Genomic DNA, 115343 nt, shown 5'->3' with positions numbered 1-115343 from the left:
CCGCCCGGATATCGCAACTGGGAAACGCTCGTTCTGCCTATGCTCGATAATACCATCAATGCGGCGGAAAATGTCGGTGCGCGGATATTGCTGCCCGGCACTGTTTACAATTTCGGCCCTGACGCGTTTCCCTTACTGACGGAGAAGAGCCCGCAAAGGCCGAAGACGCGCAAGGGGAAGATCCGTGTGGAGATGGAAGGCCGTTTGCATGCGGCATCAACGCGAGGCGTGCCGGTGCTGATCGTTCGCGCCGGAGATTTCTTTGGACCGAAGGCGCGCAATAATTGGTTTAGCCAGGGTTTGGTGCAGCCCGGACAGCCGGTGCGTAGCATTTCCAATCCCGGAAGCCCGGGCGTCGGCCACCAATGGGCATATCTTCCGGATGTAGCGGAAACGATGATGCGCCTGCTTGAGCGTGCCAACGAATTGCCGGCCTTCTCTGTCTTTCACATGGAAGGCTTCTGGGACGCAAACGGGCGCCACTTACCCGCCGCAATCGAACGCGTCGTTGGCCTCCATGTTAAAATGAAGCGGGTTCCATGGTGGCTGTTCCGGCTCTGCTCACCCTTCGTGCCGTTGTTTAAAGAACTTCAGGAGATGCGTTATCTTTGGCAGCGGGAACTGCGGATGAGCAACGAAAAGCTTTTGGAGTTTCTCGGCGATGAACCGCGCACACCGATCGACGAAGCAGTCTTTGTCACGCTCAAGGATCTGGACTGCCTGGAACCACATCCCGATCGTGCAGAAGAAACCTCATCGGTGGGACGCCGCGCACACATCTGAGGCGCGCGGCGTTCCGTTTTTGATCAGGCAAGTGCCGGATAGTCGGTATAGCCTTCAGCGCCGCCGCCATAGAAGGTCTGCTGGTTTGGCTCGTTCAGCGGCGCGTTATCCTTCAAACGCTGAACCAGATCAGGATTGGCGATAAAGGCCTTACCAAATGCGATAGCGTCAGCCTTGCCGTTTTCCACTGCCTCGATGGCGGACGCGCGGTCATAACCATTATTGGCAATCCAAAGCGCCTTGCCGCCGGCTTCAACATAGGCCGCTTTCATGGCAGCGTAGTCGAAAGGCTTGTCGCCCTGCTTGAAATCACGTGGGCCACCGGTTGCGCCTTCGATGACGTGGATGAAGGCAAGGCCGCGGGAGCCGAGTTCTTTTGCAACATAGTTGAAGAGGGGTTGCGGGTCGGTCTCGACAATATCGTTGGCAGGTGTAACAGGAGACAGGCGAATGCCTGTGCGGCCCGCACCGATTTCCTTGGCAACGATGTCGACCACTTCCAGGAGGAAGCGGGCACGGTTCTCGATCGAGCCGCCGTAGTTGTCGGTGCGCTGGTTGGTGCCGGATTTCAGGAACTGGTCGATCAGGTAACCATTGGCCGCGTGGATCTCGACACCGTCGAAGCCCGCTTCGATGGCAGCGCGTGCGCCTTTACGGAAATCGTCCAGGATGACAGGAATTTCTGCCGTTCCGAGCTCTCGCGGTTCTGATGTTTCGGCAAAAGCACCGGTGCCGTCATCGTTGATAATATAGGTCTTGGACTTTGCCTTGATCGCGGAAGGAGCGACGGGCTGGCCGCCATGCGGCTGCAGCGAGGTGTGGGATATACGACCGACATGCCATATCTGTGCGACGATCTTGCCGCCCGCCTTGTGGACGCCATCGGTGACCTTCCGCCAGCCTTCGATGGCTTCCTGCTTGTAGAGGCCTGGAACATCCGCGTAGCCTTGACCCTGCTGCGAGACAGGTGTGCCCTCGGTAACGATCAGGCCGGCAGTTGCACGTTGCTCGTAATAGGTGGCGTTCAGATTGTTCGGGATTGCACCCGGGGACCGATTGCGGGTAAGCGGCGCCATAACGATGCGGTTTGCCAGGGCGATATCGCCAGCCTGTGCGGGTTCGAACAATTTGGTCATGGTGCTTTCTCTTCCTGTTGAGAGGGAGCGCAGCGTTTGCGCCAATGCGTCAAAGGGTTTCGTTCAGATAGGCGAGAAATTTGGCGATGTTCTCTTCGTCGCGTTCGTAGAAATTCCACTGCCCAACCTTGCGTGAGCGGACGAGGCCGGCCGCTTGCAGGGCTGCAAGATGCGACGAGACGGTGGACTGTGAGAGACCGCTGATCTCGAATTGATGTGCACATACGCCCATGCTGAACGGGTGCGCCTGGTTGAAGTGGTTCTCCGGCTCCTTCAGCCAGTTGAGAAACTTCAGCCGCACCGGATGGGCGATCGCTTTCAATGCGTCTTCGGGGTTCATCTCATTCCTGCATATCTAAACATCAAGATATTTATATCGAGGTTTTTCGATATCAAGGAAGGCCAGAAGATTTTCGCAAAAAAAAGGCCGCTGGATTTCTCCGCGGCCGACAGTTTTGAAGGTAAAAACCTCCAGAGGGGAACAGCACCGGACAACCGGAAAGCGTCCAGTACTGACCAAGATATGGCGCTGGAATAGGCCAGAAACAAGGGCGATTACCCTCATTAACGCTTCAGACGAGGAAATTTATTGCGGGTAAAAAAAGAGGGCCGCCGGATTGCTCCAGGGCCCTTGTAATTGTGAAGGTCAAAAACCTCCAGAGGGGAACAGCTGATGCGGCGGAACTGGGAGGAAAAGCCGCCGTGTGCATCAGCTATGTGCGATATGATGCTTTTATGGGCAGGCTTCAACTCTTTTTTGTGCAGGACAGGCATGCATAGGGTGCATCACTCGCGCCCAGGGTCATATTTTTGTCGCAAGGCTAGTCTCGCGCGCAGGCCATCTGGCAGCACTATGGTGCGGTTCATGACATTGTACTGGTTGGTTTTTCAGGACGGAGCGGAGCGTCAGAAATTCCAGTTTCGGGCCTTTGCCACGATAAAATCGCGGAAGGCTTTGAGTTTGGCGGCATTCTTCATCTCATCCGGATAGCAGAAATAGGTATCGAAGGATGGAATATCGGCCGGAAGCGACAGCTGAATGAGGCCAGGATCACGCCCGACGATGTAGTCGGGAAGGCAGGCGATGCCAATTCCCAGCAGGCAGGCACGCTTGATGGAAGTCTGGCTGTTGATCTGCAGGTGGGCAAGGCGCGTATTGTCGGATGAGCGACCGGCGTTTTCCAACCAGTTCACATCCAGCAGATAATTTGGCGCGGGCTCGCCGAAGGAGATGATCTTGTGGTTGTCGAGATCCTCGATCGACTGCGGCTCTCCGTACCGATTGATATAGGAGGGCGCGGCATAGACGTGCATATGCACGGTAAAGAGCTTGCGCTGGATGAGATCGGACTGTTGCGGCTGGCGCAGTCGGATCGCGCAGTCCGCATGGCGCATGTTTACGTCCAGCTCCTCATTGTCGAGGATGAGCTGGATCGACATTTCCGGATAGAGCTGGAGAAACTCCTGCACCTTGTCCGTCAGCCAGCCTTGGCCGAGACCGACGGTGGTGGTGACACGCAGTTTTCCGCTCGGCTTCTCTGTTGTTTCCGTCAGCTGCATCTTGACGGTCTCAAGCTTCAACAGCACGTCATGCGCGGTTCGATAGAGCAACTCGCCCTGTTCGGTGAGGATCAGGCCACGCGCGTGGCGGTGGAACAGCTTGACGCCGACATCCTGCTCGAGCGCACTGACCTGACGGCTGATGGCGGACTGGGACAAATGCAGCTTGTCCGCTGCATGGGTGAAGGATCCAGCTTCGGCAGCCGCATGAAATATGCGCAGTTTGTCCCAGTCCAATGGCATAGGCATGCGGTTTGGTGCCCTTCTTTATTCGGCTGCGACAGCCAGCGGCGCTTGCGCCGCGAGATAACGTTCGGCTTCAAGAGCGGCCATGCAGCCCATACCGGCCGCGGTGATGGCTTGGCGATAGGTATCGTCGGTGACGTCGCCCGCGGCGAAAATGCCTTCGACATCGGTGGCCGTCGAATCAGGTGCCGTCCACATGTAGCCGTTTGGCTTCAGCTTCAGCTTGTCCTTGAACAGCTCAACCGCTGGCGCGTGACCGATCGCCACGAAGACGCCGTGGACCGGCATTTCGGTGATCTCGCCTGTCTTGGTGTTGCGCAGCCGCGCCCCGGTAACAGAAGGCGGCATGGGGGGCTTGGCCGGTGTGCCGGTGATTTCAGCGACTTCGGTGTTCCACAGGATCTTCACATTCTCCTTGGCGAAGAGGCGTTCCTGCAGGATTTTTTCCGAACGGAAGCTATCGCGGCGATGCACGACGGTAACCGACTTGGCGATATTGGCCAGATAAAGCGCTTCCTCCACCGCAGAGTTGCCACCGCCGACCACGATGACGTCCCTGTTGCGATAGAAGAACCCATCGCAGGTGGCGCAGGCCGAAACGCCAAAGCCCTGGAAGTGCTGTTCGCTTTCGATGCCGAGCCACTTCGCCTTGGCGCCAGTGGCAATGATGAGCGTATCGGCGGTCCAGACGGTGCCGGAATCGGTCTTCACCGTGAAGGGGCGCGACGTCGTTTCAACCTCGGTTACCAGATCGTTGACGATCTCCGCGCCGACATGCTGCGCCTGCTTCAGCATCTGATCCATCAGGAACGGGCCCTGGATCGGATCGGCATATCCCGGATAGTTTTCCACATCGGTAGTGATCATCAACTGGCCGCCCTGTTCCATACCGGCGATCAAAACCGGCTCGAGCATGGCGCGAGCTGCATAGATGGCGGCGGTGTAGCCGGCGGGGCCGGAGCCGATGATCAAAACCTTTGTGTGGCGGGCGGACATGAGGTGTTCCTTTCAACAGGGCGCAGGCAGCCGGACTCATTATGGCGCCATAGGCACTACCCTTCTTGCGCAGCATTTAAGGGTGTCCAGTGCCGATATTCAAGGGCAGCCGTGCATTACCAACAGGGCAGTTGCGGGCGAACACGTAATTTTGTGTCGCGACCACGACGGATTATTGCGAATCCCACGCCTTGGAGTAGAAGGAAGCACTTAACCGCTGACGAAGGAATGCGCGCGTGGCCAGCGTCGAACTTGATGCCATCGATCTTAAAATTTTGAAGGAACTACAGCGCGACGGCCGCATGACCAATGTCGAGCTTGCCGATCGCGTCGGTATTTCCGCGCCCCCATGCCTTCGCCGCGTGCGCAAGCTTGAAGAGGCCGGCATCATCGAAGGTTACCACGCGATGCTGAACGCCCCGAAGCTCGGCTTCGATCTCGTGGCCTTCTGCATGGTGGGCCTGAAGCGCCAGTCCGAAGCCAACCTAAAAGCCTTCGCCGCCGCAACCGATCGCTGGCCATTGGTGCGCCAAGCATGGATGGTATCCGGCGACAGCGATTTCCTGCTTCATTGTGTGGCCGAAAACCTCACGCAGTTCCAGGATTTTGTCATCGAGGTACTGACGGCGGATGAGCATGTGGAGACGGTGCGGACGATGTTGACCATCCGGCAGGTGAAGAGGCTGGGACTGGTCGAGGTTTGAGGGGAGGCGGTCAGCCTTCCTTTTCCCAGTTCGAAACGCCATCCACATAGGTCTTGGTCAATTTGCGGTTATCGCGCCATTCGCGCCCGATATCAGTGATGATGAAACGCTTCTTCGCCCCCAACATGTAGTTTTTGTAAGGGCGTACGAAATCTTCCATGGCGGGGTTGATGCCGTCGTAGAACTGTTTTTCGGGATCGAACCGATCATCCATCAGCGACGCCGCCTTTTTGGCAAAGTCGGTTCTCAAGAAAGATGGCGATGTGGCAAAGAGCGGGAAGGGCTTGCCCACCTTGAAGCGGAAGCCCAGGATCGTCTTTCTGTCCCACCTGCGATGGAAGTGGCCATATCTGAAATTCCAGTGTTTGTGGTGATGGTTCAAGGACAGTTGGGCTACGTCCTTATCGGCAAAGATTCGAGAGACCTCAGCGGGATCGAGTTGTTCATCCAGCAGCCAATCGTCCTCGAGGTGAAAGAGGATTTCTGAACGCGCCTGCTGCCAAAGATATTTTACCGCCTTGCAGAAGCCCGGTTGCTCCGGCGTGCGAATTTGAGCGTGCGGGAAGAAGGAGCGAATAACTGCAACCGTCGCGGCCTCATCCTCGGCATTGCCGAAAATCGGATCGATATTGGCATAAAAGTTTGCGATTTCGAACCTGTCGAACATCGAGGACTTGAAGCTCGTCAATGTTCTCTCAAGAAGCTCAGGCCTGCGGCCGGCGACAAGGCAGATATCGATAGGCGGCATGGGATTGTCTCTTCGCGCACAGGGGAGCTTCAGTTACCTGACCTCTACCCATTTCGGCTTACTTGTTCAATGAAGTCATTCAACCAGAATGGACGGGCTGCACAATTCCAGCCGCGGTGGCGTTCAGCACTCCAGATCATCAAGACCACATATGTGTCTTATCCTGATGGGATAAATGTTATACCTATGAAAGAGACGGGTTGCATGCCGATGTTTCTTTCGCCAGAAGAAGTTCAACACAGGTATTGAAGCCATAGGCATTTCGGTGCCGGCTACGCGCGCTGAGAAGGCACATATTTGACCCAGTTATCCGATCAGAGTGTCTTTAAACTTCTCATCGTCGAGCGCAGTTTGATTTCCAATCGTGGGCACCACCACACGCAGATTGGCGCTCTCCGGTCTGTTTTCTCAAACGCCGAAGTTCATTTTGTTGCAGGTGAAGGGTATGACGGTTTTCTGGGTACGGCAGCTGGGCTTATACCCGAGAAGAATTTCAAACTGTCCAGATTGCGCGCCAAACGGCTACACGGCTCGCTAAGGCAGCGTCTGCGCGTCAGTTTGAAAATGTTGCTCTCGGGCCAAAGACAACTCTTCCCCTCTGCTTACGGGCAAGAGCTATGCGATACCGGCTCACGCTTGATGATGTCGCGGAGCGATATGATCGTCATTCCCACGGCTGATCTCGACTCACTCGAATCCGCGGTGGATTTTAGTACACGGGTAGGTGGAGCAGCGCCAACCGTCGCGTTACGGTTTTTATCCCCGACCATGGGCGAACATAGCCCGCGCTTCTTAGAAAGCCGCCTCGGCGCTGTCGTTGCTGATCTTCCTCCTAACGTGAAGCTTTTTACTGAAACTGAGGAAATGGCGGCATTCTTCAGTAGCCGGTATCGGCTTCCTGTCACGGGTGGTTTTTTTCTTCCGTGTAGCGTCGGTTTTGCGCAAGACAATCATGGCGTTCACCGTGACCGCAACACGTTTCGTGTGGGAGTTCTCGGAGCACCGCGCTCTGAAAAGGGAAGCCGCCGTATTCCTTCGATCATTCATTCTACTGCTGAGCGCTGCGCGGCAGAAGGCTTGCATCCGATAGAATTTATCGTTCAAGGGTCAACAAAGGATTTTGCGGCAGACGGGGTCTACGGGGGACTTGCCGATTTCACGAATGACGGCAGTGTTCGAGTCGAACAAGTCGGCGACCGGTTGTCGCCCGACGAATTCAAAAAAATGTTTGAATCGCTCGACGCTGTGCTTCTTCCCTATGACGTATCCGTCTATGGGCTACAGGGGTCCGGCGTCATCCAGGATGCCGTGCTCGCCAAGAAGCTTTTGATTCACTCCAGCGGAATGGCAATGAAGAGCTTTTTGAGCCACGGCAATGCGCTTTCAGCGGTGACTGATCAAGAATTTGCAGATGCCATAGTGGCCGCCGCCAAGGATCCATCTCAGTTGGCAGACGGCGTTTCTATTGCCCGGCACTACTATCTTGAACGCTTAAAAACGCTTCCGATATCCAATCACTGCAATCTTCAAGAATGAACTCATTTCTTGTGTAATCGATACCAAGCTAGTCACGGCACACTGCTTCGAGTTGCTCCTGGAGTTTGACTGGATCGACAATGATATTGTCTAGATGGGAAGGTAGCGTACTGGAAGCGGTGTTTGCCAACATGTAGAAGTAAGAGTGGTGGAAGGCCGACGTGACGTTGCCCCCAAGTTTTATCCAATTTTGAGTTCGCTCCATCGGTTTTCGGTTGCTGTTTTTGGGTCGGTAGCGGCGGGGTGCGGTACGGTGCCATTCCGGCTGCGTAGCACGGTATCCCGTCGCGGGTTGATCGTCTGGGCGAACTCTTTGGGTCGTTGTAATGGCTACGCGAGTTTAAGGGCGCTGATCGCGCATGGTCAGTGACGAAAGAACGTTTCATTCAGGAACTCATTGCGCAGCCGCCCCTCGAAGCTTTCGATGAAGTCGTTCTGGATCGTTTTGCCCGGTGCGATATAGTGCCGTTCCACCCTGCTCCGATTCGTCCATTGCAGGACCGCGTTACTGATGAACTCACTGCCGTTGTCGCTGACGATCATCTTCGGCTTGCCTCGTCCCTTGATGATCCGGTCCATCTTAAGGGCAACCCGCAGACCGGCAAGGGACGTATCGACGACGAGGCCAAGGCATTCTCTGGTGCAATCGTCGACGGCGGTCAGCACCCGAAATCTGCGACCATCGGCGAGTTGATCCGACACGAAGTCCAGCGACCGGCGATCATTGGCGGCAAGCGGGATCAGCACCGGAGCTCGTGTGCCTATCGCTCTTTTCCGACCGCCGCGCTTGCGCACCGTCAGCTTCTCTTGCCAATAAGACCGGAAGAGCCGCTTGTGGTTCCCCCTCACGCCTGAGCAGCACATGAAGGCGTCGATATCCCAAGCGCCGGCGTTCATGGGCCAACGCCTTCATCCGCTCTCGAAGGTCATGGTCTCATCGCTGTGCTTGGTTTGTAACGGATCGTTATCCAGCAGAAGCAGATGGCTTTACACGCCAGCAGTTCACTCATCTGATGGTGTTTCATCAGATGAGTGACAGCTTTCCGCCTTGCTGCGGAAGTCCCCGCTTCTTTCCCAAAACGTCTTTCAAAGCGGCATTGTCGAGCATGGCATCCGCCAGAAACCTCTTAAGCTTCGTCTTCTAGCGTCTTCAGATACGTCCATGCCGCTGAATTTGGCCTTCCATTTATAGATGCTGGCATCGCTGACGTCGTGTTTGCGGCAAAGCTCCTAGACCGGCGTGCGAGCCTCGTGCCCTTCAGAATGCTATGATCTGTTAGTCTGTGAAACGATTGCGTTTCATTCCTTGATCCTCTCAATGAGCCGGGCTTACTTCAAAATGGATTAGTTCAACGGGGCAAGGTCAGACGCCATGAAGAGCCGCTGCAATCGCTAAGTCACCGCAGAGGTTGGCTGGCTCTGGAAAGGAGGTGTTGCCGAGAACGCGGCTTCCCGCCCAGATGAGGCTTGATTAGCGGACTAACGACAAAATCGCTCTTCCTCAAATCCGATCATGTCTTTATATAGCGCAGTTCCTCTACCAAAACTGTGAGCATCGCTTTTCGTTTTTTGACGCGTAGCCGTGGACCGGATGACTATCAGATGATCAAGAGAATACAGCACGGCGGCCTTGAGATCGCTATCATTATCACAAGTGGCTTCAAGTGTGACGGCGTCAAGTTCGTTACGGATACGAGTTACTCTCAGCAGCTCGCTTACATGAACCGCCCAGTCGGAGAATATATTCCCCCACATTACCACAACATCAACGAGCGATCGGTTCAACTAACGCAAGAAGTCCTGGTTATTCGAAAAGGTCGGCTCAGAGTGGATTTCTTTTCTCCAGAGCAAAGCTATATCGGATCGGAAGAGTTAGGTGCTGGCGACGTATTGATGCTCGCTGCGGGTGGGCACGCCTTCAAAATGATCGAACCCGTCGAAATGATCGAAATCAAACAGGGACCGTATGCAGGTTTGAACGATAAGACGATTTTTGACGGCATTCCTGAGGAAGGCGTGTACCCCGTGTCCGCTGATGACTGCATTATCGAAGCCTAATAGAAAGTCTCGACATGATCCCCGTCAACACACCATCGCTCGCTGGCCGAGAGGCTGAGTATCTTCTTGAGTGTATTGAAGGAGGATGGATTTCGTCCGAAGGCCCTTTCGTACGCCGTTTTGAGCGCGAGTTTGCAGCCAAGGTCGGTCGCGGTGATGGTGTTGCTGTGGCAAATGGCAGCTGTGCTCTGGATATGGCGGTTCTAGCCCTTGATATCGGCGCCGCTGATGAAGTCATCATGCCGACGTTTACGATTATTTCATGCGCGGCAGCGGTCGTTCGGGCAGGGGCTAAGCCTGTACTCGTGGATTGCGACCCGCAGACCTGGAACATGACGGCTGAGGCCATCGCCGCAAAGATCACCACCAAAACCAAAGCCATCATGATCGTCCACATTTACGGGCTGCCCGTGGATATGGATCCCATTCTCGAGTTAGCTGCCAAGCATAATCTGCGTATTATCGAGGATGCCGCAGAAATGCATGGTCAGACCTATAAGGGAAGGCCCTGCGGAAGCTTCGGTGATATCAGCACGTTCAGTTTCTACCCTAACAAGCACGTGACGACAGGCGAGGGTGGAATGGTCCTTGCAGATGATCCGAAGCTTTTAGACCGTTGCAGATCATTGCGAAATCTCTGCTTCAATGAGCAGCAGCGGTTTGTTCATCATGAGTTGGGATGGAATTACAGAATGTCCAACCTTCAGGCGGCTGTCGGTGTCGCGCAGCTTGAGCAGCTTGACGGTTTTGTAGAGCGAAAGAGAGCGATTGGTGCGCGGTATCAAGCCTCTCTTGGAAACTTGGATTGCTTCCAGACAGCGCCAGCAGAGGCGTCGTATGCTAAGAACATATACTGGGTCTACGGGCTCGTTGTTCAGCCGGATGCTCCCAGGTCAAAAACCGAGATTGTCGCTGAACTGGCCAAGCAGGGCATCGGGACACGCCCCTTTTTCTGGCCGATGCATCGTCAACCAGTGTTCGAGAAAATGGGTTTGTTCCCGAGTGATTGTCATCCCGTCGCTGAATACATTGGAGAGAATGGTTTCTACCTTCCCAGCGGCTTGGGTCTGTCTGACGACGATATAGATGAAGTTATCGGCAAGGTGCGAGCGTGCGTCGAATGAGCGCCTTTTCTGATTATGCTCAGATCTATGACCTTCTTAATGAGGGAAAGGATTATGCTGGCGAAGCTGAGTTTGTCGAGAGGCTCATCAGGGACCACGCGCCGGCGGCAAAGAGCATTCTGAACTTTGGCTGCGGTACAGGTTCGCATGATCTTTTGCTTGCAGAGAAAGGTTTTCACACGCATGGGGTCGAGTTAAGCTCTGCCATGTTGATGCAGGCGAAGACGCGCAGCAGAACTATCGAAACGGTTGCAGGGAATTGTCGGTTTTCTTTGGGCGATCTTCGCGAGTTTCGTGCAGGAGAAACGTATGACGTAGTAACCGCATTGTTTCACGTGTTCAGCTACCAGACAACGCTGGAGGACGTCGTCAGGTCATTAGAGACATTTCGTGCGCACATGAGCGACAGTTCGGTTGCCATTTTTGATCTTTGGCATGGCCCGGCTGTTCAGGCGACACCCCCAGAGGTCCGTATTCGTCGGGGAGAGAACCAGAAGATCAAGGTTACGCGTATAGCGGAACCCGATCATGATATTGACGGTCGAGTCGTTTGTGTGAACTTTACGTTCTTCGTAGAAGACAAAGCATCTGGCTCTATATCGACGTTTCGAGAAAAGCATCCTATGCGTTACTTTTTTCCGGAAGAGATCGAAATCATGACACTTAACGCCGGTATGAAGATCGATGAGACGGGCGCATGGTTGTCGCATGACAAACCCACGGTAGATAGCTGGGGTGTTTACTATATTCTGAGAGCTGCCTAATGACCGTAACTTCTACGATTGATGTTTACAAAAAGGATAAGCTTGTCCTAGCGGTGATAATCGAAAAGAAGATTACCGTTGGCGGTGGTTTTAACCAAGCTGTAAATGCAGCTAGGCAAATTGTTGATATCGCGCCATCCTGTTACAATGTCAAAATTCTGACGAGAGTTAAGGAAAATGTGAGGATCTTGCGGGAGATTGGAATTTCGGTAGATTATTTAGACATTCCGAAACGGAGCCTGCTGGATAAAGTTCGAGAGATTGCGACTTCAAAGCGCAAAAAAAATGAGAGGGTCTCTCCTTTTGAAAAAGAGATGATGCGTCGGAATGTGGCACTCATCTACTTTACCTCTCCTAGTCCTAATGCTCTCGATTTGCAAACCACACCTTATATATTCACGATATGGGACCTTTGCCATCTTGACCATCCCGAATTTCCCGAGGTTTGTCAGGCACGCGAGTTTGAAAAACGGGAGGAGCTTTTTTCCAAGGCGGCACCCAAGGCCTTTCTTACAATCACGGACAGTGACTACACGACAAAAGTGGCCGAAAGGCGATACGGTGGTCGTTTCCTTTCAATGCCATTCGCCCCTGCGCCTTTTTTGGAATCATCTAAGGACATCCGTTTTGTACTGGAAAAGTATCAGCTCGAATCAGGGTATCTTTTTTATCCGGCTCAATTCTGGGCCCACAAAAACCACGCAAGGTTGCTGGAAGCTGCTGCAATTATCAAAGCACGAACTGGAACCGCTCCGAAGATTGTCTTTTCGGGAAGTGAACAAGGGCAAAAGAAGAACGTCGAAATCCTCGCGCGTCGTCTGGGGCTGGATGATACGACGCGTTTCCTGGGATTTGTCCCACCAGACGAGTTGGCGGGGTTATATGGCGGATCGTTAGCGTTAGTTATGCCGTCGTATTTTGGCCCATCGAACCTTCCACCGCTTGAGGCTTGGTCGCTCGGCAAGCCCGTGCTTTACCCGCACCAGTTCGCAGCCTTTGTCGGGGACGCTGGGTTGTTGTTTGACCCTGATGATGCAATCTCATTGGCAGACTGTATCTTGATGGTCTGCTCTACCATAGAGGATTTCTCGCCTTGCAGGGGCAGAGCTCGTTTGTCGTCTTTGGATGATGAGAGATATGCGAAACAAGGCATCTTTTGTGAAGCGCTAGAAAGGGCCTTTACACGTCTTTCAGCTTTGCCAAAGGCCCCAGAAATCTAAGATTGTCTGTTATGGAGTCAGAGATTGAAAACGATTTTCCGCGACATCAAGCTGTCAAATAAACGGATCAAAAAAAATTCAGCGGTTATCGGGCGAACCAAATCGATATTATATGAGCTCTTGCCTCGTGGTACTGAGTTGTCCGTCAACGTGCAAGGCATTGATCTGATTGTCAGATGCGGGACGCCAGATTTATATGTAGCGATAGAAAGTATAACAGGAGAATATACGTTTCTCTGCGACTACCTCCCGCGCGACTACGACGGTGTCATTATTGATGCTGGGGCATATATTGGAAGCGCTGCTATTGTGTTCGCTAACTCGTTTCCCCACGCTCGGATAGTTTGTATTGAGCCTTCCAAAAATAATTTTGGCTTGTTACAGCGCAATACTGCTCTGTACTCAAACATTGAGATCCGGAAAGTGGCTCTCGCGGGTTCCCACGAAGGGCCGTTGAGTTTGAGAAATCGTGGTACAGGGGAGTGGGGGTTCACTGTAATTGATCGTCCTATCGACAACGTGGATGCAGTCGCAATCGAGCAAGTTGACACGATCGATATTGGCACGTTGCTGGCCGACTTTTCGGGAAAAGTTGGTTTTTTGAAATTAGATATTGAGGGAGCAGAGAAAGAAGTATTTCAATCAACATCAGTATTACTGTCTGAGGTGCCTTACGTTTTTGTCGAATTACATGAGAATATTGTTAGTGGTTGTGTTTCGTCGTTTGAAAAATTTTCCTTTGCGCGTGACATACGAAAATTTGGTGGGGAAAAGTATCTCTCAATGAAGAAAGATATTACGTTAAGTTAATATGATTTTTATGGGGATTAACTTGCTTTTATCTTTCGTAATGCCCACTCGCAATCGAGGCGATAAGCTACGTCCTGTACTTAATGCCGCTGCCGAAGTTTTTGGCAAAATGCCAGATATCGAGTTTATAGTGGTGGATAATGGTTCCGCAGATGTAACGGCCAAAATTGTCGGAGATTTGATACAAAATTTTCGAAATTTTAGTTACATTTATGAGCCTGTGCCTGGTTTGCTTGCTGGCCGACACGCCGGCTGGAATGCAGCTAGAGGCGATGTAATCGTTTTCTTAGATGACGACGTGATCGTATCTAAGAATATAGTTGCTGCTTATTGTGAGACGTTTTCCCAGCCCGATGTAGGGCTTGCCGGCGGCAATTGTTTCGCCCTTTTCGAGAGCGCACCTCCAACTTGGTTAAGCCTGCTTTGGGAACTGAACGCAAATGGGCAACGGTTTCTACCTGAGCTGAGTATTCTCGAGTTCCCAGACAAAAATCCAATCTGCCATGATCCATACTTGGTTTGGGGGTGTAATTTTGCGGTTCGGAAGACGGTGCTGGAGGAGGCTGAAGGATTTCATCCAGATGGATACCCTTTTGACTTGATTAGATTTCGGGGGGATGGAGAAACTCATGTAGCAACGATTGCTAAAAGGAATAGATGGAAGACTATATTCCATCCTGATGCTTCTGTTCATCACATGGTTTCCACCGACCGTATGACGCTCGATTACATCAAAAAACGAGCTTTTTCCGAGGGTGTTTCAAATTCCTACAGTGAACTACGGAGGAAATATTTACATAAACATGACAACGAGAAAAGAATAGCCAAATATTTTATTCACTCGTTGTCGAAATTTGAGCATAAACAAACAAAGGTGAAACCGGATTTTTTTCTAGAGCAGGAACAGAATTTTGGTGATTTCCAATCATTTGTCGCATTTTGGAAATCGAAGGGGCGAGAATATCACCAAGCGGCGTTCAATACTGACAAGAGGCTTCGCGAATGGGTTCTACAGAAAAATTATCTCACTAGTTCAATTCCCGAGCTTTGACTTAGTATCTAGATGCTATCTTTCGAGCTGGAACTCCTACGAACACTCCCCCTTTCTGAAGATTTTTCGTAACAACGCTTCCAGCGCCTACGACCGAACCTTCTCCGATCGTCGTACCATCTAGTACGCGTACGCCGGTTCCTAGCCAAACATTATCTTGAATCACGATTCCCTGACGCGTCTCACCTTGTTCGAAAATATATGTGCTCGGATCGGAATAGGTGTGATTAGCGGGTATTATCACTGTTTGAGCAGCTATTCTGACTCCGCGGCCGATCTTTAAACCGCCGTGGCCATATAGAATAACATATGGGTTTAACGAACAATCTGGACCCACTGAAATTTTACCGCCGTAGGTACGGAGAATAACTCCTTTATCTATAGTGGTCCTAGGACCAATTACTATAGATCCTTTCATCATCGATATCTCAGCGCTCCAATGGACATTGGCTGTCCAAGCCACCTGCACCCCGCGCATCCGCAATACTAAGACTCGAAGGGCTCTGTTAACGGAAAAAACAAAGCGCGTAATCTTTTTATATTTTGCCATGATACTGATTCCTGTACCAACAATAGGTCTGTGATATGCCTTCCTCAAGTGAAATGGTGGGACTCCAGCCCATGCTCTTAAGGAGTTGGGATGACATTACCTTCCTCTGCGTACCATCAGGCTTATTTAGGTCACGCTTGATGTTTCCGCTAAATCCAACGACGTCGCAGATTAACCGGGTGAGATCCGAAATTGAAAGGTCTACACCACTCCCTACATTTATGTGGGTGGTGCCAGAGTAGTTCTTCATGAGAAAAATTAGTGCGTCTGCGCAATCGTCTGCATGGAGAAACTCACGGCGCGGAGTGCCGGTACCCCAAATGACGATTTCCTTGTCGCCGTGCATTTTTGCTTCATGCGCCTTGCGAAGGAGGGCAGGCACAACATGGCTGGAGTTTAGGTCATAGTTGTCGCCGGGACCATAGAGATTTGTAGGCATCGCTGAGATGAAGTCACAGCCATATTGTTTACGGTAGGCTTGCGTCAGTTTGATGCCGGCGATCTTAGCGATCGCGTACCATTCGTTGGTTGGTTCAAGCGAGCCGGTCAGGAGGGCTTCTTCCTTGATCGGTTGCTCCGCGTGCTTCGGATATATACAGGATGACCCGAGGAAGAGCAGCTTTTCGACGCCTGCGCGATAGGACGCATCGATAATATTGCTTTCGATCATCAGGTTCTCATAGAGAAACTCGGCAGGGCGCGTGTCGTTGGCAAGAATGCCGCCAACTTTCGCAGCAGCAAGAAACACCGCGTGTGGCTGCGTCTTCGCGATCCAGTCACTCGTCTGCGCCTGGTTAGCCAGATCGACCGTGTCGCGACCGACTGTGAGGATTTCGCACTCTTCCCGCTCGAGCCGCCGGACTATAGCTGAACCAACCATCCCTCGGTGGCCGGCAACCCAGACGCGTTTGCCGTGAAGGCTGTAGATGCTCATCGACTACGCGCCTTTTGCGATCACTTCGGCGCGCATGAGCCGTAAATCCTCAATGACCATCTCACGCACCAACTCCCTCACGCTCGTCTCATGCTTCCAGCCAAGCTTTTCATGCGCCTTTGTCGGGTCGCCAATCAGGAGATCGACTTCCGTGGGGCGGAAGTAGCGGGGGTCGACTTCGACCAGCACCTTGCCGGTTGCGGTGTCGATGCCCTTCTCGTTGACGCCTTCGCCTTCCCATTTCAGGGTGAAGCCGGCATCGGCGAAGGCCCATTCGACGAAGGTGCGAACGGGGGTGGTCTCGCCGGTGGCGAGGACGTAGTCGTCCGGCTCATCCTGCTGCATCATCAGCCACATGCCGCGGACATATTCCTTCGCGTGGCCCCAGTCGCGCTTGGCGTCGAGATTGCCGAGGTAGAGCTTGTCCTGGCGGCCGAGCTTGATGGCGGCAGCGGCGCGGGTGATTTTGCGGGTGACGAACGTTTCGCCGCGCAGCGGGCTTTCGTGGTTAAAAAGAATGCCGTTGGAGGCATGCAGGCCGTAGGCCTCGCGATAATTGACCACGATCCAGTAGGCATAGAGTTTCGCCGCGGCATAGGGGCTGCGCGGATAGAAGGGTGTGGTTTCGCGCTGCGGCACTTCCTGCACCAGACCGTAGAGCTCGGAGGTGGAGGCCTGGTAGAAGCGGGTCTTCTTTTCAAGACCGAGAATGCGGATTGCCTCCAGCAGGCGAAGCGTGCCGATGCCGTCCGAATTGGCGGTGTATTCCGGCGTTTCGAAAGAGACCTGCACGTGGCTCTGGGCAGCGAGATTGTAAATCTCGTCCGGCTGGGTTTCCTGGACGATGCGGATGAGGTTGGTCGCGTCCGTCATGTCGCCATAATGGAGGATGAAGCGCGGGTTTTCCTCGTGCGGGTCCTGATAGATGTTTTCGATGCGGCCGGTATTAAAGGACGAGGAGCGGCGCTTGATGCCGTGGACGATATAGCCCTTGTCGAGCAGCAGTTGTGCCAGATAGGCGCCATCCTGGCCGGTGACGCCGGTGATGAGGGCTACTTTTGCTTTTTCTGACATGGGCTTTGCTTTCATCTCGTCTTGGCGCAGCCTCACTAGAAGGAGGAGGGGCGCGTTCACGCTGCGATACCGCAAGTCGTCGGCAAAATAAACCGGGAAGTTGATGCCGATGTCTCGGCGTATGCTCAAGACCCGGCCTTGCCAGCAATGCATCTTGTGCTGCGATCGTTGAAAAGCCTATAGAGTCGCCGAGCTACGAAGGCCTCGTTGGGCCTTGAGACTTGGAAGAGTGCGACATGAGCCAAGCCATTCCCGTTTTTGTCATCAACCTTGCGCGTCGCGAGGACAGGTTGGAGCGCGTGTCTCATCATCTGGAAGAGCGCGGTGTGGCGTTTACACGGGTCGATGCCTGCGATGCGACGAAGGTAGATGAGGCGGTGCTCGATGGCGTCATCACGCCTGCTGGTCCGCTGGGTGCACTTGGGCTGGGCGATCGTTCCTGCACGGTAAGCCACACCTATGCCTGGGAAGCCTTTTTAAAGACCGGTGCGCGGTTTGGCTTGATGCTCGAGGATGATGTGTTTCTCTCGGGCGATGTCGCCAACATCTTGATGTCGGATGACTGGATTCCTCCCCATGTGGATGTGATCAAGCTGGAGAAATTCGGCTCAGGCATCTCCAAGGTTCTTTTGGGGGATGCGGAGATCAAGGTTCCTGGCACGGAGCGGGCACTGCACCGCATGTACTCACGCCATGTGGGCGGCGGGGCTTACATCCTGTCGCGCGGTGCGGCAGAACTGGCGCTGTCTTATCGTGGGCGAATGAGAGTTCCGATCGATCATTTTCTCTTCAACGATACGGTCTCTCCTGTCTTTCGGCAGTTGAAGCCATTCATCGTCCAGCCGGCCATGGCGACGCAGCGGCAGTATGAATACAATTCGGATATTGCCAAATTCGGAAAGGCTGCTCGGCCCACCGGGTGGCGGCTGAAATTGAGAAAGCTGCGTCGGGGTTGGAACGAGATCAGCCAGATTCACCGGCAGCTTGTGGTTTTCCTGACAAAGCGTGGCGCGATCCGGGAGATTTTCTGGAAAGATTCCGCATCTTAGCAGGCCTCCGGTTGAGCTAAGCGTTACGTCGACCTACCTTTATTGTGCGCAAGAATGCTCAGTACGCTTTTGGGCTAGCAGCCGCGTGGACTATTGTTGGATGCAGTTATATAGCGCTTATGCATTGGCTGTGCGCGGAGCGATATTGGATGAGTGCCGAAAGAATTCTTCATATGCATTTCGGCAAGGAGGGCGGCGCGGAGCGCTTCTTCGTCAACCTTGCGACGGCCTTTGGCAATCGTGGCATCGAGCAGCGTTTCATCGTTCGTCCGGGACGCATCTGGCGCGACGAGATCGCAGGGCTTGGCCCCACCATCGAAAGTGAATATCGGCGCATCTCGCCGAAGGCGCTGTGGCTTCGCTGGCAGGTCAACAAGATCATGCGCGAATGGAAGCCGGATGTGGTGATGGCGTGGATGTCGCGCTCGTCCCGTCTGGTTCCAGCGCATGGCAACAGCGTGCGGCTGACACGGCTTGGCGATTACCCACGGCATCTCAAGAATTTCCGCAACAATGATCTGATCGTTGCCAATGCGCCCGGCATTGCAGAGGCCTGCGTGCAACTGGGCTGGACGAAGCCGGTCAAGGTGATTTCCAATTTCGTGCGTGAAACGACAATCAAGCCGGTGTCGCGTGCCAGCATGGGGACACCGGAGGATGCTTTCCTCGTCGTGGGTTCGGGTCGGTTCATCCGGCGCAAGGGGTTCGATGTGCTGATCAAGGCCGTGGCGCAGATCCCCGACGCGTGGCTGTGGCTGGTCGGTGAAGGCGACAAGCGGTCTGAGATGGAAGAACTGGTGAAAGAACTGGGCATGGCAGATCGCACGCGCTTTACCGGCTGGGTCGAGGAGCCGATGGATTATGTTGCCGCGGGCTCGATCTTCGTCATGCCATCGCGCCACGAGCCGCTCGGAAATGTGGTGCTGGAAGCCTGGCAGGCGGATGTGCCGGTGGTCTCAACCCGCTCCGAAGGGCCTTCCTGGTTTATCCGTGACGGTGAAGACGCGCTGATGTGTGACATCGACGATGTGGACGGCACGCTTGCTGCGATCAACCGCATCCGCACGGATGAGCAACTGGCGGCGAAACTGCGAGAGCAGGGCAGGGCAAGGCTCGACGCCGATTTCCGCAAGGATGCGGTGGTGGATGCCTATCTCGATCTGTTCAAACAGATGAAACGGTAGGGCGCTTTATGATCTCCAATGTGAATGACTTCCGACCCGAAGGTGATTTCTGCTGCTACGTCATCAATCTGGATGGCAGCACGGCCCGCTTCTCCCAAGTCTCGGCATCGCTCCAGAAAACCGGTGTTGCGTTCGAGCGCCTGTCGGCTTTTGATGGGCGCAAGCTCGCACTCGACACGGTTGCAGATTATGATGCCGCGGCTGCCAGACGTTATATGGGGCGCGAGTTGGTCGGTGGCGAAATCGGCTGCTATTATAGTCATTTGAATGCGGCGAAGGCGTTTCTTCGGACGGACAAACGTTTTTGTCTTGTGATCGAAGATGACGCCGCACCCCATGAAGCTCTGCAGGCGATTGTGACGGAAACGATCGGTTTTCTCAATGCGCATGATCCCAATTGGCGGATCGTCAACATGGGCAATGAGAAGCTGAAGATCTTCCGTCCATTGAAGACCATGAGCTTCGGGAAAAATATATTTACTCTTTGCTCCGCCCATTATTTTCCGATGACGACCGGTGCCATTCTCTGGTCGAGAAAAGGTGCACAGGAATTTGTCGATGGTCACCGCGTGATCTTCGCGCCGGTCGACAATTTCTTCCGCTATTGGATCACACGTACTGGCGGTGGCTATTCATTCTTTCCGCGACCAGTGTCCACCACGGATGCGGTCAGCGATATCGCGCATCCCGGAAAGATATCGAGAAGCCGTAACGCCCGCAGCTTCCTCTATGGCCTTCGCAAGCAGCGGCGGCTTATGGTGGACAAGCTAATCGCGACGAAGCGGAAGTATTTTTCGTGATTTCGCGCGGTTACAGCGTCCAAGTTGAGGAGAAACCGGCGCAATGAGCGTGAAGCGAATATTTCACCTACAGTTCGGCACGGATGGCGGCACAGAGCAATTCTTCCTCCGTCTGACGCGGGCTTTTCACGAGCGCGGTATCGAGCAGCAATTCGCTATCCGGCCAGGCGTGACATGGCGTCATGAGCTGGAAAATCGTGGGAAGGTGTATGAAGGCTATTATCTTCGCCGCTGGCCTAACTGGTGGCTGCGCACGCAGTTGCTAAAACGATCGATGAAGCAGTGGCCGGCTGACGTTGTTATGGGATGGCGCGCGCCGACGTCACGGTTGATGCCGGATACTGGCAGCGCCTTGCGCGTGGTGCGTCTTGGCGACTATCCGCATCACGTTCGCTATTTCGGCAACACCGACGCCATCGTCGGCAACGCGCCGAACGTCATCGAACACTGCCGTAAACTTGGCTGGCAGGGTAAGACGACGATTATTTCCAATTTCCCGGGGGAGGTTGGAGCGTCCGTCGTCAAGCGGGCGGATTTCTCTACGCCAGACAATGTTCCTCTGGTCTGCGGGCTTGGTCGCTTCGTGCCGACGAAGGGTTTCGATACCTTGCTGCGCGCGATTGCTGCCACACCGCATCTCTGGCTGTGGCTGGTGGGGGATGGCCCTGACAGGGCCGATCTGGAGCAACTGGTGCAAGAGCTTGGGATTGCCGACCGTGTCCGTTTCATCGGCTGGGTGTCCGATCCAGCAGCCTATATCAAGGCGGCGGACATGTTCTGCGTGCCGAGCCGCCAGGAGCCGCTTGGCAATGTGCTTCTGGAAGGGTGGAAGGCCGAAGTCGCGGTGGTCTCCACCAAAACAGAGGGACCATCCTGGGCGGCGGCACATGAGGAGAGTGCGCTCTTTACCGAGATCGACGATGTCGAGGGTATGGCACAAGCACTTAGCCGTCTTGAGAGATCTCCTGAGCTGCGTGCGAAGCTGGTTCAGGGTGGGCGAGAGCAACTGGCCGCCCGCTTTTCCGCAGAGCGGATCGTCGATCAATATCTGGAATTCTTTGAGGAACTGCGCAACAATCGCCGCTGAAAGCCTTTGTGCGACTGATGTCGCGAGGTGTGATCAACCCTGACGGGTGAAGCGATAAGGGTTGAGCGTCTAAACGCAAGTGTAAATCTCGCCGAGAGACCGGGCTTCGCCCTCCAGAGCGAAAGTCTCCACCGTCGCTCGGCGCGCAGCCAAACTACTGCGCTGCATCATCTCCGGATCGCTTAGGAAACGCTTGGTCGCTTCAACCATCGCATTGAGATTATCGCGGCTGATGACGGTTCCGGTTTCGCCTTCGCAGACCAGTTCTGGAAAAGCGCCGACATCGGTGGCTATGACGGGCACGCCAGTGGACATGGCCTCCAGAGGGGTAAGGCCGAACCCTTCCCAGCGCTGGGGGGCGATGAAGAGGTCGAGCGCGCGGTACCATTCGTTGATGTTGGTATGCTCTCCGACAAACAGGATGCGGTCGGTAAGACCTGCTGCGCGCACCTTGTCTTTCAGGCCGGTTTCGAACTCCACGTGCGGACCCGTGGCGCGTCCGGCCACGATCGCCGACCATTGCGGATGGTCTGGCAGAACGCGGATCATCGTGTCAACGAAGAGATCGGTGCCCTTCTGGTGCCGTATACGGCCGAAGCAGCCGGCATATTTGCGCTGAGGGTCGAGACCGCGTGCGATCTTAGCCTCTGCCTTGTCGGGAGCGGGTGAGAAGCGATCCGTATCGATCCCGTGCATGATGACCGTACTCGGCACTTCCAGATAGGACGCCGTCTGACTATTGGTGGCAATCACGCCATCCATTTTGGAAATCAGAAACTTGGTCCAGCCGGTGTGCTTGCGCTGCGAAGCGGACGTGAAGACGATTTTCAGCTTCATGCGCAGGATGTCGCGCATGACGATGGCCGGCAGCATTTCGATATTACGCCGCGCATGCCAGACCCGAGGCTTGCCCGCCGGCCCGTTCTGCCAGAGCCGCCAGAGATCGCGAAAGCGAACATAGGGCAGGCTGTCCGGCAGGCCGGGGCCGATCACCGCGATCTTCTGCCCGAGCCGGTTCTGCACCGGCACGAGCTGAATGATCGTGGATGTCACTCCCGAGAGCCTGCGCTTGAAGTTCGGCGCAAGGACGCAGACATCTCTCAGATCGACATGGGGCAAGTCTTGAAGTCTCGCAGCAGGAACGTTGGATTTCAGTTCCAGTTGACGGAAAGGATTTCGTAGCCGCGCGAGCCGCCGGGTGCATTCACTTCAATGCTGTCGCCCACTTCCTTGCCGATCAAGGCACGGGCGATAGGGGAAGAAATGGAAATGCGGCCTTCCTTGACGTCGGCTTCCTGGTCGCCAACGATCTGGTAGGTCTTTTCCTCATCTGTGTCTTCATCGACGAGCTTGACGGTGGCGCCGAACTTGATCTTTGAACCGGACATCTTGGAGAGATCGATGATTTCGGCGCGCGCGGTCAGATCTTCGAGCTCGGAGATGCGGCCTTCATTATGGCTCTGCGCTTCCTTGGCGGCGTGATATTCGGCATTTTCCGACAGGTCGCCATGGGCGCGTGCTTCGGCGATCGCCTCGATGATGCGCGGGCGCTCTTCCTGCTGACGCCAGCGAAGTTCTTCCTGCAACTTGACGTAACCGCCCTGGGTCATCGGTACTTTTTCTACCATCTTTTTATTCCTTCACATTCGCACCGCGGTCGTCGCAGACACAAAAAGAAACAGGTTCCGGAGCGAAACTCCGGAACCATGTCAAAATCACAATTTGTCCGACTATATCAGAAGACCATCGAGAAATGCCAGCAAATTAAAAGACCCCTGAAAAACGAGCATTTTCAATGGAGTTTCGATGTGATTTGACTTTTGTTAATGGAACATATAGAGAACAATTTATGAAGAAGTCAATCAAAGAGCGGCTTGCAGTTCTCTCCGATGCAGCGAAGTACGATGCATCGTGCGCGTCCAGTGGAACCTCGAAACGCAACTCGGCCCAGGGCGGCGGTTTGGGATCGACGGAAGGATCGGGCATCTGCCACGCCTATGCGCCGGACGGGCGTTGCATCTCGCTATTGAAGATTCTTCTGACCAATTTCTGTATCTATGATTGCGCCTATTGCATCAACAGATCGTCCAGCAATGTCGAGCGCGCGCGCTTCACCGTTGAAGAGGTCGTGTGGCTTACGCTGGAGTTCTATCGGCGAAATTACATCGAAGGCCTGTTCCTATCGTCAGGCATCATTCGCTCCTCGGATCATACGATGGAAGAACTGGTGCGGGTGGCCAAAGAGTTGCGGGTAACTCACGGGTTTCGCGGCTACATCCATTTGAAGTCAATTCCTGAAGCTTCACCACATCTAATCGAGGAAGCGGGTCTTTATGCGGATCGTCTCTCGATCAACATCGAACTCCCCACCGATAGCGGGATCGGCAAATTCGCGCCGGAGAAGCAGCCCGGCAATATTCGCCGTTCCATGGCCGATATTCGGTTGAAGATCGAGGAGGCAGGGGAGCCAACGCTGAAGACCAAGCGGGTGAAGACGTTTGCGCCAGCGGGACAGAGCACGCAAATGATCGTCGGTGCCGATGGCGCGGATGACGGTACGATCCTCTCTACCAGCGCGCGGCTTTATGGAAGCTATGGATTGCGGCGCGTTTACTATTCCGCATTCAGCCCAATTCCCGATTCCTCCAAGAATCTGCCGCTTATCAAGCCGCCTTTGATGCGCGAGCATCGACTTTATCAGGCGGACTGGCTCTATCGGTTTTACGGGTTCGATATTGGTGAAATCACCTCCACGCAGCATAATGGGATGCTTGATCTCGATATCGATCCCAAGCTCGCCTGGGCGCTCGGCAATCGCCAGAAGTTTCCTGTCGATATCAATTCGGGTGATCGGGAAATGTTGTTGCGCGTGCCGGGCTTTGGCGTGAAGACGGTGAACTCCATTCTCTCGTCGCGGCGCTTCCGGCGACTGCGGTTGGAAGATCTTGCCCGCTTCGGCGTGTCGCTGAAGAAGGTCAAGGCTTTCGTGGTGGCTGATGGGTGGACGCCGAGCAAGTTGACGGAGCGGCCCGACCTGCGCGCCATGTTCACGCCGCCGCCGGAACAGCTGTCATTGCTGTGATGTATACGGTCGAGCTGGAGGGCAGGGGCGATTTTGGCGAGTGGCGCAATGCTGCACGTTTACTTCTTGCATCTGGTGTTGCGCCAAGCGAGGTGGATTGGCGGCTGAAGAGCGATCGCGGCACGTTGCTTGATTTTGAGCAGCAGGCCTCTCTTCCGGTGGCGAAAACCGCGGTCCAGGTGACGGTTCCGTCTGCCTTTCTGCCGTTGGCGGAGGCGATCATCTGCCATAGCGATCCCACACGGTTTTCCTTGCTGTACCGGATTTTATGGCGACTGCAGCAGGATCGTGCGCTGTTGCAGATCAAGGCCGATCCAGATGTTCAAGCGGCCCGGCAGATGGAGAAATCCGTTCGTCGCGACAGTCACAAGATGACGGCCTTTGTTCGGTTCAAGGAAGTTCCAGGCAAGGATGCGCAATCGCGGCGCTGCTTCATCGCGTGGTTCGAGCCGGATCATTTCATAGTCGAGCGCAAGGCGCCATTCTTTCAGCGGCGGTTCAACGATATGGATTGGCTGATTGCAACGCCGAAGGGGTCGGCGCGGTGGAATGGTCAAGTGCTTCAGACCTCTCGCGAAGCGGCAGAGCGTCCGGATGTTTCGGACGAAACGGATGAGTTGTGGCGCACTTATTACGCCAATATCTTCAATCCGGCGCGGCTCAAGATCAAAGCGATGACGGCAGAGATGCCGAAGAAATATTGGAAGAACCTGCCTGAGGCCGATCTCATTCCGGAGCTTGTCATCGGTGCGGAGGCGCGGGTGCTCGGCATGGCGGCCAAGGCTGCGACGGAGCCGCAGATGTTTCACCATCGCATCCAGGCGGCAAATGCGGCCAGGCCACAGGAAGTCCTACCGGACGCAAATACGCTTGCCGGTGTGAAACGGGAGGCGCAAGGCTGCCAGATGTGCCCGCTGCACTGCGCCGCGACGCAAACAGTCTTCGGCGAAGGTCCGGAGGCAGCGAAGGTTATGGTCGTCGGCGAACAGCCGGGAGATCATGAGGATCTGGCTGGGCGGCCTTTCGTTGGACCGGCGGGCAAAGTGTTCGATCAGGCTTTGGTAGAGACGGGGATCGAGCGCAAGTCTCTCTATGTGACGAACGCCGTCAAGCATTTCAAATATGAGGCGCGGGGCAAGAAGCGCATTCACCAGAAGCCGAATGCAGGCGAGGTCGAACGCTGTCGCTGGTGGCTCACGCGGGAAATCGATCTCGTGCAGCCCAAGCTGATCGTCGCCATGGGCGCGACGGCGGTTTACGCTCTGACAGGAATGAAGGAGACGCTCTCCAGCGTGCGCAGCCGACCAATCCCTATGGAGAATTCACGCACTCTATTTGCGACGGTACATCCGTCTTACCTGCTCAGAATCCCCGACCAGGCACGTCAGGCCGAGGAGAGGGCGCGTTTCGTCGAAGACCTTCGTGCTGTGCGCATGTTGTCAGATGCGTGAGGTCGCTGGCACTTTTCACTCGTCTTGTTAGGCAGTAGCAGAGCAGTTTGCGTTTCACCAAAATGCGCATTTTCTAACATTAAAAGATCGTCATGAAGTATTTGTAATGCGACTATCGGAGATTTTGGGAGTTTAATCAGCATCAACATCCAACGGTGGTTGGGATGTTGTATGTGGAGATTATAAAAGGATTTGTATCATGTTTATTCGTCGTAACCTTGCTGTTATTCTTGTTGCCGGTACTATGCTCGGCGGAATTGCTTATACTGCCGAAGCTGCATCGACAACTGCAGCGCAGACGGAAACCATGGGCGCTGTTGTCCCGAACAAGGCCATCGACAAAGATGTTGGACGTCTCTCACAGGACGGAGCACAGGCCTTGGCCGACATTCAGGCGACACGCCTCGCAATCTTCAATGCGAAGCCGGATGAAGCGAAGACCTTCATCAGCAAGGCAAAGGACGAGTTGCAAAAGGCTTCCAAGGATGAAGCGGTGTTCATGAAGGCTGAAGCGGATCTGACGAAACCGACCAAGGCGCCGGCAGCTGGTGATGCGACTGCAAGTGCAAAGCCCGCCTCTGCGACGCCCATCCAGTGGTTGCCAGTCGACTCGCAATTGACGCTTGGTGAAGACTTCAAGGCAACGCCTGAAAAAGTTGCAGCCATCACTGAAGCCAACAAGAGCCTGAAGACCTCCGATCGTCAGGGTGCGCTTGAAAAGCTTGCTGTCGCGGATGTCGATGTCGAGTTCATCACCGCTGCTCTACCGCTCGATCAGACGGTCACCGATGTTGGCAAGGCTGCCGACCTGATCAACCAGGGCAAGTTCTATGAAGCCAATGCGGTACTGAAGGATGTGACAGATAACGCGATGCTGAACATCGTCGATATCTATGGTCAGCCTTACAAGGCAAAGGCAGAGAAGCCTGCCAATGCCGCAGCAGTCACCCCGTCGACGGACAAGACCGCTGCTCCAAAGGGCTAATCGCCCTTCCACATACTGCAACGAAAATGGCCTCCCCGCTGGGGGAGGCCTTTGTTTTGAAAAACTCTGTCGTTTCTCAGAAGTAGCTTTGCAGCGGCTTCACTTCGAGGTTGCCGGCCTTCAGCGCCTTGATGGCAAGGGCTGCGGCTTCCGCACCGGCCATGGTGGTGTAGTAGGGCACCTTCTGCATCAGCGTTGCGCGGCGTAGCGACTTGGAGTCGGAGATCGCCTTGTTGCTGTCGGTGGTGTTGATCACCAATTGGACCTGACGGTTGCGGATGCCGTCTTCGATATGCGGACGACCTTCCTGCACCTTGTTGATCTTTTCGGCGGCGATGCCCTGTTCGGCGAGGAAGCGCTGTGTGCCGCCGGTTGCCAGAACCTTGAAGCCTGCTTCCATCAAAATGCGGATGGCGGGCAGAACGCCTTCCTTGTCCTGGTCGCGGACCGAGACGAACACCGTGCCGGAGCGGGGCAGGTCGACACCGGCACCGAGCTGCGACTTGGCGAATGCCAGTGCGAAGTCGGTATCGAGACCGATGACTTCGCCGGTGGAGCGCATTTCCGGTCCGAGCAGGATATCGACGCCGGGGAAGCGGGCAAACGGGAAGACGGCTTCCTTGACGGCGATGTGCTTCAGGTTGCGCGGATCGGGCTTTTCACCATAGGCGGCAATCGCATGATCGAGCTTTTCACCGGCCATGACGCGGGCTGCGATCTTGGCAATCGGCGCGCCGATTGTCTTGGCGACGAAGGGCACGGTGCGCGACGCGCGCGGGTTGACTTCGAGGACGTAGATCGTGCCGTCCTTGATGGCATATTGGACGTTCATCAAGCCGCCGACCTTCAGCGCCTTGGCAAGTGCTGCCGTCTGGCGTTCCAGTTCATCCAGCGTTTCAGGCGAGAGCGAGCGGGCAGGCAGCGAGCAGGCAGAGTCGCCCGAGTGAATGCCGGCTTCTTCGATATGCTCCATGATGCCTGAAACGAAGACGCTTTCGCCGTCGCACAGCGCATCCACGTCCACTTCGACAGCGTTTGTCAGGTAGCTGTCGAAAAGCAGCGGGTTCTTGCCGAGAAGCGTGTTGATCTGGCCGGTCTTGTCGTTCGGGTAGCGCTGCTTGATGTCTTCCGGCACAAGGCCTGGAACGGTATCGAGCAGGTAGGTCTGCAACTGGCCTTCCGAGTGGATGATCTGCATGGCGCGGCCACCCAGAACGTAGGATGGGCGAACGACCAGCGGGAAGCCGATTTCGGAAGCGACGAGACGAGCCTGTTCGACCGAGTAGGCGATGCCGTTGTTCGGCTGGGCCAGATCGAGCTTCATCAAGAGCTTCTGGAAGCGGTCGCGGTCTTCGGCAAGGTCGATCATGTCCGGTGCGGTACCGAGGATCGGAATGCCGTTCTTTTCCAGCGCTTCGGCAAGCTTCAGCGGGGTCTGGCCACCGAACTGCACGATGACGCCGACCAGTTCGCCCTTTTCCTGTTCCGAACGCATGATCTCGATCACGTCTTCAGCCGTCAGCGGCTCGAAGTAGAGGCGATCGGAGGTGTCGTAGTCGGTCGAAACCGTTTCCGGGTTGCAGTTGATCATGATGGCTTCGAAGCCTGCGTCCTTCAACGCGAAGGCGGCATGGCAGCAGCAATAGTCGAACTCGATGCCCTGGCCGATACGGTTCGGGCCGCCGCCGAGGATGACGACCTTCTTGCGGTCGGAGACTTGCGCTTCCGAGCGCAGCGCGCCGACGAAAGGTGTTTCGTAGGTCGAATACATATAGGCTGTGGGCGAGGCGAATTCGGCAGCGCAGGTGTCGATGCGCTTGAAGACTGGGCGCACATTAAGGCCGTTGCGCAGCTCTGCCACTTCCTTCGGCCGCTTGCCGGTGAGCGAAGCGAGGCGGGCATCGGAGAAGCCCATGGCCTTCAGCATACGCAGGTTTTCGGCGTCGGTCGGCAAGCCGTGTTCGCGCACACGCGCTTCCATGTCGACGATCGCCTTGAACTGGGCGATGAACCACGGATCGATCTTGGAGTTCTCGTGCACTTCGGCTTCGGTCATGCCCATGCGCAGAGCCTGGGCCACCATGCGCAGGCGATCAGGCGTCGGCGTGCCGATGGCGGCGCGGATGGCGTTCTTGGAGCCTTCGCCTTCTTCGTAGCCGGGGATCTCGATTTCATCGAGACCGGTGAGGCCGGTCTCCATGCCGCGCAGCGCCTTCTGCAGCGATTCGGCAAAGGTGCGGCCAATCGCCATGACTTCACCGACGGACTTCATCGCGGTGGTCAGGATTGGCGAGGCACCAGGGAACTTCTCGAAGGCGAAGCGCGGGATCTTCGTGACCACATAGTCGATGGACGGTTCGAAGGAGGCAGGCGTTGCGCCGCCGGTGATGTCGTTGTCGAGTTCGTCCAGCGTGTAGCCGATGGCAAGCTTGGCCGCGACCTTGGCGATCGGGAAGCCCGTTGCCTTGGACGCGAGCGCAGACGAGCGCGAGACGCGCGGATTCATTTCGATGACGACGAGGCGGCCATCCTTCGGGTTGACGGCGAACTGCACGTTCGAGCCGCCGGTCTCCACGCCGATCTCGCGCAGAACCGCAATCGAGGCGTTGCGCATGATCTGGTATTCTTTGTCCGTCAGCGTCAGTGCCGGGGCGACGGTGATCGAGTCGCCGGTATGGACGCCCATCGGGTCGATGTTTTCGATCGAGCAGATGATGATGCAGTTGTCCGCCTTGTCGCGGACGACTTCCATTTCATATTCCTTCCAGCCGAGAACCGATTCTTCGACCAGAACTTCTGTCGTGGGCGAGGCATCGAGGCCGCCCGACACAATGTCGAAGAACTCCGAGCGATTATAGGCAATGCCGCCGCCCGTACCGCCGAGCGTAAAGGACGGACGAATGATGGCCGGCAGACCGACATGGTCGATGGCCTGGGCGGCGATTGCCATGGCATGCGCCATGTAGCGCTGCTTGCGGTCCGTCTCGCCCAGGTTCCACTGGTTTTCCAGCTCGTCGAGCGCCTTGTCCAAATCCGCGCCGGACAGCTTGCCCTTCAGTTCTGCGCGTGCCGCTTCGTGCTTCTTGCGGTCGGCATCCTTGATCTCGGTGGCGTTGGCCAGCATCGAGCGCGGGGTTTCCAGACCGATCTTTGCCATGGCCTCGCGGAAGAGGGCGCGGTCTTCGGCCTTGTCGATCGCTTCTGGCTTCGCGCCGATCATCTCGACATTGTAGCGGTCGAGCACGCCCATGCGCTTGAGAGACAGTGCTGTGTTGAGCGCCGTCTGGCCGCCCATGGTGGGCAGCAGCGCGTCCGGCCGTTCCTTGGCAATAATCTTTGCAACCACTTCCGGGGTGATCGGTTCGACATATGTGGCGTCCGCGAGGCCGGGGTCGGTCATGATGGTGGCAGGGTTGGAGTTGACCAGGATGACCCGGTAACCCTCTTCCTTGAGCGCCTTACAAGCCTGGGTGCCGGAGTAGTCAAATTCGCAAGCCTGACCGATGACGATCGGTCCCGCGCCAATGATGAGGATGGACTTGATATCTTGGCGCTTTGGCATGGCTCTCGTTCCGCTTTCTTGTTGCGCAAAAAACGGCCATGGTGAGACTTCACCGGCCGGGGCGCGCAATTCCAAATCTTTTCAGGCTAGAAGCGGCTTATAGGCAAATGTTTTGGCGAACGGAACCCCGAATCTTCGCTTTCCGACAGGAAAGTTGGCGCGTCGCAAAAGGATCATGGCGTGTGATCCTCCACGCACTATCAAACGTAAGCCTCATCAATCGCTTACATCGTCGCCTCCAACCGGATGCAGGATAATCATGATCATTGTTCATTACCTGGAAAATTCCCGCGCGCACCGCATTCTCTGGCTGCTGGAGGAACTCGAACTTCCCTATGAGGTAAAGACCTACAAGCGCGGGTCGGATATGCGAGCGCCGAAGAGCCTCAAACAGGTCCATCCACTCGGCAAGTCTCCGGTGATCGAGGATCGAGGTACGGTCTACGCGGAGAGCGGCGCGATCATCGAATATCTCCTCGACACGTATGGCGAGGGCAAGTTCCGACCGGACAAGGGCACGGACAACCACCGCCGCTATCTCTACTGGCTGCATTATGCTGAAGGCTCCGCCATGCCGTTGCTGTTGCTCAAGCTCCTCTTCTCGCGTTTGCCGAGCCAGATGCCATTTTTTCTGAAGCAGGTGGCGAAGCTGATCTCCAAAGGGGTGGCGGCAAAGCTCATCGATCCGCAACTGATCGACCATGTGGCTTACTGGGAGGCCGAACTCTCAAGCCAAGGCTATTTTGCCGGAGACATGCTGACTGGCGCGGATATTGCCATGAGCTTTCCGGTCGAGGCGGCCATGAGCCGAGCGGATGGTGTCGGACAAACGCAGGCGATCAGGCGCTTTCTCGACGCCATCCGCGCTCGACCCGCTTACCAGCGTGCGCTGACAAAAGGCGGAGCCTATATCTACGCGCGCAGCTGACGCCGGTACTCCCCTTGCGGGAACGCTTTGCGGCAATTAGCGTTTAGCGCAAGCATATTGATGGGGAGATTGCCATGCAGTGGAGAGGGCGCCGCCAGTCGGACAACATCGAAGATAGACGCGGCATGTCTACCGGCGGCATGGGCGGTGGCGGTGGTTTCCGCATACCGACCGGCGGTCGAGGCGGTGGCATCGGGATCGGCGGCTTGGTCGTCATTTTGCTGATCAGCTGGGCGCTCGGTATAAATCCGCTCACCCTGCTTTCCGGCGGCGACATGTATTCGGATAGTGGCAGTCAGCAACAGCAGCAGACAGGGACCCGCCCGCAGGGCCAGTCCAGCGACGAAACAACGGCCTTCGTGCGCACGATTCTGGCCGAGACCGAAGACACCTGGGGCAAGATTTTCCAGGCATCCGGCGAGACCTATCAGAAGCCGACGCTGGTGCTGTTCTCCGGCCAGGTTCGTTCAGCCTGCGGCAACGCGACATCGGCCTCCGGTCCGTTCTATTGCCCGGTGGATCGCAAAGTCTATCTGGACACCGAGTTCTTCCGCGAGCTTTCGCAGCGCTTCGGTGCCTCCGGGGACTTTGCCCAGGCTTATGTGATTGCGCATGAGGTGGGCCATCACGTGCAGAACCTCACCGGCGTGCTTCCGGAATTCAACCAGCGTCGCCAATCCATGAGCGAGAGCCAGGCCAATGCGCTTTCGGTGAAGGTGGAACTTCAAGCCGATTGCTATGCCGGCATCTGGGGCAAGTCTACGCAGCAAAAGGGCATTCTTGAAGCTGGCGATCTGGAAGAGGCGCTGAATGCCGCGCACCAGATTGGCGACGACACGCTGCAGAAGAAGACGCAGGGCTATGTGGTGCCTGACAGCTTCAACCACGGCACGTCCGCGCAGCGCGTCGAATGGTTCCGCCGCGGGTTCGAGAGCGGCCGCGTTGAGGACTGCGATACGTTCTCGGCTGATATTTGATCGGTGTTGAAGGCTGTCGTCGTCCTCGGGCTCATCCCGAGGACGATACTTGGTTCGGACTGGCTCTCAACTTGCCAATCGCTGGCATGGAGCCTCCATTTCTGCTCCGTCCATTCGCTTCCATGTCCCACCACTCCCATAGTGCCAGGCAAGCTGACCTTGATCGTCGATGGTGATGAGCGAAAGCCAGTTATTGTCGAACAGTGCGCTCACCTGCGGATGCCGCTTTAGAATGTCGGTGATTGCTTCCCTAGGTGCCTCGACAGCGACGGTCAGCCGCAGCGGGTCGTGGACAAGGGCTTGGCCATCATGGACCGACTGCCAGGGGAGACCGGCGCGCAGATTGCCGCCATTGCCCTCGACCACACCGATGCCGCCGACGACATTGTGGAGCAGCTTGTAGCCAGCGCCGAAGAGGGTCGGAGCCACGGCCGAGCCGAAATATTGCAGGCTGATCCAACTCGCGACGACCACGGGTGCCGTGAGGATCAATTCCAGGATTTTGAAGCCCTCGTCCTTCTGCCACACGTAGTCATGCAGGAAAGCCTTACCCTCCAGCGATCTCCCAGCCGTGCGCGACCTTGGCGCGACGATGAAAGCCCGGCACCCGGCAAGCCCTAGTTCCGGCCGGGTTTCCGACCAATCGCGGCTTCTTGCCAGTATGTTTTCCACCGTTGCCCCTGGAAGACGTTGCGCCCGCTCGGCGCGCGTAAGCCGCCCGGCATCGGCAAGCCATTTGCGCAGTTGCTTGAGATCTTTTGGGGCGATGCTGCGATCCAGATCGTCTTCGAAGAGCGTCACGGCATCCGTCGTCGTGTCGTGCAGGCCCGCAAGGAAGATGGTATCGGCTGGAATGCTGATGCCTTTGGCGGACAGCGCGTCGCGCACACCCCGATCGTTGATCAGATCCGCCAGCAGGCGCGCGTTGACATCACCCGCATGGCCGCCGCAGGCGCCGCAGTGAAGGGCGCTGGCATAGGGGTTGTTGACCACATTGGCGCCGTGACCGCAGATCAGCACGAAGCGACCGAAGCCATCGGTCAGCGACATGGCTCTCAGCACCCTTTCCGCCGTGACTGCCTTCGTTTCCAGATCGAGGTTTTGGACAAAGCAAGGCTTGGCCTTGTCGGGCTTCGCAGCTTTGGTGAAACGCAATCCGTCTCGCAAAAGCTTGCTGGCGTAGACAGGCCCCATCGCCTCGACGAAGGCGAAGGAGGAAACGGCAGCGAGCTTGAAGCGGCCCCAGGCACGGATGGCCCGGGCTCCAAAGCGCGCCTTCTGGTCGGCCTTTTTATTGTCATCGACGGCGCTGCAGGTGAAGACCGACGGCTTCAGCAGCACCGGCAGCCGGTGTTCTGCGACATCGGAGGCAAAGCCTTGATGGCTGGCGCCAAGGCCGAAGAAGCCGGCGAAACCGATTGTGCTTATGGATGGGTCCATGCTTTCCAGCGACCGACGTAAGACTTCGGAGCGGACGTCGATACAGAAGGCTGCTTGCAGCATCGGTCTCTTGTCCACCGCTTGGGCGGTGGACGGCGTTGCGAGAGCGGCAGCGAGCTTCCTCTGTGCTGCATGTTCGGCAGTAGATTGCAGAATACTGTCGATCTGGATGGCGCGATCGGCAATGACAGGTTCGACATGGGTGTTACGGACCTTCCGCCACTCGACCTCGATATCTGCCTTGTGTTGTTGGTACAACGCTTCCTCGAAGACCAGCCGGATTGCGAGAAGCTCCAACGCTGTCGTATCTTCATCGCCATCAACTTCGGCCTTGAATTGCATGTGGCGGGCAAATTGCGCCCAACCACCCAGTGTCAGCAGCAATTGATGGAAGTACGTTCCGGGCTCTGCGCCAAGCCCAAGCGAGACCGACGCCCGTTCGATGGCTGCTAGGGGCGTTTCCGGGGTGTCAGACACGTGGATGCCGAAGCCCTTGAGACCGAGGATTTCCGGGGTAAGGTCGTGAGTGGCAAATGCCCGCCAGGCGGCGTAGAGGCCGTTGCGCCGGGATGCAGCCCAAAGAGCCTGTCCCTGGTCGAAGAAACCTGCTGCGAAGGTGCCGATCCGATCGGAGACGAGGCTTGGCCAATCCTTGCCTGTCGCCTGTGCCGCGAGATCCGCAACCGCTGGCAAAGCCCGGACCGCTGGTGCTTCGTTCAACAGAGACGCTTTAAGCGCGACGAGATCAATGCTTGCATCGAGGCCGTTCGATTGGAGTGCTGCGAGGATGTCCTCGTCGGTGATCTCGCCCTTTGCGATCTTCTCGGCAAAATGCTTGCGGGGCAAAGCAAGCTGCACCCCGCCGATGCGGGCAAGAAGGGCCGCGGTCTTATCGAATGTCTCATTCGACTGACCGAGGAACGGGTTGACGGCAACGGTGGCCGTCAAGGGCCAGGCTGGTGGAATGGCCCGCACCGCCTGATCTGCGGCTTTTGCCAGAGCTTCACCGTGAAGCGTATCGACTGGGGTTATGGTGGTCATGCGACTTACTCCTTCACGGAAGCGGAGGTTGCGGAGGCGGGGAGTTTCCAGCCACCAAGCATGCGATCGAAGAGGGCATTGACGTAAAGCCCGTTGGCGAGGTGGACACGCAGCCCGGCTGCTGCCGGATGATACGCCCAGAGGGGAAAGAGCGACTGGGCGACGGCGACGAGGCCAAAGGTAACGACGGCGAGCAACATCAGCGTCCATTCCAGTGGACCGGGCTGCGGCGGAGGCGGAAGCGTGCCGTGCATCAGCCCGTCAGCGATCTTCTGCAGGGCAAAATAGGCGGTTGCGGCCAAGACGGCGTAGAGTGAGGTGCGCCAGGTGAGCGCCCACGGAGCAGCATCGGCCAGACCCTGGGCGATCAGATAGGCGACGCCGAAGATCAGGATCGCGCCGAGAGCGAGCGCCTGCGGTGGCTTGTCGGCAAAGCCGAAGAGGAAGCCGATCACCGCGTAGATCGTAAGAGCCACCAGGAAGGCGCGCGCGACGGCTTTAGCGTTGGGAATGGTGATCGGGCCGGGGCGGCGGATCGAGGCGACGGCTTCGATGGCTGAGCCGGAGGAGAGAAAGGCGTGCGCCTTGTAAAGCGAGTGCGCGACGATGTGGAGCAGCGCAATGGGAAAGAGCGCGAGCCCGCATTGCAGGATCATGAAGCCCATCTGCGCGACCGTCGACCAGGCGAGCGATGTCTTGACCGCAGATTGCGTCAGCATCACCACGCTGCCAAAAATCGCAGTGAAACCGCCCACCATCACCAGAACCGCAAGCACGATCGGCGCCTGGAGCATGACATCGGCGAAGCGGATCAGCAGGAAGCCGCCGGCATTCACGACGCCTGCATGGAGAAGGGCAGAAACGGGAGTTGGCGTCTCCATGACTTCCGTCAGCCAGCCATGGGTCGGGAACTGCGCAGACTTCAGGAGGGCTGCGACCGCAAGGAGTGAAGCGGCAGCAACGGTGAGCGGCAGGCCTTGTCCCTGTTGTGCTTCGACAAGGATGGTGGCGATGTTACCGGTCTTGAAGGCGACGGCCAGCAGGATGACGGCGGCAATCAGTGCGCTATCGCCCAGCCGCGAGACGAAGAATTTCTTGCGCGCTGCCCGTTGGGCCGCAATCCGCTCGGGATAGAAGATCAGCAACTGATGAAGCAGAAGACTTGCCGCGCACCAGCCGATGACGAGTTGCAGCAACGTACCTGCCTGGACAAGCAGGAGAACCGCGGCGAGCGTTGCCGTCATCCAGCCGGTGAAAGGTCCTTGCCGGGCTTCGCCGTCGAGGAAGGTCCCGGCATAGCGCAGCACGATCCAGCCGATGAAGGAAACGAGCAGGAGCATGACCAGGCTGACAAGGTCGAGCCTCGAGGCAAGAGAGACGTAGCCATAGCCGATGGTCGGGCTGGTTCCGGGCCCTGAAAGAGCGAGGACAAGGCCGGACAGCACCGCGATCATAATGGAGGCAAGCGCGGCCAGTTCGGCAAGGCGGATCGCCGCGCGCGGCCGAAGACCCGGTGCCTTGAAGGCATTATATGAGACATAGGCGAGAAGAAGCGGTGCGAGGAGCGGTAGAGCGTAGATCACGAGAGTTCTCCGGTCTGTGGGCTGCTTTGGGAGGAGGCGCAGCTGCATATGACGAACGGATTATCAGGAACCGAAACGCTATAAAAATTCATTGTTTCTAGTGAAACGTTCTATAAAATAGAACGATGTCAGATCTCAATTATCATCATCTTCGCTATTTCCGCGCCGTTGCTCATGACGGCAATCTAACGCGCACGGCCGAACGCCTGAACCTGTCGCAGTCGGCCTTGTCCATTCAGATCAAGCAGTTGGAGGAACGGCTGGGTCATGCGCTGTTTGAGAGACGAGGGCGGCAGCTTTATCTGACAGAGGCCGGTCGCATCGCGCTTGACCGCGCCGACACAATCTTTGCAGCTGGTGAAGAACTGATTGAAACTTTGAAGGAGACTGGACGCAGCCGCCGCGCCATCCGCATAGGCGCGCTGGCCACGCTATCACGCAACTTTCAGATCGAGTTTCTGCGCCCGATCCTGGGGCGTTCGGATGTCGATATGATTCTACGCTCAGGCAGCACGAGCGAGCTTTTGGGCGCGCTGGAAACGCTGAACCTCGATATCGTTCTCCTGAACCAGCCGCCGATGGCCGATTCCGTCACGCCCTTCATCGCCCAACATATCTATCAGCAGCGGGTCAGCCTCGTCGGCAGGCCGTCCTTTGGCAAGCCGGGTGCGACGCTCGCCGATCTTCTGGCTGAACATCCGGTGATCCTGCCGACGCTCGAAAGCGGGGTGCGTGCTCAGTTCGAGGCGCTGACCGCACGGCTTGGCCTCAGTCCTCAAATCGCAGCCGAGGTCGATGACATGGCGATGATGCGTCTTCTGGCCCGCGAAGGGGCAGGGCTTGCGGTTCTGCCGCCGATCGTCGTCAAAGGGGAATTGGAGGCCGGCACACTTGTGGAGTTCGATGCGCTGCCGGGAATGGTCGAGTCCTTCTATGCCGTGACGATCAAGCGCCGTTTCCCCAACCCGCTGTTAAAGCCGCTTCTGCAGGGTGACGCTTAGACGATCAGTAATGCGGTCACGAACATGCCTAGCGCAAAGATCGTGTGGGCGACGAGGTTGAGTGCGCGGACCTTGTTTGGGTTCGGTGTCTTGGAGGCCGCCCAGCCGATACCGAGGCCGGGTTGCAGCAGGAACCAGCCTGCACCGACCGTGACGATGCCAACGATAAACGGCAGCAGAAAGGTCGGGGCCGCAAACCATCCCGGTGGCACGATCAGCGCCAGAAGAATCCCGTAGAGTATGCCGACCGCGTAATGCGCAATCCAGCCGATCGCGGCTTCATTGGCGTGCGGCTCAGCCGTCGCAATGCTGTCATGGAAGACTTTGCCCTTCGGTAAATGCCAGAACCAGCGGCCGACGGGACCCCAATTGGCAGCCGGTTGGCTGAAGGCACGATGCAGGATGACCGCCCAGATATCCATGAAGAGTGTGCCGCCGACGCCCATTGCTGTACCTCGCCAGAGAATCTCCCACATTCGTTATCCCTCCCGAATCGTGATCTGGAGAAGATGTCTCGCGCTTGAGGGCGAGGCAAGGGCACGTAGGCACGTCGGTGTTAGGTGTACAAGAAAAGGCCCGAAAACGCATAGGTCCTCGGGCCTTTTGTGTTTTGCTCAGACTGATGCTCAGGCAGCTCGGCCGTACGCCCCATACTGATGTTCGTTTTGCGACAGCTTGAACTGCGCAAGCAGTGTCTTCAGGGCCGCGGCTTCCGTGGCGAGGCCATGGCTGGCGGCCGTCTGTTCTTCCACCATTGCGGCGTTCTGCTGGGTGCCCTGGTCGATCGTGTTGATCGCGGTGTTGATCTCCTGAAGACCGGTGGACTGTTCGCGGGTGGCAAGCACGATGGCGTCGATGTGCTTGTTGATCTCCTGCACTTCCGCAACGATGGTTTCCAGCGCTTTGCCGGCATTGCCGACCAGCGTTACGCCGGACTCAACCTGCGTGGTAGAGGTGCTGATCAAGGTCTTGATTTCCTTAGCGGCATTGGCAGAGCGCTGAGCGAGTTCGCGCACTTCCTGAGCAACGACAGCAAAGCCCTTGCCCGCTTCACCGGCGCGCGCCGCTTCTACGCCTGCATTGAGTGCAAGCAGGTTGGTCTGGAAGGCAATCTCGTCGATGACGCCGATGATCTTGGAGATTTCGGTGGAGGAGTGTTCGATGCCCTCCATAGCCTTCACCGCATCGCCGACTACGACACCGGACTGTTCTGCGTTCTGGCGCGCACGCTCGACCAGGCGACCAACCTCTTCGGCGCGCTTGGCCGAATCCTTGACTGTGGTGGTGATTTCCTCAAGCGCTGCTGCGGTCTCTTCGACTGATGCCGCCTGCTGCTCGGTGCGCTTGGAGAGGTCGTCCGCCGAGTGACGGATTTCGCTCGCGCCCGCGTCGATGGCATTGGCGTTGTGACCGACATTGACAAGGGCGGCATTGAGCTTGGCGATGGAGTCGTTGAAGTCGGAGCGCAGACGATCGACGCGTGCGACAAACGGCGTGTTGATGCGGTAATTGAGGTTGCCGTTGGAAAGATGGGTGAGACCTTCGGCGAGAGCATCGACGGCAAACTGGATGTCGGCGCTATCCTTGGCGGATTGACGCTCGCGCTCGGCGCGCTCCTGTTCGGTCATGGTGCGGTTGCGCTGCGCATCACCTTCCAGACGCTGGCGTTCCAGCGCATTGGTGCGGAAGACGGCAACGGCGCTTGCCATCGAGCCGATCTGGTCCGTGCGCTCCTGACCGGGAATCGCGATGTTGAGATTGCCGGCGGCGAGCTGCTCCATCGCCGACGTCATGCGCGTGACCGGCGTGATGACGACGCGGCTCAGAAGCAGGACGAGGCAGCCGATCATGCCGGCAACGGCAAGACCCGTTGCGACAATCGCCGCAACACGGAAGGTGGACACGGAGGCGAAGGCGGCCTTGCTATCGACAACGAACCCAAGGTGCCAGTTAACCGACGGCAAGCCTTCCACGGGAATGAAGCTGATGATCTTATCGGCGCCGTTCAACTGCGTTTGGCTGAGTGCGGTGCTGATCTTCGGCGTGTTTACCGGAAAGAGATCCGCGAGCTTCTTGGAGATGACGCCCGCATCCGGGTGGATCAGGATCGTCCCATCACTGTTGACGAGGAAGGCGTAACCATCCGGGCCGGCATCGATCTTCTTGATCATGGCCACAAGGCTTGTCAGCGTGAAATCGCTTGCGGCAACGCCTGCGAGCTTTCCGTTGCGCTTTACCGGAATGGCGGCGCTGACGACGAGTTCGCTGGTGGAGGAATCGATATAGGGCTCGGTCAGGATAGGCGCGTTGACTGCGACGGCTGCCTGGTACCAGGGGCGTTTGCGCGGGTCGTAGCCTTCCGGCATTTTCTCGTTTGGCCATGTGGTGAAAACACCCGCCTCATCGCCGAAATAGGTGGATTTGAACTCGCGCGCGAGAACGTCGTTCTCAATCGCCTTGTTGAGCGTCACCTGATCGGCGCCCTTGCTCAGCGCTGATGCAACCATCTCGGTCATGATGACGCGACCGTTCAGCCAGTTGGCAATGCTGAGCGCCGCCTCTTCACCGGTGGAGTTGACCTTGTCGGAGACGAAGCTGTTGGCCGCATTGCGCTGGAGGCTGTCGATATAGATGGAGAAGCCGGCAAAGGCAGCAACAACGAGGCAGGACGCGGAAATGACAATCCGCGTCATCAGGTTGGATTTCGTGGACAAGATAGTGGTCCTCGGATGGCCCGGCGTGAAACCGGATTGACTGAAACATGCCACTGGCAATTGCGGCGCGCGTCATGCACCCGAGAATTGATTTTTGTCAGTTAAGAAACGTTTGAGTGAAAACTGTAAACATAAGCTTAAGCGCATGTTATCTATAAGGCTTTCGGGATCAATCAACTTGATCTGCCCTAACGGCAGCGCAAAGCTTGTTTTTGAGGCAATGCGCCTTTTTCTTGCGCAGTTCTGCCAAGTCTCTTATGCATGGCATCTACCGCTTCCAGCATCCTCTGGAAGCGGTTTCAGTTTGAGGTGAGATCATGTCTTCGTCGGCAGCTGTCGGGAACGTGTCGCAAAACGGCAGTTCGTGGACCGCGCATTTGCGCGCCACGCTTGCATTGGGTATTCCGCTGATCGGTGCGCAACTGGCGCAGCTTGGCATTCATACCACCGACATGATCATCGTCGGACAGCTTGGCGCGGAAAAGCTTGCGGCCATGGTGCTGGCCGGACAATTTTTCTTTGTCGTCTTTATTTTCGGTACCGGCTTCTCAGTGGCCGTCGTTCCCATGGTCGCCAATGCCTATGGGCAGGGGGACGCGACCTCGGCGCGGCGAGCGCTGCGCATGGGCATGTGGGTGGCGATCGCCTACTGGTTCCTGGCGCTTGGCATATTCTACAATGCGGAGCGTATCCTGCTGGCACTCGGGCAAAATCCGAATGTGGCAAAGCTGACGGGCGATTATCTTGCCATCTCGAAGTTCGGCCTGCTCCCGGCGTTGTTGTTTTACGTGATGCGCGGGCTTGTCAGCGCCATCGGTCGTGCCAGCGTCATTCTCTATGCGACGATCGCGATGCTGTTGATAAACGGCGTCCTCGCCTATGCGCTTGTTCTTGGCCATTTCGGATTGCCGGCCATGGGCATGAATGGCGCGGCGATCGTTGCCGTCATCGTCAACACGTTCAGCCTGATTTTCATCGTCTTCTACGTGCAGACGCGTGAGGAAACGAGGCAATACGAGCTTTTCGTCCGCTTCTGGAAGCCGGACTGGAACGCGCTTGGCGAGGTCCTTCGTCTTGGCCTGCCGATCAGCATCACGATTCTGGCTGAAACAATGCTTTTTTCAGCCGCATCCATTCTGATGGGGCAGATCGGTACAATCGAGCTTGCAGCCCATGGTATCGCGCTACAGCTGGCATCGATCGCTTTCATGATCCCGCTTGGACTATCGCAGGCGGCAACGGTACGTATCGGCGTCGCGCATGGCCGCGGCGATTATCCAAACCTCATTCGGGCGGCGATCACGATCTATGCCGTGGCCTGCGTCATTGCGCTGAGCGGCGGTATTCTCTTTGCAGCAATTCCTGGCACCTTGGGCAGCCTGTTCCTGGATGCCCACTTGCCCGAGGCGCCCCAGGTGCTTGCCTATGCGAGCTCGCTGATCATCATGGCCGGCCTGTTCCAACTGGTGGATGGCATCCAGGCAGTGGCGGCGGGTCTGCTACGCGGTCTGAAGGATGCGCGTATTCCGGCGATACTGGCGTTGATTTCCTATTGGCCGATCGGCTTTGCGCTCGCCTGGACAATGGCTTTTCCGCTCGGTTTCGGTGGCGTCGGCGTCTGGTCCGGCTTCGTCGTCGGTCTCACCGCAGCGGCGATCATGCTGACGACGCGCTTCTACCGGTTGGTGAAGCGTGAAATGCAAACGGCCCGCGGTTCAGCGGGCCATTCATGAATCAAACTGAACTTTGAATCTTATCAGCGTTCTGCGAGTGCCGGTTCGCCCTTCTTCTCACGAAGCAGGTTGACGAAGCGGCGGAAGAGATAATGGCTGTCCTGTGGACCGGGCGAGGCTTCCGGGTGATGCTGCACCGAGAAGACCGGCTTGCCGGTGATGCGCAGGCCGCAATTGGTGCCATCGAACAGTGAAGTATGAGTCTCTTCAACGCCTTCCGGCAGAGACTTCGCGTCCACTGCAAAGCCGTGGTTCATGGAGACGATTTCCACCTTGCCGGTGGTGAAGTCCTTGACCGGATGGTTTGCGCCGTGGTGGCCCTGATGCATCTTTTCAGTCTTGGCGCCAACGGCAAGGCCGAGCATCTGGTGACCGAGGCAGATGCCGAAGATCGGCAGTTCGGTCTGGATCAGGTTCTGAATGACCGGAACGGCGTAGGTGCCAGTCGCGGCGGGGTCTCCTGGACCATTGGACAGGAAGACGCCATCCGGCTTCAAAGCCATGATGTCTTCGGCAGAGGTTTGAGCCGGAACAATCGTGACCTTGCAGTCGAGACCGGCGAAGAGACGCAGGATGTTGCGCTTCACGCCAAAGTCGACGCAGACGACGTGGTACTTGGCATCCTGCTCGCCAAGCGTGCCGTATCCTTCGCCCCAGACCCAAGGCGTTTCGTTCCAGACGGAGGACTGGCCGGAAGTGGCTTCGATGGCGAGGTCGAGACCGACGAGACCGCTCCAGGCCTTGGCTTCATCCTTCAGGGCTTCGATGTCGAATACGCCGTTCGGATCGTGGGCGATGACGGCGTTCGGGGCGCCATTTTCACGGATCCAGGCCGTCAGCGCACGGGTGTCGATGCCGCAGAGCCCGATAATGCCGCGGCTTTTCAGCCAGGCGTCAAGATGCTTTGCTGCGCGGTAGTTGGAAGGGTCGGTGATGTCGGCCTTGAAGATGACGCCGACTGCGCCGTGGCGTGCTGCCGGCGTCAGGTCTTCGATGTCTTCGTCATTGGTGCCGATATTGCCGATATGCGGGAAGGTGAAGGTTACGATCTGGCCGAGGTAGGACGGGTCAGTAAGGATTTCCTCATAACCCGTGAGCGCCGTGTTGAAGCAGACCTCCGCCTGAACCTTGCCTGTTGCGCCGATGCCGGTTCCCTCGATCACGGTGCCATCTGCAAGAACGAGCATGGCGGTCGGTTTGCGTGTTGTCCAGGGAGCTGTCTCGGTCATCTCGTTTCCCGTTTCTGCCGGTCCGGCCCGCCTCTTGAAAGGCAGGACGAAAGCGGTCATGTTTTCTCGCGGAGTAAGGACGCGCGAAAGCCTTCGCGTCGTAACCTTCGTTAAATTCTCGTGCAGGTGCCGGAAAATAACGGAAGCGGTCCGTGCGGTCAACCGCGCGGCCGGTGAATCCGCAGGAATTAAAAGCAAGCCTGCTCAACCACTTAAGCAAACAGTTTGCCGAGTGGCGCCTCGTCGTTTATGTCACCGGCACAATTGTTAAGGAAAGGCCTTAGCTGGAAATATCTTCCGGCCCGGCTCTTCCAAGGAGAAACAGAGATGATCCGCGATACATTCGCAAGCGCCCTGAAAGAAGCCATGAAGGCCAAGGATGCCCTTCGCCTGTCGACGATCCGTCTGGTGCAGACGGCTATCAAGGATCGCGATATCGCCAATCGCGGCATCGGCAAGGAGCCGGTTTCGGACGAGGAAATCCTTCAGATTCTCGCCAAGATGATCAAGCAGCGCGAAGAATCGTCCGCCATCTACGAGAAGGCCGGACGTGAGGAACTTGCCAAGCAGGAGCGCGACGAAATCGCCATCATCAAATCCTTCATGCCAGAAGAGATTCCAGAGTCCGAAGTGCGCGGCATCATCGAAGGCGTGATTGCCGAGACGCAAGCATCGGGCCTGCGCGACATGGGCAAGGTCATGGCCGTTCTGAAGGAGCGCTATCCTGGCCGTATCGATTTTGCCAAGGCATCCGCTCAGATCAAGGATTTGCTCAAGTAATTTTGGCGCGTTTTAGCGCGATCGTTGATCGATGATAAACGTAAGAAAGGCAGGGCATATGTGGGTGCCCTGCCTTTCTTTTACCGGAAGGTACGCCTGCGGACTGGCGTTCTCTTATAGGGCAAGCGGTGGGGGGATACTGCCCTGGCCTTCCGAATGTACTCTCAACACTCGACCTCATGTCGATGATCAGAGATTGCCACGCGTCTCGCCCTTCTTCAAATTACAAATAGGTAATTTGGTGTGGGTGGTTTCTGCCGCAATTTTGCCTGAAGTTTCGATAGAGGCGGTGATTTGCGCTCTGTGCCAGAGACTGTGAATAACGGGCACGAGGACGCGTCAGGCGTGGTATTTTACTGCTTACGGGCCTATATAGAAGATCGCCGGAAGTCCGGCAGAGATTTCAGGTACAATGCGCTTTTCAAACTCCTTCCTCGACGAGATACGCGACCGGGTGAACATCTCCGATGTCATCGGCAAACGCGTGACGTGGGACAGGAAGAAGAGTAATGCCTCCAAGGGCGATTACTGGGCATGCTGCCCCTTTCATGGTGAGAAGAGCCCGAGCTTTCACTGCGAGGATCGCAAGGGGCGTTACCACTGCTTCGGTTGCGGCGTTTCCGGCGATCATTTCCGCTTCCTGACAGATCTCGACGGGATGGCTTTTCCCGAAGCCGTGCAGCAGATTGCCGATATGGCAGGCGTTGCCATGCCACAGCCGGATGTGCAGACCGAGCGGCGTGAGCGAGAACGGGCGTCGCTGCAAGACGTCATGGAAATGGCGACGCTGTTCTTTCAGGATCAGCTGCAGACGGCGGCAGGTGCGAGAGCACGCGCTTATCTTCGCGATCGCGGTCTGACGGGGCGCACCATCGAGACCTTCCGTCTGGGCTACGCGCCCGATAGCCGCAATGCGTTGAAAGAGCATCTTGCAGCCAAGGGCATCACCAAGGAGCAGATGGAGGCGTGCGGTCTCGTCGTGCATGAGAACGTGCCCGTGTCATACGACCGTTTCCGCGACCGCATCATGTTTCCCATCCTGTCTTCGCGTGAGAAGGTCATTGCCTTTGGCGGGCGTGCCATGGCGGCGGATGCTTTGGCGAAATATCTGAACTCCAATGAGACGGAGCTCTTCCACAAGGGCAGCGTGCTCTACAATTTCGCCCGTGCGCGCCGAGCGACGCAGTCGGCTGGCACCGTGATTGCAGTCGAAGGCTATATGGATGTGATCGCGCTTCATCAGGCAGGCGTCGAGAATGCTGTGGCACCACTCGGAACGGCGCTGACGGAAAACCAGCTTGAGCTTCTGTGGAAGATGTCGACGCAGCCCGTTCTCTGCTTCGATGGCGATGGTGCGGGTATTCGCGCTGCAAACCGTGCGGCGGATTTGGCGCTGCCGCATATCAAGCCTGGACGTTCGGTCAGCTTCGCCTTGCTTCCCGATGGCAAGGATCCGGACGATCTGGTGCGCCATGAGGGTAGGGCGCCTTTCGACCGTGTGCTTTCTGAGGCCAAGCCGCTGGCGTCGATGATCTGGAGCCGTGAGACGGCCTCGACCGCCTTCGATACGCCGGAAAAACGTGCCGAGTTGGAAAACCGTCTTCGCCAGATCGTTTCCGTGATTGGTGATGAGAGCGTGCGACGCTTCTACCAACAGGATATGCGAGACCGGCTCAATGCATTTTTTCAGCCGCAGTTTCAGCGCGGCAATAACAACATGCCGAGCCGCAACTTCGGTCGCGGTGCTCCGGCCAATGGCAGAAATGGGCAACGGGGGCAGGGTGCCGCTTCTTCCGGAGGTGGCGGCGGGATCTCCGATCGGCTCAGCCAGTCCGGTCTGGTCAAAGGCTATCTGACGACGCCCGCACTTCGCGAGAGCGTTCTGGCGCTGACCATCGTCAACCATCCGCAACTGTTGCTGGAGGAATATGACGAGATTGCCGCCATCGATTACGAGAACCGCGATCTTCAACGTCTCTGGTCTCAGGTGCTGACCTATGCTGCAGAGAATGCGGCGGAGCTTTCGCGCACCGGCCTGATGGAACGTTTGGAGGCGCATGGGTTCGATGCGATGGTGAAGGCGATGAACCAGCAGGTGCGCAATGCCCGGCTGTGGACCGCGACCGAGCAGGCAGCGCCTGAGGATGCGCGGGAAGGCTATGTGCAGGCGCTGTCGCTTCACAAGCGCACGAAAGCCCTGAAATGGCAAAAGATCGATCTGGAACGCGAGATTGCCGAAGCCACGGAGGATGGCGACGGCGAGCGTGTGGGTCTGTTGATGCGGGCGCTGTCCGAAGTGCAGCTTGAGATCGGCCGGATGGAAAACCAGGAAGCGATTATCGACGGTTTTGGTGTGATGTCGGGCAGAGTTAAAGGGCCGGCTTACGGACATGGATGAGGCGAGGTTTAATGCGCCCGACGTGCTCGCCACACTTTAAGGTCTGACTTCGCTCTTCGTCTTTGCTGCAAAATGGCGTGATATTTTCACACGCCCCGCTCTCGCTGTTTCGATGCGCTCAGGCTTGCCTTTTGTAATTATTGCCCTAAATAGGGGATACGTTGGTGAAGGCCCGCAAAATGTTGCCGCTATGACGGCTTTTTCGGTTTTTAACCCTAGGTCTGGCCGGAAAGGCTTGACGTAACGGGAAATAGCGGGAATCACCATTTCAGGAAAAGTAAGGTGGAATGGACCTTGGCGGATCGAAACTGCATGAGCATGTATTTCCGAATGCACTGTCTTAAGGTTCCTCCGGTAAGTGCTGCGTTTAATCGGCAGTTAAAGATCATTCCGTAGGTGTTTGACGTGATTCGGGGCTGTCGCCGGAAACCTTTGTGAGGTGGACGGCGTTGGCCCGAGACGGATGTTAGCGTCAGGGAAAGCGACGAGATAGATGGCAACCAAAGTCAAAGAAAACGAAGAAGCTGAAAACGAACGCGATGGCGCGACGGATGGGCCGCTTCTCGATCTTTCGGATGACGCGGTCAAGAAAATGATCAAGGCCGCGAAGAAGCGCGGCTACGTCACTATGGATGAACTCAACGAAGTTCTGCCGTCCGATCAGGTCGATCCCGATCGCATCGAAGACATCATGGCGATGCTCAGCGAAATGGGCATCAACGTCGTCGAGGACGAAGACGCCGAAGAGGCTTCCCCTGAGGCTGACAGCGACGATTCCGACGCGGAAGAGTCCGAAGGCGGCGAACTTGCGCCTTCCAGCGGTACAGCACTTGCGACCGCCAAGAAGAAAGAGCCGACCGACCGTACCGATGACCCGGTGCGGATGTACTTGCGCGAAATGGGCTCGGTGGAGCTCCTGTCGCGCGAAGGCGAGATCGCCATTGCCAAGCGCATCGAGGCCGGCCGCGAGACGATGATCTCCGGTCTGTGCGAGAGCCCGTTGACGTTCCAGGCGCTGATCATCTGGCGCGACGAACTCAACGAAGGCACGACGCTGCTGCGCGAGATCATCGATCTCGAAACCACCTATTCCGGTCCCGAAGCCAAGGCTGCTCCGCAGTTCCAGAGCCCGGAAAAGATCGAGGCTGACCGCAAGGCTGCTGAAGAAAAGGAAAAGACCCGCCGCGCCCGTAACCCTGGTGGCGACGACGACGTGACCAATGTCGGCGGTGAAGGTCTGCCGCCGGAAGAGGAAGAAGAGGACGACGACGAGTCGAACCTGTCTCTTGCCGCCATGGAAGCGGAACTGCGTCCGCAGGTCATGGAAACGCTGGATACGATTGCCGATACCTACAAGAAGCTGCGCAAGCTTCAGGATCAGCAGGTCGAGGCGCGTCTTGCCTGCACGGGCACGCTTTCTACCGGCCAGGAACGTCGCTACAAGGAATTGAAGGATCAGCTGATCACGGCGGTTAAGTCGCTTTCGCTGAACCAGAACCGTATCGACAGCCTTGTCGAGCAGCTCTACGACATTTCCAAGCGTTTGATGCAGAACGAAGGCCGTCTGTTGCGTCTTGCCGAATCCTACGGCGTGAAGCGCGACAGCTTCCTTGAGCAGTACCATGGTGCTGAGCTCGATCCGAACTGGATGAAGTCGATCGCCAACCTTGCAGCCAAGGGCTGGAAGGAATTCGCTCGCGAAGAGAACAACACGATCCGCGACATCCGCCAGGAAATTCAGAACCTGGCGCAGGAAACGGGTATTTCGATTGCCGAATTCCGCCGCATCGTTTCGATGGTGCAGAAGGGTGAGCGCGAGGCACGTATCGCCAAGAAGGAAATGGTGGAAGCCAACCTTCGTCTGGTGATCTCGATTGCCAAGAAGTACACCAATCGTGGTCTGCAGTTCCTCGATCTTATTCAGGAAGGCAATATCGGCCTGATGAAGGCGGTCGACAAGTTCGAATACCGTCGCGGCTACAAGTTCTCGACCTATGCGACATGGTGGATTCGTCAGGCGATCACTCGCTCGATCGCCGACCAGGCACGTACGATCCGTATTCCGGTGCACATGATCGAAACGATCAACAAGATCGTTCGTACGTCGCGCCAGATGCTGCATGAAATCGGTCGTGAACCGACGCCAGAAGAGCTGGCTGAAAAGCTGGCCATGCCGCTCGAAAAGGTCCGCAAGGTCCTGAAGATCGCCAAGGAGCCGATCTCTCTCGAAACACCAGTTGGTGACGAAGAGGATTCGCATCTCGGCGACTTCATCGAGGACAAGAACGCGCTTCTGCCGATCGACGCGGCCATTCAGGCGAACCTGCGCGAAACGACGACCCGCGTTCTGGCATCTCTGACGCCACGCGAAGAGCGCGTTCTGCGCATGCGCTTCGGTATCGGCATGAACACCGACCACACGCTGGAAGAAGTTGGCCAGCAGTTCTCGGTTACGCGTGAGCGTATCCGCCAGATCGAGGCGAAGGCGCTGCGCAAGCTGAAGCATCCAAGCCGCTCGCGCAAGCTGCGCTCGTTCCTCGACAGCTGATCGGCAGTCGCACACGATTTAAAACCCGGTCAGATGATGGCCGGGTTTTTTGCTTTCAACGGGACCGATCCCCATTCGGCCAAGATTTCAATGCCCATGGAAACGCCATTGAGACAGACGACGCGGTACAGGAGTTGGACCGTTCCCATCTCCGTGTTGTTGCATGTCGTGGTGATCGGCGTCTTTTATTTTCAATGGCCTGAAGCACCGCTCAAGCCTGCCGAGCCTGACAGTGTGAGCGTGGAGCTCGTGGCGCCGCCCAAGGAAAAGCCACCGACAGAAGAAAAGAAAGCGGAGGAAGCGAAGAAGCCGGAGCCGCCGGCACCTCCACCAGCTCGAACACCTCATCAGCCTAGACCGCCTTCGGCGCCGTCGCCGGCGATGCTGCCACCAGTTGCGCTTCGCCCTGAGGAGACGCAAGTCGATGAGAAGGACCAGCCGAGACGGCAGGAGGACACAGGCGGGGAGGCGAAGCCGGAGCCGGGTCTATCCAAGCAATCAGAAGCGGACACGAGAACAGATCAGCCGACAGCCAACCAGGACGATGCCAAAGACGAACCGTTGAAGGCAGCGATAGAAGGTGTTCCTCAGGCTGCCACGGGCGAAATTGCGGCGGCTGAGAAGCAGAGCGATCAAGTTGCCGCTGTCGTTCCGGCTCCCAAGCCTAACGCGGATGAGACGAAAAGCGAGACGCAGAAGAAAGCCTCCGGTTCTGGCGACCCCAAGCTGAAGCCAGCGCAAAAGATACTGTCCCGCTCTCGAGCTGACCCTATGTCCAGACAATTTCTCGCTGAACTCCCACCGAAGAAAAGACTTGCTAAGTTGTGCACCGCTGAAGCCTTGGCCCAGATCTTGGCTGCTCGCGTCGGTCAAAGGGGAGCAGGAGGAATTATGTCTTCCACCGGAAAGGGTGATGGGATTACCGAGAATGTTCTGGACGTACGCGGAGGGGCCTTTAATGTCGGAACCGAATGGTACGCCTTCGATTTCCGTTGCGAGGCGGATATCGAAAATTATGCAGTCACGAGCTTCAGCTACCACATCGGGAGCAAGCTGTCTGCTTCAGAGGCGAAGCAGCGAGGACTCCCTGCCCTCTAAGGCAGGCGATCCGATCACACTTTGTCGTTCGAGATCAGGCGTTGACTTTCTTGCCAACAAGCTTGCCGATGGACGACAGCAAAGAATCCTCGTCATAGGGCTTGCGAATGATCGGCACGTGCGCCAGTTCGCCCGGTACCATGATGCCGTCGGCGTAGCCCGTGGCGAACATGAAGGGGATTTCGCGTCTCAGCAACTCGTAGGCCACCGGGATTGAGGTATCGCTGCCGAGATTGATGTCGAGAATGGCTATGTCCGGCTTGGCCGTCTTCAGCTTTTCCAGCGCCATTGCGGAAGATGTCGCGGTTTCGATGTCGGTAATGCCATGCTGTTCCAGCATGTACTCCACGTCCATGGCGATCAGCATCTGATCTTCAACGAGAAATACGTTCAACTTTTCCTCCGGGGAATAGGATGCGAAATCGACTTTTCCGCCGATCTGCGTGTCGTTGGTCGTTTCCACGACGCTGACCGAGGCGTGGCGCGCGGGGATGAGAATTTGTGCTTCCAAGCCATGGGGTAGATAATCGATGCGGCTTTTGCCGCCGAGGTCGTAGGGAACGCTGCGGCTGATGAGTGCCGTTCCGAAGCCGGTTTTCGCCGGCGGCGTTATTCTGGTGCGGGCTTTTTCCTGCCAGTCTAGCACGACGTCACGCCGCTCGTTGAGGCGCCAAGAAACAGATAACTCCCCGCCGGCATGGGCAAGGGCCCCATATTTGGCGGCGTTGGTGGCCAGTTCATGCAGGACGAGTGCCATGACTGAAAAGGCGCGCGAATCCAGCACCACGGCCGGTCCATCGAGCGTAATCACAGTTTCCGGCGAGCGATGAGGTGAAAGCTCTGCCTCCAGCAGATCCTTCAACATGCCACCACCTTCACCGCGCACGACTTGATCATGGGCGAAGGAGAGCGCCTGGATGCGTCCCTTGAGTGCCGTCACATATTCCTGCAGGGTGCGGCCTTCCTGGGTGGGGTTGCCCACCAGGGATTTGATGATGGCCAGCACGTTCTTGACGCGGTGGTTCAGCTCTTCGTTCAACATGCGCTGGCGCACTTCTGCCTGCGCTCTTTCGTCCGCCATCAACTCGCTATGGCGGAATGCCACTTCCACCAGCGCAACGCGCGCCGCTTCTGCAATCTGCCGGTCTTCGTCCGTCCAGGGCTGGGCCTGTTTGTGAACGGTTTCCTTCCAGATGGCGAAGCTCTTGCGTGGTGTCAGACGGTCGCCCATCGGGCCCGTCTGATAGGATTTTTCCGGATTACCACCCCAGTTCAGCGTCTGGATCAACTCCTTTCGGAAGAACAGGAGATAGTCGTTTTTCACCTGCGAGAGCGAGACCGCCATCAGGCCGGCCGTCAGGCCGCTATACTCCTCAGCCTCGGGCAAGTGGTTGAAGAGCGCATGGGTCGCCCATACCTTGCCCTCTGACACGGAATGCAGAAGCCTGCCGATGTGCGGAATGGCGGTATCCGGCGGGGTGCTGCCGACGCTATACCAATTGTCGTTCATCAACAGACCGACGCCATCGCAGGGCATCAGTGTCTTGAAGTCGTGCAAGTTGTCCGCCAGAAGCTCTTCGATATTCGTCTGGTGGGTGGCAAGACGCAGGAATCGATCGAGTGCTGCGTGCGCGTCCTGCGCTGTCATCAGCTTTTTCTGCTGCTTGAGCGCCTGCAGGTGGAGGGAAAAGAACTCACCGAACATTTCCGCCGCAATGCGCACGGGCATGGGCAGGATTCGCGGAGAATAATGGTGACAGGCAATCAGCCCCCACAGCTCTCCCTCGACAATGATGGAAATCGACATGGAGGCCGACACACCCATATTGCGGAGGTATTCTAGGTGGATGGGCGAGACGCTGCGCAGATGGGCGTAAGAGAGATCCAGATGCTCTCCGGATGCGTCGATGCGCGGGATGACGGGGACCGTTTCACCCTCGGTGCTTGAGATGATGCGCAACGTGTTCTTGAGGTAAAGCGCGCGCGCCTGCTGCGGAATGTCGCTTGCAGGAAAGTACTGACCAAGGAAGCTCTCGAGCGCTGGCTGTTTTGCTTCCGATATGACCTTGCCCGCGCCATCTTGCTCGAAGCGATAGATCATCACCCGGTCATAGCCGAGCATTGCCTTGATCAGACGCGATGTACGGGAAATTAGACTATCGACATTGTCGGCTTCGCGAATGCGATCAATCATCAACTGAGCGGTGTGAAGAGGCTGCGCCTCATCGGTCGCCGTCTCCAACTCGATGATCGTGACCGACTTATAGCGATGGATCGCAACATCATAGGCTCGCCCGTTGCCCATGCGGACATTGGGCAGAAGGGCGGCGCGGTTGCTGTTTGCCGTCACGGTCAAGGCGTTGCGCAGATCATGCACGGCGGTATTGCCAAAGATCTCTTCGGTCTGGCGGCCGGTCATGTCGCCCGCAATGCCAAGGAAGGTCTCGCAGTTCTCTGAATAACGAAGAATGGTGCGCATGGCGTTATCGCACACGATCAAACAGCCATGCGGCTGGATGCTGCCTGGAATGTGGATCGGTTCTCTGTCGCAGTTCGTGAGATCGACCTTCTGGTCTAAAGGCATCATGGGTCAGTGTTCCAAGCGCAGTGTTATGCTGGACTGCAGGTGGGCCGCTCTTTGAAGGGAAGAGTTGGGCCGGTGGAAATCCCTTGTTATATCTCTTCCTTGAGAAGAGGGTGCAAAGGTCCCAGAGCCGTTGTCTTGCATTTCATGAAGAGTGCATATTCCAAGTTCTTCTGCGCTTGCAAGGCAATTCATAGATCGTCTCGTTCGTGGGGCGTGCGTCCAGTACGCACAGACCTTGCCCATAGTGACCAATAACGGCCAGCTTTTACTTTGGTTCCAGCAGTAGGAAATAATAATGATGCCTCAAAAAATCATCGAACTGAGTACAAGGGGACAAGGTCTTTACGAATTCACGGATGAGGCTGCCGCGTTTGTCAGGAATGCCGGGGCGGAGGAGGGACTTTTGACGGTCTTCGTGCGGCACACCTCCTGCTCTCTCATCATTCAGGAGAATGCCGACCCGGATGTGCAGCGTGATCTGAAGACATTCTTCTCCCGCCTTGTGCCGCCCTCTAGTGATCCGTCGATGCGTTGGGTCGTCCATACTATGGAAGGACCGGATGATATGCCCGCGCATATCAAGGCGGCGCTGACGCAGGTCTCGATCGGCATTCCCGTTTATTCCGGGCGGATGATGCTCGGCACGTGGCAGGGCATCTATCTCTTCGAGCATCGGGATCGACCGCACCGGCGCGAGGTAGTGCTGCATCTTTCTGCGTAGACGCGTTTCTTGCCTGAACGACGGGTGAATGACCGGTTCTGATAATGTTCAGCAGAACTTGATTAGCTTCTGCTCAATCGGCCCGGCACGAATGCCAAGGCCACGGTTTTTAGAAACGGAGCAAGACCTATGATTGGCAACTTTGTAAAAGCAGGTTTGGCAGCCCTTATCGCACTCGGCGGTGTTTCTGCCACAGCCACCAGCGCCTCTGCCGATGGTTTCCGGTACGGCATCTATGTTCAGGATGGCTACCGTCACGGTGGCCATGGCGGCCCAGGCTGGGGTCGTCCGGATCGTGGTCGTGATCGCTGCTCGCCCTGGCTTGCGGAAGAAAAGGCAAGCCGCATGGGCATCCGTCGGGCTCGCGTCGTCGATGTTTCGCCGCGCCGCGTCGTTGTTGCCGGCTTCGATCGCTACGGTCGTGACCGCGTCGTGTTCGCCAATGTTCGTGGATGCCCGGTCATCCGCCGCTAATTCCTGATCGATGATCCTATCAGAACAACGCCCCCGTCATGAGAATGGCGGGGGCATTTTTGTGTCGGCGAACAGGCTATGTTTTTCACAGCGAGGGTGCGTTTATGAGACGCGCCCTTTCTGGGTTACTGTTCGATCGCGAATGTCACGTTGACGTTGACGACATAGGTGTTTTCGCCTGCGGCAATCGGCACGCTATCTTCCTTTTGCATGGTGGCGCGCATCATCGGTGCGGGGACTGGCAAGGGGCGAGGGCTGTTCTCGCTGATCTCCAGAACGCGCCCGACCTTCACACCGGCCGCTTCCGCCAGCGTCTTTGCTTTCGCAACGGCGTGCTCAACAGCCTTCTTGCGCGCATCGGTGAAGACCGCTTCCGGATTGTCATTGGTAAAGGTGATATCGCCGCCCTGATTGATCCCGAGCTTCACCGACGTATCGAGAATCCCGCCAAGCTTGGTCAGGTCGCGGACGCGCACCGTCAGCCCATTGGTCACCTGATATCCGGTAATTTCCGGCGGGATGTAAACGCCATCCTTCGGCTCGAACTGCTTGTAGACGGGCTGCACCGAAAAATTCGAGGTCTGCAGATCGCGATCGGCAATACCGGCCTTCTTCAACGCCGCCTGAACTTCGGTCATCGCCTTGTTGTTTTCGCTCAAGGCCTCGGCGGCCGTCTGCGCCTGCTTCAAGACACTGAACGAAAGAACGGCCATATCGGGAGCGGTAGAGGCGTTGCCTTCGCCGGAAACCGTAATCGTCGCTTCGCGCGGCTTGGCGTCTTGCGCAAGGGCTGCGAATGGCGCGAGCGCGGCAAGCGTGACGGAGCCAATAGCGATCGAACGAGCCAGTCTGGATACCATGAAAAAGTCCTCTGTTGATGTCCCTCTACATCCTATGGCTTTAGATTATGAGACTATTACGGCATAGATTGTGTCCGCCGATTTTCAACGGCTTGTCGCACCGGAAAAATTGCGTTAGAGCGAGACCCACGCACCGGCTGGACCATTGCAGCCCTGCGCATCGACGCGTTTTGCATCGAAGGGCCTGTAGCTCAATGGTTAGAGCCGGCGGCTCATAACCGCTTGGTTGGGGGTTCGAGTCCCTCCGGGCCCACCATTTTTTATCTAACGGCGTATCGCCAGAATACTTTATCAGGACAGCATTCCAGCGCTTCCAAGAGTAGCCTGCGGTGGTTTTTCAATCAGCTTTGGCTATTCGCCAAGGTGGTCCTGAATTCTGTGAAGAATTTTGAACATCACGGGGTCAACATCTTCGGCCAGAAGCTCGTCGATGATTCTAACTGGGGTTAGAGTTACCGAGAATTTTTCTTGGACTCTGCCCGCAATTTCCGAGAATACGGCTTTGCCGGGTACTACCTTTCGCCTGAAATCGCTGGTGCACCAGGAGTTCGTAAAGGCTTCCTCTTCTGCTGCGGAAATCGTTGCGATGTCTTTCTTTGAGCCTTTACCTACCTCATAACTTATTCGGCTGCCAATTCGAGCGGACAGGGTCTTTGATTTCATCCTCTCAAAGCATGAATCAAAAATATCCAAAATATCCTGTTCCCATCCAACGAGCAGCGCACGGGTAGAGTACCGTTTTACAGTGGCGATCACTGCGTTCGGCACAAGCAGAAGATTCTCGATTTCTTTGAATGGTAGGACCTCGCACCTTGTTTCTTTTGTGTTTACCTCTCGAAGAAACTCCTCGACTTCATCGTCGCATCTATAGTCTCGGTCGAATATCGCCGCCACCGGGATATGGAAGCCGAAGAAGTTCTCAAAGACCCATGACGAGGTGGATACACGCGACCAGTTTGCAAAACCATCCGTTTTCATCAGCGTAACGCTTCCGCTAGAAATAAAATCCATGCCGCCATGCTTTTTGGCGACCCTGGAGAGTATCCGGGCGTCCTTTCCCTCGAAGTAGAGAACCTTCTTAGTCTTCGCCAACCGTGCGAATTGTGCGTTTTCCGAACTGCCGATAGCGGCATAGACATCAGAGTATCCTGACTCGCCTTGAATTCTTCTTGCACCGCGAGAATCCGGGCGAACGATCAGAACATCGCCAGGTTCGACTGTGTTGATGATTTCCGTGGAATGGGTGGCGATGAAATACTGACCAACGCGCTGCCCGATCACATCCAAAAGGCGATGCTGCAGATCGGGATGCAGGTAGATGTCGGGCTCGTCCAGTATCAGTGTTGAGTTTTTATCGGCGCTGCTCAGGTGCATCATAGTCTGCATCCAAACCTGAAAACCGAATCCGGCCCATTGGACCTCCCTGACATTGCCACCGTCTCGGAAGTACATTCGGACGATTGGACGAGGTCCCCCGTGTTCAACTTCGGGAAAACTCAACTTGATACCAGGCCAACCCAGTTCCACCAATTCAGCAAATGTATCGAATTCATCTTTGCTTTTGTGGAGCCAAAAATTGCGAAAGTTGCGGCTCGCAAGCCGACCATATCTGTTTCGGTCTACCGTCTCTTTAAGAACAAGCTCCTCGTTTTGCTCGAGTGGGCTGAGGGTCGGAACGATGACCAAGTTCAATGGAAATCGTTCGCGCAAGAAACCTGCATTTTTGCGTCCGGCGATATCAGTCACCAGAATACATTCCAGATCGCCGTCTTTCGGTATCGAGATAATGAACGAGTTTCCATTATTGAGCTTGATCGATATTTGAGCCGGCCCATCTCCGAAATTGTGGATACAAGCCCTGAGGTCGTTCTGGACCGTCGAAACAGGAACCATCCAGGTGGAACAGACACCATACGGATCGTGTGACTTGAGGATAGCATTTCTGCGGCTGGCCACTCTTAACGCATCGAATGCGATCCTGAACGCATCCAACGCCGTTGACTTCCCAGCGTTGTTCGGCCCGACTAGGACGTTTCGCTCCCTGGCTGACAAGGTGAAACGAGAAAACGACTTGTAGTCCTTGAATTCAATTGATCGAACTTTGCTCATCTTCAGTCACAACGTGAAGTCGAATTCCTTCACCTCACATGATTCTTGGAGGATTGCCCAAGGTTTTCTTGAGACTTCCATTTGGTTTTTTTCCTCGTTCGAGAATGGCAGACGCGAATTTCCCACTTCACCGCCAGATTGCCATCAATACGCATGAGGGTTCGGGGCGTGTTGGGTTTCATGACCGCACTCAATAGATATTGAGCAATTGGTTTTATTGAATGTGAGAAAAGGGTGCCGCAGGAGCAACGAATGTAACGAAAGGGTCAGGCTTGCTGATGACAGTCGGGAAAAAGTTAAATGTTTTCAAAGACGCGAAGGCCTCTGGCCGCCTGACGATGTATGAAAAAGGATATCCGCCAGTAGTCGCGGATCAGGCACGTTGCGGCTTACCTTGCCGATCAAGAGCTTAATGGTCTTTTCGGTTCGGAGTGCTCTTGTCACGCCGACTTTACTGCGTCTGCCTGTGCGGCTTCGCGTTTAGGGCTATAAGGGGAGCTTAGCATCCGTTTTGTCGAAGGCCTTGGGAGAAAGAACACTGACTGACATCATGTCGTATATCGCGGAGAGTCGTTCATGATCGTCGGCATCGTTCTGACGGTCGCCTTGCTGTTGTTTCTGATCGCTTTCCCGCGACATCTGAAACCTGTTGTGGCGGCACTTGCCGTGGTGTGGGCCTGCCTCGGAGGCTGGGTTTTGTTTGACTGGGTCCGCTATGGCGAAAGGCTTGAGAAAATCATTGCCACGGCGGCCTATGACCCGACCTGTCGGGATGAGAATGCGCCGATCCGGGTGAGCTTTCAGAATACTAATGATGTGGCGGTCGAGCGGTTGACCTATACGTTGGAAGGTTTTGAGCCCGCCTTCCGTGCGCCGATTTCGCTCGAGGCCTATCAGCCAAACGAAAGGCGGTTGGGGCCGCATGAGAGCTATGCTGCCTGCCGGCCATTTCGGTTGCGCAGCAATGAGCAAGCCGATCCCGCGCGGCTGGAATGGCGTGTGACGGTCAACTCAGCAGATTTCGAGTGAGCTTCCTGATGGCGCGGCGATACAGCATTGGCCCGAGAATCGGACTCGATTTTCGGAAAGCACGATGCGTAGATTCAAAAAGCTAAAGCGTCCTTTGTGCGTCCAATAGGACGCACGGCGCTTTAGAGTCTCTGCGCTTCGCCGTGCCATTTGTCATGCTTCAATCAGAAGCGCGCGCCTTTTTCGGCGATCATCTTCGTCAGGCTGCCATCCGCCGGGAAAAGCGGGATGAGGCAGGCTTGAAGGGCGTGGTAGATGTCTCCCTTGCCGGGGAAGAGGGTGTTGGCCGGAACGAGGTCTTCCGTCAGCTCTTCATGCCAGCCACCGAATTGATGATCGAGGAAGGTGTTGGCGATCGTGCTCCAGATGCGGCGATAGCTGTCTTCGTAGAACTCGTCGGCGGGCAGATGCTCGTTGAGGAAGTGGGCCGCACCGGCGGCTTCGCACATCGGCCACCAGAGCTTTTCCGTCTTGGCGGGCGTGTTGTCCCAGTCGAGCGTATAGAAGAAACCGCCTTTTTCGCGGTCCCAGCCGAGCGCCATGGACTGGACGAAGAGTGACTTGGCGGCGGTCGGCATCCAGTCATGCTTGCGCTCACCCAGGATCCAGAGCTGCAGGATGAGGCGAGACCATTCCAGCCAATGACCCGGCGTGGAGCCTGAGGGGCGGAACATTTCGTTGCCGCGATAATCCTTGTCCAGCACCCAGTTCTCATCGAAATGCTCCGGCACGCGGAAGTCCAGCGCGCCAGCGGCGCGGCGGATGATGAGGTCGGCAATGCGTTCTGCCTTGATGAGATAGGACGTGTCGCCCGTGGCCTCGAAGGCAGCCATCAGGGCTTCGGTGAGGTGCATATTGGAATTCTGGCCGCGATAATTCTCGATCGGCGACCAGTCGCGGTGGAACTCTTCATTGATGGCGCCGTGCTTCTCTTCCCAGAATCGGGTTTCGAGAACCTCGGTCACATCGGCCAGCATCGCATCGGCCAACGGATGACCGACGACCTTGGCGGAAGAGGCGGCGAGAAGCACGAAGGCGTGGCCATAACCCTGCTTGGTGGCGTCGGCGGGACCGTTGTCATCCACCTGCCAGAAATAGCCGCCATGCTCCTGGTCTCGGTGCTTGTCCCATAGATAGGTCATGCCATGGTCGACGATATCGCCGCAGCCGGGCCGACCGAGAAGGTGGCCGATGGAGAAGCAATGGACCATGCGGGCAGACGCGTGGATGCCGCGCACCGGATTGTCGGAGGAGAGGGGAGCGCCTTTCCGGTCGAGATCGAAGAAGCCGCCTTTGGGATTGACCGCGCGATACTGGAAGAAGTCGAAGAGGCCTTCCGCCTGCTTTACCAGCCATTGGCGGTGCCAGGGCAGCGTGCTCCAATAGGCTTTCGTGCTTTCCGTCTCCGTCATCCGTTCCTCCTTTGATGCGCTGGTGGAGGATACCTATATCTTTGAGGCGCAAGGGTGTCATCCATGCTTAGAATTTCGTACTGTCTTTCTCAGATGAGCACGACTGAAGCTGCGCGATATGTTGACATAAAGATATCTTTATGTGACTTGATAACTTGCTGATTTGCAAAGAATGAGGAGTGAGTGCCGATGTTGGACGATCTGTTTGGCCCCCTGGGCGGCAAACGCGACGGCGCGGAAATTCTGAAGGCGCTGAAACAGGCGGCTGAAGAGCGCATCCTCATTCTCGATGGCGCCATGGGCACGCAGATCCAGGGCCTTGGATTTGACGAGGACCACTTCCGCGGTGATCGTTTCATTGGGTGTGCCTGTCACCAGAAGGGCAATAACGACCTCCTGATCCTGACGCAGCCGGATGCAATCGAGGATATCCATTTCCGCTACGCCATGGCGGGGGCGGATATTCTGGAGACCAACACGTTTTCGTCGACGCGCATCGCGCAGGCCGATTACGAGATGGAAGGCGCGGTCTATGATCTCAATCGCGAGGGCGCCTTCATCGTGCGTCGTGCCGCCCAACGTGCCGAGCGCGAGGATGGCCGCCGCCGTTTCGTCGCAGGCGCTATCGGCCCGACCAACCGCACCGCGTCGATCTCGCCGGATGTGAACAATCCCGGCTATCGTGCCGTCAGCTTCGATGATCTGCGCCTTGCCTATGGCGAGCAGATCGACGGCCTGATCGATGGCGGTGCCGACGTCATCCTCATTGAAACCATATTCGATACGCTGAACGCCAAGGCGGCGATCTTCGCCTGCGAGGAGCGCTTTGCTGCCAAGGGCATTCATCTGCCGGTGATGATCTCTGGTACGATCACCGACCTTTCCGGTCGTACCCTTTCCGGCCAAACGCCGTCGGCCTTCTGGAACTCTGTGCGGCACGCCAACCCGTTCACCATCGGCCTCAATTGTGCGCTCGGTGCCAACGCCATGCGTCCGCATTTGCAGGAATTGTCGGATGTGGCCGACACCTTCATCTGCGCCTATCCGAATGCTGGCCTGCCTAACGAATTCGGCCAGTATGACGAAACGCCGGAGATGATGGCGGCACAGGTTGCCGAGTTTGCCCGTGAAGGTCTGGTCAATGTGGTGGGCGGATGCTGCGGCTCGACGCCGGAGCATATCCGCGCCATTGCAGACGCCGTGAAGGGTTTCGAACCGCGCAAGGTGCCGGAACACAAGTCCTTCATGTCGCTGTCTGGCCTCGAGCCCTTCGTGCTGACCAAGGATATTCCCTTCGTCAATGTCGGCGAGCGCACGAATGTGACCGGCTCTGCCAAGTTCCGCAAGCTGATCACCGCTGGCGACTATACCGCGGCACTCGCTGTCGCCCGCGATCAGGTGGAGAACGGCGCACAGATCATCGACATCAACATGGATGAGGGCCTGATCGACAGCCAGAAGGCCATGGTCGAGTTCCTCAACCTGATTGCGGCCGAGCCGGATATCGCCCGCGTGCCGGTGATGATCGACAGCTCCAAATGGGAGATCATCGAGGCGGGCCTGAAATGCGTTCAGGGCAAGTCGATCGTCAACTCCATCTCGCTGAAGGAAGGCGAGGAGAAGTTTCTCGAGCAGGCGCGTCTGGTGCGCAATTACGGCGCTGCCGTCGTCGTCATGGCCTTCGACGAAGTGGGGCAGGCAGATACCTATGAGCGCAAGGTGGAAATCTGCACCCGCGCTTACAAGCTCCTGACGGAGAAGGCAGGGCTGCTGCCGGAAGATATCATCTTCGACCCGAATGTGTTCGCCGTCGCGACAGGTATCGAAGAGCATAATAATTACGGCGTGGACTTCATTCAGGCCACCAAGACGATCCGCGAAACCATGCCGCTGGTGCATATTTCCGGCGGCGTCTCGAACCTGTCCTTCTCCTTCCGCGGCAACGAGCCGGTGCGCGAGGCGATGCATGCCGTGTTCCTCTACCACGCCATTCAGGTCGGCATGGATATGGGCATCGTCAACGCGGGCCAGTTGGCGGTCTATGAGAGCATCGATGCGGAATTGCGCGAGGCCTGCGAAGACGTGGTGCTGAACCGCCGCGACGATGCGACCGAACGGCTGTTGGAGATCGCCGAACGCTTCCGCGGCGCTGGCGCCAAGGAAGGCAAGGTTCAGGATCTGTCCTGGCGCGAACTGCCCGTTGAGAAGCGGCTGGAGCATGCGCTGGTCAACGGCATTACAGACTATATAGATGCCGACACGGAAGAAGCGCGCCAGCAGGCCGCCCGTCCGCTGCACGTCATCGAAGGTCCGCTGATGGCGGGCATGAATGTGGTCGGCGATCTTTTTGGTTCGGGCAAGATGTTCCTGCCGCAAGTGGTCAAATCCGCCCGCGTGATGAAGCAGGCTGTTGCCGTGCTGCTTCCCTATATGGAAGAGGAAAAGCGCCTGAATGGCGGTGACCAGCGCAAGGCTGCCGGCAAGGTGCTGATGGCGACGGTAAAGGGCGATGTCCACGATATCGGCAAGAACATCGTCGGCGTCGTTCTCGCCTGCAACAATTACGAGATCATCGATCTCGGCGTCATGGTGCCGACAACGAAGATCCTTGAGACCGCCGTGGCAGAGAAGGTCGATGTCATCGGTCTTTCAGGTCTCATCACACCTTCGCTGGATGAAATGGTGCATGTGGCCTCGGAGATGGAGCGCATGGGTCTCGACCTGCCGCTTCTGATCGGCGGGGCGACGACCAGCCGTGTTCATACGGCAGTGAAGATCCATCCGCGCTATGAGAAGGGGCAGGCGATCTATGTAACGGACGCTTCGCGTGCGGTGGGCGTGGTCTCGGCGTTGCTGTCTGAAGATCAGAAGCCTGCCTATATCGATAATATCCGTGCCGAATATGCCAAGGTGGCAGATGCGCATGCGCGTAATGAACGCGAGAAGCAGCGCCTGCCGCTGTCGCGTGCGCGCGAAAACGCCCAGAAGGTGAATTGGGCGGGCTACCAGCCGGTCAAGCCGCAATTCATCGGCACCAAGACCTTCGAGACCTACGATCTTGAAGAACTCTCACGCTATATAGACTGGACGCCCTTCTTCCAGACCTGGGAGCTGAAGGGTCGTTTCCCGGCTATTCTCGAGGACGAGAAGCAGGGCGAGGCAGCGCGCCATCTTTATGCCGATGCGCAGGCCATGCTGAAGAAGATCATCGAGGAGAAGTGGTTCCGCCCGCGCGCCGTCATCGGCTTCTGGCCGGCCAATGCGGTTGGCGACGACATCCGTCTGTTCACCGATGAGAGCCGGACGTCCGAACTCGAAACCTTCTACACGCTGCGCCAGCAGCTTTCCAAGCGCGACGGGCGGCCCAATGTCGCGCTGTCGGACTTCGTCGCGCCGAGTGACAGCGGTGTCGCCGATTACGTCGGCGGCTTCGTAGTGACGGCGGGTATCGAGGAAGTGGCGATTGCCGAACGCTTCGAGCGCGCCAATGACGACTACTCATCTATTCTCGTCAAGGCATTGGCCGACCGTTTCGCCGAAGCCTTTGCCGAGCGCATGCATGAGCGTGTGCGAAAGGAGTTCTGGGGCTATGCGCCGGACGAAAACTTCAGCGGCGACGAGCTTGTTGGAGAAGCCTATGCCGGTATTCGCCCGGCGCCCGGCTATCCGGCTCAGCCCGATCATACGGAGAAGGATACGTTGTTCCGGCTACTGGATGCGACGAACCAGACGGGTGTGGAGCTGACTGAAAGTTACGCCATGTGGCCGGGGTCTTCAGTCTCCGGTCTCTATATCGGACATCCGGAAAGCTATTACTTTGGTGTTGCCAAGGTCGAGCGGGATCAGGTCGAGGATTACGCCCACCGTAAGGGTATGGCGGTGAAAGATGTCGAGCGCTGGCTTGGACCGGTGCTGAATTATGTGCCGACGGATGCTGCGAAGGAAGTTGAGACGGCGGCTTGAGTTTGGGGATGGGTTTGCGTCTGTCCTTGACTGTGAGACGCGATACCCCCCTCTGTCCTGCCGGACATCTCCCCCTCAAGGGGGGAGATCGGCAAGGGGCGAGCTCTTCACTCAAACATGAGAGGTGGCCGTGCGGTTAACTCCACCCGATCTCCCACCTTGAGGGGGAGATGCCCGGCAGGGCAGAGGGGGGTGATGGTCCCGCCATCTCGCACGTCAAAAAGAAAGAGGGGCCTCGCAGCCCCTCCAAAACCTTCCGGCGCTTAAACTCTTACAGCCTTCCGCGCCGCTCATTGCTCACATCAATATACCACGACGCCGCGGATGCTTTCGCCCTTGTGCATCAGGTCGAAGCCCTTGTTGATGTCTTCAAGCGGCATGGTGTGTGTGATCATCGGGTCGATCTGGATCTTGCCTTCCATGTACCAGTCGACGATCTTTGGAACGTCCGTGCGGCCGCGGGCGCCGCCGAAGGCGGTGCCCATCCAGTTACGGCCGGTGACCAGCTGGAACGGGCGTGTGGAAATTTCCTGACCTGCACCTGCAACGCCGATGATGACCGATTTGCCCCAGCCGCGGTGGGAGGCTTCGAGAGCCTGGCGCATGACCATGGTGTTGCCGGTGCAGTCGAAGGTGTAATCGGCGCCGCCGATCAGGTCGCCGTTGCGCTTCGTCATGTTGACGAGATAGGGCACGATGTCGTCGCCCACGTCCTTCGGGTTGACGAAGTGCGTCATACCGAATTTTTCGCCCCAGGCCTTACGGTCATTGTTAATGTCGACGCCAATGATCATGTCGGCGCCGGCCAGACGCAGGCCCTGAAGCACGTTGAGGCCGATGCCGCCGAGGCCGAAGACGATCGCCGTCGAGCCGATCTCGACCTTTGCGGTGTTGATGACCGCGCCGATGCCGGTCGTGACACCGCAACCGATGTAGCAGACCTTGTCGAATGGCGCGTCCGGGTTGATCTTGGCAACAGCAATTTCCGGTAGAACCGTGTAATTGGCGAAGGTGGAGCAGCCCATATAGTGGTGGATCTTGTCCTTGCCGATGGAGAAGCGGCTGGTGCCGTCCGGCATCACGCCCTGGCCCTGGGTGGAGCGGATGGCGGTGCAGAGGTTGGTCTTGCGCGAGGTACAGGAATAGCACTCGCGGCATTCCGGCGTGTAGAGCGGAATGACGTGGTCGCCCTTCTTCACCGAGGTGACTCCGGGGCCGACATCGACGACGATGCCAGCGCCTTCATGGCCGAGGATCGCTGGGAAGAGACCTTCCGGATCGGCACCCGAGAGGGTGAAGTCATCGGTGTGGCAGATACCGGTCGCCTTGACCTCGATCAGCACTTCACCGGCGCGCGGGCCTTCCAGCTGAACCGTCATAACTTCCAATGGCTTGCCTGCCTGAACGGCGACTGCGGCGCGAACGTCCATCCTCTGGTCTCCTTCGTGTATCATTCGTGGAAGCACTTTTTGCCCGACGCGGGCCTTATGAACAAGTGCAGTTGCGGCAATTCCTCAAACTTCCGCGACCTCGGCCATCTTGATACGACGCGCGCTCAACCGCTCGCGCCAGATGATGAAGAGGCCAGATGCAACGATGATGACGATGCCGAGCCATTTGGATGGCGTTGGGAAATCGGAAAACAACAGGTAGCCGAGGATCGTGGCGGAGATGATCTCGAAATACTGGAAGGGCGCCAGAAGCGACACGGGCGCGAGGCGAAAAGCCTTGACCACGAGAAGATGCATGTAGCCCGAAATGGAGCCGAGAAGGATCAGGAGAACGAGGCCATGATCCCAGCCGGGCAGGGACATATCGAAATTGGCGTCTCCCAGTCCGTGCCCGATCAGAAGAGCGCCGCCTATGAAGATCGTGCCGGCAATGCCTGCCATGGTCTGCATGACCAAGGGACTGTCACCCTCTCCAATCGCCCGGTTAAGGAAGAGGTAGAGCGTAAAGAGAAAGGCGCAGGCGACTGGAAGCAGCGAGGTGAGGCCGAAGAGTTCGAAGCTCGGCTGTATGACGATCATCGCGCCGATAAAACCAACGGCAATCGCGCTCCAGCGCATCCAGCCCACTCTCTCCCCGAGGAAGAGCGCGGACATGATTGTGAGCAGAAAGGGCTCAACGAAGTAGATGGCGAAGACATCCGCCAGCGGCATGTATTTGACAGCCGCAAAGAAAGTCAGGCTCGCGGCGGCATGAAGGACGCCACGCAGCAGGTTGAGCCAGGGGCGCTTGGCATGGATCAGCGACTTCGGCGACATGAAGAGCAGAAGGGGCAGGGTGCAGACCAGCTGGAAGAAGAAGCGATAGAAGGTGACCTGCCCGGGGGACATGCCGGCATGGGCCATGTATTTCGCGATCGCATCCATGACCGGCAGCACGATCATGCAGGCCGCCATGATGAGCATGCCGCGGACCGGCTGGCTGATGCTGTGCGAAGGGGACATCTGAGGATTCCGCAATTCAGGATGAAGTGGTCGCGGCAGATTAGAGGATTCGTCTGTGGTTGAAAGCGCGTTCTGGCTTTCGAAACGCTTGCGCCGCTCCGCCATCACGATCCTTTTCAAACCTACACGCAATTTCCATGGTTTCTTCATGCTCATGCGGATATAGCGGCATCAGTAGATCTGATCCTTTGAGTGGAGAAACAAGTGGAACGCACCTGTCTTGCCGTCATCCTCGCCGCCGGTGAAAGCACGCGTATGAAATCGTCCATGTCGAAGGTTTTGCACCCTGTTGCTGGCCGGCCGATGATTGCGCATGTCATGCAGGCGGTTTCCGGTGCAGGCGTGAGTGCTGCCGCTCTTGTCGTCGGTCGTGATGCGGACAAGGTGGCGGGGGCTGCGCGGATGGCGGGCGTTTCTGTCGAGCCATTTTTACAGAAGGAGCGGCTTGGAACGGGTAATGCCGTCCTTGCGGCGCGCGAAGCCATCGAGAAGGGCTTCGACGATGTTCTGATCGCCTACGGTGACGTACCGCTGCTGACCGCGGAGACGCTGAACCGGGCGCGCCAGGCACTGACGGACAATGTCGATGTCGTCGTTATCGGTTTTCACACCGACAAGCCAACCGGTTACGGCCGTCTCCTCGTGCAGAATAGCGAACTCGTCGCGATCCGCGAAGAGAAGGATGCGAGCGATGACGAGCGAAAGGTCACATGGTGCAACAGCGGCTTGATGGCGATCAACGGTCGCCGGGCGCTCGATCTGCTCGATCGTATCGGCAACAATAACGTCAAGGGCGAGTATTATCTGACCGATATCGTCGAGATTGCTCGCGCCAATGGCGGCAAGGCTGTGGCCGTCGATGCGCCTGAGGCGGAGATGACCGGCTGCAACAACCGCGCCGAACTCGCTTTTATCGAAAAGCTCTGGCAGGAGCGGGCACGTCACCAGTTCATGATCGACGGCGTTTCGATGATCGCGCCTGAGACGGTGTTCCTCTCATGGGACACTAAGATCGGCCATGACGCTTTGATCGAGCCGAATGTCGTGATCGGTCCTGGTGTCACCATCGAGTCGGGTGCGATCATTCACGCCTTCTCGCATCTTGAAGGCGCGCATGTCAGCGCCGGTGCGACGGTCGGCCCCTATGCGAGGCTCCGCCCTGGCGCCAATCTTGCGGCGAAATCGAAGGTTGGCAATTTCTGCGAAATCAAGAAGGCCGAGATCGGCGAGGGCGCCAAGGTCAATCATTTGACCTATATCGGCGACGCTTTTGTTGGTGCGGGCAGCAATATCGGCGCGGGTACGATCACCTGCAATTATGATGGCATCAACAAGCACGAGACGCGCATCGGTGCAAACGCTTTTATTGGTTCGAACTCTGCGCTTGTGGCCCCCGTGACCATTGGTGACGATGCCTATGTGGCGTCCGGCAGCGTGATTACCGATGACGTTCCGGGCGATGCGCTGGCCTTCGGTCGTGCGCGCCAGGAGGTGAAGGAAGGCCGCGCCAGCGTGCTTCGCGCCCGCGCCCAGGCCATCAAGGACGCCAAGAAGAAACCGGCGTAACCTTCTGACAAAGGTAACGAATAGACATTGAAAGTGACCGCGGTTGCGATTGCGGTTTTTGCGGAAATTGCTACGACTTCCGCCATAGAAAAAGCACCCGGACGAAGACCTGACTCGGTCTTTCGCTTGTTGGATGCTCACCAAAAATCTTGGAGAAATGTATGTGCGGCATTGTCGGAATTGTTGGAACGCAACCGGTTGCGGAGCGCCTTGTGGATGCGCTGAAGCGGCTGGAATATCGCGGTTATGATTCCGCCGGCGTTGCGACGATCCATGACGGCGCAATGGACCGCCGCCGTGCCGAAGGTAAGCTCTTCAATCTGGAGAAGAAGCTCTCCGAGGAGCCGCTTCCCGGTGTCACCGGCATTGCCCACACCCGCTGGGCAACGCATGGGGTTCCGAATGAAACCAATGCTCATCCGCATTTCGTCGAATGCGTCGCCGTGGTGCACAATGGCATCATCGAGAACTTCTCCGAAATCCGCGACGAATTGACCGCAGAAGGTGCGATCTTCACCACCCAGACCGATACGGAAGTAGTGGCGCAGTTGCTCGCCAAGTTCACGCGCGAAGGGCTGTCGCATCGCGAGGCAATGCTGAAAATGCTGAACCGCGTGACGGGTGCCTATGCGCTCGTGGTGATGTTCCAGGATGAGCCCGGCACGCTGCTGTCGGCGCGTTCCGGTCCGCCGCTTGCCGTCGGCCATGGTCGCGGTGAGATGTTCCTTGGCTCCGACGCAATCGCGCTGTCGCCCTTCACCAACGAGATCACCTATCTGGTAGATGGCGACTGCGCCATCATTACTGCGGCGGGTGCCGAGATCATCGATTTTTCCGGCAATCCAGTGCAGCGTCAGCGGCAGATTTCCCAGGCGACGGCCTATGTGGTGGACAAGGGCAACCATCGCCACTTCATGGAAAAGGAGATTTACGAGCAGCCGGAAGTCATTTCCCATGCGCTCAGCCACTATGTGGATTTTGCCGACAAGCGGGTGAAGGATGTCGATCCGGCGATCGACTTTTCCAAGCTCACCGGGCTGGCGATTTCCGCCTGCGGCACGGCCTATCTTTCCGGCCTGATCGGCAAATACTGGTTCGAACGCTACGCGCGTCTTCCGGTGGAAATCGATGTGGCTTCGGAATTCCGCTACCGCGAAATGCCGCTTCTGCCGACGCAGGCTGCTCTGTTCATCTCCCAGTCGGGAGAGACGGCGGATACGCTCGCCTCGCTGCGGTATTGCAAGGAAAACGATCTGAAGATCGGCGCTGTCGTCAATGTGCGCGAATCGACCATTGCGCGTGAATCCGACGCGATCTTCCCGATCCTGGCTGGCCCCGAAATCGGCGTTGCCTCCACCAAGGCCTTCACCTGCCAGCTTGCCGTCTTGGCTTCGTTGGCAATTGCAGCCGGCAAGGCGCGCGGCACGCTGACGGCGGCGCAGGAAACCGAGCTTGTCCGTCATCTGATCGAGATGCCACGGGTGATGAGCGAAGTTTTGAACGCCATCCAGCCGCAGATTGAAACCCTGTCTCGCGATCTCTCGCGATTCAAGGACGTGCTTTACCTCGGCCGCGGCACATCCTTCCCGCTGGCGCTCGAAGGCGCGCTGAAGCTCAAGGAAATTTCCTACATCCACGCGGAAGGCTATGCCGCAGGCGAGTTGAAGCATGGGCCGATTGCGCTGATCGACGAGAATATGCCGGTCATCGTCATTGCGCCGCATGACCGCTTCTTCGAGAAGACCGTGTCGAACATGCAGGAGGTGGCAGCCCGCGGTGGGCGCATCATCTTCATCACCGATGCGAAAGGTGCGGCGGCCTCGTCGTTGGAAACCATGGCAACCATCGTTTTGCCGACGGTTGATGAACTGATTGCGCCGATGGTCTTCTCTCTGCCGATCCAGCTGCTTGCCTACCACACCGCGGTCTTCATGGGCACGGATGTGGACCAGCCGCGCAATCTGGCAAAGTCAGTCACGGTGGAATGATCATCCGGCCGGAAGAGGCGCACGATCTCGACGCGATCAGCGCTGTGACGCAGGCTGCTTTCCGGGATGTTGCTTATAGCGATCACACCGAACACCTCGTCATTCAACGCTTGCGCAGGGCCGGCGCGCTTGCCGTTTCGCTTGTTGCGGAAGAGGAGGGCGCAATCATCGGCCATATCGGCTTCTCGCCCGTCGGACTTCCGGAAAGTAGCGCTACCTGGTTTGGCCTTGGTCCGCTCTGCGTGTTGCCGGAACGGCAAGGGCAGGGTGTCGGCTTGGTACTTGTCCAGCACGGGCTCGATGCGCTTCGGCGACGCAAAGCCGGTGGCTGCGTCGTCATGGGAGATCCCGCCTACTATCGTCGCTTTTGTTTTCGTCACGATGCGAGGCTGAAGGCTGAAGGCATTGATGACGAATATTTCATGATCCTGCCCTTGCAGGGCGGAACGCCGTCCGGCATTGTCCGTTATCATCAGGCATTCTTCGGCGACATCGCTTAGAGCATTTCCAGTGATATCGGGATCATGCTCAATGTCTCTGTTTTAACGCATCATCCAGTGCCAAAGCGTTCCTGCTTCGGCTGGAAATGCCCCAACATTCAGTGAGTTGATGACGGATCACCCACTTAGAATTTCCTTTGCGACACGTTTGCGTAACAGCTTTCTGACCGGCGTTCTCATTCTGGCGCCCGTCACGATTACGATGTGGCTGGTCTGGACGTTCCTGCAATGGGCCGATAGCTGGGTGAAGCCCTACATTCCGGCGCGCTACGACCCGGAAGAGTATTTCAATGTCGCGATTCCGGGTTTCGGCCTCCTGATCGCGGTGATCGGCATTACGGTCATCGGATTTCTCGGCAACAATCTCATCGGCAAATGGATCGTCGGCTTCGGCGAATCCATCCTCAACCGCATGCCGCTGGTGCGCCCGATCTACAAGAGCATCAAGCAGCTGTTCGAGTCGGTGCTGAAGGAGCATTCCAATTCCTTCAAGCGTGTCGGTCTGATCGAGTTTCCGGGACCCGGAACATGGGCGATGGTCTTCGTCGCATCCGAGGCCAAGGGCGAACTGGCGTTTCGCTTCAACGAGTTGGGTCAGGAAATGGTCGCTGTGTTCCTGCCGCCGACGCCTGTGCCGACGGCGGGCTTCCTTCTCTTCGTCCCGAGAGACAAGATCATCATGTTGGATATGTCGCCGGAGGACGCTGCGAAGCTTCTGATTTCTGGCGGTCTGGTTGCGCCCGACTTTGAGCCACCCAAGGCGCTTGTTCCCGTCTGAACCGGCCTTCACCCGCAACTAGATCGAATCACGAATTTTCTTCAATGTTGCCTCGAACATTTGGGGGGAACACATGCGCTTTATTCGAAACGGGATAATCCCGGTTTTCTCAACGATCCTCTTCGCCTTCTTCGGCCTCCTGCTGACCGGTTTGCCGGAGTACAAGATCGTGACGACGTTTGACGGGCAGCCCATCGCTGGAGCCCCAACGCCTGAGCAGGTCGATGCCGTGATTTCGCAGGGAAAGAGGTTGGACAGCCACGTCGATTTCTACGGCGTCGTGCTTCCTGGCGAGCCTTTGTTCTGGATGATCGGGATTATTTTGGTGGCGGCGTTTATCGGGTACAAGATCGGGTCAGCCTTCAAGATGCCCGCCGCGGCTTGATGGATGGGGGAAGGGCGCCACGCGGGCCGCTTCCCTTTCTATCGTGCGTCAGCGGCCGCCCTGAAGCGTCGCCAGCTCTTCCACACCCACATGGCTCTCCACAGCGCTGCCGCGCAGGTGGAGATACAGTCCGATGAAGAAGGCGAGCACTGCGATAAAGACCAGGTACCAGGCATGCGCCATGGGGTTGATCGCCAGTGCGGAGCTGACTGCAATCGGTGTCAACCCGCCGAAGACGGCGTAGGAGACGTTATAGGCGAAGGAAAGGCCTGAGAAACGGACCGATGCCGGGAAGGCGCGAACCATGACATAGGGCACCGCACCTGCCATGCCGACCGACAGGCCCATAACCGCATAGAGAGCGAACATGGTGGTGAGCGATGTGCCAGCATAGCTGTAGAAGGTGAAGGTGGCGACGCCGAAAAAGATGCTGGCGCCCATGAAGAAGATGCCGCTGCCGATGCGGTCAATCAGCGCGCCAGCGATGATCACCCCGAAGATCAGGAATAGCGTGCCGAAGCTCGTGCCCGCCAGGGCTTGCGTCGGCGTGTAGCCATAGAGCTTCTGCAGGAAGGTCGCCGTCATCAGCGTGGTAACGACGATGGCTGCTGACAGCACCCAGGTGAGCAGCGCCGAGACAACGACACCGCGCATATGGTTCTTCAGGACAAGGCTGAGCGGCAGTTTGTCCGAGAGCGATTTGGAGTTCTTCATCTGCGTGAAGATCGGCGTTTCTTCCAGCCAGCGGCGCAGATAGACGGCGATCAGGCCGAAAACACCGCCGATGAGGAAGGGGATGCGCCAGGCATAACCCGAAACGTCTTCCGGCGTGAAGATGGTGTTGATGGCAAAGGCGATCAGCGAGCCGAGCATGATGCCGAAGGATAGGCCCGACGTCAGCAGGCCGCAGGCGAGGCCGACATAGCGGAAGGGAACGTGCTCAGACACGAAGGTCCAGGCACCAGGAACCTCGCCGCCGATGGCCGCACCCTGCAACATACGCAGCACGATGAGGAGGATCGGGGCCGCAACGCCGATCGTCGCATAGGTCGGCATCAGCGCCATTCCGAGCGTGGAAAGCGCCATCAGCAGGATCGAGAAGGCGAAGACGCGTTTGCGCCCATAACGGTCGCCATAATGGGCGAGAATGATGCCGCCGATCGGACGGACAAGATAGCCAGCAGCAAAGATGCCAAAGGTCTGGATCATCACCAGCCAGTCCGGCATGTCGGGTGGAAAGAAGAGGTGGCCGATCACGGTCGCAAAGAACACGAAGATGATGAAGTCGTAGAATTCCAATGCGCCGCCGAGGGCGGAAAGGCCAAGCGTTCTATAATCCTGCGCGTTCAGCGCGCGGGCTGGAACCGGGGTCGTGGTGGGGGACATGAGCGGTTTCTTCTTTCAGGGATCGGTCCCTGTGCCATGCGTTATAGTGGCCGCTAATTCAAGTCTTTTGTCAGCAGATGACACAGGCTCTTTTATATGATTCTGCACAGGATGGCGGTGGTATCGTCCGACTGCTTCAGTCTTGGGTACTGCAACCCCTCAGGATCGATCTCCCGCTCCAACTGGCGCAGCTCCTTAATCACGCTCGGCAAGCCTGCGGTGACGGCGCGGCGGATCAGTGTTCCGGGCGTGTATCGGTTGTAGAGGCTGACGAGATCGGCAAGGCCATCGGAGCAGATGATCGCGGTTGCGCCGCTGCCGGAGATACCGATTGCGGCGCTTGCGATGTGATCGGCCGTCTCGGGAACAAGGCTGAGCGACCAGACCGTGCCATCGGCCGTATTCTGTCTTTCGCGGTTTCGCCGAAGATCGGCGAGCGTTTTTGGATCGCTGGTTGCCATGCCAGCTGAACCGATCCCACCGAGACGCGCGACATGAGCGCGGGCGGCGGCCTGTTCACGCTCGAAGGCGTCGGGCAGGGCCATCAGGCTTTCCTCGCGGCCGTCATCGTGAAGAATATAGACGACGCTATCGCCGAGCCCGGCGAACTGCACCCCGGTTGGCGTAACGCGCAAGCCTGCGAGTGCTGCGACCGGCCAGGCGTAGCGCGGCTGATCGCCAGCCACGGCCTCGAAGTTGATCTTGGCGTCTTGCGAGATGCGGCGAATGATATCTGCGAAATTTGCCTCAGGTGTGACTTCGCTCATCAGGCGCTTCACGGCGAAGTCGGCAATCCATGCGGCGTCGGAGCCGAAACCCGTCATGAACTGCTGGTCGCCGAGGCCAGTTGCGCCATCGACAACGAATGCGCTGGAGGCATTCCAGGCCAGACGATCCTCATTCGGGCGCTCTGGCTTGCCGGGATCGCTGATGCTGTCGATGACGTCAATCTGCATGGGGTTTACTCGAAGCGGTTGATGATGCTGATGCCGCTGTCCTTGAAGCTCTCCATCGCAGGCAGCGCGGTGACGGCATCGCTCAGTGAAATGTGCTTGCCGATGAGCTTCTCAGGCGAAAGCTTGCCGGTGCGGATCATGGCGAGCATATCGTCGTAGCGCCAGGCCTGCATTCCGTGGCTGCCGTAGATTTCCAGTTCATGGGCAATCACACGTGCCATGGGGATTTGCGGCATGGATTGATCGGCCAGCATCAGGCCCACCTGGACGTGGCGGCCACGGCGGCGCAAATTGCTGATGGAGTTGCAGCAGGTTTGCGGATGACCGAGCGCATCGACGGAGACATGTGCGCCGCCGCCGGTCGCATCGCGCACGGCTTCGGCGACATCGGCAACATTGCGGCTGTTGATGGTAACGGTGGCGCCGAGTTCCTTTGCGAGCGCCAGCTTGTCATCGGCAATATCGATTGCGACGATCTGCGCACCGAGACCGGAACCGATCATGATGGCGGAAAGGCCCACGCCGCCGCAGCCGTGAACGGCGAGCCATTCTCCGCCCTTCAGGCGGCCCTGATCGACGACAGCGCGGAAGGACGTGGCAAAGCGGCAACCGAGGCTTGCTGCCGTATCGAAGCCCATATCGTCCGGCATATGGACGAGATTTTGATCGGCGTAATCGATCGCCACATATTCGGCAAACGAGCCCCAATGGGTGAAGCCCGGCTGGAACTGCGTTTCGCAGACCTGCTGGTTGCCCGAGCGGCACTCTTGGCAGTGGCCGCAGCCGGAGACGAAGGGAACAGTGACGCGGTCACCCACCTTGAAGCGCATGACATTCTTGCCAACCGCGGAAATCACGCCGGCAAATTCGTGGCCCGGAACATGCGGCAGGTGGATGTCGCTGTCGTGACCCATCCAGCCGTGCCAGTCGCTGCGGCAAAGACCGGTGGCCTTGACTGAAATCACCACGCCGCCGGGCGTCGGTTCCGGGTCCGGCAAGTTCGAGATTTTCGGTGCTTCGCCAAACCGTTCGTAGAATAATGCGCGCATTGGTGCCTCCTGAGTTGGAGCGGAGTTACCCGGTTTTCCGGCCCCGAAACAGTGCGCTACTCTGCTACAATCATCAAATCTTCTGATGCGAAGTGAAGCGTGATCCGCTCGCCAATGGCAGGTGGCGCCGTGCCGGGATCGTTGAACATGTCGAAGGAAAGTACGCTGCCTCCGACATCGAGACGGGTGCGGATGACCGAGCCCAAGAAGTGGCTGGAGGTAACGACGCCGGAAATGGCGACATCGCCCTTTGCGCTTTCTGCGAGCGATCCCGCTTCCGGACGAAGCGCAACGGTGACCTTTTCGCCATTGCCTTTTGCAAGCGGCTTTTTCAGTGAGACCTTCTGGTCACCGATCAGAACGGTGCTCGTTGTAGCATCGACAACTGTGGCGTCGATCAGGTTCAACGTGCCGACGAAGGAGGCGACGAAGCGCGTAGCCGGACTGTTGTAAATCTCGAAAGGCGAGCCGATCTGATCGGCGCGCCCCGCATTCATCACCACGATGCGATCCGAAATCGACAGGGCTTCTTCCTGGTCATGTGTGACGAAGATGGTGGTGATGCCGAGTTTACGCTGAATCTGGCGGATTTCCTCGCGCAGCGACACGCGGATCTTGGCGTCGAGCGCCGAGAGCGGCTCGTCGAGCAGCAGGACTTCCGGTTTGGGTGCCAGCGCGCGGGCAAGCGCCACGCGCTGCTGCTGACCGCCGGACATCTGATAGGGGTAGCGATCTGCCAGATGTTCCAGATGGATCAGCGCCAGCATTTCCTTGACGCGCTCGTCGATTTCAGCCTTCGGCTTGCCCGCGACCTTGAGGCCGAAGGCGACGTTTTCGCGGACATTCATGTTCGGAAACAGCGCGTAAGCCTGGAACACCATGCCGATGTTGCGCTGGTTGGGACGAAGTGTCGTCTGGTCCTTACCGTTGATGACGATTGCGCCATCGCTCGGGGTCTCGAAGCCGGCGATCATGCGCAGTACGGTAGTCTTGCCGCAACCGGACGGGCCGAGGAAGGAGACGAACTCGCCCTTCTCGATGGCCATATTGAAGTCATGCACGACCTGAACGGGACCGAAGGACTTTTTGATGTGCGTGAGTGTCAGAAAGCTCATTTAGAAATCCTTCAGGCCTTGGGAGGCGCGCCCTTCTGGTAGCGGGAGACGAGTTGGATGAGACCGAGGCAACCCCATGTGATGCCGAAGGAAATCACGGCAAGGGCAGCAGGCTCGTAAGCGCGGTTCGCGCCGAGAAGCTGCATATAGGGGCCAAAGGCCGGCCGGTTCAAAAGCGCTGCCATGGTGAATTCACCGATGACGATGGCGAAGGTCAGGAAGGCGCCAGAGAGCACAGCCACCAGCACGTTCGGCAGGATGATACGGGCAAGGATGGTCGTCCAGCCAGCGCCAAGGCTTTGTGCCGCTTCCGTCAGCGTGCCGATATCGATGGTGCGCAAACCGGTATCGACGGCGCGGTACATGTAAGGCAGCGCCAGCGTCGTGTAGCCAAACATCAACAGCAGGTTGGTGCCCGTTGTCGTGCCGGTCAACGGCAGCCAGCTGGACGTGTTGTAAAGCCGGATATAGCCGAAGACGATGACGATGGCGGGGATGACAAGTGGCAACAGCGTGATGAATTCTATGACGGGGCGCAGCGTGGGCAGTTTCAGCCGCACCCAGTAAGCGGTCGGAACGACCAGCACCACACCGAAGACGATGGTCACGAGTGCCATGACGACCGAGTAGGTGAAGGTTTCCTGAAAACGCGGATCGCTCAAGACCACAGCATAGGCGTCGAACGAATAGACGCCGCGTCGCATCTTCAGCGAGAAGTTTGTCATGCCGATCAGTGGCAGGGCGAAATAAAGAACGCCGAAAAGGAGCGCGCCCCAGGCGAAAATCCGCTTCATTTCAGCCACCTCTCACTGCGCGTGCGCATCCAGATGTAAAGCGTGTTGGCGATACAGGTAACGACGATCATGCCGAAGGCCAGCGCATAGCCAAGATTCGCATTGCCGAGAACGTCACCGCGGATCTGGGCAAAGAGCAGGATCGGGACGATGCTGAGCGAGGAGCCGGTTAGCGCGATTGCCGTTGCGACAGCACCAAAGGCGTTGGCGAATAGGAGCGAGAAGGTGCCGAGGATCGACGGCAAGAGGATTGGAAAGGCCACCATGCGCCAGTACTGCCAGCCGCTTGCGCCAAGAATTTCGGCGGCTTCGCGCCATTCGCGCTTCAGCCCGTCGAGTGCCGGCGTGATGATGAGGATCATCAGCGGGATCTGGAAGAACAGATAGGTGATCGTCAGACCCCAGAAAGACAGGATGTTGAAGCCCATCACGCGCAGGTCGATGCCGAGCTGGGTCTTGAGGAACAGTGTCACGAGGCCGACGGGGCCGAGGGTGGCGATGAAGGCGAAGGCCAGCGGCACACCGGCAAATTGCGATGCAACACCGGAGAAGGTCAAAAGCGGCGCGCGGATTGTCTGCGGCAAGCCGCCCAGCACGACGGCGGACGCAACGGCAAAACCAATCAGACAACCAAGCGCTGCGGAGGCAACGCTGATCTTGATCGATATCCAGTAGGCGGCAAGGATCGAGGGTGTGAAGAGCCCGATAATATTGTCAAAGGTGAAGCCGCCGTCCGGGCCTTGAAATGCGCCGATGACGATCTTCATCGTCGGCATGATCAAGAAAAGCAGGACAAAAATGGCGAATGGCATGATGCCGAGCCATTCGAGCTTCGGCCGATAGCGCCGTTTCACCGGCAGGGCTGTGCCAGTATCTGCTGATGACATGCTGTCCCCAATGCCGCGATCATCGCGGTCTCATTCTTTATGTGCAGCGAGCCGCCCCGGAGTTTTATAACCGGGGCGGTCGTTTGTCTTGACGTGTTACTTGACGTTGGCGCCGACGACCTTGTCCCAACCACCGGTGACGGCCGCCTTGTTGGCATCGACATCTTCGAGCGTCGGGAAGGTGGCCTTTTCATAGGCTGCCGGAGGCGGCAGGGCGTCGAGCAGGTCCTTCGGGATCTTGTTCGCCTTAGCCATGGCATTGAAGCGGATCGGATGGCAGAAGCCCTTCAGCCAGCCAAGCTGACCATCGTCGGAGTAGAGGTGCTCCATCCATAGCTTCGCAGCATTCGGGTGCGGGGCATAAGCGGAGATGCCCTGTACGTACACGCCTGCCAGAACGCCCTTTTCAGGAACGACGACTTCTGTCGGTGGGTTGCCGTTCAGCGTCTTTGCCCAACCGAGAGCATTGTAGTCCCAGGCAATCACGATCGGCGTTGCGCCCTGTGCCAGCGTACCGGCCTTGCCGATGACGGGAACGAAGTTGCCAGCCTTGTTGAGGTCGGCGAAGTATTTCAGACCTGCTTCACCAGCTTCCTTGCCATCCTTCGCGCCGGTGGAGAGACCAGCTGCGAGAACGCCGAGGATTGCCTGGTTGGAGGCGCGCGGATCACCAGCAAGAGCGACCTGACCGGCATATTCCGGCTTCAGCAGATCAGCCCAGTCTTTCGGCGAGTTGGTAACGAGGTCCTTGTTCACGAAGAAGGACATGACGCCGTAATAGTCGCCGTACCAGTAGCCTTCGGCATCCTTGACGTTGTCTGGAATTTCGTCCCAGGTGGAAACTTTGTAAGGCTGCAGAAGGCCGTCCTTCTTTGCCTGCGGGCCGAAGGCCAGACCAACGTCGATCACGTCAGGCGCCTGGGGGCCCTTGTTGTCCTTGTTGGCCTTGATGGCTTCGATTTCGTCAGCGGAGCCTGCATCCGGGTTCAGCTCGTTGACCTGAATTTCCGGGTACTTGGCCTTGAAAGAGGCAATAACGTCGCCGTATCCGCACCAGTCGTGCGGCAGCGCGATGGTCGTCAACATGCCTTCCTTTTTGGCGGCAGCGATAAGTTCTTCACTTGGTGCTGCCGTGGCGATTGCCGTGGTAGCAAGGACGATTGCAGTGGTAAGCGAAAGCAGTCGGCGGCTGTGCGAGATCACTTTGGTTCTCCTCTTCGTGTCTCATGCGTCGGCGGACGCTGTACGTGGCTTGCATGAATGTTATGTGACGGTTGTAAGGGTGCTGATTGTGGTCACGCTAGCCCCGTTTGAGCCTCCTTGCCATCTTTACGTCACTTTTTTGTCATGTTGCAATGGTTGCGACATTTGTCGTTCTGCTTGCGTCTTCTCCCTTTCATCACTTGATCGGTCTCGACCGTCCGGCTTGTCACCGTCGATCAGGTTTTCTGAACAGGCGTGTCTGCTCGAAAAGGCCTTCAAGCGCGTTCATGCGCTGGCGGGTTTCATCCCATCCATTGCTTTGCACCGCCTCGATCAATGCCTCGACAACGAACAGGGTGACGACCGAACTGTCCCATGCGGACGGCGCCTCGATGCGCACCCGAAACGTATGCTTTGCAAAGCGCGACACAGGCGATGTCCACTGGTCGGTGAAGAGGAGAATACTCACATCGTTTTCATGCGCCACCTGAGCAAGCGTTACCAGGTCCTGCTCGTAGCGGCGAATATCGAATATCACCAGGACATCGCCAGCGCTCATGTTGAGCATATATTGCGGCCATGAACTGGAGTTTGAGGACATCAGTGCGGTCTTCGGGCGGATGACCTGCATATGGGTGAAGAAATATTCCGCAATCGCACCGGTGATCCGCCCGCCGACGAAATAGATGCCGCGCTTTCTGTCCGAGAGGAGGGTCGCGGCATTGTCAAAATCAGCCGTATCCAGATCACTTAAAGTGTCGCGCAAATTGTTGGTAATGGCGGCGGCAAAGCGGTTGAGGATATGCAAGCCCGGTGCATTGCTTGCCCATCGGTCATGCTTGGCAATTGGGTTGGAAATCGTGGCTTCCAGCTCCTGGTGGAGGCTTGCCTGAAATTCCGGGTAACCCTTGTAGCCAAGCTTTTGCACCATGCGCGCAACGGTCGGGGTGGAGACGCCCGCATTCTCCGCAACGGTGGTGATGCTACCCAGACCGGAGACCGGATAGTTCGCCAGCAGGCTTTCTGCGAGCTGCCGTTCGGCGCGCGTCAAAGCCTCATAGTGGGTCTGGATGACCTCCGACACCGTCGCAGACGACGTGTTGCTCAAATTTTTCCCCTTTTCCGGTTTTGTCACCGGGTTTTGGAGAAGATTAAGATACGCTGCCGCGCTGGAGTCAATCAGAAAAATGAAGAGAAAATTTCAAGAAACCATTTGACACTTGCCGGTATGTGAAGAATTCTCTTCGCGTCGTTGGGGAACGGCAAGATCAAACGGGGTTAGACCATGACGGTTCGCTCGCAATTTTTCAATGCCGACGAGGGTGACGCAGTCGCAGTGGAAAACGAGGCCGGGAAAAGCCCGGTCCTGCTGATCTGCGAGCATGCCTCCAACCGGCTGCCGGCCCGTTACGGTGATCTTGGACTTTCGCAGCAAGTTCTTTCAAGCCACATTGCCTGGGACCCCGGCGCGCTTGAAGTCGCGAGGCTTCTTTCGCAAAAGCTCGATGCCACGCTGATCTACCAGCGCTTTTCGCGATTGATCTATGATTGCAATCGACCGCCGGAGTCCACTTCAGCGATGCCGGTCAGGAGTGAAATCTACGACGTCCCAGGGAACGCCAATCTTGATGAGGCGGAGCGTTTTTTACGCACCGCCGCGCTTTACATTCCTTTTCACGAAGCGATCTCCAGCCTGATCGAGAAGCGGCGTATTCTTGGACTGAAGAGCGTCATTGTCACCGTTCACAGCTTCACGCCTGTCTATCATGGCAACATCAGGGATGTGCAGATCGGGCTGCTTCACGACACGGACGCACGGCTTGTCGATGATATGCTTTCAGACAGCGACCCTGCGCCCTTTAGGATCGAACGCAATCAACCCTATGGCCCAGACGACGGGGTGACCCATACACTTCGCCTTCATGCACTTCCCGATGGGCTTCTCAACGTGATGATCGAGGTGCGTAATGATCTGATCTCGGACGAGGCCGGCCGCCGCGCGGCCGCAAAATTTCTGGGTGAGGGGTTATCGAAGGCCCTCTCGCACAGACGCTACTGAGGCATATCCTTGAGAACACCTCACGTTCTCGTCTGTGGAAGTACCTGGAATGACTGAAATGGAGCATTCAGGATTTGGCTTGATCGCTTGCCTTTATGCGCCGCGTCGAAATGCCGGCATCGCCGGAGAGCAGACTGCCGCATGGTCCAGAACGCCGAAACAGGCGCAGCCACGCAGCAAGGGAACAGCAGATGCATACGGCGGGGAAGAGGTCTTCTCCACCGAACTGGGGCAACATCGGCCAATCCGGCTGACTGCCTGCTTTTTTCTTGATCAGGAGAGACAAGGCATGGACAGTTCATCATCCGGCGTCAGCTACAAGAAAGCGGACGCATCCTATTTCGAAAAACGAGGGCTTTCGCGCTACGCGGGCGTCTGGTCGCTCTGGGCGCTCGGCGTCGGCGCCGTCATTTCCGGGCACTTTTCCGGCTGGAACTTCGGCTTCGCCACTGGCGGCTGGGGTGGCATGCTGGTGGCGGGTATCATCATCGCCATCATGTATCTGGGGCTTACCTTTTCCATTGCTGAAATGAGCCCGGCGCTGCCGCATACTGGTGCGGCTTACTCCTTCGCTCGTACCGCGATGGGACCATGGGGCGGCTTCATCACCGGGCTTTGCGAGAATGTCGAATATGTTTTGACGCCTGCCGTCATCGTCACTTTCATCACGGCCTATGTGAATTCCATTCTCGGGCTCGACCCGGCCTATTCGCCGCTTCTGTGGGTGTTGTTCTACATCATCTTCCTCAGCCTCAACGTCTTCGGTCTTGAATTGTCCTTCAAGGTCACGCTGGTCATCACGTTGATTTCGCTCGGGGTTCTGGTATTCTTCTGGATCAGCGCCATCCCCAATATCGATTTCTCCCGCTGGGCTCTGAATATCGGCGTCGGGCCGGATGGTAAGGCTGTGGAACTGCCCGAAGGCAATGGCTCCTTCTTCCCGTTCGGTATTTCAGGCGTTCTTGCGACGCTTCCCTTCGCCGTCTGGCTGTTTCTCGCTATCGAGCAATTGCCGCTGGCAGCCGAAGAGTCCGTCGATCCCAAGCGCGACATGCCGAAGGGGATCATCCTTGGCATCATCACGCTGATGGTGTCCGCCTTCATGATCGTGCTGCTGAACCCATCGCTTCCCGGTGTCGGCGCATTTCATCTAGGCTCTGCGCTCGAGCCGCTGCTCGATGGCTTCAAGGCGGTCTATGGCGATAGCGGCGTAGTGCTGCTTGGTCTCGTGGCGCTCACCGGTCTGATCGCCAGCTTCCACACCATTCTCTACGCGCAAGGGCGGCAGATCTATTCCCTCTCGCGGGCCGGTTATTTTCCAACGGCACTCTCCATTACCCATTCCAAGTTCAAGACGCCGCATGTCGCCATGTTGACGGGTGCGATCGTCGGCTTGAGCGTGATGATGATCATCTGGTTTGCGCTGGGGGCAGAGCAGGGCGGCAGCATCATTGGCAGCGTGCTGCTGAACATGGCGGTGTTCGGCGCGATGTTCTCCTACATCATGCAGGCGATCTCCTTCATCCTTCTGCGCAAGAATCTACCGCATATCGAAAGGCCGTTCCGCTCGCCGCTTGGCGTGCCGGGTGCGGTGCTAACCATCATCATCGCTGTCGTGACGCTGCTCTATCAGGTGCAGGATCCGAACTTCGGCAAGGGCGTGTTGTGGGTGGCGATCTGGTTTGCCGTGGCGATTGCCTATTTCGCTGTCATCGGACGCCATCGTCTCATCCTATCGCCGGAGGAGGAGTTTGCGCTGGAGCACAAGCAGGCCGCACTCAACGCCTCTGCGGCGAAAGCCTGACGGTCTGAAGAAAAGAAAGGGCGGCTGAGGTGAGGCCGCCCTTTACCAAACACGAAAAAGGGAACAACCACATCATGACGACCTACACATTCGACGAGTTGAAGAAGGATGTCGCCGAAGGGCGTATCGACACGGTTCTGGCGTGCCTCGTGGATATGCAGGGTCGCCTGATGGGCAAGCGGTTTCAGGCGCAATTCTTTGTCGAAAGCGCGCATGAGGAAACCCATAGTTGCAACTATCTGCTCGCCACCGACATGGAGATGGAAACCGTCTCAGGATACAAATCCACCAGTTGGGAGAAGGGCTACGGCGATTATACACTGAAGCCGGACATGGCGACATTGCGTCGGGTGCCGTGGCTGGAAGGGACAGCGCTTGTTCTGTGTGATGCCTATGATCATCTTACCCATGCCGAAGTGCCGCATTCCCCGCGTGCCATGCTGAAAAGCCAGGTCGCCCGGCTCGAGGCCATGGGGCTGAAAGCCTATATGGCAAGCGAGTTGGAATTCTTCCTCTTCGACCAAAGTTTCGAGTCGGCCCGCGCCAGCGGCTATCGCAATCTCAATCCGGCCAGCGCCTATAATGAGGACTACCACATCTTCCAGACCACCAAGGAAGAGGAGGTGATGCGCGCCATCCGCAACGGCTTGCAGGGGGCCGGCATTCCGGTGGAAAACACCAAGGGCGAGGCCTCCGCCGGTCAGGAAGAAATCAACGTGCGCTATGCCGACGCGCTGACCATGGCCGACCGCCACGCAATCATCAAGAATGCTACAAAGGAAATCGCCTGGTCGAAGGGCAAGGCTGTGACCTTCCTGGCCAAATGGAATTACAGCGCGGCTGGCAGCTCCTCGCACATCCACCAGTCGCTCTGGAGCCTGGACGGCAAGACATCAAAGTTCTTCGATAAGGACGCCGATTATGGCATGTCTGAGATGATGAAGCACTATGTGGCGGGGCTTCTCGCACATGCTAGCGAGATCACCTATTTCCTCGCGCCTTACATCAACTCCTACAAGCGTTACATGGCCGGTACATTCGCGCCGACCAAGGCAGTCTGGAGCATGGATAACCGGACGGCCGGGTATCGTCTTTGCGGCGATGGCACCAAGGGCATCCGCATCGAGTGCCGTGTCGGTGGCTCCGATCTCAATCCGCATCTTGCCATGGCAGCGTTGCTTGCGGCGGGCATTGACGGCATCGAGAAGAAGATGGAACTTGAGCCGCAATTCGTCGGCGACGCCTATGGGGGAAAGGAAATTCGGGAGATTCCGAAAACGCTTCGCGACGCCACGGATCACCTGAATGGTTCCGCCATGCTGCGCGCGGCCTTCGGGAACGACGTGATCGACCACTATGTGCGCGCCGCAAAGTGGGAACAGGAAGAATATGATCGCCGCGTGACCGACTGGGAAGTCGCCCGCGGTTTCGAAAGAGCATAACAGGCTAGGAACACATCATGGTCATGATCCAGAATATCTCGCCGATCGACGGCTCGGTCTATGCCGAACGGGAGGCGATGTCGCTGGATGCGGCGCGCGGCGCCGTGTTGAAAGCGCGGGCTGCACAAAAAGCGTGGGCACGCCGTCCTTTGGAAGAACGGGTTCAACTGGTTTTGAAGGGTGTGGCACACCTCAATGAGATGGCCGATGAGGTGGTGCCGGAACTGGCCCACATGATGGGCCGCCCGGTTCGCTATGGCGGGGAGTTCAAGGGCTTCAACGAGCGCTCCAACTACGTCGCCTCGATTGCTGCGGATGCGCTTGCCCCGCTCGTCATCGAGGATAGCGGCAATTTCGAACGCCGTATCGAGCGCGAAGCCCACGGCGTGGTTTTCATCATCGCGCCCTGGAACTACCCTTACATGACGGCGATCAACACGGTGGCGCCCGCGCTGATGGCCGGCAACACCGTCGTTATCAAACATGCGGCGCAGACGCTTCTCGTCGGCGAGCGCATGGTGCGTGCTTTCGTGGAAGCTGGTGTTCCCGATGATGTGTTCGTCAATGTCTTCCTCGATCACCAGACGACATCTGCGCTGATCTCAGAAGGGCTGTTCTACTTCGTCAATTTCACCGGGTCGGTGGAAGGCGGGCGCGCCATCGAGCGCGCAGCGGCTAGCACCTTCACCGGTCTTGGACTGGAGCTTGGCGGCAAGGACCCCGGCTATGTGATGGACGATGCCGACCTTGATGCGGCGGTCGATACGCTGATGGATGGGGCGACTTATAACTCCGGCCAGTGCTGCTGCGGTATCGAGCGCATCTATGTCAATGAAGCACTCTTCGACGCCTTTGTCGAAAAGTCGGTTGCCTGGGTGTCAAACTACAAGCTTGGCAACCCGCTGGAGCAGGAGACGACGCTTGGGCCGATGGCCAACAAGCGTTTCGCCAAGGTGGTGCGCCAACAGGTGGCCGACGCGGTCTCCAAGGGTGCCAAGGCGCTGGTCGATCCGAAGTTGTTTGCAGCCGATGATGGCGAGAGCGCCTATGTCGCGCCACAAGTTCTGATTGATGTCGACCACTCCATGGAGTTCATGACGGAAGAGACCTTTGGCCCGGCTGTCGGCATCATGAAGGTGAAGAACGATGAGGAAGCTATAAGGCTGATGAATGACAGCAAGTATGGGCTTACCGCGTCGCTTTGGACGCAGGATGCCGAACGCGCTGGCCGCATCGGTCGCGAGATCGAGACGGGCACCGTCTTCATGAACCGGGCGGATTATCTCGACCCGGCGCTCTGCTGGACAGGCGTCAAGGAAACCGGACGCGGCGGCTCGCTTTCCGTCATCGGTTTCCAGAACCTGACCCGTCCGAAATCATACCATCTGAAGAAAGTTACGAAATGAATATCGTCGCAAACTGGAGCTATCCGACCCCTATCAAGCTCGGGCGTGGCCGCATCAAGGAACTGGCCGATGCGTGCAAGACGCTCGGCATCAAGAAGCCGCTTTTGGTGACGGATCGCGGTCTTGCGGGCATGGCGATTACCGGCCACGCGCTGGATATTCTCGATGAAGGCGGTCTGGGCCGTGCGATCTTCTCCGACGTTGATCCTAACCCGAACGAGATCAATCTCGATGCGGGTGTGAAAGCCTTCAAGGATGGCGGTCACGATGGCGTTGTTGCTTTTGGCGGCGGCTCGGGTCTTGATCTCGGTAAGGCGGTTGCCTTCATGGCGGGACAGACGCGCCCGGTCTGGGACTTTGAAGATGTCGGCGACTGGTGGACACGTGCCAATTCGGACGGGATCGCACCGATCGTGGCGGTGCCGACGACGGCCGGTACCGGTTCGGAAGTGGGGCGCGCCAGCGTCATCACCAACTCCAAGACCCATGTGAAGAAGATCATCTTCCATCCGAAATTCCTGCCGGGCATCGTCATCTGCGACCCGGAACTGACCGTCGGCATGCCGAAGGTCATCACCGCCGGCACCGGTATGGACGCCTTTGCCCATTGCCTTGAGGCCTATTCTTCGCCCTTCTACCACCCTATGAGCCAGGGTATTGCGTTGGAAGGCATGCGGTTGATCAAGGAATTCCTGCCACGCGCCTTTAAGGACGGAACCGATATCGAAGCGCGCACCAACATGATGGCGGCAGCCGCCATGGGTGCGGTTTCCTTCCAGAAGGGGCTCGGCGCGATCCATTCCCTTTCGCATCCGATTGGGGCTGTCTACAATACCCATCACGGCATGACGAATGCTGTGGTGATGCCTGCCGTGCTGCGCTTCAATCGCCCGGCGATCGAAGACAAGATCGCGCGTGCGGCGGCCTATCTCGGCATTGAGGGCGGGTTCGACGGATTCTACGATTACGTGCTGGAGCTTCGCAAGGAGCTTGGCGTGCCGGACAACCTCACGGCCATGGGCATCAAGCCGGATCGGATCGACGAGCTGACAGCTGAGGCGATCAAAGATCCAAGCTGCGGTGGTAACCCGGTCGAGATGACGCTGGAGAACACCAAGGCCTTGTTCGAGGCTTGTTTCTGATTGATGGAGGCGGGACGTCACGCGTCCCGCGTTGTCCATTTCCTGCCGGTACCAAAGTGCAGGCTCCATCCTCCAATATCGCCATATTCTCATAGACGCGCTATGATCCTTTCTTCCACGGGAGGAAGGATCATGAGCAAGAATACGGTCTGTATCTGGTACGACAAAGACGCCGAGGCTGCGGCACGGTTCTATGCCGAGACTTTTCCGGACAGTTCGGTTGGCGCGGTTACACGTGCGCCGGGCGATTATCCGAGTGGCAGCCAAGGTGACGTTCTGGTGGTGGAATTCACCGTCGCAGGAATTCCCTGCATCGGCCTGAATGGCGGCCCGACCTTCAAGCACAGCGAAGCATTTTCCTTCCAGATCGCAACCGACGATCAGGAAGAGACCGATCGCTACTGGAACGACATTGTCGGCAATGGCGGGCAGGAAAGCGAGTGCGGCTGGTGCAAGGACCGGTGGGGCATTTCCTGGCAGATCACGCCGCTCACGCTGCTCGAAGCGTTGGCAGCCGGTGGAGGAGAGGCCAAGCGCGCTTTCGCAGCGATGATGACGATGAAAAAGATCGATGTCGCGGTGATTGACGCTGCGAGGCGTGGAGACTGATGGCGAGTTCAGTCGCGCCGGTCCGATGTGGACGTGGTGCCGGCGCAGGCGCCATTCCGTCGCGTTTCCAGTTTGTTAACCATATTGGTTAACACTCTCTCAAGCACCATGCTTCGGTGCGTTCCAGAGCATCGCACTTCCTAGGCTCTGACATTTCGGGGTCCATATGACAGTCATTACATTCGCCAATACCAAGGGTGGGGCAGGCAAGACGACAGCGGTTCTTCTGCTCGCAACGGAACTGGCCCGCACCGGCCACCGCGTCACGGTTCTCGATGCCGACCCGCAGCTTTGGATTTCGCACTGGTTTGAAATCTCCGGCTCGATCAACAATCTCAGTGTCATATCAAACGTGACGATGGCCTCGCTGGAGGGCCATATTCGTGAGAACCGTTCCAATACCGACTGTTTCATCATCGATCTGCCTGGCACCAAGAGCCCGCTCTTGACGATGGCGCTCGGCATTTCAGATCATGTTCTGATCCCCGTGCAGGGATCGGCCATGGACGCGCGTGGTGCTGCGGAAGTCATGGATCACCTCGCATTTCTCGACACGAAGATGGGCCGGAAGATCGATCATTCGGTCGTGCTGACCCGTGTGAATGCCATGGTCAGCACCCGCGCGTTGCTTCAGGTCAAGATGTTGCTTGAAAAACGCAATGTCCGCGTTCTCAATACGCCGATTGCCGAACGCGCCGCATTTCGCGACATCTTCGATCACGGCGGCACAATTGCAGCACTCGACTGTCAAAAGGTCAGCAATGTCGACAAGGCGCTGGAGAATGTGCGGCTCTTCGCGGCCGAGCTGCTGGCTCTTCTCCCGGCACGTGTCGTTCGTTCGGGTCGGGATTTCAGGTTCGGCCGCAGGGCTGCTTAAGCGTCCGCTTGCGACGCTCGAGCTAATTTCCCGCCAATATTGGGAGTGTCACCGTTCGTTCGTTGGCGGTGACGCTTAGCGCGCCCCGACGTAGCGTTTGTCGACTGAATGGACGGAGCGCTATTCAATGCATCTTTTCGCTTGATTTGGAAATGATCATTTCCTATATCTCGAACCATGACAGAGATTGCTCCCTCAGTATTACCCAATCGCCAGCGCGGCCGGCCGCGTGAATTCGATGTCGATGCCGCTATCGACAGGGCGATTGGCGTGTTTTCCAAGCGCGGCTTCCATGCCACCTCGGTGGGCGATCTGACGGAGGCGATGGAACTGACGCAGGGTAGTCTCTACAAGGCGTTCAAAGACAAGAAGGATATCTATATCGCTGCCGTCGAGCGCTACAAGCTGGTGCAGACGAAGCGGTTCGAGGCCAAGGTGCAGGCGGGTAAAAACGGCCGCGAAAGGCTGAGGGCGGCGATGGAGTTTTATGCCGGTAACTCGGCGGGCTCGTCCGGTGAGCAGGGCTGCCTGATCGTCGGGGCTGTCGCCGATCTGGCGTCGCTCGATGCCGATGTGGCGCGCGTGGTGAGGAGCGCCATCGAGGCGCGTGAGAAGATACTCGCCCGCCTTGTGCGGCAAGGGCAGGCGGACGGCTCTGTTACAGGTCGGGGCGATGCGAACGTTCTGGCCAAGACGGCACTTTGCCTGCTGTATGGAATGCGGGTTGTCGGCAAGACCGGCCCCTCACGGGAGGATATGTCGTCGGTCGTCGATGCCGCCATGCGCATTTTCGATTGATTTTTTGTTCAATTTGGAAATGATTGTTTCCTAATTTGGAGTGACGTTATGGCTTTGAAAGCTATCGACACGAATGAAGCGGCGGCAGAGACGATGTCGTCCGCCATGATTTTTTTGCTGGCGAGTGCCTGTGGGCTCGTGGCGGCAAACCTCTATTATGCGCAGCCGCTGGCGGGTGTAATCGGTCCTGAACTCGGCCTCTCATCTGCGGCCACCGGATTGATCGTGACGCTGACACAAATCGGCTATGGTCTTGGGCTCCTCTTTGTGGTGCCGCTCGGCGATCTGATCGAGAACCGCAAGCTGATCGTTGGGACCGTTGCGACAGCGATTCTGGCTCTTGTTGCGGCGGCACTTGCTCCGCACGCCGGTCCCTTTCTGTTGGCAATGCTCCTCGTCGGTGTCAGTTCGGTTGCCGTGCAGATGATCGTGCCCTTTGCGGCCCATATGACGCCCCATGCCATCCGCGGACGTGTCGTCGGCAATGTCATGAGCGGGTTGATGGTCGGCATCATGCTGGCGCGGCCGGTCTCCAGCATTCTCTCGGAGTTTGTCTCCTGGCGTGGCGTCTTCCTGATCTCTGCGGTGGCGATGGGCGTTCTGGCACTTGTGCTCTATCGTCAATTGCCACGGCGCATGCCGGACGCGAAGCTACCCTATCGCGCGCTCCTGGCGTCGATGGCAGACCTTGCGCGCACGACACCGATCCTGCAGAGGCGCTCAGCCTATCAGGCCGCGATGTTCGGGGCCTTCAGCCTGTTTTGGACGACCACGCCTCTTTATCTCAGCGGCCCGGCTTTCCAGTTAACGCAGGGACAAATCGCGCTGTTTGCCTTGGCGGGTGCGGCCGGTGCGATCGCGGCTCCCATCGCGGGACGTGTTGCCGATCGCGGCTGGACGTGGGGGGCTACGCTCTTTGCGCTCACCGCTGCTGCGACATCCTTCCTCATCACGCATATCGCGCCGGAAGGATCGCATCTGTCACTGGCGCTGCTCGTCGTCGCCGCCATTATTCTGGACTTCGCCGTCACCACCAACCTCGTGCTGAGCCAGCGCGCCATCTTTTCGCTTGGGGCAGAGTTTCGCAGCCGCCTCAATGGCGTCTTTATGGCAACCTTCTTCATGGGTGGCGCTTTGGGATCGGCGCTTGGCGGCTGGGCCTATTCCCACGGGCAGTGGACTGCGGCGTCCTGGCTGGGTTTCGCGCTGCCGGTCATGGCTCTCGGCTTCTTCCTGACAGAACGGAGAAGTGAACAGCGCGCAGTGAGGCTGGGCTGAAGCTCTGGATGGTTTCGGTCATCTGCTGAGGCAAACAACCGCTTAAACGAAAAATCCCCGGCTATGACCTAGCCGGGGATTTTTGTTCAATGAGACACAATGCTATTCGGCAAATTCGACCACGACACCGGGGCGGACCATCTTGGCGAGCTCCGTGGCATCCCAATTGGTCAGGCGGATACAGCCATGGCTGTTGGTCTTGCCAATCTTGGATGGCTCGGGCGTTCCATGGATGCCGTATGTGGGCTTGGACAGCGCGATCCACACGGTCCCCACAGGGCCGTTGGGGCCTGGCGGAATCTGCAAGACCTGGGTGTTCTGACCCTGCTGGAAGTTGATCTTCGGATTGTAGGTGTAGCCGGGATTGAGCGCGATACGCTCCACCGTATGGGTGCCGCTTGGGGATGGCGTGTCCGACGAGCCGATGGTTGCCGGATAGGCGGCGATGAGCGTGCCGCTCTCATCGTAAGCGAAAACCTGCTTGATGCCCTTATGCGCCACGATGCGAGCCACTTGGCCCTTCTTCGGTTCGCCCGGATTGGCAACCTTGATGATCGTGCCGGGAACGGTGAAATCGACGCCGGGATTGAGTTCTTTCAGGTAGGTCTCATCCATGTGGAAGCGCTCGGCGAGCGCTTCCGTTGTGGAGGTGTAGGACATGGCGGGAAGCTGCGCCTTGGCGGCATAGTCATCCGGAATGGAGGCGACATAGGGACCCGCCGCATCGGCTGCGGTGATCGTGTAATCGACGATCGCCATGCCGCCGCTGTTGCGCAGGCGTTCGAGAATGTCGTCGGTATTGTTCGGGTCCAGCCGCTCGCCGGTCATTTCCTGCCAGGCGGCAATGGCCTTGTTGACGTTATCGCCCATCTTTCCGTCGATGACGCCTGGCGAAATGCCCTCGCGATCAAGAAAGACTTGAAGAGCGACGATTTCCTGGCGCGAGCGGTTCACCGGTGCGGTGACCGGCTGGTTGCGCTCGATCAGATGGTCCGGCTGCGGCACAGCGGCTGTGGTGCTTTCCCCTGGCATCGGCTGGCTCAAAGGGCCGCTTTCAACATCGCCACGACGCGGCTCGACTGAGCCGGTATAGACGCCGTCATCGCTTCCATCATTGCGAAACTCGCGATAGTCGCGATATTGGCCTTCGCCCTGATAGCGTTGGTTTTCCTGATAGCCATAGCTTCGGCGCGGCTGCTCAGGCTCGCGGAAACGACCAGGCGGTGGTGGGTAATAGGTGTCGGGTTCGCTATAGTAAGGGTCGCGCTGTGCCTGATAGGGATCTCGGGGCGCCTGTCGTTGCTGTTGAGCGCCGCCCGGCATCTGAGTGCCGACCAGATTGCCATAGCGGTCGTAATAGACGGTACGCCCCATGCGGTCGCGGCTGATGACCACGTCGTTCGGGTTCGGCAGATAGTCGAGAACGCTGCCGTCTGGCGCGACCAGAACGCCTTGCTCCTGAGTGACATAGCGCTGCTGTGCAGAGGCGTTCGACGGTACAAGCACCGGCGACGCTGCGACTGCGAGACAGAACACGGCGTTAATAAATAGTTTCACGTTCTTGCGATCCCTTGGGTTAGTCCCAATAAACACACGGTAATCTTGACCCTATTGTGAAAAAGGTGAATTCGCGGTTAATGCAATCTTAATTTCTGGACGTTCCGGTAGCTTTTGCGTGAGGTGGGCGTCAATGGGATCACATATTTTACGCATTCGCGCAGAACAAACCAGTTTCGACTGCGCTACAGATTTGCTTGGAAGGAGCCGTTGATGAGAGAACTTAAAGCTGGAAAATCGCCGTCCGTTTTCCTCGACGAAACCTCCGTTCTCGATATCGGCCCCTGCATCGTCGATGGCGTCAATATCGCGCCCGAGCGCGCCATTCCGGACGACGGCGACCCGCGCATCGATCATTCGCTTGAAGGGTTTCTGTTCACCTGCGGTCCAGATCATATTCGCCACCCTCAGCTGATCGTAGGAGATGCAACTGGACGGAGATATCCTTTGCATGGCTCCTTTTCCTCTCATCCGGCCGAGATCACACATTGGTCTGTCGTTGACGGTAATGCCGAAGCCGCGGCGCGGGTTCCGGTCGTGCTTGCGGACGATGGCTCAGCGCTGCTCGAGCGGATGTGGCGAATCGATGGTGCAAGCGGAGAGGTGAGCCTGGAGGATCGCGTAACGAATACCAGCGATCACCCCCGGCCCACCTTCCTGATGTATCACATGAACGTCGCTGCAAAGCTCTTCGATGACGGCGTACAACTGCAGAGTACATCTTTCGAAAACGGCGGCTTTGGCTGGCGCTTCGGCGAGGAGCCCGGCAGTGTTTTCTGTGTTCCGGCGCAGGCAGAGAAGGGCTGGGCATCGTTGATACTCGGACCGATTGCCTCGATAGGCGGTCGTAGCCTTAAGGTCTCGTTTCGAACCGATACATTGCCCTATCTGCAGATGTGGCGAAACCAGAGGGCGCCGGCAAACGTGCTCGGCATAGAACCGGTTTCCCATCGTTGGGTGGACAGAGCCGAGTTGGAAGAGGCGGGCGAGTTCAACGTGCTGCAACCCGGCGAAAGCCGTACCTATGGTTTGCGCTTTTCTATTCTCTGATCGGCTGTTTAAATGGAATAGCCTGTCATTGACGCACCCGGCTCAACCCCTTACATCGGATGCAGATTTTGAGAATTTGGCGGCGCCTTGAAAGCCGTGACGCCGTCACCTGTCGGAGGATAGAATATGGATATCAGGCGTATCGATGATGACTACTCCGTGACCGGGCAGATCAGCGTGGCTGACCTTGATGAGGTGAAGGCGCTCGGTTTCAAATCCATCGTTTGCCATCGCCCCGATGACGAGGAGGAAGGCCAGCCGCGTTTTGCCGATATCGCCGAACGGGCTGAAGAGCTTGGCATCACAATCATGCATGTGCCGGTCGGCCGCTTTGGTGTCGATCCCGATGCCGTTGCCGGTATGGTGGATGCTCTGGATGAATTGCAGCGTCCGATGCTCGGCTACTGCCGCTCCGGTGCGCGCTCGACCGCCATCTACGAAAAAACCCATCATCTGCGCGGTTGATCCCGTGTCGATTATCTAAAGCCTAAAAAACAGGAGTACTCCCATGAGCATCAAGCGCATCGAACCCGGCAAGCGCATGAGCGGCGCCGTCGTTCACGGCAACACCGTCTACCTTGCAGGCCAGGTTGGCGAAGGCACCTCCGTGACCGAACAGAGCAAGTCCGCGCTGGCTGAAGTCGATCGCCTGCTGGCTTTGGCTGGCTCCGACAAGTCGAAGATCCTGCAGACGATCATCTACCTCTCCGACATGTCCACCTTCGGCGAAATGAATGCCGTTTGGGAAGGCTGGATCGATCCGGCAAACCCTCCGGCGCGCGCCACCAGCGAAGCAGCCCTTGCGACGCCGGACTACAAGGTCGAGTTCATCGTTACCGCCGCGATCTGATCGTCAGTCGATAGATGTTTTGAAAGCCGGTCCATTGGGCCGGCTTTTTTGTCTAAAGGGCTAAGTTCGTATAAGAGAAAACTTATTTTCTTTGAGTAGTTTAGCCTGATCAATTCTCAGATTGAGTCAGTGCCTTGGCAAGTTGATTCAAGTTCGTGACCCGCTCGGTAAACCACAGCCGTGCCAGATCCTGTGACGACGCCAGATTGACGCCGTCCGGATCGATCGAGGTTACCTTCCACGCGCCGGGCTTCTTGCCTGCCATGATGGCAATCCTCGGGGCTTCGCCCTTGATGGCGTTGATGCGGGCAATCTCGTCATCGACAGCGCTCATCAATGCGTCCGCGCCTGAGAGATCTGTCCGCAGGTCTTCGGCGGTGATGTTGCTGGCGTTGCGCGCAGGGCCGCCATTGATCTGCACACCGTCGATCTTCATGCTATAGAGTTGGGTGTCAGGCAAGGCGAGGTAGAGCTTGGCCTTGGGATAGCGCGAGACATAGCGCGCTTTAGCGAGTGGTGTTTCACGATCGCTCATCAGTTCCGCCCTGCCGACCAGTGTCAGCCGAGGCAGCGTGAGGGCGTCGCCCTTGTTGAAAGGAGCCAGCACCAGCGAGATGCGGGGATCGGCCTCGATGTTGCGCGCATGAAGCGCCAGGTGCGCGGCGAAGAAGAACGGCGTTCCATCCGCCTCGACGGCGATATTGGTGGCGGTACTGTAGGGGTAGCCGCTTGCGGGATCGAGAGTTGCCAGACCGCAGGTTCGTGACGTCAGCAGCACATCGCGAGCCACCCGGATGGCTTCGAAGGGCGCACCGGCCGAAGCTTCGATCTTGGCATTGCGGGGTGTGATGACCGGGATTTTGCTGTTGTGCATGGCAGCCTGTCGTTCCTTCATTCCTGCTCGTCAACGAGATCCAGCCAGCCCAGGATACCGGACTGGCGTGTCTTCTTCGTCGCGCTCACGCGCTTCTGCCTGATTTCTGTCACGGAGACAGGTTTGAGGGAAGAGAGGAGCTCTACACGCTCAGCTCTTGTTGCGGATCTGCGTGAGCGTGCGAGCAGGGGTAATTGCTTCTGCGTCGAGCTTGATTTCGATGATGGCTGCCTTGCCACTGGCGCGTGCGCGCTCAAAAGCGGGGCCGAAGTCTTCGGTTTTTGCCACCAGTTCCCCATGTCCCCCGAAAGCTTTTGCGTAGGCGACGAAATCCGGGTTGACGAGATCGGTGGCGCTGACGCGACCGGGATATTCCCGCTCCTGATGCATGCGGATCGTGCCGTAGGTGCCGTTATTGACGAGCACAGTGATGATCGGCAGGCCGTAGCGAACGGCGGTGATGAATTCCTGTCCATGCATCATGAAGCAGCCATCACCCGCAAAGCAGATGACTTCTCGCTCCGGGAAGAGGTGTTTTGCCGCAACGGCTGCCGGCAGGCCATAGCCCATGGAGCCGGAAGTAGGGGCGGCTTGGGTGTTGAAGCGGCGGAAACGGTGGAAGCGGTGAACCCATGTGGCATAGTTGCCAGCGCCGTTGGTGAAGATCGCATCATCCGGCACATTGGCCTCGATCCAGTCCATGATCGGCCCCATCTGGACGTTGCCGGGACCTGTCTTGGGTGGTGTGGACCATTTCAGATAGGCCTCGTGCATGGCAGAGGTGCGTTCTGCCCAGGCTGGGTTTACATCCACTTTGAGCTCTTCCAGGGCCTCAACGAAGTCTTCCGGTGCCGCACAGATGGCAAGATCCGGGCGATAGATACGACCCAACTCTTCGGCTTCGGGGAAGACATGCACCAGTGTCTGAGACGGGTAGGGGATCTCCAGCATGGTGTAGCCGGAGGACGGCATTTCCGACATGCGGGCGCCGACAAGCACGATGAGATCGGACTCCTTGATTTCCTTGGACAGCGCCGGATTGATGCCGATGCCGACATCGCCGGCGTAAGACGAACTGGTGTGATCGAAGAGCATCTGGCGGCGGAAAGAGCAACCGACTGGCACTTCTAGGCTTTCGGCAAATTGCTTGAAGGAGGCAACGGTTTCTTCGGACCAGCGCGTTCCGCCAAGGATGAACATCGGGCGCTTGGCGTTGGCGAGCTGGTCTGCGAACTTCGCCATCTGCTTTCGGCCGGGATGGTTTTCGACCGGCGTGTAGGCTTTGGCTTCCGGTGCCTCGACCTCTTCCACCAGCATGTCTTCCGGCAGCGTCAGAACCACGGGGCCGGGGCGGCCGGAGGTTGCGACCGCAAAGGCGCGGGTAACGAATTCAGGAATGCGGCGCGCATCGTCGATCTCGCCGACCCATTTGGCGAATTCGGTGAAGGCGCGGCGATACTCAACTTCCTGGAAGGCCTCGCGTTCGCGCGCATCGCGCTGCACCTGGCCGATGAAGAGGATCATCGGGATCGAGTCTTGTCTAGCGACATGCAGGCCTGCGGACGCATTGGTGGCGCCTGGACCGCGGGTGACCATGCAGATGCCGGGTTCGCCTGTTAGCCGTCCCCAGGTGTCCGCCATCATTGCGGCGCCACCTTCCTGGCGGCAGACGACCGTCTCGATGCCGCTTTCATAAAGCGCATCCAGAACCGCCAGATAGCTTTCGCCCGGCACGCAAGAGACACGCGATACGCCATTGGCTTTCAGCGCCTCGACAATAAGCTGCCCGCCGGTTCTCTTTCCCAAAGTCGTCATTGCGCGATGTTCCTTTCGATATCGTCCAGTTCGGCCAGAACTTCGGCCTGATGTTCTCCAAGGCGCGGGCTTGGACGGCTGTAGCGCAGTGGCGTTTCCGAGAGCACGATCGGGGTTCGCACGCCGGGGATAACCGTGCCATCGGCGGCTTCGAGATCGATACGAAGGCCGCGTGCCTGAACTTGTGGATCGGCAAACATTTCCTCGATGGAGTTGATCGGGCCCGCTGGCACCGCATTGCTTTCGCAGGCGGTCAGAAGGTCACGCTTCATCCATTTCAACGTTTCGGTGGAAACGATTTGCCGGACCTCAAGCTTGTGGGCCACGCGTGCCTTGTTGGTGGCGTAGCGCTCGTCATCAGCAATCGCATCAATGCTCAGGATCTTGCACAGCCGCTTGAACTGACCGTCATTGCCGACAGCAAGGATCAGGAAGCCATCCGCCGTCGGGACTACCTCATACGGAGAGATATTCGGGTGCGCATTGCCAAGCCGGACAGGAGGTCTGCCGGAGATCAGGTAGTTCATGTTCTGGTTGGCCAGCACGGCAGACTGCACGTCCAGCAGTGCCATGTCGATATGCTGACCCTCTCCGCTCCGCAACGCATGGATGAGTGCGGCCTGGATTGCGCTGACGGAATAGATGCCGGTGAAGATATCGGCAACCGCAACGCCGGCCTTCATCGGCTGGCCATCCGGCTCGCCGGTGATCGACATGAAGCCGGACATGCCTTGAACGATGTAATCGTAGCCGGCGAAATCCGCATACGGCCCTGTTTGACCGAAACCGGTGATCGAGCAGTAGATCAGCTTCGGGTTCAGGGCGCGAAGACTCTGGTAATCCAGGCCATATTTCTCCAACCCGCCGCGCTTGAAGTTCTCGATCACCACGTCGGCGGTCTTGACCAAGCGCCGCACGATCTGACGGCCTTCCTCGGTCTTCAGGTCGATGGTGATGGAGCGCTTGCCGCGATTGGTCGAATGATAGTAGGCGGCCGAAAGATTGTCGCCATCCCTGCCTTCGACGAAGGGCGGTCCCCAGGCGCGGGTATCGTCGCCACCATCCGGGCTTTCCACCTTGATGACATCGGCACCCATATCGGCGAGCATCTGGCCCGCCCACGGACCTGCCAGAACGCGGGCAAGTTCGATGACACGAATGCCCTTCAGGGGCGGCTCTTTCGACGATGACGGTTCGACCATGAGTTACCTTGCGCTTTCCCCAGCCTTATAAACGGGTGGGTAGAGGTGCGCATGTGAATTTATCTCATGGCGTTATTCCGTTTGGGCAACGACGCTTTTCTTCCCGGCGGTCACTCTTGCGGCCCAGGCCGCAAAATCCGCAGCAGGCTTTTCCCAGCCGATCTCGTTCAGCGTTTCGTGGCGCATGCCCTTGTAGATGGTGTCTTCCACATCCGAGAAGCCAGCGTTACGAAACTTCTCTGCCAGCCAGCTGATCTCGCGGCCGTTATTGGTTGCGGCATCCTCGTCACCACTCACAAGCTTTATGGGAAGCTGTTTGGGCAAGCGCTCCATCAACCTGGGACCACGATAGGACATCTCGAACACATCCTGCCACAGCGAAACGCTGGCCTCGAACTGGCAAAGCGGATCGCCCGCATAGGCATCGACTGCTGCCTTGTCGTGGCTCAGCCAGTCGGCGGTTGTGCGCTTCTCCGGCATACGCGCGTTCCATACGCGGAAGGTGGCCTTCGGTAGAACGGCGCTTGGCACATCCGAGCCCTTCAGCATTTTCTCGATGCGCAGCACAGCTTGCGCGAGGCGACCCATCACCCCGGTGTTGAAATTGGAATTCCAGATGGAGAGCGCGTCGAAACGATCCGGGTGGCTGACGGCCGTGTTGAGCGCAATCAACCCGCCCATTGAGTGACCGAACAGGATCACAGGCAGGCCTGGATGACGGTCTGCGATGAGATCACGCATGGCGATGACATCCTCTACGACCTTGTAAAGTCCATCCTTGGGAGCGAACCGGCCAATCGGCGCGTCCGCGGAGCGTGTGCGCCCATGGCCGCGGTGATCATGCGCATAGACCTCAAAGCCTTGATTGGCCATGAAGTCAGCGAAGAGGCGATAGCGCCCTGCATGATCGACGAGCCCGTGGCAGACCATCAAGACGCCGCGCGGCTCGGCTCGGGCAGGCTCATGGCGATAGGCGAGTGTGGCGCCCGATGGGCTCTCCAGCCGCTCGATTTTGCCGAACATCAGATCATCGCCCATGTGCTCTTCCACTTGCTTATTATCGGCCAAGAGGTTGCTCCTCAGCCCCGTTTACCTTACATAGCGGCAAATTTCCCAATCCGACTTTTCACATCCGACGCGGAGCATTCGCTACAATGGCACGCCAATTCATCTATCACATGTCCGGGCTGAACAAGTCCTATGGCGCGAAGAAGATTCTCGAGAACGTGAACCTCTCCTTCTACCCGGATGCCAAGATCGGTATTCTCGGCCCGAACGGTGCCGGTAAGTCCACGGTTTTGCGCATCATTGCCGGCCAGGACAAGGAATTCACCGGCGAAGCCTGGCTGGCGGAAGGCGCGACCGTCGGCTATCTGGAGCAGGAGCCGAAGCTCGACCCCAACAAGAATGCTTTCGAAAACGTCATGGAAGGCGTGGCCGACAAGCAGGCCGTGCTTGACCGCTACAACGAACTGATGATGAACTATTCCGACGAGACCGCCGACGAAGGCGCAAAGCTCCAGGACATCATCGACAGCCAGAACCTTTGGGATCTGGAACAGCAGGTCGAAATGGCGATGGAAGCGCTGCGCTGCCCGCCGAAGGACGCCGATGTAAGCGTGCTTTCGGGTGGTGAGCGTCGCCGTATCGCGCTTTGCCGTCTGCTGCTGTCGCAGCCGGACCTGCTGCTGCTCGACGAACCTACCAACCACCTTGACGCGGAAACCATCGCCTGGCTCGAAAAGCACCTGCGCGATTACCCCGGCGCCGTCATGATGATCACCCACGACCGCTACTTCCTTGACAACGTCACCGGCTGGATCCTCGAGCTCGACCGTGGCCGCGGCATTCCTTACGAAGGCAACTACTCCGCATATCTGACGGCCAAGGCCAAGCGCATGCAGCAGGAAGCGCGTGAAGAAGCCGGTCGCCAGAAGTCGCTGTCGCGCGAACAGGAGTGGATTGCGTCGAGCCCGAAAGCTCGTCAGGCAAAGTCCAAGGCGCGTATCAAGGCCTATGAACAGCTCGTCGATGCGGCCGAGAACATCCGTCCCGGCGATGCGCAGATCATTATCCCGGTTTCCGAGCGTCTTGGTCAGGTCGTTATCGAGCTTGAGGGCATCAAGAAAGGCTTCGAAGGCCGCACGCTGATCAACGATCTGTCGATCAAGCTGCCACCGGGCGGCATCGTCGGCATCATCGGACCGAACGGTGCCGGTAAGTCGACGCTGTTCAAGATGATCACCGGTCAGGAAAAGCCGGATGCCGGTACGATCCGCGTCGGTGAAACGGTGCATCTCGGCTATGTCGATCAGAGCCGCGACGCGCTTGATGCCGACAAGACCGTCTGGGAAGAAATTTCCGGTGGTGCGGAAGTCATCAAGCTCGGCAAGTTCGATATGAACAGCAGAGCTTACTGCGGCGCCTTCAACTTCAAGGGCGGCGATCAGCAGCAGAAGGTCGGCAATCTTTCCGGTGGTCAGCGCAACCGCGTTCACCTTGCCAAGATGCTGAAGGCCGGCGGCAACGTTCTTCTCCTCGACGAACCGACCAACGACCTCGATACCGAAACCCTGGGTGCGCTGGAAAGTGCGCTGGAAGCCTTCGCCGGCTGCGCCATCATCATCAGCCACGATCGCATGTTCCTCGACCGTCTGGCCACGCACATCCTCGCCTTCGAAGGCGACGGCCATGTTGAATGGTTCGAAGGCAACTTCGAAGACTATGAACAGGACAAGATCCGTCGTCTCGGCCCGGATGCGCTCAACCCTGGCAGCCAGGCCTATAAGCGCCTCACACGCTGATTGATTATGAAATAGGCGTTTATTAGAAAGCCGCTGCCTATATTCTAGGTGGCGGCTTTTGTTTTGCACTAATTTTCGGCTATACATGCTTGACGATAGTCAAATCGTGCGAAAACGGACGGTTGTACTTTGATTTCAATCTTTTTTAATATGACAACGCTCTAATACGGCGGCGCGGATGAGTTGCGCGCAGTGGGTGGCATGAGGTCACGGTCTTGGAGCGTCCCCTCATGAAACTCGTCGATATTCCCGTCAGCAAAAGGCTTTGGGCTGCTGTCGTTCTTCCAATGTTGGCCGCAGGCTATCTTTCCTATGTCGAGATATCGGGACGCCTCGGCGACTACCAAAACATGCAGAACGTGGTGGTGATCGGAGATCAGCTGAAGAAGCTCTCCGATGTTGCGCATGCTCTGCAGGTAGAAAGAGGGCTGACTGCGGGCTTTATCGGCTCCAAGGGTACGAAAAACGTCAGCGAACTTGCCACCGCTCGCCGGCAAACGGATGTGGCGGTCAGCGATCTTCCGGCAGTCGCTGCCATCCTTGATCAACTGACCGGCGGTGCTATCGCGGCGCATCAAGATACGGCGAAGAACCAGGTTTCAAAAGCGCTCGACATCCGTGTCGCGGTCGATAGCCTCTCCGCCCCCGGCGGTGCCGCATTTGCTGCCTATACGTCCGCTGTGGCAGGCATTCTCTCGATCAGTGATGATCTGGCAGGCGAAACCGCCAATCCCGAGATTTCAAGTCGGATCGCGGCTTTCTCTCTTTTGATGCGTGCGAAGGAAATCGCAGGTCAGGAGAGGGGCCTTGCCAATGGCTTCATCTCCTCCAAGCGTATGGATGCCGCGCGCTTTCCTGAATTTGCCGCTATGGCTGGTGGTCAGCAGGCCTTGATCAACGTGTTTCTGGCGCAGCAGGATGCCGAGCGGCAGAAGAGTGATGCCGCTTTGCTTGAGGGCGTCTCGGACGTTGTTGGCGACCTCCGTTCGAAGCTTTTGACCGGCGGTGCCGGCGCAGACTTAAGCGCGCTGGATAGCGCCGCATGGTTTGCCGCCGCTACGAAGCGTATTGAGGCTTTGAAGCAGATTGAAAATCAAGCGTTGGACGACATTGCAACACTTGCAAAGCAGCATGCCGCCTCCGCTTTCAATATTCTCGTTTTGATGACTGTCGCCATCCTCTTGGGCGCGGCAATGATGATCCTGTTTTCCAGCGTGATGGCGATGACCGTTGTCCGACCCATACGGAAAATGGTTGCTGCCATGGGACGCCTTGCCGCCGGTCAGATTGAAGACGGCAATCTGACCTCCGGTCGACGCGATGAGATTGGCGATATGGAACAGGCCGTCGAGGTGTTCCGCCAATCCGCAATTCGTAACCGCGAGCTTGAAGCCGCGGAGGCCGGCAACCGTCTTCGTGCGGAACGCGAGCGTGCGGAGATGCAGCGTCAAGCGGAAGAAGAGGCGCAACTGAAGCTGACGCAAGCGACCAGCGCATTTGCAGCAAGCATGAAGAAGCTTGCGAGCGGCGATATGCTGTGCGAACTGGACCAGCCTCTCTCTTCGCAATTCGAGGCATTGCGCCAGGATTTCAACAGCTCTGTTCGCCAGTTGCGCGAAACGCTGACGGGTGTCGGCCAGTCGGTCGCCACGGTCACCGGTGGATCGAAAGAAGTCTCCTCCGCCTCCGACGATCTCTCCCGTCGCACGGAACAGCAGGCAGCGTCATTGGAGGAAACGGCAGCGGCTCTGGAAGAGATCACCGCCAACGTCTCGTCTACATCCAAGCGTGCAGCAGAAGCGCGCGCTGTTGTTCGCAATGCACGCGACAAGGCGGGGGCGTCCGGCGACGTCGTGCGCAATGCCGTGTCAGCAATGAGCCGGATCGAAGAGGCATCCCGGCAGATCGGGCAGATCATTGGCGTCATCGACGAGATCGCATTTCAGACGAACTTGCTTGCGCTGAACGCCGGTGTGGAAGCTGCGCGTGCCGGCGAAGCGGGCAAGGGCTTTGCCGTCGTGGCACAGGAAGTGCGCGAACTGGCACAACGGTCCGCCAAGGCAGCCAAGGAGATCAAGCAGCTTATCGGCAATTCCGAGGTTGCCGTCAGCGATGGCGTTCGGCTGGTCAGCGACACCGGCTCTGGGCTTGCCGAGATTGCTGAGCTTGTCCAGTCGGTCAATGCGCACATGGAAGCCATCGCGACCGCTGCCCAGGAGCAATCCGCTGGACTGGCGGAGGTCAACACTGCTGTGAACCACATGGACCATGCCACACAGCAGAATGCGGCGATGGTGGAAGAGATGAATGCTGCCGGTGCCGCGCTCGCTCAAGAAAGCGTCAGGTTGAACGAGCTTCTATCCCACTTCCAGTTGGGATTGGCGACCCAGCAATTGCGCAGCATGGGTGAGACAATGCGTCCCGCTGTTCCGACGCGGTCGACTTCTGCGCCACAGGCCGCTCGCTCACGCTTCGCGCCGGTCGCGCATGGCAACGCTGCTCTTTCAGTGGGTGAGTGGACCGAGTTCTGAAAACGATCGCGCCTTGGCGATGAGAGAGGCGGGCGTTCATCCCGCCTTTCTTTCTTGTTAGTTGCTGCTTCAGAATTGACCAGCGGCAATTTGCTTCCACTTGGAGAAGGTTAGCGTCCCTGGTATGTCCCTGCGGGGCTGATCTGGCAGGAGCGCGATATACTCCAGCGAGTGGCCATCCGGATCATCAAAGTAGACGCTGGCAGCCGGCATCCAGGGAAAGATGATGGGCTCTTCGATCTCCGAGCCTGTACCGTCGCGTGGCGTGATGTCCTTCGAGCGCAGATAGTCGGAAAATCTCAGCAACTGCTCAAGGCTCGTTTGGAAGGCGATGTGCAGCCGGTTTCGTAGCGGAGAACTGTGTATGGACCACAGGCCGAGCATGGAGGTCTCGCGGCCTGCAACCCAGAAGAACGCAACGTTTCTGTCGGGTATGGTGTGTGCCAGTTCCAATCCGACGACATCGCGGTAGAATTCGATGGATCGATCGAGGTTCGAGACGGTCAGATGGGTTTCGTAGAGACCTTTGAGGGAAATCATGAGCATACTCCTGGTTATGCGCCTGCTTCGAGGCTGGCTTTTGAGTTGCTGATGTTGGTACGACCTCAAGTATAGTTGAGGTCAAGGCGCTGTTTTCGGAAATTTTGAGGTCACAGAGCAGCTTGTCTCGGTGGAGGAAAATTCCTTCCCGGGCAGCAGAAGATGTTCGGTCGCGGGAAGGAACATTTTGTGCGCATTAGCCCTGACCGGTTTTCGACTTAGGGTGCAAGTCCAGTCTTGCATCTCCTTGCTAATCGTATAAAGATATCTTTATATGTTGATTGGATGAGGTGGCGGCGTTGGCGCTTGGGCTGGACAATCTGGTGGATCTGTTGAAGGCAGCGGGGGAGCCCACGCGCTTTCGCTTGCTGGCGCTGCTGTCTGCTGGTGACTTGACGGTGACCGACCTCACCGAAATTCTTGGCCAGTCGCAGCCCCGCATCTCGCGCCATCTCAAGCTTCTGGCGGAAGAGGATCTGATCGACCGCTATCAGGAAGGCGCCTGGGCCTACTTTCGCTTGAAGCAGGATGGCATGTCCGCCGAGCTGGTCAAGCAGTTGCTGTCTCTTGCGTCCTCTGCCGACGCAGTTCTTTCAAGAGACAATGAGCGCCTTGCTGGCGTCAAGCGCGTGCGTGCTGCACGCGCGCAGGACTATTTCAGCCGCAACGCCTCGGCCTGGGACGAGCTTCGTCGTCTGCACGTGAGTGATGAGGCGGTGGATGCGGCTCTTCTCAAGCTCGTTGGTACCACGCCAGTCGATTCCATGCTGGATCTGGGAACGGGCACGGGCCGTATCCTGCAGCTGCTGAGCGGCATCTACCGGCGCGCGATCGGCATTGATGCCAGCCGCGACATGCTGGCGGTCGCGCGCTCCAATCTGGACAAGGCGGGTGTTGCGCATGCTTCCGTGCGTCATGGCGATATTCTTAATCTGCCACTCGAAGGTCAGGATTTTGATCTGGTCGTGGTTCATCAGGTCCTGCATTTTCTCGATCACCCGGAAATGGCGATTGCCGAGGCGGCCCGCATGCTGCGCCCCAATGGCCGTCTGGTGATCATCGATCTGGCACCTCATTCGCTGGAATATCTGCGTGAAGAGCATGCCCATGTTCGCCTGGGCTTCTCTAACCAGACCATGGAAGAGTGGCTCAAGAAAGCCGGGCTCTCGCTGGAAAAGTCTACGGACCTGCATTCCGGCAAGGCATCGGCCCAGTCGCTCGACGTCACCATTTGGGTTGCACGCGACCCGCGCCTGCTGATTGCCGGGGATCAATCGGCAGAGCCTCAATTCGTTTCCGCCGGGAGGGCATGACATGACCAAGACAGAGATCGATCGTAACCCTTCCAGCGACTTCAAGCTCTCCTTCGAGTTTTTCCCGCCGAAGAGCCCCGATATGGATGTGCAGCTTTGGGAGACGGTGGAAGAGTTGTCTCGATGGAACCCGGATTTCGTATCCGTGACCTATGGGGCAGGGGGCACCACCAAGGCGCCGACGCTGGAGGCGGTGCGCCGGATGATCTCGGTGGCTGGCCTGGCCACGGCGTCGCACCTGACCTGCGTGGATGCCAGCAAGCGCGAAACACACGAGGTCGTGGAAGAACTGCGCAATGTGGGCGTGACCCACTTCGTCGCGCTTCGCGGCGATCCTGCCACGGGGATCGGTACGGCCTACAAGCCGCATCCGGAAGGTTATGAGAATGCCGCTGCCCTGGTGCGCGGTCTCAAGGAACTGGGCGACTTCGAAATCTCCGTGTCGTCCTATCCGGAGAAGCATCCGGAGAGCGAAAGCAATGATGTCGATATCGAGATGCTGAAGCTCAAGGCCGACAACGGCGCAACGCGCGCGCTAACACAGTTCTTCTTCGACAATGACGTCTTCGAGCGCTACATGGAGCGTGTCAACAAGGCTGGTATCAAGATACCCGTCGTGCCGGGTATCATGCCGATCCAGAACCTCACGCAGTTGAAGCGCTTCGCAGGGCGCTGCGGCACAAGCGTTCCCGCTTTCCTTGACGAGCGCTTCGCCGGTTATGACGACGATCCGGCCGGTCGTGCCAAGGTTGCTGCCGATGTCGCGGCCGAGCAGATCCTCGACCTGCAGCGTCGCGGCGTTAACGAATTTCATCTCTACACGATGAACCGCGCACCACTGGTCAACGCTGTTTTGGAAAATGTCGGCTTCCGCCCGGCGCGCAAATCTGCGGCCTGATCGAGCTACAGAAAAACGGATATAAAAAAAGCGCAGGTAGAAAAACCTGCGCTTTTTTAATGGCTTATAAGGATCAACTTGCGGCTGGGCGTCCTAAACCCCAACGTTTCGTCAGATGAAAAGCATCACTCCGACAAACGCAAACGCCACGCCGACTGCCAAGGCATTAAGAGAATTTGTAAGTCCCATGCTCTGCCTCCTGTTCGTTGACAGTAAGCATTATGACCCTTTTGTGTCTTTTGAAAAGCGCTTTTTATGATGCAGTGCACATGAGAGAGGCCGCATTTGGATGAAATTGCGGCAGCAATCCATTGAAAAACAACTTATATTACAGGGTGAAGATTTCGTTATTCCAACGCCAAAAAAAAGTAAATGGCCGGCGTTCCCGCCAGCCATTTTTGAAAGACTCGAAGCGTTTGTAGGGATCAAAGCTTGTCGAGCAACTCGCGTGTTGGCCAGCCATCAGCGGGCAGGCCCAGACGCTGCTGCTCGCGCTGAACGGCGATGCGGGTCCCGGAGCCCAGGATGCCGTCAATCTTGCCGACATCATGCGTCTTGGCATCCAGCTTCGTCTGCAGTTCCTTCATCTCGGCATCGTTGAGGCCGGGATCAGGGTTGCCCTTGTTGTACACCGGAGCGCCCATCAGCCTCGTCGCGAAATAGGCAGCCGAGGTCGTGTAGATGAAGGACTGGTTCCACTCGAGATAGATATTAAAGTTCGGATAGGTGAGGAAGGTTGGTCCCTTGCGGCCCTGCGGCATGATGAGGGCTGCCTGGAGATTGGCAAACTTCTTGTCCCCGTCGCGCGGGGTAACGCCGAGATTGAACCAGTCGCCAGCGGTCATGGTGCCGCCAAGGCCGGATTTTTCCCAAGGCAGATTTTCCGGTACCGCGACTTCCTGGATCCATGGCTCGCCCTTCTTGAAGCCGAGATGCTGGATGAACTTTGCGGCCGTCAGAATCGCATCCTGTGCGCTTCCCTTGACGTTGACGTGCCCATCGCCATCACCATCGACGCCAAAAGCGATGATGTCCTTAGGCAGCATCTGCACCTGGCCAATTTCGCCAGCCCATGCACCGGTGTTGGTGGCGGGGTCGAGATCGCCATGCTGGACCATTTCGGTCAGCGCGATCAGCTGTGGGCGGAAGAGCTCGGGCCGGCGGCAATCATGCGAAAGCGTGACAAGCGCGTTGCGGGTGTTGAAATCGCCCTGCACAGCGCCGAAATCGGTTTCCATTGCCCAGAATGCGGCGATGACGCCGGCGGGCACGCCGAACTCGTCCTCAGCACGCTTGAACGTGGAGGAATATTCCTGGAGCTTCTTGCGGCCCATATCCAGACGGCCCTGGCTGACGGTGCGCTGCGAGAATTCCAGGAAGGTCTGACGGAAGACACCCTGGGCGCGGTCGCGCGAAAGAACCTTCTGGTCGATTTGGGCACCGGCAAGCGCCTTGTCGACTGCCTCTGCCGATACGCCCTTGGCGACGGCTTCATCCTGCACGCCCTTGAGGAAGGTCGAAAGATCACCGCCGCAGGGAGCCTGCTTCGGATCATCTGGAGAAACGGTCGGGGTAACGGCCAGTGCTGAACCGCAGGACAAGGCGAAAAGAGTGGCAGCGAGAACCAGGCTGCGTTGCGAGAAGCTGAACATCAGAATTCCTCAATGTGCGATTGGCCCATTGATTTCCTAGCCTTTGTGGCGGAAGCATGGGCGAGATCGTGAAAGAAATCGCAAGGGTTTTGTTTCCTTCGCCTCTGCGATTATTTCGTCGCACATCTGCCTGTCTTAGAGGAAAAAGCAAGTCCTAAGCCGGTCGCGCAGAAGTGGTATGCGCTTTTGTGGCAACTGAACCCGCTAATTATGTGATCTGGCCGTGGTCTGTACTCAACTACGGGCGTTGGACGCTGATGCCACCCAGGTGCGCCAGTTCTTCTCGCTTCCGGAGAAAACGTTGATGTCTGTCGGTGTGCTGATGCCTGGAATGACGCCTGTGCCGGTATATTGCCAGAAGGCCCATTGGCGTTGCGGGTAGATTTCCGATGGGTGAGCCGCCACCGAGCGAACCCAGAAGTGATAGTTCTTGAACTGGCCGACCAGATTGTCACGATGGAAATCGACGCTGGTATAGATGATCGGGCGCTTACCGTAGTAGTTTTCGATGCGGGTGAGGAAGCGCTGGATTTCGGAGCGTACCACGTCGGGCGAGGGACGCGTCTTGCAGGTAGGCGAAGCAGGATTCCATTCCACGTCGAGCACCGGCGGCAGCTTCATCGATTCCTTCGGCACGTTGCGGATGAACCAGTCTGCCTGGGCGTCCGCAGGCGCGCAGAAATAATAGAAGTGGTAGGGCGCGTGCGGCACGCCGGCGGCAGCCGCGCCGCGCCAGTAATCGTCAAAGCGAGAATCCAGGCGATCGGTGCCTTCGGTGGCCTTGATGAAGGCAAAGGATACGCCTGACTTGCGTACCGTGGCCCACTCGATCTCGCCGTTCCACTTGGACACGTCGATGCCATGGACTTCATGCCTGTGCGGGGAATTGCGACCGAAATCGTGCGGATCATTATCCTTGAACTTCGGCCTCGCGACGGAGGCGGTTTCCAGGAAATCGTAACTGGTCGAGGTGCAGCCACTGAGGACCAGCAAGATGCCGAGAAGAGCCGGAATGAGCCGCCGCATGATGTTCCCAGTTGAATGAGTTCCCACCGATCGCGCGCGCTGGCTCGTTGGCCGACGCTGCATATCGTTAATCCGCATTTACCATAACAGGGTAAACAAGCGGTTATGACAAGAGGACGGATAAGAATTCATTTGCAGGGGGCGAAATCTCCCTCTCAACTCTTCGGCATTGTCAGCACCGCGCGCCAAGCATAACCTCGCGCGATCGGTTCAAATTCCAACGACGCATTGTGGCTTCCCGCAAGCGTTTCCAGCACGTAGCGCAGGTTGGCGCGTGGGGTGACATGGAACTTCGTCAGCCATGCCTGAAGCAGGCTGCGGAACCGGACGGGCAGATGTTCCTGCTGGCCAAAATCGACGATGTGTAGCGATCCGCCAGGTGCCAGAGAGAGAAGGGCGCGTTCGACGGCCTTCTCCCATTCAGGGATCATCGAGATCGCGTAGGAGATCATGATGCGGTCGAAACCGTCGCTGCGGCCAAACTCACCGAGCCTGAAGGTTGTGGCATCGGAAACGCGCAGTGTCGGACGTGACTTCTTGTTCGCAAAGTTCTCGGCCGCCGTGGTCAGCATCTCGGCGGAGATATCCAGGCCATAAAGCTTGGCGAGGGGAAAATGACGGGCGGCGAGGAGGAGATTGCGGCCCGTGCCGCAGCCGACTTCCAAAAGGCTGCCGCCGTGGGGAACATCCAGTCGCTCGATCGTGCGGTCACGGCCAAGCAGATAATATTTGCGGGTGATGTCGTAGATGTGGCGCTGGTGACGGTACATCCTGTCCATCAGAGTGGCATGCTGGGCGTTTGCAAGTCCGACGCTGTCGCCAATGCTTTTCATGCCGATTTCCTTTGATAGATGTGGAAGCCGCCATAAATGGCGGAGCGATCTTTTGCGTTGAGCTCAAGCGAACGGGCTTCGAGGTAGGACCACTGGGCGCGGATATCGGGAGAAAGGCGGCCTTCGATGACGCTCTTTTCTGCCGCTGTACGGAAGATCACCCGCGCATCGGGTGTCGCCGTGCGGCTGATCTGCGCCCATAGCTCGTTGATTTGCACGTCGCTCATCCAGTCCTGCGCATCAAGCAGCACATAGCGATCCACCGACGAGGCAGGTTTCGATGCCAGAAGCTCGGTAAAGGTGGCGTGATGGACGGTGACGCGATCGGCATTTTTTCGGATGGCACCGTAATGTTCAGGCTTCAGATAATCCGGCAGCGCACCTTCGCTGGCATCTGGGTAGCGGCGGGCGAAGGCTTGCCAGGCGAAGTAGTTGTCTTTCAGGGCGAAGTCGCAGGCAAGCTTTTCCAGACGTCGGCGCAAAACGGGCGCGATGGTGTTGCCATCGGATAGGCTCGCAAGCTCGTCATATTGGCGCGGTGGAATGCCGAGGCCGAAGAGCGAACTCTTGCGCTTGGTCAGCCAGCGGATCATCGGCTTGTCGAAGAGGGGCGCCACCTTCTCATCGAAGAACTGGCGCTGCTCTTCCATCGAGCGGGTTTTTGCGATGTCCTGAAGCTTGACGCCGTGCAGACGCGCCAAAAGATGTCCGGCGCCGATGGAACGGCCCAGCAGGCCGGTGCGGTAGATATTGCGATCGAAAACGGAAATGCGGCGTCGTCCGACGATCGTGCGCTTCGACCAATAGGCACGGGTCTGCTCATCAAGGTTCGGGGCGATGAATCGGTCATAGCCATGGCTGTTCGAACCGACATTGGCCTTGCCGAACTGGCGCACGACGTCGCCATGGCTTGGCAGGTGGCGGAAGGCTGCAAGCTTCAGCCGGTTCAGTGCTATGTGATGAGGATTGAGATCGACGACGTCGATGCGCTTCGGGTTTTGCGACAGGTAGGCCAGCGCGTTGCAGCCGCCCGAGCCGATGGTGACGATGCTATGACCCTCACGAAGCGCCATGGCCTGCATGTCGACATCGGGGTCTTCCCAGATTTGCGGATAGACAAGGCCCGAAAACAGCATGCCGAACAACCGCTCCGACAGGCCGCTGGTCGAGAGCGCCTTGTGCTGGAGAAGGGCGGACTTGAGCTTGGTGTTCTTGCTGAAGCCGGTTTTGGGGGCAGCACTCGTCATATGATTCCACCTATCGTTCGGGTGACAGGCGTGTAGCGTCGGGACGCAACAGTTTAATGACGGGAGAGCGAAGGAGAGCATTTGCTGTAGCAATACGCGGCTATGCAAACGCCGTGCTAAGCAGCCCGCGCAGACCTCTAGAATGCGTCGGACTGCCCTTTGTTCAAGAGCAGTTCAGATCATAGAGAGCTGAGGAAAGAGAGCGCTCTGTTACTGACGCAGGACGTGGAGCATGTTCTTGCGCTTGGCGTCGTAGTAATAGCCGCGGGCATAGAGGCGCACAGCGCCGTCACGATCATTCTCCGACACTTTCCATGCGCCACTCAGATACTTCACTGCATATCGTAGATTGGTTTCAGCGTCGAAAAGGCCGGAAGCAGGGCCGTTGAAGCCCATGGAACGGGCCGTGGCGTGCTTGATCTGCATCAGCCCAAAGTGGCCACGATTGTAGGCGCCAGGATTATAGCGGCTTTCGCGCATGACGACGCGGTGTACCAGATCTTCCGGAACGCTGTACATGACCGCGTATTTGGAGATAAGGCCGCTGAGCTTCTCGCGACCGACGGGCTGCGGCCCGGTGCTGAGACCTTCGCGGGTGCTGATTGCAGCCAGTGCGGCATTCTGCGGAGCCGACGCGTAAGCGAGAACCGTGCTGTCAGGCTTCGGCAGCGGGACGATCGTCTGCGCGCGCACCATGTCTTCCGTCAACTGTACCGGCGCTGCCGAGGGCGTGCCGGGCGGTGGGGGAGCCGGAGGGAACGAACCCTTGACGGCGACGACCTGAGGCAGGGTTGCGGTGGCGGAGGTGTTTGCTGCAGCCTGAAGGCCGGCCGCGTGATTGGTGGTCATCGCTGTCGCTGCGACGGGTGTCGCGCCAAGCGTTGCCGCCGTTGTAGCGGATGCCATCTGTGGAGCGCCTGTCGGCGATTGCATCTGCGCCGAGATGGCGGCCGCTGCTGCAATTTCTGCTGCCGGGGGAAGGGCGACACGACCACCCTTGAGGGCTGGCTGAGAGGGCATCGGTGTTGTCGCAGAATTGGATGCGACCTGAACCGGGGAGGCGGCCTCGGCTGTTGGCGCGGTTGTCGCTGCTGCTGCTACGGTGCCGGGTTGCTGGCCTGCCGTCGCTGCTTGCGTGCCGGGCGCCACAGGGCCGGTCGCTGTCGCTTGCCCTGCGACGGGTGCTGCTGCAATCTTGGGGGATTGTACATCGGAATTTGCTGAATATTCCACGCTGGTGCATCCTGCCAAAGCCAGCGTCAAGCCCATGGTGGACGACAAAAGTGACGCCGATCTACGGCGCAAATTGCCAGAAAATATCATGCTGCCGCCTCTAATTTGCCTGCTCGTTGATGCCCCCGTATCAAACGAAGCACGCAGTCTCCTGGGCGGATCATTAACGCATTGTAAGGATTCCGGCAAGACGGGAGGCGCGAGATGTGTTTCAGGCAGCAATACGGCGGTAGCCAGCGGAGACGGCGCGGCCTGTGATGAAGCGCGTCCCACGGGTATTTCTGACTTTTTTCGTTGCCGATGCCCGGCGCACCATAGCGATGGTCGAGCGCGCAAAGGTGGCCTGCAGCGTCAGGCAGAGAAGGGACAGGATAAGTGTGGCTGCCTGCATCTGCGTCAACATTCCCACGACATCGCGCGTGCGATTGATGAACTGCGGCAGGAAGGCGATGAAAAAGGCGAAGTAACGCAGGCGCAGTGCGGCCAGCACGAAGCAGTCGATGAAGATCGCGCCGAGTGTTCTGGCACGCAGGTTGTCATTCTCCGCCTGGGATTCGCGCGCGGCAGGCGTTGCGATCGTCCAGAGGCCGAACAGCATCAGCCAGCCGATCCCTGCCCATTGGATGACATCGAGGAAGGAAGAGGGCACGTAAGACGCGCCAGCAACCACAGTGGCCGCCGCGGTAAATGTCGTCATCACGCCAAGCGTCGCGCCGCTGACCGAAGCAATCATGGTGCGCTTGCCGCGGACCGCTGCATAATTCGCAACCTTGAAAGCGATAGGCGATGGTAGCGCAAAAAGAATGGCACAGGCTGCGCAGAACACCAGCCAGACTTGTGCGGACATGACGACCTCCTTGCCCTTCACATCGTTTTACCAAGCGATGAGGCGATAATAAAGCCTTCGTCGCATGGAGTTTGGAACAATGCAGGCTTTCCCATGCTGCGTTGTGCGAAAGCCACGCCTTCTTCCGTGAGACATTCAAGAAGGGAAAAAAGCATCGGCCCGGAAACCAAACGGTTTTCCGGGCCGATGGATGCATGATGTCTTCCTAATAAAAAAGGAAGAGCTTTCGGTCATTAGGCCGCTTTGAAGGGTTGGCCGATATGGTCCATCACCTCGGAGAACCACGGTGTCGAAATATCGAAGTGCTTGCCGCCCTTGATGCGCGGAAACTCAATGGTGCGCAACTTGCCGCCCTGATCCTCATCATGGCCGGTGACGCCGGAGACCTTGTTCAGCGCACTTTCGACGGCCAGATCCACCATGCTATGGATCAAACGCAGGTCCTCACTATTGGCGGGGGCGGAGCGAGCATAGTAGCCTGACTTCTGCACCATGGTGCGCTCGGCGCCGATCAGACTTGCGAACTGTTTCTGGAACCAGCCGCCAACATTAATCGTGTCGATCTTCACATGGCCGAAGGCGTCGCGCTTGACCGCTTCGCCAGCCGCTTCGCGCTCGGCGACAATCGAATCAAGGCCAGCGCCTTCCGAGACGAAAAGCGTAACGAAGCCGTTCTTTTCCATGATCTTCTTCAAGCGTTCGGCTTCCGCCTGGATATCGAAGGCCATTTCCGGGAGGTAAAGCCCGTCGATGCGCTTCAACTCTTCGCCCATCAGCAGGCCTTCGACATAGTCGTTGCCCTTAACCTTCTGGATATAGGCGCGTGCAGTGGCCGCCGTCAGCCAGCCGCAGTGACGGCCCATAACCTCATGAATGACAAAGGTCTTGGGTGCAGCACTTTGTTCGTTGCTGACATTGTCGAAGAAGTTTGCGCCGACTTCCGCCGCCGTCCAGGCGCCGAGCGACTGCTTGATCGGGACCACGTCATTATCAACCGTCTTGGGAAGGCCGACGACGGTGAGATTGTAGCCATTGGCGCCCAGATAGGCGGCAAGGTCTGCAGCCGTGGTATTGGTGTCGTCACCGCCAATGGTGTGAAGAATGGTAACGCCGTCCTTTGCGAGACGATCGGCGGCCACCTGCAGCGGGTTTTCGCCTTCTTTGACCAATCCGCGCTTGGCGCAGTCGGCTGCATTGGTGAGCTTCACGCGGCTATTGCCGATCGGAGAGCCGCCATAACGGTGCAGCAGCGGAGCCTTCTCGCGCATCTCTTTGGTGATTGCGACGCTGTCGCCCAAAAGCACACCCTGATAGCCGGAGCGATAGGCCACGATGTCGATTTCGGGAGCGATGTCGGTGTAACGCTCGATCAATCCGCCCACGGCAGACGAGAGGCAGGGCGCCAGTCCGCCTGCGGTCAACATTGCGACTTTCTGTTTGGCCATGGGGCTCTCCTTTGTCGGTGCTCAATGCGTGTCGGGGTAAATGGATGCGACAGGCTCTCCTGCATGTAAAGTGAATTTCTCAAGAAAAACGGGTATTTCGCGGTATTTTCGAAGATCGGTGAACTGCCCGTCGAATATAATCGTTTCAATGCAAAGAACTATTGGCGACCTCGGAACCGGCCTGTGGAAAAGCTGTTACGACGGTGTCAGACGATCAGCATAAAGCGCAGCTAAGATGACTAAAACTTAATGCTGAGCCGCCTTTATGCGTCTTGCAATCATACCATGGAGCCGTCATGCTTAGAGACATGATGTTCGATTTCGCCTGTTTGCAAATTTCATCCCTCTGGGAGCGGCTGCTCGGCGCGATCGGCGAGGCGGCTGGAAATGTGTTGGGCCGGGTGATCGAAGCGGTACGTACCGTCTTCGAAGGCGACCCTGAAACTCGCCGTAAGGTCTCGTTTTCCGTCGCAATCATCGCTCTTTCTGCCAAGATGGCCAAGGCCGACGGTGTCGTCAATGATGCCGAGGTGCGTGCTTTTCGCCAAATCTTTGATTTCCCCGAAGAGGAAGCCAAGAACGTAGCTCGACTCTACAATCTCGCGCGTCAGGACGTGGCCGGTTACGAAGCCTATGCCGAGCGGCTGGCAGGTCTCTGCGGCACAGGGCGCGAGAATTGCGAGATGCTGGAAAGCGTGGTCGATGGCTTGTTCCACATTGCCAAGGCCGATGGTCTGATCCACGAGCGCGAAATGGCATTCCTTGGCCGGATCGCGGAAATCTTCCGGATCACTGAGGACCACTTCGAAACAATCATGGCGCGCCACGTCCATATGGAGGGACGTGATCCCTACCGCGTGCTTGGCGTTTCCCCATCCGACGATTTCTCCGATATTCGCAAGCGCTATCGTCTGTTGGTGGCCGAGCATCATCCAGACAAGCTGATTGCCCGCGGCGTTCCGATGGAATTGCATGCGGCCGCGAATGAGCGTATGGCGGCTCTTAACGCCGCCTATGCGGCCATTGAGAGAGAACGCCGCGTCGCATGAGTGACTTCCTGCCGGATTATGCCGGTGCCCGCGTCCAGTCCTCGCCAAACCATGGCGAGCGGGTGGGGGTGAGCGCACCCGATGCCATCATTCTTCATTACACCGGTATGGAAAGCGCCGAGCGCGCGCAGGAATGGCTTTGTAATCCGGAGAGCCAGGTCTCCAGCCACTATCTTGTCTTCGAGGACGGGCGTATTGTCCAGATGGTGCCGGAAAGCCGCCGCGCTTGGCACGCAGGGAAAAGCTTCTGGGCGGGCGAGATCGATCTGAACTCGCGTTCAATCGGCATCGAGATCGCCAACGGCGGCCATCCTGCGGGGCTGCCGGATTTCCCTCAAGCCCAGATAGACGCCGTTGCTGAATTATGTCGTGACTGTGGCGGACGGTGGTCGATTGCGCCGGAGCGGGTGCTCGCACACTCCGATATTGCACTTGTTCGCAAGGTGGATCCGGGCGAGAAATTCCCATGGGACATCCTGTCGCAGAAGGGCGTGGGCCATTGGGTTTCACCTGCGCCGATCGGCGGCGGACGCTTCTTCCATCGCGGCGATAGTGGGCAGCCGGTCGAAGCGTTGCAGTCCATGTTGTCGCTCTATGGCTACGGCGTTGAAATTTCGGGCAGTTATTGCGAGAAAACCGAAGGTGCGGTGGCAGCCTTCCAGCGTCATTTTCGGCCTGCGCTGGTGGATGGGATCGCCGATTTTTCCACCATCGACACGCTTCACAGACTGATTTCGGAATTGCCGAAATTCAAAAGCGCGTAAGCGGTATTGCGATGAAACCGCTGTGATCGAAGCAGGTCTCAGGTGCGTTCTTTTGACCCTGCCACAGTAAATCCTTATTAGCCGACTTTAAACGCCGCATCGAAATGCGGCTGGCAGGGTCTTGTCCTGGATGCCGCCAATATCAATGACGAAGACTTCCCCGAGGATCGTCCCCGTGACTGTCTTGGAGCGCATGCTTGCGCGTCCATTACTGGATAT

The 115343-nt window shown here is 57.6% G+C and carries 94 protein-coding genes, 1 tRNA gene and 1 pseudogene (1 of these 96 running past the window's edge); 52 read left to right on the top strand and 44 right to left on the bottom strand.

The features are described 5' to 3' along the window. Positions 1 to 783, top strand: partial view of an NAD-dependent epimerase/dehydratase family protein gene (locus WKI41_RS21355; RefSeq protein WP_340195427.1) — the 3' portion only. It extends 240 nt beyond the left edge of the window; 783 of the gene's 1023 nt are visible here — the last part of the coding sequence; its start codon lies off the left edge, out of view; it ends in the stop codon at positions 781 to 783. 23 nt (positions 784 to 806) lie between these two features. Here the strand turns inward: WKI41_RS21355 and WKI41_RS21350 are convergent, their stop codons facing one another. The 4 genes from WKI41_RS21350 to trxB all read right to left on the bottom strand — a co-directional run bounded on the left by WKI41_RS21350 (position 807) and on the right by trxB (position 4721). Next, complete coding sequence (locus WKI41_RS21350; RefSeq protein ID WP_340195426.1) at positions 807 to 1919, bottom strand: N-ethylmaleimide reductase; 1113 nt, start codon at positions 1917 to 1919, stop codon at positions 807 to 809. Positions 1920 to 1968: 49 nt separating this feature from the next. Continuing rightward, positions 1969 to 2259 (bottom strand): ArsR/SmtB family transcription factor, encoded by a 291-nt coding sequence (locus tag WKI41_RS21345; protein WP_340195425.1) that lies wholly within the window; start codon positions 2257 to 2259, stop codon positions 1969 to 1971. Positions 2260 to 2825: 566 nt separating this feature from the next. Continuing rightward, on the bottom strand, positions 2826 to 3722 hold the full coding sequence (locus WKI41_RS21340; protein WP_296014747.1) for a LysR family transcriptional regulator VtlR: 897 nt from the start codon (positions 3720 to 3722) through the stop codon (positions 2826 to 2828). Positions 3723 to 3746: 24 nt separating this feature from the next. Then, a complete protein-coding gene (trxB, locus tag WKI41_RS21335) occupies positions 3747 to 4721 on the bottom strand; it encodes a thioredoxin-disulfide reductase (protein ID WP_340195424.1) in 975 nt (324 codons plus the stop codon). A gap of 236 nt (positions 4722 to 4957) precedes the next feature. Between trxB and WKI41_RS21330 the strand changes: the two genes are divergently transcribed. Further along, entirely contained in the window at positions 4958 to 5425 is a 468-nt protein-coding gene (locus tag WKI41_RS21330) for an Lrp/AsnC family transcriptional regulator (RefSeq protein WP_340195423.1), read from the top strand. Positions 5426 to 5435: 10 nt separating this feature from the next. Here WKI41_RS21330 and WKI41_RS21325 read toward each other — a convergent pair whose 3' ends face one another. After that, the gene (locus tag WKI41_RS21325; RefSeq protein WP_340195422.1) at positions 5436 to 6173 is read right to left on the bottom strand and encodes a hypothetical protein; all 738 of its coding nucleotides are present in this window, start codon (positions 6171 to 6173) and stop codon (positions 5436 to 5438) included. A 297-nt stretch (positions 6174 to 6470) separates the two neighbouring features. On the opposite strand from WKI41_RS21325, the gene WKI41_RS21320 reads away from it, so the two are divergent. Further along, positions 6471 to 7709 (top strand): hypothetical protein, encoded by a 1239-nt coding sequence (locus WKI41_RS21320; RefSeq protein WP_340195421.1) that lies wholly within the window; start codon positions 6471 to 6473, stop codon positions 7707 to 7709. Between the two features lie 180 nt (positions 7710 to 7889). Here the strand turns inward: WKI41_RS21320 and WKI41_RS21315 are convergent. Beyond that, positions 7890 to 8982, bottom strand: a pseudogene (locus WKI41_RS21315) (IS3 family transposase). A 329-nt stretch (positions 8983 to 9311) separates the two neighbouring features. Between WKI41_RS21315 and WKI41_RS21310 the strand changes: the two are divergent. From WKI41_RS21310 to WKI41_RS21285, 6 genes are read left to right on the top strand one after another with little or no spacing between them, the layout of a single operon-like run. Then, the gene (locus tag WKI41_RS21310; RefSeq protein ID WP_340195420.1) at positions 9312 to 9767 is read left to right on the top strand and encodes a hypothetical protein; all 456 of its coding nucleotides are present in this window, start codon (positions 9312 to 9314) and stop codon (positions 9765 to 9767) included. Positions 9768 to 9781: 14 nt separating this feature from the next. Beyond that, the gene (locus WKI41_RS21305) at positions 9782 to 10891 is read left to right on the top strand and encodes a DegT/DnrJ/EryC1/StrS family aminotransferase (protein ID WP_340195419.1); all 1110 of its coding nucleotides are present in this window, start codon (positions 9782 to 9784) and stop codon (positions 10889 to 10891) included. Next, complete coding sequence (locus tag WKI41_RS21300) at positions 10888 to 11655, top strand: class I SAM-dependent DNA methyltransferase (protein ID WP_340195418.1); 768 nt, start codon at positions 10888 to 10890, stop codon at positions 11653 to 11655. The genes WKI41_RS21305 and WKI41_RS21300 overlap by 4 nt, the downstream gene beginning before the upstream one ends. Next, entirely contained in the window at positions 11655 to 12875 is a 1221-nt protein-coding gene (locus WKI41_RS21295; protein ID WP_340195417.1) for a glycosyltransferase, read from the top strand. Before WKI41_RS21300 ends, WKI41_RS21295 begins: the two co-directional genes overlap by 1 nt. A gap of 24 nt (positions 12876 to 12899) precedes the next feature. After that, positions 12900 to 13685 carry an FkbM family methyltransferase gene (locus WKI41_RS21290; RefSeq protein ID WP_340195416.1) on the top strand — a complete coding sequence of 262 codons (786 nt, stop codon included), beginning with the start codon at positions 12900 to 12902 and terminating at the stop codon, positions 13683 to 13685. A 1-nt stretch (position 13686) separates the two neighbouring features. After that, on the top strand, positions 13687 to 14736 hold the full coding sequence (locus tag WKI41_RS21285) for a glycosyltransferase (protein WP_340195415.1): 1050 nt from the start codon (positions 13687 to 13689) through the stop codon (positions 14734 to 14736). A 1-nt stretch (position 14737) separates the two neighbouring features. Here WKI41_RS21285 and WKI41_RS21280 read toward each other — a convergent pair whose 3' ends face one another. From WKI41_RS21280 to gmd, 3 genes are all read right to left on the bottom strand, one after another. Continuing rightward, entirely contained in the window at positions 14738 to 15154 is a 417-nt protein-coding gene (locus WKI41_RS21280) for an acyltransferase (protein ID WP_340195509.1), read from the bottom strand. A gap of 118 nt (positions 15155 to 15272) precedes the next feature. Next, positions 15273 to 16214, bottom strand: a complete 942-nt coding sequence (gene fcl / locus WKI41_RS21275; protein WP_340195508.1) for a GDP-L-fucose synthase — start codon at positions 16212 to 16214, stop codon at positions 15273 to 15275. 9 nt (positions 16215 to 16223) lie between these two features. Beyond that, the gene (gene gmd / locus WKI41_RS21270; RefSeq protein WP_340195414.1) at positions 16224 to 17294 is read right to left on the bottom strand and encodes a GDP-mannose 4,6-dehydratase; all 1071 of its coding nucleotides are present in this window, start codon (positions 17292 to 17294) and stop codon (positions 16224 to 16226) included. A gap of 236 nt (positions 17295 to 17530) precedes the next feature. On the opposite strand from gmd, the gene WKI41_RS21265 reads away from it, so the two are divergent. The 4 genes from WKI41_RS21265 (at position 17531) to WKI41_RS21250 (ending at position 21414) form a co-directional block, all read left to right on the top strand. Continuing rightward, complete coding sequence (locus tag WKI41_RS21265) at positions 17531 to 18343, top strand: glycosyltransferase family 25 protein (RefSeq protein WP_340195413.1); 813 nt, start codon at positions 17531 to 17533, stop codon at positions 18341 to 18343. A gap of 149 nt (positions 18344 to 18492) precedes the next feature. Then, positions 18493 to 19527, top strand: coding sequence for a glycosyltransferase (locus WKI41_RS21260; protein ID WP_340195412.1), 1035 nt, complete (start codon positions 18493 to 18495; stop codon positions 19525 to 19527). 8 nt (positions 19528 to 19535) lie between these two features. After that, positions 19536 to 20327 (top strand): glycosyltransferase family 25 protein, encoded by a 792-nt coding sequence (locus tag WKI41_RS21255; RefSeq protein ID WP_340195411.1) that lies wholly within the window; start codon positions 19536 to 19538, stop codon positions 20325 to 20327. A 43-nt stretch (positions 20328 to 20370) separates the two neighbouring features. After that, a complete protein-coding gene (locus WKI41_RS21250; protein WP_340195410.1) occupies positions 20371 to 21414 on the top strand; it encodes a glycosyltransferase in 1044 nt (347 codons plus the stop codon). Positions 21415 to 21483: 69 nt separating this feature from the next. Here the strand turns inward: WKI41_RS21250 and WKI41_RS21245 are convergent, their stop codons facing one another. Beyond that, positions 21484 to 22533 carry a glycosyltransferase family 4 protein gene (locus tag WKI41_RS21245; protein WP_340195409.1) on the bottom strand — a complete coding sequence of 350 codons (1050 nt, stop codon included), beginning with the start codon at positions 22531 to 22533 and terminating at the stop codon, positions 21484 to 21486. A gap of 32 nt (positions 22534 to 22565) precedes the next feature. After that, a complete protein-coding gene (greA, locus tag WKI41_RS21240; protein ID WP_296085695.1) occupies positions 22566 to 23042 on the bottom strand; it encodes a transcription elongation factor GreA in 477 nt (158 codons plus the stop codon). Between the two features lie 221 nt (positions 23043 to 23263). Here greA and WKI41_RS21235 point away from each other — a divergent pair, with 221 nt between their 5' ends. The 3 genes from WKI41_RS21235 (at position 23264) to WKI41_RS21225 (ending at position 26932) form a co-directional block, all read left to right on the top strand. Beyond that, entirely contained in the window at positions 23264 to 24496 is a 1233-nt protein-coding gene (locus tag WKI41_RS21235) for a putative DNA modification/repair radical SAM protein (protein WP_340195408.1), read from the top strand. Further along, positions 24496 to 25947, top strand: a complete 1452-nt coding sequence (locus tag WKI41_RS21230; protein WP_340195507.1) for a UdgX family uracil-DNA binding protein — start codon at positions 24496 to 24498, stop codon at positions 25945 to 25947. Before WKI41_RS21235 ends, WKI41_RS21230 begins: the two co-directional genes overlap by 1 nt. Positions 25948 to 26146: 199 nt before the next feature. After that, a complete protein-coding gene (locus WKI41_RS21225) occupies positions 26147 to 26932 on the top strand; it encodes a YfdX family protein (RefSeq protein WP_340195407.1) in 786 nt (261 codons plus the stop codon). Positions 26933 to 27008: 76 nt separating this feature from the next. On the opposite strand, the gene carB is transcribed toward WKI41_RS21225, so the two are convergent. After that, positions 27009 to 30494 carry a carbamoyl-phosphate synthase large subunit gene (carB, locus tag WKI41_RS21220; RefSeq protein WP_340195406.1) on the bottom strand — a complete coding sequence of 1162 codons (3486 nt, stop codon included), beginning with the start codon at positions 30492 to 30494 and terminating at the stop codon, positions 27009 to 27011. 259 nt (positions 30495 to 30753) lie between these two features. Between carB and WKI41_RS21215 the strand changes: the two genes are divergently transcribed. Together WKI41_RS21215 and ypfJ are read left to right on the top strand one after the other, a co-directional pair. Continuing rightward, positions 30754 to 31422 (top strand): glutathione S-transferase, encoded by a 669-nt coding sequence (locus WKI41_RS21215; protein WP_340195405.1) that lies wholly within the window; start codon positions 30754 to 30756, stop codon positions 31420 to 31422. Between the two features lie 74 nt (positions 31423 to 31496). After that, complete coding sequence (ypfJ, locus tag WKI41_RS21210; protein ID WP_340195404.1) at positions 31497 to 32399, top strand: KPN_02809 family neutral zinc metallopeptidase; 903 nt, start codon at positions 31497 to 31499, stop codon at positions 32397 to 32399. Positions 32400 to 32465: 66 nt separating this feature from the next. Here the strand turns inward: ypfJ and WKI41_RS21205 are convergent, their stop codons facing one another. Together WKI41_RS21205 and WKI41_RS21200 are read right to left on the bottom strand one after the other, a co-directional pair. After that, positions 32466 to 34880, bottom strand: a complete 2415-nt coding sequence (locus WKI41_RS21205; protein ID WP_340195403.1) for a YbcC family protein — start codon at positions 34878 to 34880, stop codon at positions 32466 to 32468. 5 nt (positions 34881 to 34885) lie between these two features. Beyond that, complete coding sequence (locus WKI41_RS21200; RefSeq protein WP_425341079.1) at positions 34886 to 36511, bottom strand: proton-conducting transporter membrane subunit; 1626 nt, start codon at positions 36509 to 36511, stop codon at positions 34886 to 34888. Between the two features lie 77 nt (positions 36512 to 36588). Between WKI41_RS21200 and WKI41_RS21195 the strand changes: the two genes are divergently transcribed. Continuing rightward, positions 36589 to 37464 (top strand): LysR family transcriptional regulator, encoded by an 876-nt coding sequence (locus WKI41_RS21195; protein WP_340195401.1) that lies wholly within the window; start codon positions 36589 to 36591, stop codon positions 37462 to 37464. Here WKI41_RS21195 and WKI41_RS21190 read toward each other — a convergent pair. Both WKI41_RS21190 and WKI41_RS21185 read right to left on the bottom strand, forming a co-directional pair. Then, the gene (locus tag WKI41_RS21190; RefSeq protein WP_340195400.1) at positions 37461 to 37940 is read right to left on the bottom strand and encodes a DUF2938 domain-containing protein; all 480 of its coding nucleotides are present in this window, start codon (positions 37938 to 37940) and stop codon (positions 37461 to 37463) included. The genes WKI41_RS21195 and WKI41_RS21190 overlap by 4 nt on opposite strands. A 150-nt stretch (positions 37941 to 38090) precedes the next feature. Then, positions 38091 to 40178, bottom strand: a complete 2088-nt coding sequence (locus WKI41_RS21185; RefSeq protein WP_340195399.1) for a methyl-accepting chemotaxis protein — start codon at positions 40176 to 40178, stop codon at positions 38091 to 38093. 317 nt (positions 40179 to 40495) lie between these two features. On the opposite strand from WKI41_RS21185, the gene WKI41_RS21180 reads away from it, so the two are divergent. Next, on the top strand, positions 40496 to 41911 hold the full coding sequence (locus WKI41_RS21180) for an MATE family efflux transporter (RefSeq protein WP_340195398.1): 1416 nt from the start codon (positions 40496 to 40498) through the stop codon (positions 41909 to 41911). A gap of 23 nt (positions 41912 to 41934) precedes the next feature. Here the strand turns inward: WKI41_RS21180 and carA are convergent, their stop codons facing one another. Beyond that, positions 41935 to 43140, bottom strand: coding sequence for a glutamine-hydrolyzing carbamoyl-phosphate synthase small subunit (gene carA, locus WKI41_RS21175; protein WP_340195397.1), 1206 nt, complete (start codon positions 43138 to 43140; stop codon positions 41935 to 41937). Positions 43141 to 43467: 327 nt separating this feature from the next. Between carA and WKI41_RS21170 the strand changes: the two genes are divergently transcribed. From WKI41_RS21170 to WKI41_RS21155, 4 genes are all read left to right on the top strand, one after another. Continuing rightward, positions 43468 to 43920: a GatB/YqeY domain-containing protein gene (locus WKI41_RS21170; RefSeq protein ID WP_340195396.1), complete on the top strand. Its 453-nt coding sequence runs from the start codon at positions 43468 to 43470 to the stop codon at positions 43918 to 43920. A gap of 412 nt (positions 43921 to 44332) precedes the next feature. Continuing rightward, positions 44333 to 46318, top strand: a complete 1986-nt coding sequence (gene dnaG / locus WKI41_RS21165; protein WP_340195395.1) for a DNA primase — start codon at positions 44333 to 44335, stop codon at positions 46316 to 46318. Between the two features lie 493 nt (positions 46319 to 46811). After that, positions 46812 to 48866 carry an RNA polymerase sigma factor RpoD gene (gene rpoD / locus WKI41_RS21160; RefSeq protein WP_340195394.1) on the top strand — a complete coding sequence of 685 codons (2055 nt, stop codon included), beginning with the start codon at positions 46812 to 46814 and terminating at the stop codon, positions 48864 to 48866. Positions 48867 to 48974: 108 nt separating this feature from the next. After that, positions 48975 to 49964, top strand: a complete 990-nt coding sequence (locus tag WKI41_RS21155; RefSeq protein WP_340195393.1) for a DUF930 domain-containing protein — start codon at positions 48975 to 48977, stop codon at positions 49962 to 49964. A 34-nt stretch (positions 49965 to 49998) separates the two neighbouring features. Here WKI41_RS21155 and WKI41_RS21150 read toward each other — a convergent pair whose 3' ends face one another. Then, complete coding sequence (locus WKI41_RS21150) at positions 49999 to 52551, bottom strand: HWE histidine kinase domain-containing protein (RefSeq protein WP_340195392.1); 2553 nt, start codon at positions 52549 to 52551, stop codon at positions 49999 to 50001. Between the two features lie 298 nt (positions 52552 to 52849). Here WKI41_RS21150 and WKI41_RS21145 point away from each other — a divergent pair, with 298 nt between their 5' ends. Next, positions 52850 to 53272 (top strand): secondary thiamine-phosphate synthase enzyme YjbQ, encoded by a 423-nt coding sequence (locus tag WKI41_RS21145; protein ID WP_340195506.1) that lies wholly within the window; start codon positions 52850 to 52852, stop codon positions 53270 to 53272. Positions 53273 to 53401: 129 nt separating this feature from the next. Continuing rightward, a complete protein-coding gene (locus WKI41_RS21140) occupies positions 53402 to 53746 on the top strand; it encodes a hypothetical protein (protein WP_340195391.1) in 345 nt (114 codons plus the stop codon). Between the two features lie 125 nt (positions 53747 to 53871). Here WKI41_RS21140 and WKI41_RS21135 read toward each other — a convergent pair whose 3' ends face one another. Next, positions 53872 to 54606, bottom strand: a complete 735-nt coding sequence (locus tag WKI41_RS21135; protein WP_340195390.1) for an SIMPL domain-containing protein — start codon at positions 54604 to 54606, stop codon at positions 53872 to 53874. Positions 54607 to 54786: 180 nt separating this feature from the next. Between WKI41_RS21135 and WKI41_RS21130 the strand changes: the two genes are divergently transcribed. Further along, positions 54787 to 54862, top strand: a tRNA-Ile gene (locus tag WKI41_RS21130). A gap of 95 nt (positions 54863 to 54957) precedes the next feature. Here WKI41_RS21130 and WKI41_RS21125 read toward each other — a convergent pair. Then, complete coding sequence (locus WKI41_RS21125; RefSeq protein ID WP_340195389.1) at positions 54958 to 56715, bottom strand: ATP-dependent nuclease; 1758 nt, start codon at positions 56713 to 56715, stop codon at positions 54958 to 54960. Positions 56716 to 57291: 576 nt separating this feature from the next. Here WKI41_RS21125 and WKI41_RS21120 point away from each other — a divergent pair. Then, entirely contained in the window at positions 57292 to 57744 is a 453-nt protein-coding gene (locus WKI41_RS21120) for a hypothetical protein (protein WP_340195388.1), read from the top strand. Between the two features lie 164 nt (positions 57745 to 57908). Here WKI41_RS21120 and WKI41_RS21115 read toward each other — a convergent pair whose 3' ends face one another. Further along, complete coding sequence (locus WKI41_RS21115; RefSeq protein WP_113271487.1) at positions 57909 to 59156, bottom strand: AGE family epimerase/isomerase; 1248 nt, start codon at positions 59154 to 59156, stop codon at positions 57909 to 57911. 189 nt (positions 59157 to 59345) lie between these two features. Here WKI41_RS21115 and metH point away from each other — a divergent pair, with 189 nt between their 5' ends. Beyond that, entirely contained in the window at positions 59346 to 63119 is a 3774-nt protein-coding gene (gene metH / locus WKI41_RS21110; RefSeq protein ID WP_340195387.1) for a methionine synthase, read from the top strand. Between the two features lie 302 nt (positions 63120 to 63421). Here the strand turns inward: metH and WKI41_RS21105 are convergent, their stop codons facing one another. Both WKI41_RS21105 and WKI41_RS21100 read right to left on the bottom strand, forming a co-directional pair. Beyond that, positions 63422 to 64549 carry an S-(hydroxymethyl)glutathione dehydrogenase/class III alcohol dehydrogenase gene (locus WKI41_RS21105; protein WP_340195386.1) on the bottom strand — a complete coding sequence of 376 codons (1128 nt, stop codon included), beginning with the start codon at positions 64547 to 64549 and terminating at the stop codon, positions 63422 to 63424. Between the two features lie 84 nt (positions 64550 to 64633). Then, positions 64634 to 65572: a DMT family transporter gene (locus tag WKI41_RS21100; RefSeq protein WP_340195385.1), complete on the bottom strand. Its 939-nt coding sequence runs from the start codon at positions 65570 to 65572 to the stop codon at positions 64634 to 64636. Positions 65573 to 65776: 204 nt separating this feature from the next. On the opposite strand from WKI41_RS21100, the gene glmU reads away from it, so the two are divergent. From glmU to WKI41_RS21075, 5 genes are all read left to right on the top strand, one after another. After that, positions 65777 to 67138, top strand: coding sequence for a bifunctional UDP-N-acetylglucosamine diphosphorylase/glucosamine-1-phosphate N-acetyltransferase GlmU (glmU, locus tag WKI41_RS21095; RefSeq protein WP_340195384.1), 1362 nt, complete (start codon positions 65777 to 65779; stop codon positions 67136 to 67138). 161 nt (positions 67139 to 67299) lie between these two features. Then, complete coding sequence (glmS, locus tag WKI41_RS21090; protein ID WP_340195383.1) at positions 67300 to 69126, top strand: glutamine--fructose-6-phosphate transaminase (isomerizing); 1827 nt, start codon at positions 67300 to 67302, stop codon at positions 69124 to 69126. Next, positions 69123 to 69626: a GNAT family N-acetyltransferase gene (locus WKI41_RS21085; protein ID WP_340195382.1), complete on the top strand. Its 504-nt coding sequence runs from the start codon at positions 69123 to 69125 to the stop codon at positions 69624 to 69626. Before glmS ends, WKI41_RS21085 begins: the two co-directional genes overlap by 4 nt. Positions 69627 to 69735: 109 nt before the next feature. Continuing rightward, positions 69736 to 70404 (top strand): DUF502 domain-containing protein, encoded by a 669-nt coding sequence (locus WKI41_RS21080; protein WP_340195381.1) that lies wholly within the window; start codon positions 69736 to 69738, stop codon positions 70402 to 70404. A 73-nt stretch (positions 70405 to 70477) separates the two neighbouring features. Further along, entirely contained in the window at positions 70478 to 70789 is a 312-nt protein-coding gene (locus WKI41_RS21075) for a hypothetical protein (RefSeq protein WP_340195380.1), read from the top strand. A gap of 48 nt (positions 70790 to 70837) precedes the next feature. Here WKI41_RS21075 and WKI41_RS21070 read toward each other — a convergent pair whose 3' ends face one another. The 8 genes from WKI41_RS21070 to WKI41_RS21035 form a co-directional block, all read right to left on the bottom strand. After that, positions 70838 to 72175 carry an MFS transporter gene (locus WKI41_RS21070; protein WP_340195379.1) on the bottom strand — a complete coding sequence of 446 codons (1338 nt, stop codon included), beginning with the start codon at positions 72173 to 72175 and terminating at the stop codon, positions 70838 to 70840. 92 nt (positions 72176 to 72267) lie between these two features. Beyond that, complete coding sequence (locus tag WKI41_RS21065; protein WP_340195378.1) at positions 72268 to 73131, bottom strand: hypothetical protein; 864 nt, start codon at positions 73129 to 73131, stop codon at positions 72268 to 72270. A 5-nt stretch (positions 73132 to 73136) separates the two neighbouring features. Next, a complete protein-coding gene (locus WKI41_RS21060) occupies positions 73137 to 74180 on the bottom strand; it encodes a zinc-dependent alcohol dehydrogenase family protein (RefSeq protein WP_340195377.1) in 1044 nt (347 codons plus the stop codon). A 56-nt stretch (positions 74181 to 74236) separates the two neighbouring features. Continuing rightward, complete coding sequence (locus tag WKI41_RS21055; RefSeq protein ID WP_340195376.1) at positions 74237 to 75295, bottom strand: ABC transporter ATP-binding protein; 1059 nt, start codon at positions 75293 to 75295, stop codon at positions 74237 to 74239. An 11-nt stretch (positions 75296 to 75306) separates the two neighbouring features. Continuing rightward, positions 75307 to 76089, bottom strand: a complete 783-nt coding sequence (locus WKI41_RS21050; protein WP_340195375.1) for an ABC transporter permease — start codon at positions 76087 to 76089, stop codon at positions 75307 to 75309. Next, entirely contained in the window at positions 76086 to 76976 is an 891-nt protein-coding gene (locus WKI41_RS21045) for an ABC transporter permease (RefSeq protein ID WP_340195374.1), read from the bottom strand. Before WKI41_RS21045 ends, WKI41_RS21050 begins: the two co-directional genes overlap by 4 nt. Positions 76977 to 77072: 96 nt before the next feature. Beyond that, positions 77073 to 78179, bottom strand: a complete 1107-nt coding sequence (locus WKI41_RS21040; protein WP_340195373.1) for an ABC transporter substrate-binding protein — start codon at positions 78177 to 78179, stop codon at positions 77073 to 77075. A gap of 226 nt (positions 78180 to 78405) precedes the next feature. Next, positions 78406 to 79287, bottom strand: coding sequence for a MurR/RpiR family transcriptional regulator (locus WKI41_RS21035; RefSeq protein WP_340195372.1), 882 nt, complete (start codon positions 79285 to 79287; stop codon positions 78406 to 78408). 177 nt (positions 79288 to 79464) lie between these two features. Here WKI41_RS21035 and WKI41_RS21030 point away from each other — a divergent pair, with 177 nt between their 5' ends. The 9 genes from WKI41_RS21030 (at position 79465) to WKI41_RS20990 (ending at position 89594) form a co-directional block, all read left to right on the top strand. Beyond that, entirely contained in the window at positions 79465 to 80238 is a 774-nt protein-coding gene (locus WKI41_RS21030; protein ID WP_340195371.1) for an N-formylglutamate amidohydrolase, read from the top strand. A gap of 289 nt (positions 80239 to 80527) precedes the next feature. Further along, the gene (locus WKI41_RS21025) at positions 80528 to 82042 is read left to right on the top strand and encodes an amino acid permease (protein ID WP_340195505.1); all 1515 of its coding nucleotides are present in this window, start codon (positions 80528 to 80530) and stop codon (positions 82040 to 82042) included. 74 nt (positions 82043 to 82116) lie between these two features. Continuing rightward, a complete protein-coding gene (locus tag WKI41_RS21020) occupies positions 82117 to 83484 on the top strand; it encodes a glutamine synthetase family protein (protein ID WP_340195370.1) in 1368 nt (455 codons plus the stop codon). A 17-nt stretch (positions 83485 to 83501) separates the two neighbouring features. After that, positions 83502 to 84890, top strand: a complete 1389-nt coding sequence (locus WKI41_RS21015; RefSeq protein WP_340195369.1) for an aldehyde dehydrogenase family protein — start codon at positions 83502 to 83504, stop codon at positions 84888 to 84890. Then, positions 84887 to 86032: an iron-containing alcohol dehydrogenase gene (locus tag WKI41_RS21010; protein WP_340195368.1), complete on the top strand. Its 1146-nt coding sequence runs from the start codon at positions 84887 to 84889 to the stop codon at positions 86030 to 86032. Before WKI41_RS21015 ends, WKI41_RS21010 begins: the two co-directional genes overlap by 4 nt. A 132-nt stretch (positions 86033 to 86164) precedes the next feature. Further along, entirely contained in the window at positions 86165 to 86641 is a 477-nt protein-coding gene (locus WKI41_RS21005; RefSeq protein WP_340195367.1) for a VOC family protein, read from the top strand. Between the two features lie 166 nt (positions 86642 to 86807). Then, positions 86808 to 87518 (top strand): ParA family protein, encoded by a 711-nt coding sequence (locus WKI41_RS21000; RefSeq protein WP_340195366.1) that lies wholly within the window; start codon positions 86808 to 86810, stop codon positions 87516 to 87518. Positions 87519 to 87695: 177 nt separating this feature from the next. Then, positions 87696 to 88316 (top strand): TetR/AcrR family transcriptional regulator, encoded by a 621-nt coding sequence (locus tag WKI41_RS20995; RefSeq protein WP_340195365.1) that lies wholly within the window; start codon positions 87696 to 87698, stop codon positions 88314 to 88316. A gap of 48 nt (positions 88317 to 88364) precedes the next feature. After that, positions 88365 to 89594, top strand: coding sequence for an MFS transporter (locus tag WKI41_RS20990; RefSeq protein WP_340195364.1), 1230 nt, complete (start codon positions 88365 to 88367; stop codon positions 89592 to 89594). A gap of 102 nt (positions 89595 to 89696) precedes the next feature. Here the strand turns inward: WKI41_RS20990 and WKI41_RS20985 are convergent, their stop codons facing one another. Continuing rightward, complete coding sequence (locus tag WKI41_RS20985; RefSeq protein WP_340195363.1) at positions 89697 to 91151, bottom strand: L,D-transpeptidase family protein; 1455 nt, start codon at positions 91149 to 91151, stop codon at positions 89697 to 89699. A 213-nt stretch (positions 91152 to 91364) separates the two neighbouring features. On the opposite strand from WKI41_RS20985, the gene WKI41_RS20980 reads away from it, so the two are divergent. From WKI41_RS20980 to WKI41_RS20970, 3 genes are all read left to right on the top strand, one after another. After that, a complete protein-coding gene (locus WKI41_RS20980) occupies positions 91365 to 92201 on the top strand; it encodes an aldose 1-epimerase family protein (protein WP_340195362.1) in 837 nt (278 codons plus the stop codon). Between the two features lie 126 nt (positions 92202 to 92327). Next, positions 92328 to 92666, top strand: coding sequence for a TIGR01244 family sulfur transferase (locus tag WKI41_RS20975; RefSeq protein WP_340195361.1), 339 nt, complete (start codon positions 92328 to 92330; stop codon positions 92664 to 92666). 43 nt (positions 92667 to 92709) lie between these two features. Further along, positions 92710 to 93051, top strand: coding sequence for a RidA family protein (locus tag WKI41_RS20970; RefSeq protein WP_062440491.1), 342 nt, complete (start codon positions 92710 to 92712; stop codon positions 93049 to 93051). A gap of 109 nt (positions 93052 to 93160) precedes the next feature. On the opposite strand, the gene WKI41_RS20965 is transcribed toward WKI41_RS20970, so the two are convergent. The 4 genes from WKI41_RS20965 to WKI41_RS20950 form a co-directional block, all read right to left on the bottom strand. Then, the gene (locus WKI41_RS20965) at positions 93161 to 93925 is read right to left on the bottom strand and encodes a HugZ family protein (protein ID WP_340195504.1); all 765 of its coding nucleotides are present in this window, start codon (positions 93923 to 93925) and stop codon (positions 93161 to 93163) included. A gap of 150 nt (positions 93926 to 94075) precedes the next feature. Beyond that, positions 94076 to 95740 (bottom strand): thiamine pyrophosphate-binding protein, encoded by a 1665-nt coding sequence (locus WKI41_RS20960; RefSeq protein WP_340195360.1) that lies wholly within the window; start codon positions 95738 to 95740, stop codon positions 94076 to 94078. Next, complete coding sequence (locus tag WKI41_RS20955) at positions 95737 to 96942, bottom strand: CaiB/BaiF CoA transferase family protein (RefSeq protein WP_340195359.1); 1206 nt, start codon at positions 96940 to 96942, stop codon at positions 95737 to 95739. The genes WKI41_RS20960 and WKI41_RS20955 overlap by 4 nt, the downstream gene beginning before the upstream one ends. A 72-nt stretch (positions 96943 to 97014) precedes the next feature. Next, positions 97015 to 97980: an alpha/beta hydrolase gene (locus WKI41_RS20950; protein WP_340195503.1), complete on the bottom strand. Its 966-nt coding sequence runs from the start codon at positions 97978 to 97980 to the stop codon at positions 97015 to 97017. A gap of 116 nt (positions 97981 to 98096) precedes the next feature. Here WKI41_RS20950 and ettA point away from each other — a divergent pair, with 116 nt between their 5' ends. Together ettA and WKI41_RS20940 are read left to right on the top strand one after the other, a co-directional pair. Continuing rightward, the gene (ettA, locus tag WKI41_RS20945; RefSeq protein ID WP_340195358.1) at positions 98097 to 99746 is read left to right on the top strand and encodes an energy-dependent translational throttle protein EttA; all 1650 of its coding nucleotides are present in this window, start codon (positions 98097 to 98099) and stop codon (positions 99744 to 99746) included. 230 nt (positions 99747 to 99976) lie between these two features. Beyond that, on the top strand, positions 99977 to 102277 hold the full coding sequence (locus WKI41_RS20940) for a methyl-accepting chemotaxis protein (RefSeq protein ID WP_340195357.1): 2301 nt from the start codon (positions 99977 to 99979) through the stop codon (positions 102275 to 102277). A 69-nt stretch (positions 102278 to 102346) separates the two neighbouring features. Here WKI41_RS20940 and WKI41_RS20935 read toward each other — a convergent pair whose 3' ends face one another. Further along, positions 102347 to 102817, bottom strand: a complete 471-nt coding sequence (locus WKI41_RS20935) for a VOC family protein (protein ID WP_340195356.1) — start codon at positions 102815 to 102817, stop codon at positions 102347 to 102349. A 299-nt stretch (positions 102818 to 103116) separates the two neighbouring features. On the opposite strand from WKI41_RS20935, the gene WKI41_RS20930 reads away from it, so the two are divergent. Further along, positions 103117 to 104130: a metalloregulator ArsR/SmtB family transcription factor gene (locus WKI41_RS20930; protein WP_340195355.1), complete on the top strand. Its 1014-nt coding sequence runs from the start codon at positions 103117 to 103119 to the stop codon at positions 104128 to 104130. A 1-nt stretch (position 104131) separates the two neighbouring features. Then, positions 104132 to 105028, top strand: coding sequence for a methylenetetrahydrofolate reductase [NAD(P)H] (gene metF / locus WKI41_RS20925; protein ID WP_340195354.1), 897 nt, complete (start codon positions 104132 to 104134; stop codon positions 105026 to 105028). A 425-nt stretch (positions 105029 to 105453) separates the two neighbouring features. Here metF and WKI41_RS20920 read toward each other — a convergent pair whose 3' ends face one another. The 7 genes from WKI41_RS20920 to WKI41_RS20890 form a co-directional block, all read right to left on the bottom strand. Beyond that, a complete protein-coding gene (locus WKI41_RS20920) occupies positions 105454 to 106680 on the bottom strand; it encodes a lytic murein transglycosylase (protein ID WP_340195353.1) in 1227 nt (408 codons plus the stop codon). A 234-nt stretch (positions 106681 to 106914) separates the two neighbouring features. Further along, positions 106915 to 107706, bottom strand: a complete 792-nt coding sequence (locus WKI41_RS20915; RefSeq protein WP_340195352.1) for a glycoside hydrolase family 25 protein — start codon at positions 107704 to 107706, stop codon at positions 106915 to 106917. Between the two features lie 155 nt (positions 107707 to 107861). Then, on the bottom strand, positions 107862 to 108539 hold the full coding sequence (locus tag WKI41_RS20910; protein ID WP_340195351.1) for a class I SAM-dependent methyltransferase: 678 nt from the start codon (positions 108537 to 108539) through the stop codon (positions 107862 to 107864). Then, positions 108536 to 109786 carry a DUF3419 family protein gene (locus tag WKI41_RS20905; RefSeq protein WP_340195350.1) on the bottom strand — a complete coding sequence of 417 codons (1251 nt, stop codon included), beginning with the start codon at positions 109784 to 109786 and terminating at the stop codon, positions 108536 to 108538. The genes WKI41_RS20910 and WKI41_RS20905 overlap by 4 nt, the downstream gene beginning before the upstream one ends. Before the next feature lie 210 nt (positions 109787 to 109996). Then, complete coding sequence (locus WKI41_RS20900; RefSeq protein ID WP_425341078.1) at positions 109997 to 111109, bottom strand: transglycosylase SLT domain-containing protein; 1113 nt, start codon at positions 111107 to 111109, stop codon at positions 109997 to 109999. 121 nt (positions 111110 to 111230) lie between these two features. Further along, positions 111231 to 111866 (bottom strand): LysE family transporter, encoded by a 636-nt coding sequence (locus WKI41_RS20895; RefSeq protein ID WP_340195348.1) that lies wholly within the window; start codon positions 111864 to 111866, stop codon positions 111231 to 111233. A 233-nt stretch (positions 111867 to 112099) separates the two neighbouring features. Next, a complete protein-coding gene (locus WKI41_RS20890) occupies positions 112100 to 113311 on the bottom strand; it encodes a pyrophosphate--fructose-6-phosphate 1-phosphotransferase (RefSeq protein WP_340195347.1) in 1212 nt (403 codons plus the stop codon). 308 nt (positions 113312 to 113619) lie between these two features. Between WKI41_RS20890 and WKI41_RS20885 the strand changes: the two genes are divergently transcribed. Both WKI41_RS20885 and WKI41_RS20880 read left to right on the top strand, forming a co-directional pair. After that, positions 113620 to 114360, top strand: coding sequence for a J domain-containing protein (locus tag WKI41_RS20885; RefSeq protein WP_306934852.1), 741 nt, complete (start codon positions 113620 to 113622; stop codon positions 114358 to 114360). Further along, positions 114357 to 115124 carry an N-acetylmuramoyl-L-alanine amidase gene (locus WKI41_RS20880; protein ID WP_340195346.1) on the top strand — a complete coding sequence of 256 codons (768 nt, stop codon included), beginning with the start codon at positions 114357 to 114359 and terminating at the stop codon, positions 115122 to 115124. Before WKI41_RS20885 ends, WKI41_RS20880 begins: the two co-directional genes overlap by 4 nt. Positions 115125 to 115343: the final 219 nt, after the last annotated feature.

The organism is Agrobacterium larrymoorei, assembly GCF_037722385.1.
Lineage (GTDB): Bacteria > Pseudomonadota > Alphaproteobacteria > Rhizobiales > Rhizobiaceae > Agrobacterium > Agrobacterium larrymoorei_C.
This window is presented reverse-complemented; position numbering and strand designations above follow the sequence as displayed.

What these genes read in the sequence shown, in the direction of transcription:
- WKI41_RS21350 (WP_340195426.1), bottom strand. Translation starts at nt 1,919, where the DNA reads ATGACCAAATTGTTCGAACCCGCACAGGCTGGCGATATCGCCCTGGCA.
- WKI41_RS21345 (WP_340195425.1), bottom strand. Translation starts at nt 2,259, where the DNA reads ATGAACCCCGAAGACGCATTGAAAGCGATCGCCCATCCGGTGCGGCTG.
- WKI41_RS21340 (WP_296014747.1), bottom strand. Translation starts at nt 3,722, where the DNA reads ATGCCATTGGACTGGGACAAACTGCGCATATTTCATGCGGCTGCCGAA.
- trxB (WP_340195424.1), bottom strand. Translation starts at nt 4,721, where the DNA reads ATGTCCGCCCGCCACACAAAGGTTTTGATCATCGGCTCCGGCCCCGCC.
- WKI41_RS21325 (WP_340195422.1), bottom strand. Translation starts at nt 6,173, where the DNA reads ATGCCGCCTATCGATATCTGCCTTGTCGCCGGCCGCAGGCCTGAGCTT.
- WKI41_RS21310 (WP_340195420.1), top strand. Translation starts at nt 9,312, where the DNA reads ATGATCAAGAGAATACAGCACGGCGGCCTTGAGATCGCTATCATTATC.
- WKI41_RS21305 (WP_340195419.1), top strand. Translation starts at nt 9,782, where the DNA reads ATGATCCCCGTCAACACACCATCGCTCGCTGGCCGAGAGGCTGAGTAT.
- WKI41_RS21300 (WP_340195418.1), top strand. Translation starts at nt 10,888, where the DNA reads ATGAGCGCCTTTTCTGATTATGCTCAGATCTATGACCTTCTTAATGAG.
- WKI41_RS21295 (WP_340195417.1), top strand. Translation starts at nt 11,655, where the DNA reads ATGACCGTAACTTCTACGATTGATGTTTACAAAAAGGATAAGCTTGTC.
- WKI41_RS21285 (WP_340195415.1), top strand. Translation starts at nt 13,687, where the DNA reads ATGATTTTTATGGGGATTAACTTGCTTTTATCTTTCGTAATGCCCACT.
- WKI41_RS21280 (WP_340195509.1), bottom strand. Translation starts at nt 15,154, where the DNA reads ATGAAAGGATCTATAGTAATTGGTCCTAGGACCACTATAGATAAAGGA.
- gmd (WP_340195414.1), bottom strand. Translation starts at nt 17,294, where the DNA reads ATGTCAGAAAAAGCAAAAGTAGCCCTCATCACCGGCGTCACCGGCCAG.
- WKI41_RS21265 (WP_340195413.1), top strand. Translation starts at nt 17,531, where the DNA reads ATGAGCCAAGCCATTCCCGTTTTTGTCATCAACCTTGCGCGTCGCGAG.
- WKI41_RS21260 (WP_340195412.1), top strand. Translation starts at nt 18,493, where the DNA reads ATGAGTGCCGAAAGAATTCTTCATATGCATTTCGGCAAGGAGGGCGGC.
- WKI41_RS21255 (WP_340195411.1), top strand. Translation starts at nt 19,536, where the DNA reads ATGATCTCCAATGTGAATGACTTCCGACCCGAAGGTGATTTCTGCTGC.
- WKI41_RS21250 (WP_340195410.1), top strand. Translation starts at nt 20,371, where the DNA reads ATGAGCGTGAAGCGAATATTTCACCTACAGTTCGGCACGGATGGCGGC.
- greA (WP_296085695.1), bottom strand. Translation starts at nt 23,042, where the DNA reads ATGGTAGAAAAAGTACCGATGACCCAGGGCGGTTACGTCAAGTTGCAG.
- WKI41_RS21235 (WP_340195408.1), top strand. Translation starts at nt 23,264, where the DNA reads ATGAAGAAGTCAATCAAAGAGCGGCTTGCAGTTCTCTCCGATGCAGCG.
- WKI41_RS21230 (WP_340195507.1), top strand. Translation starts at nt 24,496, where the DNA reads ATGTATACGGTCGAGCTGGAGGGCAGGGGCGATTTTGGCGAGTGGCGC.
- WKI41_RS21225 (WP_340195407.1), top strand. Translation starts at nt 26,147, where the DNA reads ATGTTTATTCGTCGTAACCTTGCTGTTATTCTTGTTGCCGGTACTATG.
- carB (WP_340195406.1), bottom strand. Translation starts at nt 30,494, where the DNA reads ATGCCAAAGCGCCAAGATATCAAGTCCATCCTCATCATTGGCGCGGGA.
- WKI41_RS21215 (WP_340195405.1), top strand. Translation starts at nt 30,754, where the DNA reads ATGATCATTGTTCATTACCTGGAAAATTCCCGCGCGCACCGCATTCTC.
- ypfJ (WP_340195404.1), top strand. Translation starts at nt 31,497, where the DNA reads ATGCAGTGGAGAGGGCGCCGCCAGTCGGACAACATCGAAGATAGACGC.
- WKI41_RS21205 (WP_340195403.1), bottom strand. Translation starts at nt 34,880, where the DNA reads ATGACCACCATAACCCCAGTCGATACGCTTCACGGTGAAGCTCTGGCA.
- WKI41_RS21200 (WP_425341079.1), bottom strand. Translation starts at nt 36,511, where the DNA reads ATGCAGCTGCGCCTCCTCCCAAAGCAGCCCACAGACCGGAGAACTCTC.
- WKI41_RS21195 (WP_340195401.1), top strand. Translation starts at nt 36,589, where the DNA reads ATGTCAGATCTCAATTATCATCATCTTCGCTATTTCCGCGCCGTTGCT.
- WKI41_RS21190 (WP_340195400.1), bottom strand. Translation starts at nt 37,940, where the DNA reads ATGTGGGAGATTCTCTGGCGAGGTACAGCAATGGGCGTCGGCGGCACA.
- WKI41_RS21180 (WP_340195398.1), top strand. Translation starts at nt 40,496, where the DNA reads ATGTCTTCGTCGGCAGCTGTCGGGAACGTGTCGCAAAACGGCAGTTCG.
- carA (WP_340195397.1), bottom strand. Translation starts at nt 43,140, where the DNA reads ATGACCGAGACAGCTCCCTGGACAACACGCAAACCGACCGCCATGCTC.
- WKI41_RS21170 (WP_340195396.1), top strand. Translation starts at nt 43,468, where the DNA reads ATGATCCGCGATACATTCGCAAGCGCCCTGAAAGAAGCCATGAAGGCC.
- dnaG (WP_340195395.1), top strand. Translation starts at nt 44,333, where the DNA reads ATGCGCTTTTCAAACTCCTTCCTCGACGAGATACGCGACCGGGTGAAC.
- rpoD (WP_340195394.1), top strand. Translation starts at nt 46,812, where the DNA reads ATGGCAACCAAAGTCAAAGAAAACGAAGAAGCTGAAAACGAACGCGAT.
- WKI41_RS21150 (WP_340195392.1), bottom strand. Translation starts at nt 52,551, where the DNA reads ATGATGCCTTTAGACCAGAAGGTCGATCTCACGAACTGCGACAGAGAA.
- WKI41_RS21145 (WP_340195506.1), top strand. Translation starts at nt 52,850, where the DNA reads ATGCCTCAAAAAATCATCGAACTGAGTACAAGGGGACAAGGTCTTTAC.
- WKI41_RS21140 (WP_340195391.1), top strand. Translation starts at nt 53,402, where the DNA reads ATGATTGGCAACTTTGTAAAAGCAGGTTTGGCAGCCCTTATCGCACTC.
- WKI41_RS21135 (WP_340195390.1), bottom strand. Translation starts at nt 54,606, where the DNA reads ATGGTATCCAGACTGGCTCGTTCGATCGCTATTGGCTCCGTCACGCTT.
- WKI41_RS21125 (WP_340195389.1), bottom strand. Translation starts at nt 56,715, where the DNA reads ATGAGCAAAGTTCGATCAATTGAATTCAAGGACTACAAGTCGTTTTCT.
- WKI41_RS21120 (WP_340195388.1), top strand. Translation starts at nt 57,292, where the DNA reads ATGATCGTCGGCATCGTTCTGACGGTCGCCTTGCTGTTGTTTCTGATC.
- WKI41_RS21115 (WP_113271487.1), bottom strand. Translation starts at nt 59,156, where the DNA reads ATGACGGAGACGGAAAGCACGAAAGCCTATTGGAGCACGCTGCCCTGG.
- metH (WP_340195387.1), top strand. Translation starts at nt 59,346, where the DNA reads ATGTTGGACGATCTGTTTGGCCCCCTGGGCGGCAAACGCGACGGCGCG.
- WKI41_RS21105 (WP_340195386.1), bottom strand. Translation starts at nt 64,549, where the DNA reads ATGGACGTTCGCGCCGCAGTCGCCGTTCAGGCAGGCAAGCCATTGGAA.
- WKI41_RS21100 (WP_340195385.1), bottom strand. Translation starts at nt 65,572, where the DNA reads ATGTCCCCTTCGCACAGCATCAGCCAGCCGGTCCGCGGCATGCTCATC.
- glmS (WP_340195383.1), top strand. Translation starts at nt 67,300, where the DNA reads ATGTGCGGCATTGTCGGAATTGTTGGAACGCAACCGGTTGCGGAGCGC.
- WKI41_RS21085 (WP_340195382.1), top strand. Translation starts at nt 69,123, where the DNA reads ATGATCATCCGGCCGGAAGAGGCGCACGATCTCGACGCGATCAGCGCT.
- WKI41_RS21080 (WP_340195381.1), top strand. Translation starts at nt 69,736, where the DNA reads ATGACGGATCACCCACTTAGAATTTCCTTTGCGACACGTTTGCGTAAC.
- WKI41_RS21075 (WP_340195380.1), top strand. Translation starts at nt 70,478, where the DNA reads ATGCGCTTTATTCGAAACGGGATAATCCCGGTTTTCTCAACGATCCTC.
- WKI41_RS21070 (WP_340195379.1), bottom strand. Translation starts at nt 72,175, where the DNA reads ATGTCCCCCACCACGACCCCGGTTCCAGCCCGCGCGCTGAACGCGCAG.
- WKI41_RS21065 (WP_340195378.1), bottom strand. Translation starts at nt 73,131, where the DNA reads ATGCAGATTGACGTCATCGACAGCATCAGCGATCCCGGCAAGCCAGAG.
- WKI41_RS21060 (WP_340195377.1), bottom strand. Translation starts at nt 74,180, where the DNA reads ATGCGCGCATTATTCTACGAACGGTTTGGCGAAGCACCGAAAATCTCG.
- WKI41_RS21055 (WP_340195376.1), bottom strand. Translation starts at nt 75,295, where the DNA reads ATGAGCTTTCTGACACTCACGCACATCAAAAAGTCCTTCGGTCCCGTT.
- WKI41_RS21050 (WP_340195375.1), bottom strand. Translation starts at nt 76,089, where the DNA reads ATGAAGCGGATTTTCGCCTGGGGCGCGCTCCTTTTCGGCGTTCTTTAT.
- WKI41_RS21045 (WP_340195374.1), bottom strand. Translation starts at nt 76,976, where the DNA reads ATGTCATCAGCAGATACTGGCACAGCCCTGCCGGTGAAACGGCGCTAT.
- WKI41_RS21030 (WP_340195371.1), top strand. Translation starts at nt 79,465, where the DNA reads ATGACGGTTCGCTCGCAATTTTTCAATGCCGACGAGGGTGACGCAGTC.
- WKI41_RS21025 (WP_340195505.1), top strand. Translation starts at nt 80,528, where the DNA reads ATGGACAGTTCATCATCCGGCGTCAGCTACAAGAAAGCGGACGCATCC.
- WKI41_RS21020 (WP_340195370.1), top strand. Translation starts at nt 82,117, where the DNA reads ATGACGACCTACACATTCGACGAGTTGAAGAAGGATGTCGCCGAAGGG.
- WKI41_RS21015 (WP_340195369.1), top strand. Translation starts at nt 83,502, where the DNA reads ATGGTCATGATCCAGAATATCTCGCCGATCGACGGCTCGGTCTATGCC.
- WKI41_RS21010 (WP_340195368.1), top strand. Translation starts at nt 84,887, where the DNA reads ATGAATATCGTCGCAAACTGGAGCTATCCGACCCCTATCAAGCTCGGG.
- WKI41_RS21005 (WP_340195367.1), top strand. Translation starts at nt 86,165, where the DNA reads ATGAGCAAGAATACGGTCTGTATCTGGTACGACAAAGACGCCGAGGCT.
- WKI41_RS21000 (WP_340195366.1), top strand. Translation starts at nt 86,808, where the DNA reads ATGACAGTCATTACATTCGCCAATACCAAGGGTGGGGCAGGCAAGACG.
- WKI41_RS20995 (WP_340195365.1), top strand. Translation starts at nt 87,696, where the DNA reads ATGACAGAGATTGCTCCCTCAGTATTACCCAATCGCCAGCGCGGCCGG.
- WKI41_RS20990 (WP_340195364.1), top strand. Translation starts at nt 88,365, where the DNA reads ATGGCTTTGAAAGCTATCGACACGAATGAAGCGGCGGCAGAGACGATG.
- WKI41_RS20980 (WP_340195362.1), top strand. Translation starts at nt 91,365, where the DNA reads ATGAGAGAACTTAAAGCTGGAAAATCGCCGTCCGTTTTCCTCGACGAA.
- WKI41_RS20975 (WP_340195361.1), top strand. Translation starts at nt 92,328, where the DNA reads ATGGATATCAGGCGTATCGATGATGACTACTCCGTGACCGGGCAGATC.
- WKI41_RS20970 (WP_062440491.1), top strand. Translation starts at nt 92,710, where the DNA reads ATGAGCATCAAGCGCATCGAACCCGGCAAGCGCATGAGCGGCGCCGTC.
- WKI41_RS20965 (WP_340195504.1), bottom strand. Translation starts at nt 93,925, where the DNA reads ATGCACAACAGCAAAATCCCGGTCATCACACCCCGCAATGCCAAGATC.
- WKI41_RS20960 (WP_340195360.1), bottom strand. Translation starts at nt 95,740, where the DNA reads ATGACGACTTTGGGAAAGAGAACCGGCGGGCAGCTTATTGTCGAGGCG.
- WKI41_RS20955 (WP_340195359.1), bottom strand. Translation starts at nt 96,942, where the DNA reads ATGGTCGAACCGTCATCGTCGAAAGAGCCGCCCCTGAAGGGCATTCGT.
- WKI41_RS20950 (WP_340195503.1), bottom strand. Translation starts at nt 97,980, where the DNA reads ATGGGCGATGATCTGATGTTCGGCAAAATCGAGCGGCTGGAGAGCCCA.
- ettA (WP_340195358.1), top strand. Translation starts at nt 98,097, where the DNA reads ATGGCACGCCAATTCATCTATCACATGTCCGGGCTGAACAAGTCCTAT.
- WKI41_RS20940 (WP_340195357.1), top strand. Translation starts at nt 99,977, where the DNA reads ATGAAACTCGTCGATATTCCCGTCAGCAAAAGGCTTTGGGCTGCTGTC.
- WKI41_RS20935 (WP_340195356.1), bottom strand. Translation starts at nt 102,817, where the DNA reads ATGATTTCCCTCAAAGGTCTCTACGAAACCCATCTGACCGTCTCGAAC.
- metF (WP_340195354.1), top strand. Translation starts at nt 104,132, where the DNA reads ATGACCAAGACAGAGATCGATCGTAACCCTTCCAGCGACTTCAAGCTC.
- WKI41_RS20920 (WP_340195353.1), bottom strand. Translation starts at nt 106,680, where the DNA reads ATGTTCAGCTTCTCGCAACGCAGCCTGGTTCTCGCTGCCACTCTTTTC.
- WKI41_RS20915 (WP_340195352.1), bottom strand. Translation starts at nt 107,706, where the DNA reads ATGCGGCGGCTCATTCCGGCTCTTCTCGGCATCTTGCTGGTCCTCAGT.
- WKI41_RS20910 (WP_340195351.1), bottom strand. Translation starts at nt 108,539, where the DNA reads ATGAAAAGCATTGGCGACAGCGTCGGACTTGCAAACGCCCAGCATGCC.
- WKI41_RS20905 (WP_340195350.1), bottom strand. Translation starts at nt 109,786, where the DNA reads ATGACGAGTGCTGCCCCCAAAACCGGCTTCAGCAAGAACACCAAGCTC.
- WKI41_RS20900 (WP_425341078.1), bottom strand. Translation starts at nt 111,109, where the DNA reads ATGATATTTTCTGGCAATTTGCGCCGTAGATCGGCGTCACTTTTGTCG.
- WKI41_RS20895 (WP_340195348.1), bottom strand. Translation starts at nt 111,866, where the DNA reads ATGTCCGCACAAGTCTGGCTGGTGTTCTGCGCAGCCTGTGCCATTCTT.
- WKI41_RS20890 (WP_340195347.1), bottom strand. Translation starts at nt 113,311, where the DNA reads ATGGCCAAACAGAAAGTCGCAATGTTGACCGCAGGCGGACTGGCGCCC.
- WKI41_RS20885 (WP_306934852.1), top strand. Translation starts at nt 113,620, where the DNA reads ATGATGTTCGATTTCGCCTGTTTGCAAATTTCATCCCTCTGGGAGCGG.
- WKI41_RS20880 (WP_340195346.1), top strand. Translation starts at nt 114,357, where the DNA reads ATGAGTGACTTCCTGCCGGATTATGCCGGTGCCCGCGTCCAGTCCTCG.